The following is a 112,141-nucleotide window of genomic DNA, read 5'->3' on the forward strand; positions in this document are numbered from 1 at the left end:
GGCGTCCGCGCAAACGCTCGACGAATTGCGCGACCGCCTCGCCGCCTTCAACGGCTGCGCGCTGAAAGTGTCGGCGACGCAACTGGTGTTCGCCGACGGCGCGCCGGATGCGCGGGTGATGCTGGTCGGCGAGGGGCCGGGCGCCGATGAGGATCGCCAGGGAAAGCCTTTCGTTGGTCGCGCCGGGCAATTGCTCGACAAGATGCTCGCCGCCATCGGCCTCGACCGCACCAAAGTCTATATCGCCAATGTCGTGCCCTGGCGCCCGCCCGGCAACCGCACGCCCACGCCGCAGGAATTGGCTCTATGTCTGCCGTTCGTGCGGCGCCAGATCGAACTGGTCGCCCCGGATTTTCTCGTCCTGCTCGGCGCGTCGGCGGCGCAGACCCTGCTCGGCGAGAAAGAGGGAATCATGCGGCTGCGCGGCCATTGGCGCGACTATGCCTGCGCCGACAAGACGATTCGCGCCCTGCCCATGCTGCATCCGGCCTATCTGCTGCGCGCGCCGCTCGCCAAGGCGCAAGCCTGGCGCGACCTGCGCGCCCTGAAGAAAGCGCTCGACCATGCCGGCGACGTTTGAGCTGGAGCGCGACCTGATCGCGCAAGGGCTGTGGCCCGTGGCCGGCGTTGACGAGGTCGGGCGCGGCCCGCTGGCGGGGCCGGTCTGCGTCGCGGCGGTGATTCTCGACCGCGACAACTTGCCGCAGGGGCTGGACGATTCGAAAAAACTCACCGCGAAGCGCCGGGCGGCGCTGGCCGAGGAGATTTACGCGTCGGCGCTGGCGATTTCCGTGGTGATGGCCCCGGCGGCTGAGGTGGACGCGCTCAACATTCGGGGCGCGACGCTCAAGGCCATGGCGCGCGCGGCGGCCGCCCTCGCGCTTCCCCCTGCTTTCGCGCTGATCGACGGCCGCGACGCGCCAAAACTGGTCTGTCCGGCCCGCGCGGTCATCCATGGCGACGCGATTTCCATGTCGATCGCCGCCGCCTCCATCGTGGCCAAGGTCGCGCGCGACCGGCTGATGGCGCGCCTGGATCGGATCTACCCTGGTTATGGTTTCGCCGGCCACGCCGGCTATGGGACGCCAGCGCATCTGGCGGCGCTGCGACAACACGGCCCCTGTCCCGAACACCGCCGCTCTTTCGCGCCGGTGCGCGCCCTGTCGGCAAGCTGACGCTGCTGCTGTCTCAGGACATCTTGTCACAATTCGTCACAATTCGCCGCCACGCGCCGGTTTGTTCACTTCGTCTTAACGCGCGGGGCATAAAGGCGCGCGCTCCAGAGTAAGCCGTAGAATCCGCTAAGTCTTCCGTCCGGAAAAGGGACACGAAAATGCGCTGTTTCTAAACTCCGTCTTTACCCTGGTGGCGCTAGTTTCAAATTGTCAGTCAGTCGCGTCAGGTTTGAGTACATGCGTATCCAACGCGCCGGGGCGGCCGGCTCAAGAGTCCAGAAACTGGTTTCGCGTACTGGACTCCAGCCGGTTCCCCGCCCGGGCGCGTTTGGTCCCTCGGCGGCTTCCAGAGACGAGGCGTCCCAGGAAAAGCTGGCGGCGGCTCTGGACCAGATCCTGGTCGGCGATTGCATCGATAGCCTGCGAGGCTTGCCCGAAGCCAGCGTCGATCTGGTGTTCGCCGATCCGCCCTATAATCTCCAGCTCGAAGGCGGCCTGACCCGGCCCGACCAGAGCGAAGTCGATGCGGTGGACGACGACTGGGACAAGTTCGCCTCCTTCGCCGATTACGATCGCTTCACCCGCGACTGGCTCACCGCCGCGCGCCGGGCGATGAAGCCGGACGCCACTCTGTTCGTGATCGGCTCCTACCATAATATTTTCCGCGTCGGCGCGATTCTGCAGGATCTCGGCTTCTGGATCCTCAACGACATCGTCTGGCGCAAGGCCAATCCCATGCCCAATTTTCGCGGGCGGCGCTTTACCAACGCCCACGAAACCCTGATCTGGGCGAGCCGCAGCGCCAACGCCAAGGGCTACACCTTCAACTATGACGCCCTGAAGGCCGGCAACGAGGATTGCCAGCCGCGCTCCGACTGGTTCTTCCCGATCTGCACCGGCGCCGAGCGGCTGAAGGACGACAACGGCCGCAAGACCCACCCGACTCAGAAGCCCGAGGCCCTGCTCGCCCGCGCGATCATGGCGGCGTCAAAACCCGGCGATGTCGTGCTCGATCCGTTCTTCGGCACAGGCACCACCGGCGCGGTGGCGAAAAGGCTGGGGCGCCATTTCATCGGCTGCGAGCGCGACCCCGATTACATCAGGGCGGCGCGCGCGCGAATCGCCGCCGTCGAGCCCTTGCCGGGCGCCGCCGTTCATACGCCCGTCGCCAAACGCCAGGAAAAGCGCGTCGCCTTCGCCAGTCTGGTCGAGGCCGGCATGATCGCCGCCGGCTCGGAACTTCATGATGAAAAGAAGCGCTGGCGCGTGGTCGTGCGCGCCGACGGCGCCGTCGCGCTCGGCGACATTGTCGGCTCGATCCACAAGATCGGCGCGCTGGCGCAGGGCTTGCCGGCCTGCAACGGCTGGACGTTCTGGCGTTGCGTGGAAGGGGGCAAGTCCATTTGCATCGACGATCTGCGCGCGCGTTATCGCGCGACGGCGCCGGGCGAGGATTGAGCGAGAATCTTCGCGCCTTAAGTAAGCCTTAACCCTGTCCTTGACACTCTGCGGCGAAACCATCGACCCAGAGACCGCATGACCTATCTTCATCCGCCGCCAGGCGACGTCCCGGTGATCGTCACCAAGGATGTTGGCGGCTATGTCAATGAATATGCCGACATGACCCGTCTCTATGCCGAGACCGGGCGGGAGGTGCGGCTGCACGAATGCCGCTCCGCCTGCACGCTGGCGCTGAGCCTGCCCAATGTCTGCGTCTATCCCGGCAGCCTGCTAAAATTCCACAAGGCCTATAATCCGGAGACAAAGGTCGCCAACGACGAGGTCTCCGACCAGTTGATGGCGTCCTATCCGGCGGCCGTGCGCGAGCGTCTGGGCGATCTGACGCGAACTTACAAGGTGCTCACCGGCTCCGAACTGATTCGGCTGGGCGTGCGCGATTGCAACCGGCCGTCCGGCCCGGCCTATGCCGTGGCCCGCGCCAAACCGAAGCCCGCCGCGCCCGAGCCGGGCTATTTCAGCCAGCTCGCCGAGGTGTTCTCGTCGGCGACGCCGACCGCCACCCAGGTCAAGCCGCAACGCGTGCAGGTCGCCGCCGTGCGCCTCAATCCGCCAAAGCCGGAAGCGGCGCCGCCGACTGAAGCGCCGGCGGCCGAACCGCCGCCGCCCGTGACGCCCGACACGCCGCCGCTGCCCCCGTCACGCCCCGCCGACCTGTCGCGGCCCGCCGCCTCGCCTCAAGTCGCCTCGCCTCAAGTCGTCTTGCCTCAAGTCGTCTTGCCGCCTCCGCCGGCTCCGCCCCAAGCCGAGGCGCCGCCGGTTGCGCCGCCGCCGCGTCCGCCGGAACTCAGGATCACCTCGGCCTGGGGCCAGAGAATCGTGGGTTCGGCGCCGATTCTGGCGACGAGGCAATTCACGCCCTTTCCCTACCGCGTGGTTCGAAAGGGCTGATGGAGCCAAGGGCGTCGGGCGAGTCGCGACTCACCGCCGCCGAAAAACCCCGGTCAATTGCGGCGCGCCCTCGGTCTCCACCAACGCCCTCTCGTGCAAATCCTCGAGATGGGCGAGGGTGGAGAGGGCGGCGGCCCCTTTCAGGCGGGGATCGAGCTTTTCATAGACTTTCTCGACAATGTCCGAAATCGCGCGCGGCCCCGCGTCCAGCGCGGCCAGAATCGAGATTTCGCGCGCGCGCCGGTGCTGCAGCACCGCGCGGACAAAACGCTGCGGCTGCGTCACCGGCCCGCCATGACCCGGCCAGTACAGCGCGTGATCGGCGTCGCGCAGTCTCGACAGCGAATCGAGATAGGGCCGCATGGCGCCGTCCGGCGGCGCCACGATCGAGGTGGACCAGGCCATGATGTGGTCGCCGGTGAACAGACCTTTTTCCTCGACCAGTTCGAAACAGACATGGTTCATGGTGTGGCCGGGCGTGGCCAAAGCCCTGATGGTGAAACCGGCGCCGGCGATGAGTTCGCCCTCTGACAGCGCCCTGTCAGGGGCATAATCCATATCGTTGGAGGCGTCGAGCTTGTTGGCTTCGCCCAGGGCGAGGTCGCGGGCTGCGAAATGCGGCGCGCAACCCAGAATTTCCGCGCCGGTCGCCTGTTGCAGCAGGCGCGCGGCGGGCGAATGGTCGCGATGGGTGTGGGTCACGAGGATTTTTGCGACGCGCTCGCCCGACAGCCCCTTCAGCAGCGCGTCGATATGCGCGGGAAGGTCGGGGCCGGGGTCGATCACAACAACCTCGCCGGCGCCGACGACATAGGTGCAGGTGCCGGTAAAAGTGAAGGGTCCGGGATTGGGCGCGACCAGCCGCCGCACCAGCGGCGAGACGCGCTGCATCTCGCCGGCGGGCGCGGTGAAAGTCAGGTCGAAGCGCGGCTCCTCACCGTCGGGCTGGGCAATGTCGGTCATGCCGACACTGTGCGATGCCGCGGCGCGCGCGCCAAGCCTTAATTGGCCCGTGTCGCGGTCCAGCGGCCGCCGCAATAATCGGTGTTGGCCGACCAGGCGCCGGAGGCGCTGTCGCCCTTCACCGCGCCATTGGCGCGCATCGCCCGCTCACCCTGCGAAAACCGCCCGACGACGGTGTTGGCTGCGTCGATATAGCCCCAGGAATCGATGCCTCCGGCGCTGACGGCGACGATTTTGGCGTCCTTGACGGTGACGACCACATCGGTCGCAGGCGCGCAATCTCCCACCGTGGTCTGCACGGCGACGCGCCACTTGCCGTCATAGGCTTTTGAGGCGAGGCCGCCATCCTGGGCCAAGGCGGCGAACGGGAGAAGAACAAGAAGCGGAACGAGCCGGCGGACAGCGCGCACGGGAAACCTCCGAGATGGACATTTGCCGCATCGCTGCCATGTTTTGGCCCGATTGCAAAGAGAGATCTGGCTCCGAGGCGCCGTTTTTCCGGCGCCTCGGCAAATCGGTCACGCCGAAGTTACGCTGCGGCAAGCGCGGCCGTCAGTTGCGTCAACAGGTCGCTGCCGACATAGACGAAATCGGCGACCCCGGCCTCGCGCAAACCCGCTTCCAACTCTCCGGGACGGCCGGCGAAATAGACCGTCGCGCCGGCCTCCTTCAAAGCCTTCGCCGCCGCGACCCCGCTTTCGCCATAGAGCGCGTCGGACGAGCAGAGCACGGCGAGTTTCGCGCCGGACGCCTTGAAGCCCGCCGCGAGCGCGGTCGCGTCGCCAAATCCGTCGTTGGACAAAGCCTCGATGCCGCCGGCCTCGAAGAAATTCTTGGCGAAAGTCGCGCGCGCGGTGAAGGCGGCGATCGGGCCGAGATTGGCCAGGAAAATCTTCGGATGCGCGCCGGCGGCCTCCGCTCTGTCGCGCAAAGCCTCGAAAGGTTCGGCGACGCGCCGCGGCGCGAGGCCGTTGGCGTTGGCGGCGAGCGCCGGCGCCGGGATCAGCACCGTGACCGGCTTTTCATGAATGTTGGGGAATTCGCTGGCGCCGGTCAGCGGCTCCTTGCGCCGCGCGACGGCCTTGGCGCGCTCGGCCGCCACCTTGGCGATTTCGCTGGCGATCAGCCCGCTGGCCAGGGCCTTGGCGAGGCCGCCGGCCTTTTCAATGTCCTGGAACAGGGCGTAGGCGCGCTCAACCAGCGCGTCGGTGAGGGCTTCCACGCCGCCGGAGCCGGCCGCCGGGTCGGCCACCTTGCCGAGGTTGGATTCCTCCAGCAGCACCAGTTGCGTGTTGCGGGCGATGCGGCGGGCGAGCGCGTCGGGCAGGCCGAGCGCCTGGGTGAACGGCAGGACGGAAATGCTGTCGGCGCCGCCGAGCCCGGCGGAAAACACCGCGACGGTCGCGCGCAACAGGTTCACCCAGGGGTCGCGGCGGGTCATCATGCGCCAGGCGGTCTCGCCATGGACGCGAATCGGACGCGGCGTCAGGCCGCAGGCCTGTTCGATGCTCGCCCACAACCGCCGCAAAGCGCGGAATTTCGCCAGGGTCAAGAATTCGTCGGCGTCGGCGGCGAGCCGGAAGTCGATTTTTTCGCGCGCCGTCTCAAGCGGCAAACCGCCGGCTTCCAGCGCGCGCAAATAATCGACGCCCGCCGCCAGCGTAAAGGCGAGTTCCTGCGCCGGCGAGCCCCCGGCGGCGTGGACGATGCGGCCATCGGCGGCGACGATTCCGGCAAAACCCTTGTCGGCCAAGATTTTGGCCTTGGCGGCGAGCGCCGCGCCCGCCGTGGTCCAATCCAGCGTCGCGCCGGACAAAGCGGCGGCGCCCAGCGGATCGAGTCCGAGCGAGAGGTCGAGCTTCGCCACATCGTAGCCACGCGCGGCGACGAGGGCTTCGATCGCCGTGACAATCGCGTCGGCCTCGCCGGGCAGGTCGAAGATCACCCGCAAGCCGGCGTCGAGATGCGCGTTCTCCAGCGCCGGGGCGAGGGCGGCGGCGTCCTTCAGGCCGAAACCGCAGGCGCCGGCCGAACCGGCGAACACCACATGCAGGCCGTTGGCGCCGTTTTCCAGATCGGCCAGCGCCAGTTTGTTGGCTTGCGCGCCATCGGGGTGATCGACCCGCGCCGTCACCGCCCAGTCGCCGGCGCCGCGAAAGGCGCGCGGCTTGCCGGAGGCGCGGGCATAGAGCGGCTGAATGTCGAACCCGTCATAGGTCTTGGAGATCAGACGGGAAAATGGCGCGCCCTTGAGGGCGAGTTCGGCCTTCTGGCGCCATTGCTCTTCGGTGGCGGGGGCGAAAACATCGGCGAAAGGCGTGGCGGTTTCGGTCGCTGCCATGAGAAGTCTCCTCGAATCTATCGCTCTTTTGCCACGTGACGCGGCGACGCGCACCTTGTCTTTTGGCGAAGGGGCGCGAGCCAGATGTCGCGACCAATGTGTTAACGAGTCTTAAGTCTTTTGCGCTCAAAACCTAGGGCGGGTTCGTGGCGGGCTGGCGACAAGGTCCCATTGTCGCCGTCTTTATCGCGCAAGAACGGCGAAGATTCTGCTTTTAGGAAAAAGATTCCTTGATGATTGTGAGAAAGATAACGGCGAATTTCGCCCTGCTCGGCTTGCTCGGCTCCGGCCTCGCGCCGCTGTCGGGCTGCTCGACCGTGGGCGTGGCCGAGGCCAGCTCGAATCTTGGCTCGAACATGCATAACAGTTTTTCGGGCGGCGTCGCCAATGTCGGCGGCATGTTTTCCGGCGGCCCGGACAGGCCGGCCTATTCGACGCGCATCTTCATCGCCTCCACCCGCAAGGGCGGCACGCATTCGACCGAACTGACCCCGGGCGCCGAGGCGCGCTATTCGCTGGACACGATCACGGTGCCGCCGGGCCACGAGGCCGGCGACGTCGAGCGTCCCAACTGGGGTTCGCCCGATCCGAGCCGCCATATCGCGGTCGCCAGCCATTCGGCGCTGGAGGACAATGAATTCAAAAGCCAGCTTGCGGCGCAGATTTCCGGCCGCGTCGGCGTCTCCCGCGACGTGCTGGTCTACGTCCATGGCTTCAACACCTCGCTCGACGACGCAAGGTTCCGGCTGGCGCAACTGGTGGTGGACGGCAATTTCACCGGCGTCCCCGTGCTGTTCACCTGGCCGTCGAAATCGGCGCTGCTGGCCTATGGCGCCGACAAGGAAAGCGCCACCGCCTCGCGCGACGCCTATCTGAAGCTGCTCAACGATATAGCGGCGACCCCCGGCGTCGGCCGCGTCCACATTCTCGCCCATAGCATGGGCACCTGGCTCACCATGGAAACCCTGCGCGAAGCGGCGCTGTCCGGCTCGCCAGACCTCAACGGCCGCCTCGGCCAGGTGCTGCTGGCGGCGCCGGACATCGACCTGTCCGTGTTCAAGCAGCAGATCGCCCGGCTCGACGCCTCGCGGTTTTCGGTGTTCGTCTCCAAGGGCGACCGCGCGCTGCAATTGTCGGCGGGTCTTCAGGGCGACCGCCGTCTCGGCTCGCTCGATCCCGGCTCCGACAGGGACCGCGAGCTGATCGAAAAGCTGGGCGTGGGCGTCTATGACATTTCGTCGTTTTCCAGCGGCCTGATCGGCCACGACAACTACGCCAACGCGCCGCAGGTGGTCAGCCAGATCGGCGCGCGGCTCAGCACGCCTTCGGGCGAAGCGAGTCAGGCGGTGATCGACGCCGGAGCCGACCGCAGCGTGCGGCCCGATCCCAAGATGATTACGGCAAGCGACCTGCCGCCGGTGGGAGCGGATGGGGCGGCGCAGGCAAAAACGGATGCTGCGCCGCAGGCAAAATAAGCCGCGAGTATTTCCGCGGAATTGATTTCACGGCGCCGGCGGCGCGTGAGTTGATTGAGTCTCGCGGCCGGAATCGCTTGCGGCTTCGGGTAATGAAGTGTCGGCGATTTCAGTATTTTCTCGCGGAGATTCCGCGCCCACAACAGGTTGTGTGTCGCGCGGCGGCAAGTCGGCTTCTTCTTGCTTTGTGGTTGAGCCTTCGTCTCCCAGCAGCGCCTTCAGCTTCTCGCTCTCTTCCGCCGACAGCGGCGCGGCGGGAGCGGCTTCCGCTTTCCTCCTCCGACTGTTGCGCCAGAGCAACAAGCCGGCGACGCCAAACAGCGCGAAGGGGGAAAGCCACAGCGCCGCCGTGTCCCATTCGAACGGCGGTTTCAGCAGCACGAAATTGCCGTAGCGGGCGACCAGGAACGCCTTGATGTCCTGATCGCTCTTGCCCGCCGTCAATTGCTCGCGCACCAGCATGCGCAAATCCTTGGCGAGGGAAGCGTCGGAATCGTCGATCGACTGGTTCTGGCAGACGAGGCAGCGCAAGTCCGCCGAAATGCTGCGCGCGCGCGATTCCAGCTTGGGGTCGGGCAGGATTTCGTCCGGTTGCACGGCATGGGCCGGCAAAGCGAGGGCGGCGAGGGCGAACAGGGTCAGAAGAGTCTTGCGCATGAATCACTCCGCCGCTTGAACGCCGGCCGGCAGTTTCGCCCGCCGCGCCACGCCGACGCGCAGGCGCCGGTCGGCCAGCGACAGCGATCCGCCCAGCGCCATCACCAGCGCGCCCAGCCAGATCAGCGAAACCAAAGGTTTCCAGTACATGCGGGCGTCGAAGGAGCCGTCCGCGTTCTGCTCGGCGACGGCGACATAGACCTGGCCCAGGTTGAGCGTGACGATGCCGGCCTGCGAGGTGGCCATCTGCCGCGTCTTGAAGAAGCGTTTCGAGGGGTCAATTTTCGCCAGAATTTTCCCGTCGCGCGAGATCGCCATGTGGACGATGGCCTCGCGGTAGTTCGGGCCTTCGCCAGAGTCGACCGAGGTCGCCTGCAACGCATAGGGGCCGACGGCAAAACTCTCGTTTGGATGGATGGTGGCGATCTTTTCCACGCCCCAGCCGGTCGCAGCGAGGCCGAGCAGGGTGACGCCGAGCCCGGCATGGGCCAGCGCCCCGCCCCAGGCCGACAGCGGCAGGCCGGTCAAGCGGCCGAACGCATTGGCGCGGCGCCGGAACCCTTGCGGGAACACGCGGCTCCAAATCTCCGCGAAGGCGGCGACCATCAGATAAACCGCGACGCCCGCGCCGATCACCGCCACCGCCGGCCCGCCCTGAAAGGCATAAAAACCGAGCATGGCGACGAGGCCGAGCACGGCGACGGCAAACAGCCGTTGCGCCGCCGCGAAAAGATCGCCGCGCTTCCACGCCAGCAATTGCCCGAGCGGGGCCAGGATCAGGATTGGCGCGAACAAAGGCCCGAAAGTGAGATTGAAAAAGGGCGCGCCCACGGTGATTTTCGAGCCGTTCCAGGCCTCCAGCGCCAGCGGATAGAGCGTGCCGATGAAGACGGCGGCGCAGGAGGCGGTGAGCAGCAGGTTGTTGACGACCAGAAAACCCTCGCGGGAGATCGGCGCGAACAGGCCGCCGCTGGTGAGCGTCGGCGCGCGCAGCATGAACAGGAACAGCGCGCCGCCGATGAACAGCACGAGAATGCCGAGGATGAACAGGCCGCGCTGGGGATCGCTAGCGAAGGCGTGCACCGAGGTCAGCACGCCCGAACGCACCAGGAAAGTGCCGAGCAGCGACAGCGAGAAGGTGAGGATGGCGAGGAAAATCGTCCAGATTTTCAGCGAATCGCGCTTTTCCATCACGGCCGCGGAATGGAGCAGGGCGGTTCCCGCCAGCCACGGCAAAAGCGAAGCGTTTTCAACCGGATCCCAAAACCAGAACCCGCCCCAGCCCAGCGTGTAATAGGCCCAGTACGAGCCCATGGCGATGCCGAGCGTCAGAAAGATCCAGGCGGCGAGGGTCCACGGCCGGATGAAGCGGGCGAAGGCGGCGTCGGTGCGCCCGCCGATCAGCGCGCCGGCCGCCAGCGAGAACACGATGGAGAAGCCGACATAGCCGATGTAGAGCAGGGGCGGGTGGATGGCGAGGCCGGGGTCTTGCAGGATCGGATTGAGATCGTTGCCCTCGATCGGCAGCGTATCGAGCCGGACGAACGGGTCGGAGGTCAGCAGGATGAACAATAGGAAGGCGACGCTCAGCAAGCCCTGCACCGAGGTGGCGTCGGCGAGCAGGCGCGGCGGGATCGCGCGCGAAAACAGCGCCATGGCCGCGCCGCTCAACGTCAGGATCAAGGCCCACAGCATCATGGAGCCTTCGTGATTGCCCCAGACGCCCGAAATTTTATACAGCATCGGCTTGGTCGAATGCGAATTCTCGACCACATTGACCAGCGAGAAATCCGAAACGACATGGGCGTAGGTCAGCGCGGCATAGGCCAGCGCGACCAAGGCGAATTGTGTCAGCGCCAGCGGCCGGGCGGTCGCCATCAGGCGCCCGTCATGCGCCCGCGCGCCCCAGAACGGCAGGATGACCTGCATCAGCGCCAGGGCCAGCGCCAAAGCCAGCGCGAAATGTCCGGTTTCGACGATCATTTGGGCGCTCCGGCGGGGGCGGTCTCGCCCTCTTTCCAAACGCCCTGCTTTTTCAGGGCGTCGGCGACTTCGCGCGGCATGTAGCGCTCGTCATGCTTGGCGAGGATGGAATCGGCCTTGAACACGCCGGCGCTGTCAAGCGCGCCCTCGGCCACCACGCCTTGCCCCTCCTTGAACAGGTCGGGCAGCAGGCCGGTATAGGAAACGGGCACGTCGGCCTTGCCGTCGGTCACTTGGAATTTCACGCTCTTGCCTTCGAGATGGGTCAGCGTGCCGGTCTTCACCAGACCGCCGATGCGCAGCCGCGTCCCCTGACCGACATGCTTTTCCACCATTTCGGTCGGCCCGTAGAAGAACACCACATTGTCGCGCAAGGCGAACAGAATCAGCCCCACAGCCAGCGCCAGCACGCCGAGGGCGGAGCCAATCAGAGCCAGTCTCTTCTGCTTGCGCGTCATTTGCCGTCCACTCCCAACTCTTTTGCCTGCGCGTCGATCGTTTCCAGTCCTGCCGCGTCTTGCGCCAGCGCCTTTCGGGCGCCGTCGAGCGCGGTCTTCGCTTTTTCGTCTTCGTTCAACACTTTATAGGCGCGAATGAGGCGCGCCCATTCGTCCGGCGTCCCGCCTTTTTCCGCGAGGCGGGCGGCCAGCCCCTCGACCATGGCGCGAATGGTTTGCTGCTGCTGCGCCGGCGCCTGTTGCGCCACGGCCTGCGCGGCTTCGCCTTGCGGCGCGTCGAGTTCGGCGATGCGTTCCTCGACCGCCTTGCGGGCGGGGACGCTCTCGGGCAGGTCGGCGACGAGCGCCTTCCACACCGCGCGCGCCTTGTCGACATCGCCCATTTGCGCGGCGGCGAGGCCGCGGAAATAGCGCCCCTCCGGCGATTTCGGGTCGAGTTCCAGGGCGCGGTCGATCTGTTCGACCGCCTGCGGCGAAAACGCGCCCTCATTGGCGGCGGCCAGCGCATCGGCGAGCCTGAGGCGGCGCTCCGGCGTCTCGCCCAGCAGGCGGATGATGTCTTCGCGCGCTTGAACGGCTTTCGCAAAATTGTTCATGCGCTGCCAGATCGGGGCCATCAGCTCCAGCGCCTTGGCGTCGTCGGGATGGGCGGCGAGATGCGCCTCCATCTTGGCGACGGCGACCATTAAATCGCCCCGCGCCGGCGCGGCCTTCAGGCGGGCCTCCAGCGGCGCGTCCGGCTGGTCGGGATGGCCGACCTTGCTGTAAAGGCCGAGCGCAACCAGGGGGATGAACACCAGCGCCAGCGCCGCCGCGATCTTGCGGTTTCCTGTCGCGCCAGTTCCCGACGTGCTTGGCTTCACGGCCTCCTGGGGCGCGGTCGCGAGCAGGCGGCGCGCGGCCTGCGCTTTCGCGGCCTCCGCCTGATCGGCGTCTATGGCGCCGCGTTCGCGTTCCGCGTCGATCTCGGCGATCTGGGCGCGATAGAAGGCGAGGTCGGCGGCGTCCTCCGCAAGTTTTGGCGCGGGACGGGACAGGGGCCAGAGAGCGCTGAACACGGCGGCTCCGGTCAGAAGGGCGAAAACGATCCAGATCATGGCTGCGTTCTTAACGGTTTCCGCGCGTTAAAGGAAGGGCGCGCGGCGGCCAGCGCCCGTTTGTCGGTCGATCTTGCCTTCGCGCCTGCGGCGGCTCATCTTCGCGCGAAACCGAAAGAGGCGCCGATGGCCGATCCCCAAAATGTTCCCGGAAAAGTTCTGGTCGGCAAGGCCGAGGACTTCATTTATCTGCTGCTGCATTACGGCAATCGCCACGGCCTGATCGCCGGCGCCACCGGCGGCGGCAAGACCGTGACCTTGCAGACCCTGGCCGAGGGGTTCGCCAATGCCGGAACCTGCGTGTTCGCGGCCGACGTCAAGGGCGACCTCTCCGGCATCGCCATGCAGGGCGAGGAAAAGCCGTTCATCGCCAAGCGCGCCGGGGAACTCGGCCTCGATTGGCAGCCAAACCTTTTCCGCGCGGTGTTCTGGGACGTTTTTGGCGAAAACGGCCATCCCGTGCGCGCCACCGTCGCGGAAATGGGGCCGCTGCTGCTGTCGCGCATCCTGCAACTCAACGATGTGCAGGAGGGCGTGCTCAACATCGCCTTCCGCGTCGCCGACGAACAGGGGCTGGCCCTGCTCGACATGAAGGATCTGCGCGCCATCCTGACTTACATTTCGGAAAACGCATCGGACCTGCAACAGCGCTACGGCAATGTCGCCGCCGCCAGCATTGGCGCGATCCAGCGGCAATTGCTGGTGCTGGAAAACCAGGGCGCCGAAAAATTCTTCGGCGAGCCGGCGCTCGACATCATGGATCTGCTGCAACCCGACATTGACGGGCGCGGCTTCATCCATGTGCTGAAAGCCGAAAAGCTGATCCTCAGCCCCAATCTCTACGCCACTTTCCTGTTCTGGCTGCTGTCGGAACTGTTCGCGCGCCTGCCGGAAGTCGGCGATCTCGACAAGCCCAAACTCGTCTTCTTCTTCGACGAGGCGCATTTCCTGTTCGACGAGGCGCCCAAACCGCTTTTGCGCGCGATTGAACAAGTCGTGAGGCTGATCCGCTCCAAGGGGGTGGGCGTCTATTTCGTCACGCAAAGCCCGCTCGATATTCCCGATATCGTGCTGGGACAACTCGGGAATCGCGTCCAGCACGCCCTGCGCGCCTTCACCCCACGCGACCAGAAGGCGGTCAAGGTGGCGGCCGAAACGTTTCGGCAGAATCCGGCGCTCGACACGGCTGATGTCATCACCAAGCTCAAGGTCGGCGAAGCGCTGGTCTCCATGCTCGACGACGGCGGCTCCCCGACCATGGTCGAGCGCGTGAAAATCGCGCCGCCGGCCACGCGCGTCGGGCCGATCACCGCCGCCGAACTCCAGGAGGTGCAGGCGTCCAGCCCGCTCAAGGGCAAATACGACACGGCGGTGGACCGCGAATCCGCCTTCGAAATTCTTCAGGCGCGGGCGCAGGGGCGCGCCAGCGGGGCGCCGGTTGGCGCGCAGCAGGACGGCGGCGACATTTTGTCGCGGATCGGCTCGGGATTGGGAGAATTGTTCAAGCCGCAGGGCCGGCGCATGTCGCTCGGCCAGGCGGCGATGCGCTCGGCCGCCACCTCCGCCGCGCGCACCGTGGGGTCCGCCATAGCCAGGGAAATCGTGCGCGGCATCACCGGCGTGATGAAATAGCCGGAGCAATAATTACCAAAAATTCATTCTCCCGCCACAGCGAGGCAAGACGGGGTCCTCCATATTGCAGGAACAAACGGCGTGGCCCATCGCCGCCAGCACCTCCCATGGAGCCCAGGACAATGTCATTGCCCATCCCGGTGAAATCCCAAGCTTCAGACCGCGCCCCGCGCGTGGCGTCGCGCGGGTTGCTGCTCGGCGCCGTCGCCGCGCTGGCGCTTTCCACGGCAATGACGCTGCCTCTGTCCGTCCGCGCCGAGGCCCCTGTGACGCAGGGCATGGCGGCGGTCGGTCCGGCCTCCTTCGCCGACATGGTCGATCGGGTCAAGGGCGCCGTGGTTTCGGTCAAGGTCACGACCGTTGACAAGGCGGAAGCCGACATGGGCGAAGGCCCCGGCCTGCCTCCGGGCATGCCGCCGCTGTCGCCCGACGATCCGCTCTATCGCTTCTTCAAGCGCTTCGGCGGTCCGAACGGCCCGCACGGCGAGCAGCGACCCCACAAGGGACAGGCGCAGGGCTCCGGCTTCATCATCTCCGCCGACGGCTATGTCGTCACCAACAATCACGTGGTCGAAAACGCCACCGACGTCTCCGTGACCATTGACGGCGGCAAGACCGTCTCCGCGAAAGTGATCGGCGCGGACAAGAAGACCGATCTGGCCCTGCTCAAGATCAGCGCCGCCGGAACCTACCCTTACGTGCAGTTCTCCAGCGACACCCCTCGCGTCGGCGACTGGGTGATCGCGGTCGGCAATCCCTTCGGACTCGGCGGCACGGTCACGGCCGGCATTGTTTCGGCGCGGGGCCGCGACATCGGCTCCGGTCCCTATGACGACTATCTCCAGATCGACGCGCCGGTGAACCGCGGCAATTCCGGCGGCCCGACCTTCAACACCAAGGGCGATGTCGTCGGCGTCAACACCGCGATCTTCTCGCCGTCGGGCGGCAGCGTCGGCATAGGTTTCGCTATTCCCTCCGAAGTCGCCAAGGACGTGGTCGCGGCGCTGAAGGACAAGGGTTCGGTGTCGCGCGGCTATATCGGCGTGCAGATACAGCCGGTGACCCAGGACATCGCCGACAGCCTCGGCCTGAAATCGACCAAGGGCGCGCTGGTTGCGCAAACCCAGCCCAACACCCCCGCCGGCAAGGCCGGCATCGCCTCGGGCGACGTCATCATCGCCGTCAACGGCGAAAAGGTCGATGGCCCCCGCGAATTGTCGAGAAAGATCGCCGGCCTCGGCCCCGACGCCTCTGCGCAACTGACCTTCATTCACAACGGTTCCGAAAAGACCGCCTCCGTCAAGCTCGGGCAATTGCCCGCCGAAAAGGAAGCCATTCTCGACGCGCCCAAGGCGCGAGCGGGCCGGACCGAACTGGCCAAATTCGGCATGAGCCTGATTCCCGCCTCCGACTTGCCCAATTCGGGCGCTGAAGGCGCGGCGGTGGCCGATCTCGATCCCGAGGGCGTCGCGGCGCAAAAAGGCCTTCGCACAGGCGACGTCATCCTCGATGCCGGCGGCAAGCCGGTCGCGACTCCCGAAGACATTGTCAACGCGCTCGACACCGCGCGCAAGGACGGCCGCAGCGCCGTTCTGCTGCGGGTCAAGACCGGCGACAACACCCATTTTCTCGCGCTCCCCACCAATCCCTCGTGAGCGCAACTTAGTCTCAAGGACGCCCTCAGCCAGCGTCCACCTCACGGCAGGCCGGGAACCACCCTCTCACCCGGCCTGCCGTTTTTTATTTGCTCTGCTATACTCCGGTCATGCGAATCCTGATTATTGAAGACGACCCCCAGGCCTCGGCCTATCTGGTCAAGGCGTTTAGGGAGGCCGGCCACATGGCGGAGGCGGCGGGCGACGGGGTCACCGGCTACGCCCGCGCCGAAGCCGGTGGTTTCGATGTGCTGGTCGTTGACCGCATGCTCCCGAAAATGGACGGACTGACCGTGATCGTGGGCTTGCGGGCGCAAAAAATCGACACGCCCGTGCTGATTCTCTCAGCGCTCGGGCAGGTCGATGACCGGGTCAAGGGTTTGCGCGCCGGCGGCGACGATTACCTGCCCAAACCCTATTCCTTCGCGGAACTGCTGGCCCGCGTCGAAATCCTGGCGCGCCGGCGCCCCAGCGGCGCAGCCGAAGACTCCATCTATCGCGTCGCCGATCTCGAAATGGACCGTCTCAAACACAAGGTCTTCCGCGCCGGCAAGGAAATCGTGCTGCAACCGCGCGAATTCCGCCTGCTGGAATATCTGATGCGCCACGCCGGACAGGTGGTGACGCGCACCATGCTGCTGGAAAACGTCTGGGACTACCATTTCGACCCCCAGACCAATGTGATCGACGTCCACATCAGCAGACTGCGCGGCAAGATCGACAAGGGTTTCGAGCCGCCGCTGCTGCAAACGGTGCGCGGCGCCGGCTATTCGCTGCGCGAGGGCAATTTTTAGCGCGCCGCTTCCACCACGCCGATGGCGAATCCATCCCAGCCCTTGGCGCCGACCGTCTGCAAGGCGGTGGCGGTCCAGCGCTTTTCCGCGCTCGCGGCGTCAAAAAACCGCCTCGTCCCCTCCACTGTGGGACTCCGGTCGGCGGGATCGACAATCGCGCCCTTGCGCACGACGTTATCGACAATGACGGTCGCGCCGACCCGCGCCAGTTTCAGCGCCCATTGCAGATAGGCGGCGTTGTTCTCCTTGTCGGCGTCGATGAAGACGAAATCGAACTGTTCGCCCTCCGCCTGCAACACAGGCAGCAGGTCGAGCGCGGCGCCGACGCGCAGATCGACTTTTTCCGCCACGCCGGCCGCCGCGAGATTTTTCCGCGCCACCTCCGCGTGATCGGCCAGAAATTCCAGAGTCACGACCCTGCCGCCCTCGGGCAGGGCGCGGGCGAGCCACAGGGTGGAATAGCCGCCGAGCGTTCCGATTTCCAATATGCGCCTCGCCCCGGCGATGCGCGCGAGGACATGAAGGAACTTTCCCTGAAGCGGCGACACGTCGATGGAGGGCAGGCCGGCGGCGCGGTTGGCCTCCAACGCGCCGTCAAGCGCGGCGTCGCGCGACAGCAGTTTTTCGCCGATATAGGCGTCGACAGCGCCCCAGTCCGTTTCCGCCATGCGTTCCCCCAAATTCTCATAAGAGTTGGGGCGTGTGCGCGCTGGCGTCAACCGCGCGGCCTTATTTACCGTCCTCGACCTCCGGGGGCCGTCGCCGGATCGCCGGCAACATCGGTTGCGCCGCCAGCATCCACGGCATCCACATCAAGCGCGAGGCCCGCGCCCACAGCGAAAACACGTCGCTCGCCGCAAGCGAACGCCCGAGCGCTTCGAAGGATGGCGACGCGCGCAAGGTGATCGACACCTCCTCCCACGCGCCGCTTGGCGATTTCTGATGGGTGACGTCGATGTCGAGGCCGTTCAGACGCGCGCGCGCCGTGGTGACATCGTTTCCGGGGTCGCTTTGTGTCCATTCAGGCATTGGCTTACGCCTCCCGCAAGACCTTCCCAAGCCGCCCGCCGCGACGGGCAGGGCGCATCATCTCATTTTGCGGCGGGAAGCGAAAGAGATCAGGCCGAGCGCTCGCGGAAGAACCGCATCATCTCGCGGCTGGCGTCGGGACCGCGCGGTTCGGTGAAAGAGCCGGAGGGGTCGCCGCCCGACCAGGCGTGCCCGGCGCCGTGCAGCACCCATTGCTCATGCGCCGGCCGGCCGGAGGCGTCCATATGCACGGTGCGGGTGTAGCGAATGCCGCCGCTGGAGACGCCGCGCTCCGACCGCGCCCGCAGATCCGCCGCGGCTTTGGCCTGCGCGATGACGTGATCGCCGTTGACGGGATGCACCGTCGTGTCGCCATCGCCATGGAAGACGATGGTCGGAACGGCGGTCCCGCGCCCTGGCGCCGGCGCGCCGGTCTTCATGGCGATGAAGCCCGAGGGCATGTCGCGCGCCGCGCCGCAGGCGAGGCCCGAATGCACGCCAATCCCCTTGAACAGGTCCGGGTAAGTCGCGCCGAGCACCGCCGCCGCCGCGCCGCCCGCCGACAGGCCCGCGACATAGACGCGCTTGGGATCGACGGAAAATTCGGCCATGACCTCGTGGGCGATGCCCGCGATCAGCGACGGCTCGCCCTGTCCGCGCTGCTGGTCGGCCGCGTTGAACCAGTTCCAGCATTTCGACATGTTGGCGGATCGGGGCTGCGCCGGATAGGCGACGAGAAAGGTCTGCTCCTCGGCCAGTTCGTTCATGCGCGTGCCCCTGGCGAAATCGTCGGGAGACTGGCTACAGCCATGCAGCATCACCAGCAGCGCGACGGGTTTGCCGCGATAGCCGGAGGGAATGTAGAGCTTGTAAGTCCGGCTGCCCGCCGCCCCGGCGTGGACGCGCGCCTCGAATCTCGCATCGCCGGGAACGAAAGGCGCGGGCTTGGGGCCGTGCTCGAACAGCCCTTCCAATCCGCCCAGCCGTTGCGTCAGGCCGTGCAGCAGGCCCTTCGCCGCCGCCCCCAAATCGGGCGCATGAGTCGCGGGCGCCGCATCGGGCGCGCCGCCGGGCAAGGCGCCTTTCAGTGCCGCCAGCGCCTCCTTGAGGCGTCCGGCGCGGGTCAGGCGGGTCGCCTCGCTTAGGTCGATATTTTTAAACATTTTCATGGACATGCGTCCTTTTCTGATTGGAGGCTGGCGTCAGGACATGCGGTCGCGCAGCGCCGCCTTGACCTCGGGGCTGGCCTGCAAGGCGCCGAGGACATGGAGCGAGCCGATGGCCTCGCGCGCCAGTTCGGGCGAGACCTCCGCCGCGATGACGGCAAGCCCGAGCACGTGTATGTGCAGCTTTTCGCCACCCGCGCGCGCGGCCTCAAGCTCGCGCCGACCGTAAGAGCGCAGGCCGAGGTCGAGCTTGTGCCGCGCCACCGATTGTTTGACGGCGTCGGTGTGGCGATCGATCTGGTTGCGGATGGCCGTGCGAATGAAATCGGTGCGGTTGGAGAAAAAGCCCTCCTGCACGAGCAGGTCGATCTGGCCGAGATCGACATAGCCGAGATTGATGGTGATCTTCTCGCTCTCCGCCCTGGGCCGCAACTCCTGGCCTTTGTCCGTCATGATTCCCATCCCAATACCATCCGTCTGGATGGTAAGATGGGCGCCGCCGGCGGCGCGCGCAAGACCTGACGGCTCGCTTTGGCCAAGATAATGCGGCGGCGCATGGTCGGGACCCGGGAGGGGGCCGGCGCGCCGGGAGATCGCAAGCAGGTTTGCAATGTCGAAAACGGGCCATAGGCCGAGCGCACGCGGCGTCCGTCACGGCCAACCGGCGATCATCCCCGTCGAGGTCTCGACCGAGAACCAAGCGCGCGGCGGTGCGCCCGCGCAGGCGCAAAGTCCTGTTCGCGCGCTCCAGTCCTTCGCTCTACCCGGCGCGGCCGCGCACGCCCAGCCAGCGCGGCGTCGCCGCCGCATAGGCGGTCCACTCGGCCCCGAACCGCGCCGCCAGATGGGCCTCCTCGCGCCGGATCGCCAGGCGCTCGACCAGAACGGCGGCGGCAACGGCCAGGGGGATGAACCACAGCGCGTCCAGACCCAGGCCGATTCCGAGCGTGACCAGCGTGTTGCCGAGATAGATCGGGTTGCGCGTCAGGGCGAAGGGACCGGAGGTCACCAGCCGCCGCGCGCCGTGGTTCGGCATGATGTTGGTGTGCGCCGCCGTCATGACGGCCATGGCCCACAGGTCGAGCGCGATGCCCGCGGCCGCGACGACGCGCCCGCAGAGCAGAACCCAGCGGGGGAGGGCATCGCCGATCGGCGCGACGTTCTGGAGCGCGAAGCCAAGGATCCAGGCCGCCGCGAAAATGAGCGGGGGCCACGGCAGGGTGTTGGGGCGGGTGAAAACATCTTCAGTCAAAGGACACCGCCTTTCACCTCCGCGCTTGTCGCCAGAGCATGATCCCAAAAAGTGGATACCGGTTTTTGGACAAGATCATGCGAAAACAAAGACTCTAGAGCGTGATGTGTTTCCGTGGAAACGCATCACGCTCCAAGGCGTCGGAGGCGACATCAGCATCGCGCCAAAGTCGCCTGAAAATCAAGCGACCAGCGCAAGCTTTGCGGGCGCTGGTGCAAAGTTCACAGCGCGAGTTTGATCAGGCCCAGAACGGTGACGCTGATGAAGGCCGAGGCGAACAGGCCCAGCGCCAGCGGGCGCAGCCCCGCCGAGAACACGTGGCGCAAATTGGTGTGCAACCCCATCGCCGCCATGGCCATCGACAACAGGAAGGCGGTGGCGGCGCCGACGGGCGCGCTGACCTCGACCGGGATGGCGACAAGGCTGTTGAGCGCGGCCAGCGCCAGAAAACCGACCAGGAACCAGGGGAACGGCGGCTTGCCGCGCTCGCCGCCGCCGACGAGGCCGAGGCGGTCATAGATTTCGCCCAGCGCGATGATCACCGGCGCCATCATGGCGACGCGGGTAAGCTTGGCGATGGTCCCGATCTGCAACGCCTCCGGTCCGCCCTGGCCCGAGGCGAACACGGCCTGCGCGACCTCGTGGACCGAGGCGCCGGCCCACAGCCCGAACTGGCTTTGCGACAGGTGCAGCGGGCCGGCGAGCGCGGGATAGAGGAACATGGCGATCGTGCCGAACAGGGTGACGCCGGCGACGGCGTAAGCCGCGTCGTCGTCCTCGCCGCCGGTGGCCGCCTTGGCCGCGACAATGGCCGAGGCGCCGCAGATCGACGTGCCCACGCCGATCAGCAGGGCGACGCCGCGCGGCACGCCCAAGGCCCGCCCGACCAGAAGCGTGGCGCTCAGCGTGGCGAGCAGCCCGAAAGCGATGATGGCGACGCCGCCGAACCCGACCTCGGCCGCCTGCTGCGCGGAGATTTGCAGGCCGATCAGCATGATCGCCAGCCTGAGGATGCGGCGCAGCGAGAAATTCACGCCCGCGCCGGTCCCGGCGATCTGTCCCAGCGTATTGTGGATCACCGCGCCGATCAGCACCGACAGGATCATCGGGCTGAGCGCGGCGACGCCGGGAAACAGCCGCAGACCATAGGCGCAGACGGCGATGCCGGTGGTCAGCGCCAGGCCGGGCGCCAAGTCGGCAGCCAAGCCGAGCAGGGGCGTTTTCCGGCTTGTGGCGCCGGTTGTGATCGATGTCATGTGCGGCCTTTCTTGAAGTTGGCGCACCATCGGCCACATGATCTATTCGATCCAACGCATATTTCGTGTCGGAACATTCGATTTTATTGATAGGTCTTAACGGCGGGCGCCGGCGCGCACCCGGGCCACCACTTTGGCGAAGCCGTCGCGGTCGAGCGCCTGCGCGATCTTGTAAGGTCCGATCAGGAAGACGGGCGTCCCCTCCAGGCCAAGCGCCTCCGCCTGCGCGCGATTGCGCTGCAACAGCGCGCTGATCTCGGCGTCATGGGCGTCGAGATCGGCTTGCAGGCGCGCCATGTCGATCCCGGCGGCGGCGACGGCGGCGGTCATGTCGTCCTCGGTCCGCCCTTTGCCGGTCAGGCCCATCAGCGCCGCATGGGCGGCGCCATATTTGCCTTGGTAGCGCGCGGCCAAAGCGAGTTTCGCGCCATGGACCGAAGCCTGCGACAGGATCGGCCAGTCCTTGTAGATCAACCGGATGTGGCCGTCGCCGCGCGCGAGCTTTTCCAGTTCCGGCGAGGCTTTCTTGCAGAACGGGCAGTTGTAATCGAGGAAGGCGACGATGGTGACGTCGCCCTTGGGGTCGCCCGCCATGGGCGCGTCGGGATCGTCGAGGATCGCCTTGACATCGACCTGCGCATGAAGCGCGGAGGCGCCGGCAAGCAGGGCGAGGCCAAGGCCGCCGAGACGGATGAACAAGCGACGGCGCATCATTTTCCCCTTTTACCGAAACGGCTCAATCACAATATTCGAATTCATGCGAATGTCGAGAGCAGGGCGGGCGTTTGCCGTCGGGCTGGCTCCTCGTCTATGCTGCGCGTTTCCGCCGCCGGATCGACGCATGACCCTGGAGCAATTGCGCATTTTCATCGCCGTCGCGGAACGCGAGCACGTCACCCAGGCGGCGCAAGCGCTGCATCTCACCCAATCGGCGGTGTCCTCGGCCATTGGCGCGCTGGAAGCGCGTCACGACGTGCTCCTGTTCAAACGCATCGGCCGCCGCGTCGCCCTGACCGAATTGGGAAAACTGTTCCTCCCGGAGGCGCAGGCCCTGCTGCGCGCCAGCCTGCGCACAGAACGCTTCCTGGCCGATCTCGGCGAGATGAACGCCGGCGCGGTCGCCGTCGCCGCCAGCCAGACCATCGGCAATTATTGGCTGCCGGAGCGGCTGGCGCGCTTCAAGACCGCGCATCCCGGCGTCGCGGTGCGGCTGACCATCGGCAATACGGAGGAGGTGGCGGCGCTGACCGCCTCGGGCGATGTGGATTTCGGCCTGGTCGAAGGCGAGGTTCGCCATGACCTGCTCGACAGCGAAACGATCGACCACGACGATCTGGTTGTGGTGGCCGCGCCGGACATGGCCGCCCGGATCGAGACCGGCGCGCTCGCGCTGGCTTGCGCCCCCTGGGTCGCCCGCGAAAAAGGTTCGGGCACGCGCGCGGCCTTCGAGCAGGCCTTGCGCCAGTTGGCGCCGGAGCTTTGCGAGCAGCCGCCCGCGCTGGAATTGCCCTCGAACGAGGCCGTGCTGTCGGCGGTGGCGGCGGGGGCGGGCGTGACCGTGGTGTCGCGGCTGGTCGCCGGCCCCTATTTGCGCGCCGGCGCGTTGCGGCAAGTCCCGGCGGCGCTGCCGCGCCGTCCGTTCTATTTGCTGCGGCACAGGGAGATCCGTCAGTCGCGCGCCGCGCTGGCCTTGTTTGGCGCGTGCCGCCCCGGCGAAAATCCCTGACGGGTGATGGCGACGCCGTGTCGCCGCGCCGGATTGTTTTTCATGTTTCCACGATACGTGGAACGGTTGGAAAGCAGCGGATTTCGAAGAGTTATTCAGGAATCGTCGGCCGCGCGCCATTCAAGCCCGGTTGCGCGGCGCGGCCTTGTTGCCGCCGGATTGTTTGGCGAATACACTCGCGCCGACGTTAACGAGGCTTTGATGAGATTCGCCGCACTGCTCGTTCTGTTGCTGTCCACGTCCGTTCAGGCGGAGGAAGTGCTGCCGTTTTTCGCCAATGACGCGGCGCTCTCCGCCAAGACGCCCTGGGACAGCCGCGACGACAACGCCCGTCGTTGGGAAGGCCTGACCATGGGCACGGAGGTTTTCGCCGGCTCGGGCGGGGGCAGGCATGGGCGCGGCGGCTTCGGCGGCGACCTGCATATCGGCTATCTCAAGGAACTCGACAACAATGTCGTGGTCGGCGTCGGCGCCGCCATGGGCTACACGCCGTCCTTCAGCAGTTTTGGTCCGAAAGGCTATAATTTCGGCATGGCCGATCTGAAGGTCGGCTATGACATGGGCCGCTTCATGCCCTATGTCACCGTCGGCGTCGGAACGCTCAGCGCCACCACCAACGGGCGCGGTTGGCAGGGCCTCGACAGCGCCAACAACACGTTCGGGCTGGGCGGGAACTCCACAACCCTCACCAAGGTCGGGGCGGGTTTCAATTACGAAGTCAACGAGCACCTGCACATCGGCGCCGAAATCAACGCCGTGCAGGTTCACGGCAATGGCTTCGGCGCGCCGCTGGTTCCCCAGCCCGGCGCGCTGCCCTGAGTCGAAAGGTTTCGCAAAAAAAGGAGCCGCCGCCCTCGGGCGCCAGCTCCTTCTCATTGTGACAGGGAACGCTTATTCCGCGTTGGCGCGCGCGACTTCCTGCGCGATCGAGAACGCACTGGTCAGCGTGAAGCCGATCTTGGCGTCCGGCTTGTTCAGCGGGCGAACCTGAACCATGTGGGCGCCCGCGATCTCGTCGCCATACTGGTAGATCAGGGCGACCTTGGCGCCCGCCGGCAGTTGCGCGCAATGGACGCGCGAGGCTTCCGCCTTGACGGGGTCGTTCAGTCGGTTGAGCTGATAGTTCAGGATCAGCGTCCGGGACGGGCACAGCAGAGCGGGTTCCGAGCCGACGATGGCGTTCTTGAACTTCGGGCCAGCATAGGCGGGAAGGGCTGCGAGAGCGAGCATGGTCGTAAGGATAAGGCGGCGCATGAGCTTCTCCATTGGGCTAGACTTTTGTCTAGCGCAAAGCAAAGAAGCTGACCTGCGTAATTGACGCACATCTGACCTGCGTGGCAAACAGCGGCATTTCGCCACACTGCGCCAAATCTCGCGGCCGGAATTTGAAATGAACTTCGAGTCCGCGTCAATAGAGACTTTCGTCTTGCGACACCGCCCCCGTCCCGCCGCCGCAAGTCGCGCTTTCCTCCTTTTTCCAGCCCGCCTATAGAAGCGCCATGATCGCTCATCCCCGCTCCATCGACATTGCCGTCCTCGCCGAAAAACTGCGCGGCGGTGACCGCGCCGCGCTGGCGCGCGCCATCACGCTGGTCGAAAGCGTCAAGCCCGATCACCAGACACAGGCGAGAGAACTGGTGCAAGAGCTGCTGCCCTACACCGGCGGGGCCATGCGCGTCGGCATCACCGGCGTGCCCGGCGTGGGCAAATCCACCACCATCGACACGCTCGGCCACAATCTGGTGCAATCGGGCCAAAAGGTCGCGGTGCTCGCGGTCGATCCGTCCTCGACCCGCACCGGCGGTTCGATCCTCGGCGACAAGACCCGCATGGCCAAGCTTTCGCCGGAGCGCAACGCCTTCATCCGGCCCTCGCCGTCCTCCGGCACGCTCGGCGGCGTCGCGGCCAAAACCCGCGAGACCATGCTGCTGTGCGAAGCCGCCGGTTTCGATGTGGTGATCGTCGAGACCGTCGGCATCGGGCAATCCGAAACGACGGTCGCCGATATGACCGATTTCTTTCTCGTCCTGATGCTGCCGGGCGCCGGCGACGAATTGCAGGGCATCAAGAAGGGCGTGCTGGAAATCGCCGACATGATCGCCGTCAACAAATCCGAAGGCGAGGGCCGCAAGCGCGCGGTGGCCGCGGCCGGCGAATATCGCGCCGCCCTGCACATCATGCAGGCGGCCTCGCCGAACTGGTCGCCGCCGGTCGTGCTGATTTCCGGCCTCGACAATATCGGCCTCGACGAGATGTGGGCGCAGGTCGTGGAGCATCGCCGCCTGTTCGAGGCGTCCGGCGAATTCGCGCAAAAGCGTCGGGCGCAACAGGTCAAATGGATGTGGACCATGCTGGAGGAGCGCCTGCATTCCCGGTTGCGCAAGGATCCGAAGGTCAAGGCGCGCCTGCCCGAACTCGAACGGCGTGTGGCCGAGGGCGCGCTCTCGCCCACGCTCGCGGTCGAGGATATCGCCGCGCTGCTGGGATTATGACGCGCTCCCTGCTCGTCGTCGGCTTCGGCGCCTTTCCCGGCCAGCGGGTCAATCCCGCGCAACAGGCGGCGTCCGCCCTGGCGCGGCGGCGCGCGGCCTTTGCTCTGTCGGGAATCGACCTGCGCGTTGAAATCCTGCCGGTCGAGCATCTCGAATTGTCGCGCCGCCTGTGCAAGGCCTTCGCCGAGACCGCGCCCGACGCCGTGCTGCTGCTCGGCGTCGCGGCGCGGCGCACAAAACTTTCCATCGAGACGCGGGCGCGCAATCGCATCACGCAATTGCGCCCGGACGCGGCCAAGCAAATCCCATGGAGCCGGGACATCGTCCACGGCGCGCCGGAATTTTTCGTCACCCCGGCCCCGGCGGCGCTGCTGGCCGCCAAGGCGCGCGCGTGCGGCGTCGTCGCGCAAACTTCCGGCGACGCCGGCGCCTATCTCTGCAACGAAGCCTATTATCTCGCGCTGCTGATGGATCGCCGCGCCGTCTTCGTCCATCTCCCGGCTTGGCGGGGTTTTACCCTGGCGCGGGCGATTCCCGCGCTCGAAAGCGTGGCCAAGACGCTCGTCTTGGCGTAAAGCTGAGACGAAACGGGGGCTGGCGATGGACGGCAATCTGGCGCTCACGACAGCGGCGATCGAAGTCGTCTGGCTCAATCTGCTGCTGGCGGGCGACGGCGCCATGGTGCTCGCCGTGGCGACCCGCTCCCTGCCGCACGCGCAGCGCCGCCTCGGCCTCAATCTCGGCGGCCTCCTGCTGATGGTTTCACGCGCGGCGGTCCTGTTCGCGGCGTTCGCCTGCGCCGACCTGCCGGGCTTTGGCTTCTTTGGCGCGGCGGCGCTGATTTTCGCCGCCTGGCTCTCCGCCCGGCGCGGCGAGGACGGGCAGGTCGTCCTCAAATCGCCCACCCGCGCCCTTTCGACGCTGCTGCTGGCGGTTGTGGCGCAGGACGCGCCGGCCGCGCTCACCAACATGCTGGCGGTGCAGGCGGCGGCGCAAGGCCATCACGTTTTGGCCGGGCTGGGGCTGGGGATGTCGCTGCCCATGCTCGCGCTGGGCGCCGCGCCCTTCGTCGGCCTGTTGCGCAAGCCGCCGCTGATCTGGGTCGGCGCGCTGCTGCTCGGCTGGCTGGCCGGGCAGTCCGCCGCCGCCGACGCCTTTGTCGCGTTAACCCCCATGCCGCCGGACCTGATGCGCGATTTCGCGCCGCCGATCGGCGCGGCGCTTGCGCTTCTCGTCGTTTACGTCACGCTCCGGCGCCGGCATTTCCGGCCATTGCCGGACGAAAACCATGAGCAATGAGGAGGCCCCCATGTCCCGTATGCAAATAATTGTTATTGGCTCCGCTTTGCTGGCTTTCGCCGCCGCTCCGGCGCTGGCCGAGGGAATCGAGGTCACGGGAGCCTGGTCTCGCGCCACGGTGCGCGGCGCCAGCGTCGGCGTCGGCTACATGACCATCGACAACGAGACCGGCGCGACCGACACATTTACAGGCGCCGCCAGCGACCGCGCCGACCGCGCCGAGATCCACGAATCCCGCGAGCAGGACGGGGTCATGACCATGCGCGCCGTCCCCAAGGGCGTCGAGATCAAGGCCGGCAAGCGCCTGGAGCTCAAGCCGGGCGGCTATCACGTCATGCTCATCGGCCTGAAATCGGCCCTCCTGCCCGGCGAAACCGTGCATGTGACGCTGCATTTCGCCAAGGCGGGCGATGTCGGCGCCGATTTGCAAGTGGAAGGCTTTGGCGCGCAAGGCCCCGCCAACCCGCCGGCCGCGACGAAACCGGCGGCGAAGGAAAAACGCTGACGCGCGCCGCGCGCTAAACTCTTTGTTTTCGCATGATCCCAAAAACCGGTGTCCACTTTTTGGGATCATGCGCTATGCGGCGCGCAAGTGCTGAAGCACGGAATGCATTTCCTGCCTCAGGTGATCGGCTTGCTCCGCCAGGGCTCCGGCGGCGGAGCGCAAGCGCCCGCAGGCGTCCCGTGACGTGGTCGTCGCTTCCTGGACGCTGGTGATGTTGACGGCGATGGCGCGGACATCGAGTGAAGTCTGCGACGCATTGGCGGCGATTTCCTGCGTGGCGGCGCTTTGTTGTTCGACGACCGCGGCGATGCTTGCGGACAGGCGGTTGGCGACCTCCGTCGTCTCGGCGATGGCGCAAATCGAGCGGGTTGCGGTCTGGGTCGCCTGCTGCACGGCGAGCATTTGATGGCCAATCGATTCCGTCGCGTCTCCGGTCTGGGTCGCGAGCGCCTTGACCTCCTGGGCCACGACAGCGAAGCCTCGGCCGGCGTCGCCCGCGCGCGCCGCTTCGATGGTGGCGTTCAGCGCCAGCATGTTGGTCTGTTGCGCGATTGAGTTGATGAGGCGGGTGGCGCCGCCAATCTGGTCGGCGGCGAGGCTCATCGCGTCGAATTGTGTCTTGCTTTGCTCCGCTTCCTGGGCGGCTGCGGCGGAGGCGACCTGCGTCTGGGCGAATTGTTGCGCGATTTCCGCGATGGACGCGCTCAATTGTTCGGAAGCCGCCGCCATGGCGTTGACCTTGGCGGCCGCGGCCTGGGTGGCGGAGGTGACGGAGGTGGCCTGCGCCGCGCTGTCTTCCATGGCGTGCGAGAGCGCTTCGACGGAAGCGCTGAGCTGTTCCGCCGCCGTGCCGATGCTGGCGATGACGCCGCCGACGGCCTGTTCGAAGTGATCGCTGAGCGCGATGGTCTGAGCGCGCTGCGCCTGCCGCGACTGGGCTTCCTTGTCGAGGGCGTCCTGACGGAGCTTGGCGTTCTCTTCGAGATTTTGTTCGAACACAGCGACGGCGCGCGCCATCTTGCCGACCTCGTCGGTGCGCTCGGCGTAGGGAATGGCCGCGATGCTCTTGCCGTTGGCGAGCAGCTCCATGACGGCGGTCATCGCATTGATTGGCTTGGAAATCGTGCGTCCAACGCCATAGGCGATCGCCAGGCCGCCGCCGATGCCCAGGCCCAGGGCAAGCAGGATGTTGCGCAAGGCGGCGTCTATCAGCTCGCCGGTGCTCCGCGTGATCTCGACCTCGTCGGCGCGCAGACCCGCGACCAGGGCCGAAGCGTCGGCGCCCAGTTCATCGCTTTGACGGGCGATATCGGCCGCGAGATTTTCAATTGGATTGCCCATCGCCGCGCCGCCGACAGTCTCGCTTTGATGACCGTCGGCCGCGGCCCCGCGCAATTCAAAAATATCCGACACTTTCTGCGCCAGTTCCTGGTTCTTCTGGTCGGCCCGGTCGAGGAGAGGAATCCTGTCGGCCTTGTGGATCGCCTTACGCAAGGTCGCTACGTCTTCGTTGACGACGCCGCCGATCTCGGACGACTTGTCCATCAACGCCTCGTCGCCGGTGCGCGCATAGGTCTGGGCGACGAAGCCGTAAGACGTCATGTCCTGGAGCAGCTTGTCGGCCAGCGTCATCACGTCCGCCTTGTCGCGGTATTCGGCGAACAAGGCGTCGATACGGGACATCGACACGTAATTCCAGGTCGAGGCCGCGGCGAGCAAGCCGAGGACTCCGGCGATGCCAAGCGATATTTTCGTGAAAATACGGAGGTTGGCTATGGCGGCGAACATGGTGGCGTCCCGGTTCCTAGCTTCTTGTTCTTGAAGACCGGACGCCGCCATCATAGCGGCATGGAGGGTCGGAGCATATTGGGCGGCTACATCGTCGCGCCGTGAAAACCCGAATGCGTCCGGTTATGCCACCGCAACCCTAAATATCTTTTAAATAAACCTAATGCGTTGGACTTCTTGACGTTTCGAAAAGAGTTGCCGGCAGGCGTCGGGAAGATGACGCCGATCATGGGTTGCGTCCTTTGTTCAAGCAGGATTTTTAGCCGAGAACCGGCGACCGCTCCTCGGCAATCCCGCTCAGGCGGCGCGCGGGGCGTCAAGCCGCGCCAGCCGCGCCCCCGCCAAGTCCGTGACTTCCGCAAAACGCGGCGACAGCAGGAAAGCCAGTTCTTTCTCGCGCGAGGCGGTGACGGGGTCGAGCCGCGCCAGCTCTGCGTCAATATGTCCGGGATGGCACATGACGAGCTGTCTTGCGCCGGGCGCCAACAGATAGCTGGCGAAATCCGCTCCATAATCGGCGCCGGCGTCGAAATCGGAAAAGCCGGAAAACCCATCGTTCAGCGCAAAGCCAGCCGCCCTGGCCTTGGCGCGGAACCCGCGCGCCAGCCCGGCCACGGTGAGCGCCTTGCCCCAATGCTTTCCGCGTGAAAAAATCCGTTTGGGCCGGTCGGCCGAATCGCGCAGCCAGCATTTGCCGGCGAGCCCTCGCGCGGAAAGCTCGGCCAGCAGGGTTTCGGCGATTCCGGGCAGACCCTGCACATGCTGATGGCCATCGACAAAATCGGGGCCTGAGCCGTGGGCCTGCTCAAAAGCGTCGAGTTGCCGGCGCAATTCGTCGCGGATTTCCTCGAGCGGCAGCGCGCCCCGCCAGGCGGCGGGCACGATGGCGTTCATGGCCGGAAACGCGCCGGAGGGGGCGAAGCGCGGCATGGCGCCCAAAGGGCCGCCCAGGGTCAGGTTGAAGTGCAGGCCGAGGTCGGCGTTATCCGCCTGGTCGCGAAAAGCCCGCGCCGCCTCCGGCCAGCCGGGCCGCGTGGTCATGGCGCAGGTCGCGCTGAGTCGCCCGGCGGCCAAGGCTTCGAGAATGCCGGCGGTCACGGCGGGCGAGAGCGCGAAATCGTCGGCGCAGAGGGTGAAGGCGAAGGTCATGCGGCGGCCTTTCCGGCAGGTCGAAAATCCGCCCCTTTCTTGCGCATTTTTGTCGGGCAAACTAGACCTGCGGATCATCGGCCGCGCTTGGGACGGGACATATGTCGAATCAAACGGACGAAACGCCCGAGCTTTCGGTGATCATTCCCGTCTTCAACGAGGGCGACAATCTGCGCCCGTTGGTGGAGCGCCTGATTCCCGCGCTCGCCTGCGTAAAAAGTTTCGAGATCGTCCTGGTCGACGACGGCTCCAGCGACAGCACCATGGAGGTGGCGCGCGCCCTCAACGCCGCCGATCCCCGCGTCACCGCCGTCTCGTTTTCGCGCAATTTCGGCAAGGAGATCGCGATAGCGGCCGGCGTCGATGCGGCGCGCGGCAAGGGCGCGGTGATCATGGACGCCGATCTCCAGCATCCGCCCGAAGCCATCGCCCTGTTCGTGGAAAAATGGCGCGAGGGCTACCAGAATATTTTTGGCGTGCGCCGCTCGCGCGAGACCGATTCGGCGGCGCGCAAATGGCTCACCGGCCACTTTTATCGGTTGTTCGCCGCCTTTGGCGAGATCGGCCTGCCCGAGGGCGCCGGCGATTTCCGCCTGCTCGACCGCGTCGCGCTCGACGCGCTGAAAACCCTGCGCGAACAGGCGCGCTTCTCCAAGGGCCTGTACGCCTGGATCGGTTTCAAGAGCATTGGCGTGCCGTTCGACGTCGCCGAGCGCAACGCCGGCCAATCGAAATTTTCTTACAGAAAACTCACCCGTTTCGCCCTGGACGGCCTGGTCTCCTTCAGCACGGCGCCGCTGAAGGTCTGGACCTATATCGGCATGGCCATCGCCGCCTTCGCGCTCGCCAACGCCCTGTATTACGTGCTGGAAACGCTGATTTTTGGCGTGTCCGCGCCCGGCTTCGCCACCCTGGTCGTCTCCATCACCTTCTTCGCGGGGGTGCAGTTGATTTCGCTCGGCGTGCTCGGCGAATATATCGGCCGCGTCTTCGCCGAAGTGAAGGGCCGTCCGCTCTATCTGGTGCAAGAGCGGGTCGGGACACAGCGAGTCGGGGCGGCGCCCGCCGCGCCGACCGCCGGTCTGTCCGCCCGGACCGAACAGGCGAAATTTTAATCAAGCTTGATCTATTGCTTTTGACGAGCCCACCCGCACCGCCCGGAGCCCGATGTACAAGAACTTCCTTTCGGTCAGCGGTCTCACTCTGCTTTCGCGGCTGACCGGATTCCTGCGCGACGTCGTCCTGAGCGGGGTGCTCGGCGCCGGCATGATGATGGACGCCTTCGCCGTCGCCCAAAGACTGCCCAATCATTTCCGCGCCATTTTTGGCGAGGGCGCCTTCAACGCCGCCTATGTGCCGACCTATCTGCGCGTCCTTGAACAGGAGGGCGAGTCGCGCGCGAGGAATTTCGCCAACCAGATTTTCACGCTGCTGCTGCTGTCGCAGGTGGTGATCCTGGCGCTGGGCTGGCTGTTCATGCCGGCTTTCGTCGATCTGCTGGCGCCCGGTTTTTCCGCCGATCCGGAAAAATTCGCGCTTGCCGTGACGCTGACCCGCATCACCTTTCCCTATTTGTTGTGCGTCACCCTGGTCACCATGCACACGGCGACGCTCAACGCCCACGGCGCCTTCGCCGTCGGCGCCTTCGCGCCGGTGCTGCTCAATGTCGTGACCATCGCCTTTTTGGCCCTGAGCTTCCTTTTCCCCAGCGCGGCCTATGCGGCGGCGACCGGCGTCACCGCGTCCGGCGTGGCGCAACTCGCCTTGCTCGTCGTCGCCGCCCGCAAACATGGCGTGCTGGAAAAAATCGCGCGGCCCGGCTGGGGCGCGGACGTCAGCGCCTTCTTCCGCATGTTCGGGCCGGCGGTGATCGGCTCGTCGGGCTTGCAGATCGCCATGTTCGCCGACACGATCATCGGTTCGCTGCTGCAAACCGGCGGCCTGTCGTCGCTCTATTACGCCGAGCGGCTCTACCAATTGCCGATCGGCCTGGTCGGCGTGGCGGCGGGCACGGTGCTGCTGCCGGAAATGAGCCGCTGTTTCGCCCGCGAGGACTGGGAAGGGGCGTTCACCGCGCAAAACCGCACGCTGGCGATGAGCCTCGCCCTGACCGCGCCTTTCGTGATCGCCTTCATGGTGATCCCGGACTTCGTCGTGCGCGCCCTGTTCGAGCACGGGCGCTTCCACGTCGAGGATTCGCTGGCGACCGCCGCCGTGCTGCGCGCCTATGGCGCGGGGCTGCTGGCCATGGTGGCGATCAACGCTCTGCGCTCGGGCTTCCAGGCCATGGGCGACACCAAGACGCCGATGTATGTCGCCCTCGGCGCGCTGGCCGTCAATCTGCTGCTGAAAATCGTACTCTACAAGTCGCTCGGCGCCGTCGGCATCGCCGTGGCGACGTCCGTCAACGCCTGGATCAATGTGGCGCTGCTGGCCGTTCTGGCGATGCGCCGCTTCCTGTTCCAGCCGGACCAGACGTTCCGCTCCATCCTGCTGGCCACGGCGACCGCCGGCGTCATCCTCGCCAATGTCGCGCTGTGGCTACAGGGTCCGTTCCTGTCCTTGGCGCGCGTCCTTGGCGGCGTTCCCGGCCTGCTCGCCGCCCTGGCCGGACTTGGCCTGCTCGGGGCGCTGGCCTATGGCGCGGCCCTGCTCGCGGGGGCGCGCGCGCTCGGCGTCACCGCGGCGGCGATGGGCCTGTCTCGTTCGATGCGCCGGAAATGATCTTGTCGATGCCGGCGCGCATGGTCGCGCGCACCAGATCGGACAGGCAATCGGCCCCGAGCTTGGCCATGACGCTGGCGCGCAAGGCCTCCACCGTCCGCAGGCTGACGCTCATTTCAAAGGCGGCGGTCTTGTTGAGCTTGCCTTCGAGCAGGCCGACCAGCACGCGCCGCTCGGCGGATGTCAGCGTCTGGAAACGGCGGCCCATTTCCAGCCTGTCGGCGGCGCGCGCTTCGGCGTCGGCGGCCTCGTCGAGCGCGCCGCGCACCGCTGCGATGAAATCCCCCTCCGAATAGGGCTTTTCCAGGAAATCGCGCGCGCCGAGCTTCATCGCCTCCACCGCCAGGGCGACGTCGCCGTAAGCGGTGATCATCACCACCGGAAGCTGCGGCGCCGCTTGCTTGACCCGCGTCAGCAACTCCATGCCGGACATCTCGCCCATGCGGATATCCGTCACCAGGCAGCCACGCCATGTTTCCGGCCCGGCGGCGAGAAACTCTTGCGCCGAGGCGAAGGCCCGCGCCAGCAATCCTTCCGTTTCCATCAGAAGGGTCAGGGACTCTCGGACCGCCTGATCGTCATCGACGATGTAAACCGCGGGCGCGACCCCGTTCATTCCTGTTTCCCGCTGATGTCGTCCTTGTCAACAAGGGGCAAGCTGAAGTTGAGCACCGTTTCCTCCGCGGGACCGTTTTCCGGCCATATTTTTCCATAATGAGCCTCGACGATCGCCTTGGACATGGCGAGACCCACGCCCATGCCGGAACCCTTGGTCGTCCAGAACAGTTCAAACAAATGGCGCCATGCATCTTCCGACAGTCCCGATCCACAATCAATGACAGATGTAATAATGTTCTTGTCGTCATTTCGGCTGGCGACCACGACGACGCGCGACCCCGCCGGCAAGGAGGCCTGCCAGGCGTTGCGGAGCAGGTTGACCAGAACCTCCGCGATCTGGGTGCGGTCGATCAGCACGGCGTCGCGGGCGGCTTCGAGTCTTGTCTTGATCTCAAGTCCCGCGAAGCTCGCATCGGCCTCGACGCTCGCGATCGCCTCGCGGATGGTGTCGTGCAGCCCGCGGAACGTCTTGTCGGGCTCGCCATGGCGCGAGAATTCGCGCACCCGCGAAACGATCTGGCCGGCGCGCAACATCTGGCTGGCGGCTTTGTCCAGAGCCTGCGCCGTCCCCTCCAGATCGACGCCGTTCTGGCGCGCGGGCGCCAGCCGGCGGCGGGCGACGGCCAGCAGGGTCGCCCCGGCGGCGAGCGGCTGGTTGACTTCATGGGCGAGGCGCGCGGCGATTCTTTCCAGCGCGGCCAATCGCTCGTCTCTTAGCGCGCGAACACGCGCCTCGCTGTCGGCCAGGGCGTGGGCGGCGGTCTCGCGCGCGGTCACGTCATTGAGATAGCCATGCCAGACCATCGCGCCGTCGTCGCGGCGAGCGGGCCGCGCATGGGCTTCAAGCCAGATCTCGCCTCTTTTCGGGTGATCGTAGCGACACTTGGCCTGCCAGAGCGTCTTGCTCCGGGCGGATTCGGCGATCGACGCCCTTATGTCGGACATATCGTCGCGATGAACGCGCGCCGCCGCCGCGCCGACATCGCGGCTGAGCATGTCCGGGCCGAAGCCGAGCAGGGTCTCGATCTGGGGCGCGGCATAGGGGAGATAACCGGCGCCGTCGGGTCGAATGGCGAACGTATAGATCGCGCCGGGCAGGGCGCTGGCCAGCAGGGTCAATTGCTCCGCCAGCCGCGCCTTTTCTTCCAGCGCGGTCAGGCGCTCGTCCTTGAGCGCGCGCACATGCGCCTCGCTTTCGGCCAGGGCGCGGGTGGCGGTCTTGCGCGCGGTGACATCCTGCAAATAACCGTGCCAGACCGTGACGCCGTCGTCGCGCCACACGGGCTTGCCGTCGCCCTCGATCCAGACCGCGCCGCGTTGCGGGTGATTGTAACGAAACACCACACGCCAAGGGACGGGTTCGCGCGCCGAGGACTCATCCGCCGCGATCATGCGCGCGACGTCCTCGGGATGGATGCGCTCGACGACGACGGTCAGATCGCGTTGGCAGACGGCGGGACTGAAACCCAGCAGCCTCTCGACATTGGGCGAGGCGTAGGAGAAGGAGCGGTGTCCGTCCGCCGTCCGCACATAGGTATAGATCGCCCCCGGCAGGGCCTCGGCCAGCAGGGTCAGCCGCTCGGCGAGCCCCGCCTTTTCCTTGAGCGCGGCGGCGGCTTCGACCTCGTCGGTGACGTCGCGGTGGACGCCGCGCACATGGACCGGCGCGCCATCCTTGAAATACATCCGCCCCCGGGCGTCGATCCAGCGCAGCGCCCCGTCGCCGGCGCGATGAATGCGGTATCGGCAGGCGAAATATCCCGATGAGGCCGGTTCGGCCGCCCGGAGGTGCGCCGCCCGGCGGTTCGGCCGGTCTTCCTCAAGCACCAGTGCGTCGACGTTTCGGGCCGTGACGCGCGCGCCTGGGGCGAAGCCCATGATTTCAAACCACTTCTCGTTGACGACAGGCGCTCCATCGGGCAGATCGACCTCGAACAGGCCGATGGCGCCGGCTTCCAGCGCCAATTTCAGGCGCTGCTGCTCCAGCGCGAGTTGCTCGGCTCGGGCGCGGTCCTGTTCCGCCAGCCGCGCCTTCTCTTCGAGCGCGGCGGCAGCCTCCATGTCGTCGGTGACGTCGCGCGCGACCCCGAACACGCGAACCGGCCTGTCGCCATCGAAACAGACCCGCGCGCGCGTGTCGACATGGCGCAACGCCCCATCATTGGCGCGGCGAATGCGAAACCGCGAGCGGAACAGCCCATCTCCACTTAATGCGCGCGCCCGCGCCTCATGAAGCGCCGCGAGATCCTCCTCGACAATCAGAGCATCCAGCATGGCGAGCTTTTCGGGCAGTTCGCCGGTCCAGCCCCAGATTTCATGGTTTTTTTCGCTGAGGCGCATGTCGTCATCGACAAGGTCGATCTCGAACGTGCCGATGGCGCCGGCTTCCAGCGCCAGGGCGAGGCGCTGCTGCTCCAGCGCGAGTTCCTCGGCCCGGAGGCGGGCCTGTTCCGCCAGCCGCGCCTTCTCCTCGAGCGCGGCCGCCGCTTCGACCTCGTCGGTGACGTCGCGGGTGACTCCGAGCACGCGAACCGGCGCGCCGCCATCGAATTGCACCTGTCCGCGCGTGTCGATCCAGCGCAAGGCGCCGTCGTTGGCGCGACGGATGCGGAACCGCGCGCGGTAGCGCCCATTGCCCGCGCGCGCCAACGCCTCGTTCCGCGCCGCCTGGTCCTCCTCGACAACCAGGGTGTCGAGGACGCCGGCCTTCACCGGCGTTTCGCTTGTCCAACCCCAGATGTCCCGCAATTTGTCGCTGAGGTGGATTTGGTTGGCGACAAGATCGGCCTCGAACGCGCCGATGGCGCCGGCCTCAAGCGCCAGGGCGAGGCGCTGCTGCTCCAGCCCGCGTTCGTCGGCGCGCAGGCGGGCCTGTTCCGCCAGCGTCGCTTTTTCCTCGAGCGCGGCGGCGACCTCCATTTCATCGGTGATGTCGCGGGTGACGCCGAGCATGCGGACGGGAACGCCCTGCTTGAAATAGACCGCGCCGCGCGACTTGACCCAGCGCAACGCGCCGTCATTGTGGCGGCGAATGCGGAACCGCGCCTCGTAGAGGCCGGAGCCATGCGGGTCGAGCGCGCGCGCCTGCGCTTGCGCGCGCGCAGCCCTGTCGTCCTCGAACACCATGGCGTCGACGCTGTCGGTCGTCACGGCGTCGGCGGAGCCCAGGCCCCAGATCTCCCGCCATTGTTCGCTGGCCGTGACCGCGCCCGACTCGAAATCGAACGCGCCGATCCCGATCGCGCCCGCCTCAAGGGCGAACCGCAGCCAGTCGGCCTCTGTACGGTCGCCCTCTGCTCGGTCGCTCTTGGACCGGTCGCTCTTGGACCGGTCGCGCGCGGCTCCGGCGTCGGGCTGGTTTTTTGCGGGAAACAGGCGCCGCAGCAAACGGTTCAAAAGCCCTGGCGCCAAGCGCATGGTTGGAGTCCTCGACGGTCAGCGCAGTTCGACGATCGCGCCGTCTCCACCGCCGCGCTCGGCCGCGTCGGTCGTCGCCACGGCTCGCGGCCTCAGCTCCAGGCTCGCCCGGCGCGCATGGGCCGATTTCATCAGCACCTCGATGCCGCCGAGCGTTTCGGCGGCCTTGTGGGTCAACTGGTCCGGCCGCTTGACGGGGGCGTTGACATCGCCGCCGACGACCGCCAGCGGACCGCGTTCGGCGACCAGGGTTCCGCCCGGCAGCGGTTTCAGATCGACGCCGCTATGGGCGAATTGCATGATGTCATGCCAGGTCGCCGCCGGCAGCGTGCCGCCGGTCAGCCGCTCCATCGACTGGTCGTCGTCATTGCCATACCAGACGGCGCCGACGAAATTGCCGGAAAAGCCGCAGAACCACGCATCCTTGTAATCGTTGGTGGTGCCGGTCTTGCCGGCCACCTTGACGCCGTCGAGCATGGCGCGGCGCGCCGTGCCCTGCTCCACCACTTGCGTCATCATGAAGTCGAGCATTTCGATGAAGCGCTGTTCGACCACCTGCTGCGGCTGTTCGCCGTCGCGATCGTGGCTGTAGATCAATTCGCCCCGGCTGTTGGAAATCTCCAGCGCGGCGAAAGGTTTTATCCTCTTGCCGCCATTGGCGAAGGCGGCATAGGCGGTGGCCTGGTCCATCACGCTGACGTCGTCGGCGCCCAGCGGCAGCGATTGCGTGTCGGGCAGCGGCGCGGTGACGCCGAGGCGCCGCGCCGTGGCGATGATTTTTTGCCGGCCGCGCTTGGCGTCGCCGTCGCCGATCGCGACAGACAGCCGCACCGCCACCGTGTTGAGCGAATGCGCCAGCGCGTTCCACATCGGCATCGAGCCGGAATAGGAGCCGCCATAATTCTTCGGGCACCAGTTGCCGAGGCAGATCGGCGCATCGACCACGGTGGTCTGCGGCGTGAATTTGCCCGACATCAGCGCGGTCAGATAGACGTAGGGCTTGAACGACGAACCGGGCTGGCGCCGCGCGTCCACGGCGCGGTTGAACTGGCTGGCGCCATAGTCGCGCCCGCCGACCAGCGCCCGCACCGCCCCGGTCGGTTCGAGGATGATGGTCGCGCCCTGGTGGACGTTATAGGTCTTGCCGCTCTCGCGCAGCATGGCGTCGATGGTGGTCTCCGCCTTCTTCTGCAAGGCCGAATCCAGCGCGAGACGCACGGTGAAGACGCGGTCGGAGCCGAGCTTGCCGGCATCAACCAGCGCCTTGATCTCGTTGAAGGCCCAGTCGAGATACCAGTCGGGCGGCGTCTTCAGATCGCTGCGCTCGACCGAAGCGGCCGGAGTGCGCCGGGCGTCGGCGACCTGGTTCTCGCTCATGTAGCCGGCGGTGACGAGATTGCTCAGCACGTCGTTGGCGCGGGCGCGGGCCGCCGGCAGGTTGACATGCGGGGCGAATTTGGTCGGCGCCTTGAACAGGCCGGCGAGCATGGCGGCCTGCGCCAGGGAGACATCCTTGATCGAGCGGCCGAAATAGAACTGCGCGGCGGCCTGGATGCCGAAGGCGCCGCCGCCCATATAGGCGCGGTCGAGATAAAGCTGCAAAATCTGGCGCTTGGTCATGTGGCTTTCCAGCCAGAACGACAGAAACGCCTCGTTGATCTTGCGGGTGACGGTGCGCTCGTTGGACAGGAACAGGTTTTTCGCCAATTGCTGGGTCAGGGTCGATCCGCCCTGCACCACGCCCGACGAGCGCGCGTTGACGGTGAGCGCGCGGGCAAGCCCGATGGGATCGACGCCCCAATGGTCGAAAAAGCGCCGGTCCTCGGTCGCCAGCACCGCCTGGATCACATAATCCGGGTACTGGTCGAGCGCCACGGCGTCGTCGTGGAGAATGCCGCGCCGCCCCACCTCGGCGCCGAACCGGTCCTGAAACGTGATGGCGACATCGGTCTTTTTCATCCAGTCGTCGCCGGCGGTCAGTTTGAAGGCGGGCTGCGCCAGCACCACCAGCACCATGCCGCCGAACACGCCAAGCGTCATCGCCTCGCCCGCCGCCTCGCTCGCAAGGCGCGACACGCCGCGCACGTGAAAATTCTCCATGAAGCCGGAAAAATCGCGCCACAATTCGCCGGCTTCGGTCTGGGCCGAATAGATAAACGAATCGATCCAGGAATCCGTGGCCAGCAGAGCGTGGCGCACCCGGCGCAACAGGGCGGACGTATCCCGATTGAAACGCAATGCAAACCTCATCGGCGCCATGGGGGCGCGGGGTGCTTCTTAACACTTTTTTAAGGCGCTTGACGAGCGCGAGACTCATTTAAGGCGCTTGATGCGCGCGACCTTTTCCCAAGTCGCTTGACGCGCGCCCCACGGCGGCGCATTTCGGCGTCGCCACGGCGCGCGGCGCAAGGCCCGCGCCAGTCGCGGCGTGTCAATCTGAGACAATAGGGGAAATTTTGGCGCGCAAGGGCGAGAAATTCTGGCTCGACCGGACTCTGGCGGAGCTGTCCCGATCCGAGTGGGAGAGCCTGTGCGACGGCTGCGGCCGCTGCTGTCTGGTCAAGCTGGAGGAGGAGGACACCGGGGAAATCTTCTTCACCGACGTCGGCTGCCGGCTGCTCGACGCCAAGACGGCGCGCTGCTCCGATTACGGCCACCGCTCGCGCCGGGTCAAGGACTGCATCCGCCTCGACCCCGACAGCGCCGGCGCGCTGGACTGGCTGCCGCCAACCTGCGCCTACCGCCTGATCGCAAAAGGCAAGGACCTGCCGCGCTGGCACCCGCTGGTGAGCGGCCGCCCGGACAGCGTGATCGAGGCCGGCGTCTCGGTGATCGGCCGCGTTTCCGCGCTGGAGGACGACCTCTCCATCGACGAACAGATCGACCGCGTGGTCAGTTGGCCTGGAAAAGTTCCAAAGGCCGCGAAGCAGAAGTGAACGCAGCCGGCGCTGTCATGCCGCGCCGATCCGGTCAAGCGCCGGACGTCTTGGTGGAGGCCGGTTCCGGGGGGTGATGCGGCGCAACGGCGGCCTCTCCCGTTGCTGACGTGTCATTCGCACTGCTGCGCGCTTGAGAGAATCGCGTTCACAGCATCGGTGGCCATCCCGGCGGCTGTCGCGCGGTCCTTGCCGAGATAGGCGACGTAATAGGCCGTCAGTTCAGTCCGGGCGGCTTGCATGTCCGTCGCGGCGACGCCACGACGACGCGGAGCGGCGGCCTTCAGGTCATGTTTGACGACGCCCAACCGGGCCGCATTCAGAGCGGATTCAAACATGCGATAGGCGGCGAAACGAATCGTCCCGTCGCAGTTGGGCCAAGCCTTGTTCAATTTTGCGCTCAGCGCGTCAACGGCGGGGGTCGGAGGCAAGGTCTCGGCGCAATCCGTGTCCAGGACGAAATTGTCCATCGTTGAACCGAACACCGCGTCCGTCGCCGCCAACAGCGCGGGATGGCGGACGATCGCGGCGCAGGGCAATGAACGGCGTGCGGAAGGATTGCGCCCAGGCCAGGCCTCGTCGGTCAGATACGGACCCAATATGTTGAGAAAAGTCGCAAAATGACGTTCCGAGATGAAGACGTCCTCGATGCGTTTGACCGCGATGGCGTCGCCCGAGGCGGTCGTGAGGATGTCTCGTCCATACGACTGATCGTCCTTCGTCAACAGGTCCGTCATGAAGGGGCGGAGCCGTTCGAGAATACGCGCCCGTTTTTGGGCGCGGTCGGGACTTGCCCAGTCCGCATCCCTCGGTTCCGACGCCCAGACCTGAACCGCCTCCGCGACGGGCGCGTAGGCCGGGTCGGTCTTGCGGATCACCGACAAGGCCCGATCGGGTGAATCCATCAGGGTCGCAAGAGCAAGAGCGCTGTTGCGCCGCGCATATTGGTCGGCGAGACAAGCGGCGATGGTTTCCTTGCCGCCCGGTTTGGCGCAGCCGCGCATGTCATTGAGCGCTTCGCGTTGAAACGCCAACTCATTTGAAGGGCCGGCGCCGAAGGCGCTGACGCCAGCCGCCGCGTATAATTCCGCCAATTGCCTGTCGGCGGCGGACAGGGTCGGACTCGCGCAAATCGCCGCTTCAATCGGGCCTTGCGGCTTGGCGCAGGAAAAGCTGGGCTCCGCCGGCGTCGGAGCCTGGGCTTGCGCCGCACGGAGCGAGGAAAAAGCGAGAGCCGCAAGCGCCGCGACGAAAAGGAAAAAGTATCGTTTCACTTAGGCTCCAAGCTCCAGCCTTCACTGGCGCGCTAACGCGGGGGCCTTGAGCGGTAAAGCAGATCGCAGGCGCCGTCCAATCTGTTCGTGCGGCCGGCGCGCGGACTGACCGGACAGGCGCGCTTCACGCCACCGCAACCCATTCAAACTCCGGCAATTGTGTCCGCGCAAACGTGACTTGCCGCTTGGCATATTGCCGGCTGTCGCGTTTTCCACGCGCGACAGCCTCGTCCAGCGAACACACCCCGTCGAGAAAATCCAGCAAGCCGGGCACGCCCACCGCGCGCAAGGCGGGCAAAGCGCGATCAAGGCCGCGCGCGCGCAAGCGGATAACCTCCTCAACCGCGCCGGCCGCGATCATCCGGTCGAATCGGGCGTCGATGCGCGCATTCAAAACCGGACGCTCCGGCGCCAGAAACACGCATTGGCAGCGCGCCGCGTCCAGCAGCGGCGGCTGTCGCGCCCCTTGCAAGCGCGCCAGCGGCGTCTGGAACGCCTCGAAAATTTCCAGCGCCCGGATCAGCCGCTGCGGATCGGTCGGGCGCAGCCGCGCCGCCGTCTCCGGGTCCACCCGCGACAAACGCGCGTGCAAATCGGCGGGCGCCACGCCCTCGCAGTCCGCCCGCACCCGCGCGCGAACCTCCGGCGGTACGGCGGGGATGTCGGACAGGCCCTGAAGCAAAGCCTTGAAATAGAGGCCGGTTCCCCCGACAAACACGGGCAGGCGGTTTTCCGCGACACAGGCGGCGAACGCGGCGCGCGCGTCAAAAAGCCATTGGCCGACGGAATAATTGCGTTCCGCTCCGATATGTCCGAAAAGCATATGCGGCGCGGCGGCTTGTTCCGCCGCGGTCGGCTGCGCTGAAAGGACGGGCAGATCGGCGTAAACTTGCATCGAATCGGCGTTGATCGCGGCGGCGCCTAATTTTTCCGCGAGTTCGGCGGCCAGCGCCGTCTTGCCGCTGGCGGTCGGACCCGCGATGAGCGCCGCCTGCAAGTTGGGACTCTTGAGTTTGAAAGCGTTCAACACCTTATGACCCATGTCGCGACTCTGGTCGGCGCCGCCGACGCCCAGACGATCAGCCCCGATCTGCTCGCGGCGGCCGCGCGCCGCCTGCCGGGCGCGGGCGAGGCGGAAAGTCTCGCGCCGGGTCGCGCGGCGGATATTCCTTTCGCACCGGGCGCCGCCCATGGCAATCCCGCCGACGGCTCCTTCGCCGACACCGGCTATTGCCGCGCGGCCGCCGACGTGCTGCGCATGGCGCTGAGCGGCGCGCCGGTCGATATTTTCGTGCAGCCGCTGGCGGGCCGCCGCAAGAAACTGTTTCTCGCCGACATGGATTCGACCATGATCGGCCAGGAATGCATCGACGAACTCGCCGATTTCGTCGGCCTCAAGGCGCAAGTCTCCGAGATCACCGAACGCGCCATGCGCGGCGAAATCGCCTTCGCGCCGGCTTTGCGCGCGCGCGTGGCGCTGCTGCGGGGCCTCGACGCCGCCGTGGTGGACGAGGCCATAGCCAACCGCATTACGCTCACCCCCGGCGGGCGCGAACTGGTGATGACCATGCGCGCCAACGGCGCCTATGCCGCGCTGGTGTCCGGCGGCTTCACCGTCTTCACCTCGGTCATAGCGGAAAAGCTCGGCTTTCAGGAAAACCGCGCCAATATCCTGAAGGTCGAGGACGGCAAATTTTTGGGCGAGGTCGAGGAGCCGGTGCTCGGCAAGGCCGCCAAGCTCGCGGCGCTGAAGGAACTGACCGCGCTGCATGAGCTGGCGCCGAGCGAAACCCTGGCGGTGGGCGACGGCGCCAACGATCTCGACATGCTGGAAGCGGCGGGATTTGGCGTCGCCTATCGCGCCAAGCCGGCGGTGGCGAGCGCGGCCCACGCCCGCATCGAACATTCCGACCTCACCGCGCTCCTGTTCGCGCAAGGCTATCGGCTCGACGAATTCGTGAGCTGACAGCGCCATGGCGGGCAACGAAGGGCAGACGTTCGAGTACCGCCTGCAACGCCTGCCGCTGGGCGCGGTCATGCTCGACCGACAGCGCCGTGTGCTCGCCGCCAGCGGCGCGGTGCAAAAGCTGCTGGGCGCCGAGGGCGGAAAAATCTTCGGCGTCGATATTTTGGACCTTCACCCGCCGGAGGCGCGGCTCAAGGTCGGCGGGCTGATCGCCAGCGCCAGCGATTCTCCGCTGGGCGCCTCGATGCTGGTCGCCACCCGCATGGGCAACCTGTTGGCCCGCGCCATCGCGCTGGCGACGGGTCCGGGGCCGGGGCCGGACGACGCCGCCACGCTGTTGATGTTCTTCATGCTCGGCGATCTCGCCGCCTCCCCGGAGCCGGAGGCCGAACCCGAGTCCTATCTGGTGAAACTGCCGATCCAGAAGGGCATGGGCGACGTCACCGCGCTGATCGACATCGACCAGGTCGCGGTCCTTTCCGCGCAGGGCCATTATTCGGAGGCCCTCACGCTGGATTTCACCGCCTTCTGCCCGCGCGCGCTGGCGGCGCTGGAAGCGCGGCTCGACCCGGCGCTGTTCGTGCGGGTGCATCGCCGCCACATCGTCAACCTCAGCCACGTGCGCGCCGCCGAGCGCCTCGACGGCGCCTGGTTCCTGCGTATGGCGGACAAGGGGGCGACGCGGATTCCGGTCGGACGCCGGCAAGTCGAGCGCCTGAGGAAACTGCTGGCTTTTTAGGCTTGCCGTTTATTCGGGCAAACGACCGTTCGTGCAAGGGCGCCGCCGGTCGCGTGTTGGCCGTTGCGCCGTCTGACAAGCTCGCGTTCACTGGCGCGAAGTCCAATTCCCCGGAGCCGCCCATGAACGCCGCCGCCCAGCCCGACCGCTATGTCAGCTTTCTCGACATCGATTTCGAAGGCAATATGGCGTGCGTTCTCACCCACCTGCGCCGCTACATCGACAATCCCGAGACCGGCAACGCCTTCTGGGACCGCTTCAAGACCCGCCTTGCCGCGATCGAGGCGGGCAAGAACTCCATCACCGACAAGCTGCTGCTGCTTCATTCGCACGTCTATTACATGGTCGAGCTTTTCGAGGACCATGACGACGAACAGGCGCTGAAGGATTTGAAGAAGCTTGAGGAAGAGTGCTTTTAGCAAAAAAAGGCGGCGACGGCGCGGACGCCTTCGCCGCCCGGCGGTTTACGCCGCGCCGATCTCGCAGGTCGTTTCCGCGCCTTCGTCCCAGCCGTCCCAAAGAAAATCATTGTGACGCCCGTCGGCGATGAGGCGCAGCGCGTAGCGCGTCTGTTCCTTGTAGAAGTCGCAGAACGCGCCCTTCTGCTTCATGCCGCCGTTCATCTCATGGGCTTCCGCCGGACAGGGCGAGCCGCAGAAATGGCGGATGGCGCAGGTGTCGCATTCCGCGATGTCCTCGACCTTGCGGCCGATCACCAGCCGGAACGGGTCGCTTTCGAGCACGTCCGCGATCTCGTCCCGGAACAGATTGCCGCCGGCGAAGGCGGGCAGGCCGATGAACTCGCTGCACGGAAACAGATCGCCGCCGGGCGCGAGGGCGAAAAAGCTGCGGCCGCCGCCGCAAGGCGAAATGTCGCACATCAGCCGCCGCGCCGTCGGCGCCTGAATGGCGATCAGGATGTTGGCGAAATTGGCCACCACCAGTTTTCTGCCGGTCTCCCGGTAAAGCTCATGCGTGCGCTCCAAGGCCGCGATGAATGCCTTGGCCACATCCGCTTCGCCGCCATTGACGGCGCGCGCGCCCGGCATGGTGCAGCGGGTGACGTTGAGCATGCAGGCGGGCACGCGGTTCTCGTGGAAAAACTCCACCAGTTCCGTCAGGTAGGGCAGGTTCTCCGAAGTCATCGTGCAGATGACGTTGTAGCCGGGATAACCGTCGAGCATTTTCATGGCGCGCACGACATGATCGAACACGCCCTCGCCGCTCCAGCGCTTGCGCGTCCGGTTGGCGATATCGGCGACCGGCCCGTCCAGCGACAGGCCGATGCCGACGCCCCGCTCGGTCAGGAATTTCACCGCCGCCTCGTCGAGCAGGGTGGCGTTGGTCTGGACGCCGAAGCGGAATTTGTCGCGGAAGGCGTCGATGCCGGCGAAAATGGCCTCGCGCGCCAGCATGGGTTCGGCGCCGTGGAAGATCACCTGCGGCAAGCGATCCTCCGGCATGTGGCCGCGAAAATAGCTGTGCAGCCGCTCCAGCGCGTCGAGCAGTTCGCGCGTGTCCATCTGCTTGCCGCGCTTGCGCATTTCGCCGGGAATGTAGCAATAGGAGCAGTTGAGGTTGCAGCGCTCGGTGGCGTTGAAATAGACCGCCGACGGTTTGAGATGGAACCGCAGCATCTCCATTTCGCGCGCGAAATCGGCGCCCTTTTCGCGCAATGTGTCGCGCAAAATCCCGCCCGAAAGGGCCTGGTCCAGATTGTCCTTGCGCACCAGCCCCCAGAACGCGGTGTCCGGCTCGACCAGGGCGATATGGGTGGGATGGTCGATCTCGAACGGTTGCAGGGGCGAAAGAGGGCTCCTTTCGGAGCCCTCCACGACAGAGCGCGGGGAAATCGCGCTCAACGCTTCACCTGCTTGTCCATGAGGACGTAATGCGACAGGCCCGTGCCTTCCGCATTGCAGGTCTTGCGGATGGCGATCACCGCCGGGCGAGTCTTGTCCGAGGTTTCGTTGGGCTTGTTGCTGGGCGATGTCATCACGATCTACTCCGATGCACAATGAAGGACGTCGGCGCAGCGCGAAGCCTCGCCGAAATCCTTTCCATCGGATTTCGCCCCTCGTGAATCAGATCCAGCAGGTCTTCTGGCTCTCGGATCGTCCGCCGCAGACGGCCTTCCCAGCGGGGTGGACCCCGCCAGTGGCTGGCTTTCGCCAAAATGGCGATCGCCTTGTCTCCGACGTCCCCGATTACAGCGGCGGGACCGCCGCGGAATTTCACCGCGTTCCGGGATACTGGATGGAGCGCGGATTAAAACCGATCCGCGCCGCTGTCAAGATATCGCGCCCTCGATCACACCACCTCATCCGGCGCGAGAACGCAGGCAGACGAGGGATCGACCTCGATCTGTACGGTCGCATGCTCGATGCCGAAATCATGCGCCAAATCTTCGGCGAGTTCGTGCAGAAAGGCGTCGCCGGGATGGCCCGAGGGCATCACCAGATGGCAGGTCAGCGCCACATGGGTCGTGCTCATCGGCCAGATATGCAGGTCGTGCAGCGCCGCCACGCCGGGACGGCCGCACAGCAAGGCGCGCACCTTGTCGGGATCGATCCGCGGCGGCACGGCGGCCAGCGACATGCCCAGCGATTCGATCAGCAGCCGCCATGTGCCCCAGATGATGAGTCCGCTGATGACGAGACTCACCACCGGGTCGAGCCAGAGCGCGCCGGTGAACGCGATGACCAGACCGGCGACGACCACGCCGGCGGAAACCAGGGCGTCGGAGGCCATATGCAAAAAGGCGCCGCGCACATTGATGTCGGTCTTGCCGCCCGAGGCGAACAGCCAGGCCGTAAACCCGTTGACGACGATGCCGGCGGCGGCGACCGCCATCACCACGCCGCCCTGCACCGGCTGGGGCGCGCCGAGCCGCCACACCGCCTCCCAGGCGATGGCGCCCACGGCCACCAGCAGGAACACGGCGTTGAACAAAGCGGCGAGAATGGAGGAGCCGCGCAGGCCATAGGTGAAGCGCGGACTCGGCGCCCTTTTGACCAGTTCGCTGGCGATCCAGGCGACGACGAGGCCGAGCACGTCGCCGAGATTGTGCCCGGCGTCGGCCAGCAGCGACATGGAATTGGCGAAAAAGCCGCTGGCGGCCTCGATAATCACGAAGGCGCTGTTCAGCCCTATGCCCAGGGCGAAGGCCCGGCCGAAATTTTTCGGAGCGTGCGCGTGGCCATGATCATGGTCGTGGTCGTGGTCGTGATCATGGTCTTGGGCGTCGTGATCGTGGTCGTGATCATGTTCGTGGGTGTGTTCGTGCGCGTGGGCCATGACGTCTCCGGCTATTGCCGGCAATCTAAACGTCTCTTGATCGGAAGCAAGTTTATGCGCTCTTGACGCCATGCGACGAAACCCGCATGTTGCCGGCCATGACGCCGCCAAAAAATCTTTGCCGGATTTCGATTATCAGCTAGCTGCAAAGCTGGCTGGCGCCGTCATGTCTCCTTGAAAATTCGCGAGATCGACGCCCCGGCCAGAGCAGGGAGACTCATGTCCGCCGTCCTGAAGCTTTACAACACCCTGACCCGCGAGCGCGAAATCTTCGCGCCGATCGACCCTGCGCGTATCAGGCTCTACGTCTGCGGCCCGACGGTCTACGATTTCGCCCATATCGGCAATGCGCGCCCGCTGATCGTGTTCGACACGCTCTATCGCGTTTTGCGCGAACTCTACGGCGCAGATCACGTCAAATATGTCCGCAACATCACCGACGTTGACGACAAGATCAATGCGCGCGCCGCCGAGCGGAAAATCTCCATCCGCGAACTGACCGAGGCCACCAATGCTGTGTTCCAGCAGGACGTGGCGGATCTGAACTGCCTGCCCCCGGACGTGCAGCCGCGCGCCACCGAGCACATCGCGGAAATGATCGCCCTTGTCGAAAAACTGATCGCCAATGGCCACGCCTATGCCGCCGACGGCCACGTCCTGTTCGACGTGCCCTCGATGAAGGATTACGGCGGCCTGTCGCGCCGTCCGCTCGACGACATGATCGCCGGCGCCCGCGTCGATGTCGCGCCCTACAAGCGCGGCGAGATGGATTTTGTGCTGTGGAAACCCTCGAAAGAGGGCGAACCCGGTTGGGACAGCCCGTGGGGGTTCGGTCGCCCCGGCTGGCATCTCGAATGCTCGGCCATGTCGCACAAGCATTTGGGCGAAGTGTTCGACATCCACGGCGGCGGCATCGATCTGGTGTTCCCGCACCACGAAAACGAGATCGCCCAGACCCGCTGCGCCTTCGGTCACGACGTGATGGCGAATGTCTGGATGCACAACGGGTTCTTGCAGGTGGAAGGCGAGAAAATGTCCAAAAGCCTGGGCAATTTCATCACCATCCACGAATTGCTGCATGAGGACAAATTCGGCGGTCGCGCCTGGAAGGGCGAGGTGTTGCGCCTCGCCATGCTGCGCGGCGCCTACCGCCAGCCGATCGACTGGACGGTGAAGGCGCTGGAAGAGGCCGAGAAAACTCTGCAACGCTGGTACGCGCTGCTGCGCGAGCAAAAACCGGAGGCGGGCGAGTTGTCGGAGCCTTTCCTCGACGCCCTGTGCGACGACCTCAACACGCCGAAAGCCATCGCTGAACTGCATCAACTGGCCGGGGCGGGGGAGGCGGACAAGCTTTTACGCGCCGCGAATCTGTTGGGCCTGCTGCACGACGATCCCGCGAGCTGGACCAAAACCGCCGCCGACATCGACGCCGCCCTGGTGGAAAAGCTGATCGCGGAACGGCTCGACGCGCGTCGCGCCAAAAACTTCGCCGAATCCGACCGCTTGCGCGATCTGATCGTGGCCATGGGCGTGAAGATCATGGATGCGAAGGACAAGCAGACCGGCGAACTCTCCACCCGATGGGAGGTGGGCTGACGATCGCCTACAACCTCACGGGCGCCTTCCTTCTCCCCTTGCGGGAGAAGGTGGCGCGAAGCGCCGGATGAGGGGGGCGTCCCTCGCAACCGGCGCCCCCTCATCCGTCTCGCGCTTCGCGCGAGCCACCTTCTCCCGCAAGGGGAGAAGGAGTCCGCTGAACCGCTTCGGCTTCGATAAGAATCTGTCATGACCCAACCCGACGACCGCGAAAAGAACTGGCGCGACTCTCTTCCCTTCCCGCCGCATTGGCTGTGGTATCTCGCGGCCAAGATCCTCGTGCTCGCGCTGGCGGTCTTGATCGGCCTGCGCTGGAACGGGCTGATCTGATGGCCGACACCATCGCCTTGCGGCCCGCGCTGCCAGCCGACGCGCCCGCGCTCGCCGCCCTTTTTCGCGCCAGCGTCGAAACGCTCGGCGTCGAGGATTATTCGCAAGCCCAGGTCGAGGCCTGGAGCGCGCTCGCCGATGACGAGGCGGCGTTCGCGCAAAAACTCGCCGAAAAACTCACCATCGTCGCGCTCGCCAACGGCGCGCTCGCGGGCTTTGCCGCGCTGAAGGGGACGGACGCCCTGGACATGCTCTATGTCCACCCCAATTTCGCCCGGCGCGGCGTCGCCACCGCGCTGTGCGACGCGCTGGAAAAACTCTCGAGCGCCCGCCACGCCAAAAAACTGACCGTGGACGCCAGCGACAGCGCCGAGCCGTTTTTCGCCCGTCGCGGCTATGTGGCGCAGCAACGCAACATGGTCTTCCTCGGCGACGAAGTTTTGGGCAACACCACCATGACCAAGGATTTGCCGGCTATGACGGGACCGACGCAATGAACCGCGACCGCGTTTATCTGTTCGACACCACCCTGCGCGACGGCGCCCAGACCACCGGCGTCGATTTCTCGCTCGACGACAAGAAACAGATCGCCGGCCTGCTCGACGCGCTCGGCATTGATTATGTCGAGGGCGGCTACCCCGGCGCCAATCCGCTCGACACCGAGTTTTTCGCCGCCAAGCGCACGCGCAAAGCCCAATTCACCGCCTTCGGCATGACCAAGCGCGCCGGCCGCTCGGCCGCCAACGATCCCGGCGTCGCCGCTCTCATCGGCAGCGCCGCCGGCGCCATCGCCTTCGTCGCCAAGGCCTGGGATTATCAGGTCCATGTCGCGCTCGGCTGCACGCTGGAGGAAAATCTCGAGGGCATAGACGACAGCGTCAAGGCGGCGGTGGCGGCTGGCCGCGAGGTGATCGTCGATTGCGAGCATTTCTTCGACGGCTTTAAAGACAACCGCGACTATGCCCTGCAATGCGCTGAAACGGCCTATAAAGCCGGCGCGCGCTGGATCGCCCTGTGCGACACCAATGGCGGCACGCTCCCCCACGAGGTCGAGGACATCGTGCGCAAGGTGGCCGAACGGGTGCCGGGCGCAAACCTCGGCATCCACGCCCACAACGACACCGAACAGGCGGTGGCGAACTCCTTCGCGGCGCTGCGCGGCGGGGCACGGCAGATTCACGGCGCGCTCAACGGTCTGGGTGAGCGTTGCGGCAACGCCAATCTCTGCTCGATCATCCCGACCCTGCTGCTGAAGAAGGAGATGACCGACCGCTACGAAATCGGCGTTTCGCTCGACTCGCTCAGAGGGCTGACAAAGCTCTCTCATACCCTTGACGAGCTGTTGAACCGCGCGCCGGATCGCCACGCCCCCTATGTCGGCGCCTCGGCCTTCGCCACCAAGGCGGGCATCCACGCCTCGGCCGTGCTGAAGGATCCGCGCACCTACGAGCATGTCACGCCCGAAAGCGTCGGCAACCAGCGTCGCGTGCTGGTGTCCGACCAGGCCGGCAAATCCAACATCCTCGCCGAACTGGAGCGTTTGGGCGTCACGGTGTCGCGCGATGATCCGAGGGTCAACCGACTGCTGCACAAGGTGAAGGAGAAGGAGGCGCAGGGCTACGCCTATGAGGGCGCCGACGCCTCCTTCGAACTTCTCGCACGGCGCATTCTGGGGCACGTTCCCGGTTACTTCGATGTCGAGCGCTTCCGCGTCGATGTCGAGCGCCGCCACAACGCCCACGGCGAACTGGAGACGTTTTCGGAAGCCACCGTCAGGGTCAATGTCGATGGCGTCAGCCTGATTTCGGCAGCGGAGGGCAATGGCCCGGTTCACGCGCTGTACATGGCGCTGTGCAAGGATCTCGGCAAATACCAGCAACTCATCGAAGACATCGAATTGCTGGACTTCCGCGTCCGCGTGTTCCAGGGCGGCGCCGACGCCGTCACGCGGGTTCTCATCGAATTTGGCGACCGCGACGGCGAGCGCTGGTCCACGGTCGGGGTGTCGGCCAATCTGATCGACGCCTCGTTCCAGGCCCTGCTCGACGCCATCGACTACAAATTGCTCAAGGCCGGCGCCTCCTGAATGCGAAGCTTTAAAGCAATGTTAAGACGGGGGGTGCAACTTAAGATTGTGTAGTTCGATTGAGTGACCCGATGCGCTTGCGCGACCTTTCCTTGTCGAAGAAGCTGTTTGCCGTGCTTGGAATACTGATGATTCCAAGCGTGATGCTGCTCTATTTCGTGGTCACCGAAAACGATGCGCTGATTCGTTTCGCGCGCGCGGAAATGGCCGGGGTGACCTATCTGCGCGCCCTGCAGCAGGGATACCAGTCCGCCCTGTCGGAGGAGAGTTCCGGCTCCGCCGGGGCGCTGGAGCGCGCCGAAGCCGCCGATGGCGGCGTTCTCGGCCTCACGGACAAGACGAAAGCCGCCGTCGCCGCGCTCAAGTCCAGGAATTACGACGAAGCCGCGTCCCAATTGAGCGACGCCATCAGTCTGGCCTCGGACAATTCCAACATCACGCTCGATCCGGAAACCGAGACCTATTTTGTCGGCGACATTCTGGTCAACCAGGCCGAGGCCATTTTGAAGCGGTCGAGCGATCTGGTCGCGGCGGCGCGCGACCTGCGTCAGAACGCCAGCGAAGAAAAGGTCGTCGCCTTCGCGGTGGCGCGCGATGGCTTGAACGGCGTGGTCGGCAATTTCACCACGGATTGGTCCAAGGCGGTCAAGGCGGATCGGGGTTTCATCCAGGGGACCGCCTTGAGCGGCATGGGCGATAAATTGCTCCAGTTGACGGCAGCCTTGACCGAGGCGGCCAAGGACAGTCGCTACGATCGGGTTCTCACGCTTGCGCCGGAAATCGACTCCGCTTTCATCGCTTTCCTGCCAAAAATCGACGACGCCATGGCGGACATGCTGGCCGCCCGGATCGCCGGCTATCAGATCACGATCGCGCAGCGCGTTGGCGGAACGGCGATCGCCATCCTGCTGGGCCTCATCGGCGCGATCCTGCTGATTCGCTCGATCGCGCGGCCCCTGAATGAAATCGTCCGGGTGCTCGACGCCATCCAGCGCGATCCCGACGCCGTTGAAATTCCCCAGGCCGACCGAAGCGACGAAATCGGGCGATTGATCCATGCGGCGCGGCGTTATCGCGACGCCGCGTCCAACGCGCTCACGATCGAGCGGCAAGACCGGGCGCGGCGCGAAGAGGAGGCGAGCGATCACGCTCTGGCGCGCGAGATCAGCGCCACGTTCACCGCCGAGGTCCATGGCGCCATCGGCAATTTGAGCGGCCACCTCAAACAGGCCGATGAGAGCGTCGCGCAAATCGCCAGCGAAACCGACGCCTCCCTGGTGCAGTCCGATCTGATCGGCGAGGCCGCGCGGCAGTCGTCCGCGCATGCGCAATCGGTCGCGCAGGCGGTGGAGGAATTGTCGACATCGATCGGCGAGATCGCCGCCACCTCCAGCCTGGCTTCGAGCATCGCGGCCGAGGCCACCCGGGAATCGCAGCAGGCGCGGACCCTGGTGCGCGGCCTGTCCGAAGCCGCCGCCAAGATCGACGCCGTGGTGCAATTGATCAACGCCATCGCCGCCCAGACCAATCTGCTGGCGCTGAACGCCACCATCGAGGCGGCCCGCGCCGGGGATGCCGGCAAGGGATTCGCGGTCGTCGCGGCCGAGGTGAAAACCCTCGCCGACCAGACCGCGAGCGCCACCAAGGACATTGTCGAGCATGTCGGCGCGGTTCAGGCGTCGGTCGGCCAGGTCTCGCAGGTGATCGGCGGCATTGGCGGCGCGATCGAACGCGTCAACGCGGTGTCCGCGACCATAGCCGGATCGGTCGAGCGGCAAAGCGCCGCGACGGATGAAATCGCCAGGAATGTGCAGATGACCGCGCGCGGCGCCGAACAGATGACGGCTTCCATCGGCCACGTGCTGGCCGCCGCCGAAAAATCGCGTTCGGTCTCCGCGCAGGTGCGCGCCCGCATCGCCGACCTGGAGCGCGAGGCGGCGAAATTGCATCAAAACATCGAGGCTTATGTCAAGCAGAGCGCGGTTTAGACCAGCGTCGTCAAGCCGGGCGGGCGCCGGTTGGCGCAATCTTTTTACGGTAAGCAAGCTTTTTACGGTAATATGACAACGTCGCCAGAAATCCGGGCGCTGACCCGGTTGAGAGGATTTGCGCGTGAACGAAGCCGCCCCGCCGCCGGAAGCCGCCAAAAAAATCGCCACCGAGGCTTCCTCAAACAAGTCGTCCGCCGCTAATAAAGGCGCGCCGGAGGCGAAGGCGCCTGATCATGCCGCGGTCGCGCCGGACGAAGCGCACCGTCGCCTCGCGCAAATGCGCCACGATCCCGCCGCGATCCGCCGGGTGTTCGAAACCGGCGAATATCCTTACGCGCAGCACATGCGCCCGGGGCCTTATGAAGAGCACATGCTGAAATTGCAGCAGGAACTGCTCAAGGCGCAGCGTTGGGTGGAGTCTGTTGGCGAAAAGATCGTCATGGTGTTCGAGGGGCGCGACGCCGCCGGCAAGGGCGGCACGATCAAGCGCTTCATGGAGCACATGAATCCGCGCACGGCGCGCGTCGTCGCGCTGCAAAAGCCGACCGAGCGCGAGCGCACGCAATGGTTCTTCCAGCGCTACATCTCGCAATTGCCCTCAGGCGGCGAGATCTGCCTGTTCGACCGCTCCTGGTACAATCGCGCCGGCGTCGAGCGTGTGATGGGGTTCTGCACGCCCACCGAATATCTCGAATTCATGCGGCAATGCCCGGAGGTCGAGCGCATGCTGGCGCGCTCGGGCGTTCGCCTGTTCAAATACTGGTTCTCGGTGTCGCGCGAGGAGCAGCGCCGCCGCTTCGAGGCCCGCAAGGACGACCCGTTGAAACAGTGGAAGCTGTCGCCGATCGATCTGGCGTCGCTGGGCAAGTGGGACGATTACACCGAGGCCAAGGAGGCGATGTTCTTCTATACCGACACCGCCGATGCGCCCTGGATCATCATCAAATCCGACGACAAGAAGCGGGCGCGCCTCAATTGCATGACCCATTTCCTGTGGTCGCTGCCCTATCCCAACAAGGATTTGTCGATCATCCACGCCCCGGACCCGCTGATCGTCGGTTCGACCGAACACGTCATCGGCCGCGACTCGCACATTATCGAGAAGACCGTGCATCCCGACCTGAAACGGGGGTAGAGCATTTTCGCGCGAAACGGAGAGAGGTTCGCGCGAAAAAATGCGTCAAAACAAAAGATTGGACCCCAGTCGGCGAACGGGCGTTCCCCGAACGGGGGGCGTGCGTCGATTCGCGCCTCCGTCCGGAGATGGCTTAGAAAAATCAGGCGGTTGCATTGCACAAAAGGGCCGGATGCCACGGATAGGACAGGAAATTTTAATATAAGTTTAAAATAAGATGCGCTAACTAGGCCCGACATCCGCCTTTCGACCTCCGCCGTGGAGGCCTTTGGGAACAATGGAGACTGGCCATGGTTGAGGTTCTCGTCAAATACAACAATCGGCATGTGCCGGAAACCGAAATCGACTGGCTGCTCAACAAGTTGCCGGCGATGGTGGCGCCCATGTTCGACACGCCCCAGGATCCCGAAGCCCGCGTGTTCGAAACCGACGTTCAGCCGAAGATCGAGGAGGGCGTTCCGAGCGAGTCGCACGCCCACATCGAAATTCGCCTCAAGGCGAAGCACAACGAGACCCACGACCTGCGCGCCGGGCACATCGTCTACGCGCTGCGCCATGGCATCCGCCTGCTCGCCCACAGCGAAGGCCACGCGCCCAGCATTCATGTGCTGGACGAACGTCGCCTGCTGATGGGAATCGAATTCATCGACTCGGCCGAAGCCGCCTGACTTTTACGCGTCATCACAGCGCAGCCAGAAATGGCTGCGCTGAAATTTTAGAGACGAATACTGATCCGGGCCACGAGCCTGCGGGACTCGCTGATCGTCGGTTTGACCGAACGAGCCATCGGCCGCGTCATACTCACATCTCCAGCGGCCCGCGCGTGATCGCGGCTATGCCGGTGCGCGAGACTTCCACCAGCCCGATCGGCCGCATCAGCTCGACGAAATCGTCGATTTTCTTCGGCGCGCCGGTCAGTTCGAAAATAAAGCTCTCGGTGGTGGCGTCGATGACGCGGGCGCGAAACGCTTCGGCGAGGCGCAGGGCCTCGGTGCGGCTTTCGCCCTTGCCGCGCACCTTGATCATCGCCAGTTCGCGCTGGACGAACGCGTCCGCGAGGCTCAAATCGGTGACGGTGTGGATCGGCACGATGCGTTCGAGCTGGTGGGAGATCTGCTCGATGGTCTCAGGCGCGCCGGAAGTGACGACGGTGATGCGCGACAGGCCCTGAAGATGGGCGACCTCGGCCACCGTCAGGCTTTCGATATTGTAGCCGCGGCCGGAAAACAGGCCGACGACGCGGGCGAGCACGCCGGGCTCATTGTCGACCAGCACCGAAAGCACATGGGTTTCGCGGCGCTCGGTCTTGCCGGCGGAGGAGGAATAGGGCGAAAGGGCGGCCTGAGCGTTCATGATGGGCGTTCCGTTCCTGAAATCTGTTCTCAATCCTGGGCGTTGGCGTCCCCTCTCCCCGTGAACGGGGAGAGGGACAAGGGTGAGGGGGAGTCGGGGATTTGGCCTTGGCGCTTGTTGCCGCGGCTAGTCGAAAGCCGAGGCCAACGCCGGTGTCCCCCTCACCCCAACCCTCTCCCCGCAAGCGGGGAGAGGGGGCTAAACTCACACCAGCATCTTGCCCTTGTCGTCGATCACCGACCCGATGTCTTCGCCGGTATCGGGCAGGATCATGTCATTGTGGGCCTTGCCCGACGGGATCATCGGCAGGCAGTTTTCCGCCTTGTCCACCAGGCAGTCGAAGATCACCGCGCCGGGATGGTCGATCATCTCCTGAATGGCGGCGTCGAGTTGCGCCGGGTCCGAGCAGCGAATCCCCTTCATGCCATAGGCTTCCGCCAGCTTGACGAAATCGGGCAGGGCCTCCGAGTAGGAGGAGGAATAGCGCCCGCCATGCAGCAGTTCCTGCCACTGGCGCACCATGCCCATATATTCGTTGTTGAGGATGAAGATCTTCACCGGCGCCAAAAACTGCTTGGCGGTCGAAAGCTCCTGGATGTTCATCAGGATCGAGGCCTCGCCGGCGATGTCGATCACCAGCGAGTCGGGATGGGCGAGCTGCGTGCCGATGGCGGCGGGCAGGCCATAGCCCATGGTGCCCAGGCCGCCGGAGGTCATCCAGCGGTTCGGCTCCTCGAACTTGTAGTGCTGCGCCGCCCACATCTGGTGTTGGCCGACTTCGGTGGTGATATAGGTGTCGCGGTCCTTGGTCAGCGCATAGAGCCGCTCGACCGCCAGTTGCGGTTTTATGGTCGTGTCGGACTTCTTGTAGCCGAAACTGTTGCGCGCGCGCCATTTGTTGATCTGCGCCCACCACGCCGCCATCGCCTTCTTGTCGGGCTGGTGCGCCTCCGTGCGCCACAGCCGCACGATGTCTTCGAGCACATGGCCGCAGTCGCCGATGATGGCCAAATCCACCGCCACGGTCTTGTTGATCGAGGACGGGTCGATGTCGATGTGGATTTTCTTGGAGCCGGGCGAGAAGGCGTCGAGGCGGCCGGTGATGCGGTCGTCGAAACGCGCGCCGACGCAGATCATCAGATCGCAGTCGTGCATGGCGTTATTGGCCTCGTAGGAGCCGTGCATGCCGAGCATGCCCAGCCAGTTCGGGCCGGAGCCGGGATAGGCGCCCAATCCCATCAGCGTCGAGGTGATGGGGAAGTTGGTCTGCTGCACCAGTTCGCGCAACAAGGCCGAGGCGGCCGGTCCGGCGTTGATCACGCCGCCGCCGGTGTAGAGGATCGGCTTTTTCGCCTTGGCCATCATGGCCACGGCCTGCTTGATCTTGGCCAGATCGCCCTTGACCTGGGGCTGATAGGTCTTGTGCTGGATGTTCTTGGGCGGCGCATAGGTTCCGCTGGCGAACTGCACGTCCTTGGGCACGTCGATCACCACCGGGCCGGGACGGCCGGAGCGGGCGATGTAGAAGGCCTCGTGCAGGATGCGCGGCAGATCCTCGATGCTGCGCACGAGGTAATTGTGCTTGGTGCAATGCCGGGTCAGGCCAACCGTGTCGCATTCCTGGAAGGCGTCGGAGCCGATCAGATGGGTCGGCACCTGTCCGGTGATGCACACCAGCGGGATGGAATCCATCAAGGCGTCGGTGAGGCCGGTGATGGCGTTGGTGGCGCCGGGGCCGGAGGTCACCAGCACGGCGCCGACCTTGCCGGTCGAGCGGGCGTAGCCTTCGGCGGCATGGGCCGCGCCCTGCTCGTGGCGAACGAGGACGTGCTTGACCTTGGTCTGATGGAACAGGGCGTCATAGATCGGAAGCACCGCGCCGCCGGGATAACCGAACAAATGCGTCACGCCCTGATCGGTCAGGGCTTGCACCACCATTTCGGCACCGGTCATGATCTTCGACATTTTCCGTTCCACCTCTTCTCGCAATTGGCCTGTTGTCTTGCTTGGTCTGTTGCTTGGGCCTGTCGTCACGAAACCGGAAATAAAAAAGGCCCCTTTCGGGACCCGGATCAAGCGCCAGCTTCAGGAGTCCGGGTCAGCCCCGGCCTGTTTCTGGCGCTTTCGCTACTACGACGAGGATTTTGGCCACGTGTTCCATTCTCCTGGGAATACGGAGATTTTTCTATGACAGCCGCGCGTTCCGGTCAAGGGCTTGCCGTCAAAATCGCCGGCGACCGCCGCCAAACTACAGCTTGACGGCGCCGGGGAGCTAAATTAACTATTTTTCAAATTGTTCAAATCTATCTTATGCTTTCCTTGAATAAATTGGCAAGCGAATGACGAAAGTTGCTGGCGGGTGACGAAGTTGCGGAATTGTGACGGTTGCGAAATCACGAACGCTTGGACGCGACGACTTTCAGCCTTCCGCGTTGCATTGGCGGTGACGCCGAGAAAGGCGCGCCCGCGATGAGCGACGACAAGCCCAGCGCCGATGTTTTCCAGCTTCTCACGGCGTCCACGACGCGCCGGTTGTTGCAAACCATGCGGGACGCCTGCGCGGAGGCCGAGGACGATCCGTTTGTCACAAGGGCGGCGCCCGAAGTCGTATTGTCCGCCGGCGCGGCAAAGACGGCGGGCCGCAGCGTGATTTTCGCCTCAGACGGGGCGGTCGCCGCGCCCGACTGGCTGGTGCTGTGCGAAACGCGCGCGGCGCGCGAAGGCGCGGGCGCGGTGTTCGGCTTCGCCAGGCGCCTGCCGGGCGCGGCCGAACCGCGAGAATTCGCGCGTCTCGCCCATGCGGTTCTGTTCGCGCGCGCCGCCACCCCCGCCGAACTCGATCATTATGCCGGCGAAGTGTCGCGTCGCGCGATGAGCCGGCAGGGCTTCCTGACCGAATTGTTGTCCTCGCCGGAAGCGATGGCGCGCCGCTGGCGCTTCGCCCTGCTTCCGCTCGACGGAGAGCTGAGCGCCGTGTTTGGCGTGGAAGGGTTCGACGATCTGGCGCCGCCGCGCTTCGTGATCGAGGATTGAAGATGGCGAGCACGGATTTGGCGCGCAAGGATTTGGCGCGCAAGCCTCGGGCCTTGGTTCTCTGCTTCTTCCCGGCGTTTTCGCCGCCGTCGAGCGGCGGCGAAATGCGTCTGGGCGGGCTCTATCGCGAATTCGCGCGGCATTATGACGTCACGCTGCTGACATCGACCGATTTCGGCGCGCGTTTCGAGGAAATCCACCACGGCGCGGGATTCCGCGAATTGCGCTTTCCCAAGGACGAGTTCTGGCGCAAGGCTTATGCGACGCTCGACGCCTCCGGCCTGTCGGGCGACCTGTCGCCGCTCGCCTTCGCGCTTGCCGTGAGCGATCCCGCCTGCGAATTGCGGCGGGTCGCGTGCGAACTGGCCGTGGGCGCCGATGTCATCATCCATGATTTCCCCTATTCGGAGCCGATCTTTTCCGACGGCGCGCCGGCGCCGGAAATCTACAATTCGCACAATGTCGAGGCGAGCCTGCTGTCCTCGATCGCGCGCGGGTCCGGTTTCGAGGCCGCCTGGCTGAAACTGCTGCGCATCGAGGGCAATCTCATCCGTCGCGCCCAAAAAGTGTTCGCGACCAGCGCGGCAGATGCGGAAATCTTTCGGCTTCTGTACGGCGCCGCGCCGGAAAAGCTGTTCCTGTGCCCGAACGGCTATTGCGAGGATGAAATCGACGCAACGGCGGCGTCTCGGGTCGAGGCGGCGCGCGAACCCGGCGAGCGGCCAGTGCTGCTGTTCACCGGTTCGGGCCATCATCCCAATGTCGAGGCGGCGGAAAGCCTGCTGTCGCTCGCGCGCTACATGCCGGATTGCCGGTTCGTGGTGGCCGGCGGCGTGTGTGGCGCGCTCGCGCATCGGCCGAGGGGCGAAAACGTCGAGCTGTTCGGACCGTTCACGCCGAAACAAAAGAAGGATCTGCTGGTCGAGGCCGATATCTATATCAATCCGGTGGTGCTCGGCTCCGGCACCAGCCTCAAGGCGGTCGAGGCGCTCGCCGCTCATCTGCCGATGGTTTCGACGCCCGAGGGCGTGCGGGGACTGGATCTCACGCCGGACGATCATGCGGTGATCGTGCAGCGCGAGGAATTCGTCCTGGCGATCCGGCGGGTTCTCGCCGACGCGCCGCTGCGGGCGCGCATCGCGGCCGATGGCCGCAAGCTCGCGGAGGCGCGGCTGTGCTGGCGCGCCATCGCGGACCGGCTGGCGGCGGATTTGGCCTCGGATGTGGCGGCGGAAGCGTCGCGACCGGCGCCGCGCCCGCTGGCGCTGGCGTTCAACGATTATTCCCTGACCGGACTGCAATCCGGCGGCGCCGCGCGTGTCGGCAATCTGCTGGCCAATCTCGATTGCGACGTCGTTCTCACGACCTTTGCCGCGACGGCGCAAATCGCCCTGCTCGACAAGGGGGTGTTGCAGATCGGCGCGCCCAAGAGCGCGGATCACGCCGCTTTCGAGGCGGCGGTGAACCGGGGGCAGGCGGTTTCGGTCAACGACGGCGTGGCCGCCCTGTTCGTCGCGGGCAACCGCGCCCTGCGCGAGATCGTCGCTTCCCTGGCGTGGCGCGCCGAAGCGCTCATCTTCGAGCATCCCTATATGGCGCCGGCGCTGGACGAGCTGCGGCGGCTGCGGCCCGAACTTTCCGTGATTTACAGCGCCCACAATGTCGAAGCGCAGTTGAAGCGCAAGCTTTTACGCGGACATCCCCTCGCGCGCAGTCTGGTTGGCTTCATCGCGGAACTGGAGCGCCGACTGGTCGCCAAAGCCGACCTGATCGTGTGCTGCACCGAAGCGGATCGCCAAAGCTTCGCCGCCATGACGGACGCGCCGATCGTGCTCAGCCCCAACGGCTGCCGGATCGCGCCGCTCGAACGCAAGGCCGCGCCCGCCGGAGCGCCGAAACGGATCGGGTTCCTGGGCTCCAGCCATGGCCCGAACGTCGCCGCCGCCGAATTTATCGTCGCCCGACTGGCGCCGTTGTTTCCCAAGGCGCGCTTCGAACTGATCGGCTCGGTCTGCGGCGCGCTGAAAGCGCCGCCTCCCGACAATGTCGTGCTGCACGGCGTCGCGCCGGAGCGCATGAAAACCTTCCTGATGCAGCAATGGGATCTGGCGCTGAACCCGCTGACCGCAGGCGGCGGCTCCAGCCTGAAGCTGCCCGACTATATGGCGCATGGCCTGCCGACGCTGAACACGGCGGAAGGCGCGCGCGGCTTCGCGGTGGCCGCGCGCGGCGCGGGGCGCGTCGTCGATCTGGCCGACTTTCCCGCCGCCCTGAGGCAGATGCTGGCGGAGTCCGCCGCGCTCGCCGACCAGGGCGCCCGCGCCCGCGCCTATGCGGAGGAGGAGTTGTCCTGGGCCGCCGCGGCAAACGACTATCGGGCGGCGTTGCGGTCGCTGTTGCGCGTCCCCGCGCCGCGCGCGCCGCGCCGCCTCCTCGTGGTGACCTATCGCTATACCGAACCGTCGCGCGGCGGCGCCGAAGAATATCTGATCGAAACGCTCAAGCGGCTGCGCGGCCGGTTTTCTCGCATCGATCTTGCGGCTGTCGATGTCGAGCGGATCGAGAACCGCCATCATTTCGGCTGCGAATTGACCGAAGGTCCGGGCGCGGCCGGACGCCTCGGCGAATTGTTCGACACCGCCCGGTATTTTCCCAGCGAGGAACTGGGCGAGGCGGAAATGCGCGAACGCGCCAGCGATCTCGAACGCATCTGGGCGAGCGAGGAATTTCATCTGCTCGCGCCCTTCGCCAAGGTCCTGGCCGACCCGGAGGCGCCCAGCCTGTTTTCCGGCTTTTTCGGGCCGGAGGCCGAGGGCGGCGTCATCCGGCGCTGGACGGCGCCCGATTTCTCCTTCCTGCTTCCACAGGAGGCGCGGCTGTTCCAGTTGCGCGGTTTCGCCTCGGTCGAGAAGACCCTCTCCCTGATCCTGCTGCAGGCGCCGCGCGATGGTTCGCCGATTGTCAGCATCACCTGCGAGACGCCGATCCCGCCGCATTTCGATGTGCATTTCGCCCTGCCGAAAGCGCCCGAGAATTGCGTGCGCATCCTGCTGTGCCGGACGCAAGAACACCAGGCGCCCGGCGATTACCGCCCGTTCGGCGTTCTGATCGAGGCGGCCGGCGTTCAGTGTGGCGATCTCGACGCGTTCTCGCCCCTGAAGACGCATCGGGTCGATCTCAGCCTGGCGCCGACCGAAATGCTGCGCTCCCAGCACTTCGACGCCTGGGTCGATGCGCTGCGCCAGATCGCGCTGCGGCGCGAACCGGAGATTGACGCGACCTTTGCGTCGGTGCGAGGCCCGCACGCCCCGGCTCTGCAGGACTGGCTCAAATCTCATGGCGGCGATTACGATGCCGTGCTGGTGCAGGGCATCCCCTTCGACGTCATTCCCAGCTCCGTGGCGACGCTGACCAAATCTTCGGAGGTCAAATCTTCGGCTCCCGCGCCGGACCGGCCGCGCGTCGTCACCCTGCCGCATTTCCATGGCGACGACCGCTTTTACCATTGGCGCACCTATTACGATGCGTTCGCGGCGGCCGACAGGACCTTGCTGTTCTCGGCGTCGCTGGCGCTCAGGCTCGGCGAGGCCGAAAAGTTCGCCGTGGTTCCCGGCGGCGGCGTCAGCGTCGAGGATCTCGGCGGTCCCGGCGTCGAAGGCGCGTTCCGCGCGGTCTGTCCCGCGGCGAACCCGTTCTTCCTCGTGCTCGGCCGCAAGACCGGATCGAAGGGCTACCAGGATGTGATCGAAGCCCATTGCCGGCTGCGGCGCGCGCGCGCCGATCTCGATCTGGTGCTGATCGGGCCGGATGACGATGGCGCGCCGGTGGAGGCGCCCGGCCTCCACGCGCTTGGACGGCAAAGCCGCGAGGTGGCGCGCGGGGCGCTCGCCTCCTGCCTCGGGCTGATCAGCATGAGTCGCAGCGAGAGTTTTGGCATCGTGCTGTGCGAAGCCTGGCTGTTCGGCAAGCCCGTGATCGCCAACGCCAATTGCTATTCGTTCCGCGATCTCGTGAAAAACGAGGCGACGGGGCTGCTGGTGTCCGGCGTGGACGAACTCGCCGGCGCGATGGCGCGGCTCGCCGACGAGTCCGAGACGCGGCGCCGCATGGGTCGCGCCGGATTTATCGACGTTGTGGCGACTTATTCCTGGGAACGCTGCGTCGACGCCATCGACGCGGAGCTGTAAGCGCGTCGCGGCGATCGACGCGGTAACCATTTCAAGCAGGCTACCGTTGGGTTGCGCCGATCGCGCAAACGCAACGCAATAATTTTTTAAATTAATATGAACGCAATGGTCACGTCTTTGTCAAAACACGAGAATTCCTGAAAGACTTACGCGCCTTGCATGTGAAGTTTCGATCCATTATAAATAGAGTGTATCCAAGGGAATTTGGGAAGCTCATGGCCAGCACCGAGATTTTGCCTGCGACCGCCTCCGAGCGTACAAAAGGGTCGCATGAACAAGGCTTCCACGGCGCGGACGAAAAGCACAAGTCCGCGCTCGAATGTCTGGTCATGGTGGCCACCCATCACGCCATAACGCTGACGGTTGCGGAGATCGTGCGCGACAACGGCTTGCCCGACCCGGTCGTCGATTATGACGCGCTCGTCCATTGCGCGAGACATGCCGGACTGAAGGCCAAGCTGGTGCATCTCGACTGGGCCGGGCTGACACAGATCAAGAAAGCCGTTCCCGCCATCATCCGCCTCAAGACCGGCGCGAGCCTGGTGCTGGCGCGCGTGATCGTCGATGGCGGGCCGCTTGGCGTGGTGCTGCACGACCCCAACGCGGCCGAAGGCGCCGAGCTCTTTGTCGATTGGCTCCGATTCCAGGAGATCTGGACCGGCGAAGTTCTGCTGGTCCGCCGCAATTACGATTTGAAGGACGAAGAACAGCCGTTCAGCATCAGTCTCATCGCCTCGCTGATCTTCCGCGAGCGCAAGCTCGCCCGCGACATCGCCATTTGCGCCTTGCTTTTGAGTCTGCTCGCGCTGGCGCCGATCATTTACTGGACGCTGATCGGCCAGAAGGTGATCGCCTATCACGCCATGAACACGTTCACCGTGCTGACGGTGGGCATGCTCGTGCTGATCGTGTTCGAAACCATCTTCAGCTTTCTGCGCTCCTACCTGCTGCAATTCCTTACGTCCCGCGTCGATGTTCGCCTGTCGGAATATATGTTCGACCGGCTGCTGGCGTTGCCGATCGATTTCTACGAGCGCACCGAGATCGGCGTTGTCATGCACGACGTGCAGGAATTGTGGAAAATCCGAAATTTCCTGAGCGGTCAATTGTTCGGCACCGTGCTCGACTCGATGACGTTGCTGTTCTTCCTGCCGGTGATGTTCGCGTTCAGCCCACTGCTCACCTTCATCGTGCTGGCCTTTTGTGGCCTGATCGTGCTGTGGCTTCTCGCCATGCTGCCGGCCTTGCGCGCGGCGACCGGCAAGGTCATCATAGCGGAGACGGCGCGCGGGTCGTTCCTGTATCAGACGCTCGCCGGCATGCGCACGGTGAAGTCGCTGGCGCTGGAGAGCCGCCAGCGCCGCGAATGGGATGTGCTGGTGGCCCGCGCGGCCAAGGCTGTCGACAATCAGGCCAGGGTCGCCTCCATTGTCCAGACCGGCGTGCGCCCGCTGGAGCGTCTCGCGGTCACGGGCAGCTACGCCGTCGGCGTCTATATGGCGCTGAGCACCAATGACCCGCTCTACATCAGCGCGCTGTTCGCCTTTCTGATGTTATCGCAGCGCGTCGCGGGACCGCTGATGCAGATCGCGCAGTTGATCAACCAGGGCGACGAGGCGCGCGCCGCCGTCGATGTGGTGAAACAGCTCCTCAACCAACCGCGCGAGGAAGGCATTGGCGACGGCGGCGTGCGCAAGCCGCTCGCTGGCCATGTCGAATTCTCCAAGGTGCTGTTCACCTACAAGGGCGCGCTGATGCCGGCGATCGACGGGGTGTCCTTCGAGATCCCGGTTGGCATGACCTTGGGCGTGGTCGGACGTTCCGGTTCGGGCAAGACCACGTTGACGCGCCTGCTGCAGCGGCTGCATTCCGAATATGAAGGCCTGATCAAAATCGACGGCGTTGATGTGCGCGAATACAATATCGCGCATTTGCGCCGCAATCTTGGGGTGGTTCTACAGGAGAACTTCCTGTTCCGCGGCACGATCCGCGAAAACATCATGGCGGCCAAGCCCAACGCCACCTTCGACGAAGTGGTGCGCGCGGCGCGGCTTTCCGGCGCGGAGGAGTTCATCGACCGCCTGCCGCGCGGTTACGACACCTACATCTACGAAGGCTCGCCCAACCTTTCGGGCGGCCAGCGCCAGCGCCTCGCCATCGCGCGTTGCATGATCCTCGATCCGAAGATCCTGATCTTCGACGAAGCGACCAGCGCGCTCGATCCAGATTCGGAAAATATTGTCAACGAAAACATCCGCAAGATCGCCAAGGGCCGGACGGTGATCGTGATCTCGCACCGCCTGTCCTCCCTGGTGAACTCCGACGCCATCCTGGTGCTCGAGCGCGGCAAGTTCCTCGACATGGCGCCGCACCAGACGCTGATTGAGCGATGCGAAATCTACCGCAGCCTGTGGTTGCAGCAGAACGGTCATATCGAAGCCGCCGCGACCAGTCGCGCGTCCGGACGGGGGACAACCCTTGTCTAAGAACGCGCTCGCGACCGTCCGGTCTTACCAGTCCGAAATCGCCGCCATCCGTGAGGCGCCGGAGCCGCTGGCCGCCCGGATCACGCTTTACGTGCTGGTGGCCATGGTGCTGTCCATGGCCACTGTCCTCGTCTTGATGAAAATGGATCGCGTCGTCGCCAGCACCGGCGGCAAGATCACGCTGAGCAGTTCGTCCCGCAACGTATTCCAGGCGCTGGACCCGTCGATCATCAAGTCGATCGACGTTCATCCCGGAGATCTGGTGAAAAAGGGACAGGTGCTGGCGACGCTCGATCCCACCTTCGCCAATGCCGATGTTTCGCAATTGAGCCAGCAGATCGCCAGCCTCAATCCCCAGATCCTGCGCGACGAGGCCGAATTGTCCGGCAAGGCCCCGGTTTTTCCTGCGACCTCCGAAGCGACGGAAGCAAAATACAATGAACTGCAGAAGTCGTTGTACACGCAGCGCGTCGCGCAATATACGGCGCAGATCAACAGCTTCAAGGAGAAGGAAAACCAGATCCACGCGACCATCTTCAAGACCCAGGGCGATATCGCCCGGATGAAGGAGCGCGTGGAGATCGCCGGCAAGGTCGAGGAAATGCGCAACAAGCTGCTGGCCAGCGGCGCTGGCTCCCTGCTCAACCAGTTGTCGTCGAAGGATCAACGCGTCGAACAGGCGCGGATGCTGGAAAATCTCATCAACAGTCTGAAGGAGGCGCAGGCGCAGGAGTCGTCGCTGCGCGCCGACCGCGAGGCCTTCGTTCAGCAATGGTCGTCCGCGCTCAGCCAGGATCTGGTGACCGCCCGCAACAATCGCGACAACGCGCGCGCGCAGTTGGAAAAGGCGCAGAAGCACCATGACCTCGTCCAGATCCTGGCGCGGGAAGATTCCATCATCCTGACCGCAGCCAAGCTCTCGGTCGGCTCCGTCCTCAAGGAGGGAGAAGAACTCATGACCGCCATGCCCGTCGGCGTTCCGGTCGAGGCCGAGGTTCGCATCTCAACACGCGACATCGGTTTCATACGGATTGGCGATCCAACAACGCTGAAGGTCGATGCGTTTGACTTCACGGCTCACGGTTATGCCGACGGGCACGTCAAGTGGATCACCGAAGGCGCCTTCTCGACCGACGAAGACACAGGTCAAGTGGTGGAGACTTATTATCGCGTCGGCATTGCGTTCGACGACTACCATTTCATCAACGTTCCATCAAACTTTCGCCTCATGCCCGGCATGACGCTGACGGCGGACATCAAGGTCGGAACCCGTTCGGTCGGCGCCTATATGGTTGAAGGACTTATCAAGAGCGTAAGCGGAGCGATGCGCGAGCCATGAGGAAGAGCTTGCGATCTGCGGCAACCCAACTGCGGCGGCTCGCCGATGGACAAATGCTTCCTTGGCTGCGCCGCCGCGCCGAGAGCGCAGGCGATGCGGGCGAGCATCAGAAGGCGTTCCGTCTGTGGCTGCGCGCCTACGAGGCCGGCGACGTGGAAAGCGCCTTCCACATCGCGGAATGTTATGAGCATGGGCGCGGCGTGGCGTGGAATCTGGCCGACGCGATCAACTGGCACCGGCGCGCGGCCGAACGCGGTCATGTCGAAGCCCAGTTCCGGCTCGGACGCGCGCTGCTGGACGGGGCCAGGGCGCCTCTGCCGGAATTCTGGCGACGCACGACGCGCGACGCGGACACGGCGGCGCGCGTGTCGGAGGCGCTCTACGCCGGCGGAGGTCGGCATGCGGCCGATCCCGAACAGGCGATCTATTGGCTGCAAGAAGCGGCGGACGCCGGGCTGGCGCAGGCGGACGCTCTGCTCGGCGTGATCCATGTGCTCGGCAAGCATGCGCCGCAGGATTACAACAAGGGGATGTTCCATTTCGAGCGCGGCGCGCAACGGGGCGATGCGTCCGCGCAATTCGGACTCGCCGACATCGTTTATCGCGGACTTGACGGCGTCCCGGATCAGGCGCGGGGCGCCGACTGGTACGAGAAGGCCGCCGACCAGGGCCATTCGAGCGCGCAGGTCGCCATGGCGACGATTTATCGCAAGGGCGCCGGCCGCGCCGCCGATCCCGAACGCGCCGCCCACTACATGGAAATGGCTGCGGAAAGCGGCGACGCCTACGCGCAATTCGAATTCGCCATGATGCTTCAACGCGGCGAAGGGATCGAAAGCGATCCGAGCCGTGTCGAGACCTACCTGCGCAAGTCGGCCAAGCGCGACCATTTCCCGGCCGTGGTCGCGCTGGCGGATTTTTGCAGCCAGGGCGGCCCGGTCGAGCCGGACTGGCGCGAGGCCGCGCGCTGGCGGTTGCGGGCGGCCGAACTCGGCGACGTCAACGCAATGTTCATCTATGGCCGCCATGCGGCCAATGGCCTGGGGATGCCGGTCAACCTCAATGAGGCGGCGCGCTGGTTCCTCAAGGCTGCGGAGCAGGGTCACGCCACGGCGGCCTTCAACGTGGCCGTGTTTTACCAGCACGGCCAGGGGGTCGAACAGAACCTCAGCGAGGCCTTGCGCTGGTGCCAATACGCGGCCGACCAGGGTCTGCGCGAAGCCAAGGTGAAACTTGCGGAATTGCATCTCGCCGGCGCTGGCGGCGCGCGCAACGCGCCCCGCGCCGTCGAGCTTCTGAAGGAGGCGTCCGAGGCCGGCGACGGCTACGCCAAGACCCAGTTGGCGATGATCTACCTTGAGGGCCGCGACGTCTTCAAGGACACGCGCAAGGCTGAACAATTGCTGCGGGATGCGCTGGATTCAGGCTATGTCGCGGCCTCCTTGCAACTCGGGCATCTCTATGCCGGTCATTACGATCCCGCGCGCTCCAGGCCGGAAGACGCGCTCAGCGCTTATCTCGTCGCGGCGCAGGCGGGCAACCCGATCGCGCAGCATCTCGTCGGCAATCAGCTGCTGGCCCGCAAGGATGAGGCGGCGACGCGGGAAGGCGTCCACTGGCTGCACAATGCCGCGGAAGCCGGTTTCGTCCCGGCGCAATTCCAGCTCGGCGTCTTGTTCTGCCAGGGCGAGGTTGTGGAGAAGAATCTGACCGAGGCCGTTCGCTGGTATGAAATGGCGGCGCGGCAAGGCCACGCCCTCGCGCTTTACAATCTCGGTGTGATGGTGATGAAGGGGCTCGGCGTCGAGGCCGATGCCGAGAAGGGCATGGAGATGATCAAGCGCGCTGAGGCGCAGGGCGCGCTCGGCGCGGTCAAAGCCGCGCCCGATCCGGCCAAGCCCTCGCCCGACCTCGCCCGTCCGGCGCCCGGTTCGGCCAAACCCGGGCCGGTCACGCTCAACACCGCGCTCGCAGCGAGCAGGCCAGCGCTCAGCGCGATCAAGCCGGCTGGTTAGCGCGATCGCTCAGGTGAAGGCAAGGATGAGGGACGCAGCGCGCGACACGGGGTCTTGGCGGATTGGCCTGCATTTGGCCCGATGCGCGCGCCAGTTTCTGCGCGAGGGCGAGAACCCGCGCGACATTTTCTTCAAACCCGTCGACGCGCTGTCGACGGACCGCAGTCCGCTGCTCGCCGTCAGCGTCGGCATCTGGCTGATGCGCTCCGACCTGCAAGCCGAGTTCGATCTCGAAACCGTCGAGGGCCGGACGCGCTATCTTGGCTGGCAAGTGGATCATGGCGTTCACGAATATGTGGCGCTGCGCGAAGCCTTCGCCCGGCCGGACGTGCGCAGCCTCTATCTCGGCACGCCGCCCGAACCGCCGCCGCCAGAGCCTCCGGCCGCCGCGACGGGCGGCGTCAATGTGGTCGGTCACCTGCATGCGCGCCTCGGCATTGGCGAGGACGCGCGCTGCGCCGCCGCCGCCCTGACCGCCGCCGCCATTCCCCATGTGCTGATCGACGCGCCGGTGGGCGCGGACATCGGGACCGAGCCGCACGCTTTCGCCGCGGCGACGGTGTCCGCGCCGATCCATCCGACCAATCTGCTGTTCATGTCGGCCTGGGAAACGTTCCGCTATTTCTGCGTCAACGGTTCGTCGCTGTGGCGCGGACGGAAAACCATTTGCGTCTGGCCCTGGGAGTTGCCGCAATGGCCGGAGCCGCTGGACTTCTGCTATTTGCTCGCCGACGAAATCTGGGCGATCAGCTCCTTCGTGCGCGGCGCCCACGAACTGCGCGCGCCCGTCCCGGTTGTCCATATGCCCTCGGCCGTGGTGGCGGCGGCGCGGCCGGATCGCGACGCCTACGGCCTGCCTGGCGACGCCTTTGTCTTCGCCTGTTTTTTCGACGGCAATTCGTCGTTCGAGCGCAAGAATCCCGCCGCCGCCATCGCCGCTTTCCGCCGGGCCTTTCCGGTTTCCGACCTTTCGGTCCGGCTCGTCGTCAAGGCGATGCGCGCGGGGGCGTCGTCGCAGGGCTGGCGCGACCTCCAGGCCAGCGCGGAGGACGACCCGAGGATCGCCTTCGTCGATGAGGAATGGAGTCGCGAGGAGGCGCTTGGCCTGATCGCCAGTTGCGATGGCCTGATTTCCCTGCACCGCGCTGAGGGTTTCGGGCGGCCGATCGCCGAGGCCGTCTTGCTGCGCCGCCCGGTGGTGGCGACGAAATGGTCGGGCAATCTCGATTTCCGTGACAGCGGCCGTCAATTGCTGGTCGAAGCGGCCTTGCGGCCCGTCCCCGCCGGCGCTTATGCCTGGGGCGAGGGGCAGGTCTGGGCTGAACCAGACTTGGCCGCCGCCGCCGAAGCCCTGCGCGCAACCGTGCGGCTTGGGCCTCAGCCCGCGCCGCCCGCCGGCGCCATTTTCACCCCGGAAATTGTCGGCGCCCGTTATCGGGCGCGGCTCGAGGCGCTCGGTGTGCTCGGATCCTGACGTTAGCGCAAAAACCAACGCCGATCGTCAAAGCCACACGCCGACGATCGGAATCGGCTCGAAAGAGCCCGACCCGAGATCACCAGCGGTCGATTCATGTCGAGCTGGAAATTCAAACCTGTCTCATCGGTCGGGCGGAGCGCGGCATATAGCGAATCTCCGCCACGAAGCCGCTTCGCTCGGTCATGGACGGTCGTCTCGGTCATGGACTTGACACGTTCGAACACGGTCGATATCACTTGCGAACACGGTCGGTATCACTTGGACACCGACCGGAAGTGTTCGGCTTCATACGCTTGACCAATGCCTGATAACGTGGGTCAAGCCATTTGAAGAAGCGTAGCTTGACTGTGAAACTGTGCTATTCGACCGACTCTGTTAGCGGCGGTGGACACATCGCATGCAGTGTGGTTTCGTTTGCCGCTGGCGCGACCAAATCAGGCCGGCCTCCCCTTATGACAGAGCAGCTTCACAAGCTGAGCTAACGCCAGATCTCGCCAACCTCTCAGTTGGCGGATATGTTGCTCGGTAGCGAAGCGACCGGGGCCTGGGCGTTTTCGACCGCGGCGGCCTTCTTGTTCCCGCCCTGAAAATATGCGGGGTACCAAGTGGTGTGCGTCAGGACGGCGACGTGAACCAGCAGAGCGGTGATGGCGACGGAGCCCAGAAACAGCGGAAGGCCAACGCTCGGCGGAACGACAGTCCAGATTTTAGCTTGATTTGCCATAGGCTTGATCCTTCTTAGTGCAGCCAGGGGGAGAGCGCGAAAGCGAGAACGTGCGCGACGAGCGCGATCACGAAGAAGACGCGCGCGCCATCGATCACATGTTTATGAAGCTCTTCAGCTTCCGCTACGGTCAAGCCGGTCAGGCTCTTGACGTCATCAGCCATTGTACACCTCTTAGAATAAGCCACGGATCTTCTCGTGCTCAACCTGCACGCAGGTCCTGCGCCCCAGTGGCTGGGCGACGGAAATGCGCGTCAAATCAGTGAGATATCGCCGTCGCACCCCGCAATCATGACTATATATTGACGCTTGATGCTGTCAACATCGCCTGACACGGCCGGCGTTGGTCGCGGCTGCATGTCGAGGTCGTCGGTGAAACGGCTTATTTCCTATATATCACACCGATTTAGTAGACAATTAGACAGATCAACGGAGCGTGCTGGATCGCCCCTTGCGGATATTACGTAGGTATAATTACGGATAAGACGAGCCGAGGTCCATCACGGTTGAAAGGAGGCGGAAAGCCCCCGTACGCTCGGCCTGAATCGCACAAGAGAATGAGAAAAAGACCTTCTCTGGCAATAGGATAATGTAACGCCCCGCGCCCGACGCCAATTCCGAAGCTGAAGGAATAAGCCGTGCTCCCCGTGTCATGCGACCGTTTGTCGCATTGGAGCGAGCGCTCGCCGTCCGAGCCGCAATGAAGCATGCTTCGTCTGTTTTTCCGACGGCAAGTCGTCGTTCGAGCGCAAGAATCCCGCCGTCGCCATCGCCGCCCTTCTCTCGACCAAGTCCTTTTATCGGCAGAATTCTTATAATCTTAAGCGATTGGCTACAAGAATCTGCATTGAATAAAAAATGTCTATATCGAAGGAACTGCAATGCGACTGGATGGACTGACAATTGGCGCGCGCTTGACGCTGGTCATATCGCTGAGCGCGCTCAGTGTGGCGGCTGCGACCGTTCTTGTTCTTCTTACGATGCGGCAACAGATGATGGATGATCGAAAGAGCATTCTGGGCGACACTTTGGAACAGACCTTGGCGATTGGCCGCGCCGCAATGACGAAGGCGGGAGGCCCGGGCAGCGAGACGGGCCGCAAGGCTTTCCTGGAAACCATGGCTTCCGCCCGCTTCGGCAAGGAGCAGGATCTCGTCTATGTGTTCGTCCACACGATGGACGGCGTCACGCTGGTTCACGCCAACCCCAAGAAAGTCGGGCTCAACCGCCTCAAGGACGATACGCCTGTCGATGCGGCGAACATAAGGGAGCAAATCGACATCGTTTCCCGGCCCGGGGGGCGCGGCGTCCAGTTTTATTCCCAGGTGAGGCTAGGCCAGGACAAATTCCTGCCAAAGATGGCGGTGCTCCAGAAAGTAGACGAGCTGGGGTTGCTTGCGGGGCTGGGTGTTTATATCGATGATGTGGACACGGTGTTCTGGAGCAAGGCGAAGTGGGCTTCCGCTTTCCTGTTGGTTCTGCTTGCCCTGTCAAGCGCGCTGGGCTTGGCTATTGTCCGCTCGATCACTTCACCGCTCATGTCGCTGCAAAAATCCATGAACGCCTTGGCGAAAGGCGACACGTCGATCGAAATCTCCGGCCAAGGCCACAAGACGGAATTGGGCGCCTTCGCGCGCGCTCTGGAGGTGTTTCGCGACGACGAAGTCGAGCGTGAAAAGGCGCTGAGGCGCGAAAAGGAGGAAGATCAAAAACGAATGGCGCGCGCGCAACTGGTCGAGCAACTGGCCAGCCGCTTCGATGCGGATGTCACCGCTTTGCTGAGCGTCGTTGACAACAAGGTGCGTGACTTCCTCGCCGCTTCCAAGACGCTGGAGACCGCGGCGGAAGAGAGCACCCACAGGATCGTCACTGTCGCCTCGGCGTCGGAGCAGTCGTCGGTCAATGTGCGGACAGCCGCCTCGGCCACGGAAGAACTTTCCGCCAGCATCACTGAAATCGGCCAACAAGCGAAAACCTCTTCGGCAATGACCAGCGACGCATTGCGACAGGCGCATGTGACAGACCAGCAGATCGCCGGGCTCGCCAGCGCGACCGGCCGCATTGGCGAAGTCGTCGAGTTGATTTCCAGCATCGCTGCGCAAACAAATCTCCTGGCGCTGAACGCAACCATCGAAGCCGCGCGCGCGGGAGAGGCTGGCCGGGGTTTCGCGGTCGTCGCCTCCGAAGTCAAGAATCTTGCGAGCCAGACCGCCCGGGCGACCCAGGAGATTTCCAGCCAGATCGCCGATATTCAGGCGGGGACGGGAGGCGCCGTCTCCGCGGTCGCAGCCATCACCAAGGTCATCGAGGATATCGACCGGGTCAGCGCCGGGATCGCGGCGGCGACCGAACAACAGACGGCGGCGACGCAGGAAATCGCGCAAAACTCCAGCGAGGCGGCTCTTGGCGCCGGCGAGGTTGCGCGGAACGTCTCCATGGTCGCCGACGCCGTCCAGCGAACCCGTCAAACCTCGTTCGATCTTGGCGCCGGAGCAGAAACGCTCCAGCAGGAAGCGATGAAACTCAGAAAGTCCGTCCAGGACTTCCTGTCCAGTGTCCGCGCCGCCTGAAGCCCGACGTCTTCATGGCGTCCGCCAGTCCAAGGCCGGGCCATCATCCTCCGGTCAGGCTCATGGGCCGGTGGTGCGGCGCCATGGCCCCGTGAGCCTGCGCCACGAAATCGTGGCCGCGCTTTTTCGCCGCCAGCGCCTTGTCGATGGCGGCGTCAAGCAGGTCGTCGCCGGCCGAGGCGCGCAGCGGCGCGCGCAAATCGGCGCGATCCTCCTGACCCAGACAGGTGTAAAGCTCGCCGGTGCAGGTGACGCGCACGCGGTTACAGGTCTCGCAGAAGTTATGGCTGAGCGGCGTGATGAAGCCGACGCGCCCGCCCGTTTCCGCCAGATCGAAATAACGCGCGGGGCCGCCGCTGCAATGGTGTGACGGCGCCAGCGAAAAAGTCTCGGCCAGCCGCGCGGCGACTTCGCTCAAGGATAGAAAATGCGCGATATTGCTGACGGCGTCCTCGCCGAGCGGCATGGCTTCGATGAAGGTGAGGTCCATCCCGCGCCCATGCGCCCATCCGACCAATCCGACGAAATCGTCCTCGTTGATCTCCTTCAGCGCCACGCAGTTGATTTTCACGCGCAAGCCGGCGGCTTGGGCCGCGTCTATCCCCTTGAGCACGCGGGGCAAGTCGCCCCAGCGGGTGATGGAGCGGAATTTTTCCGGGTCGAGCGTATCAAGCGACACATTGATGCGCTTGACGCCGCAAGCCGCCAATTCGGCGGCGTAGCGCTCCAGTTGCGATCCGTTGGTGGTCAGCGTCAGTTCACGCAAGGCCCCCGTTTCAAGCTGGCGCGACAGCCCGCGAAACAGGCTCATGACGCCGCGCCGCACCAGCGGCTCGCCGCCGGTCAGCCGGATTTTTTTCACCCCCCGCGCGATGAACGCGCCAGCGAGCCGCTCCAGTTCCTCCAGCGACAGCAAGTCCGCCTTGGGCAGGAAATGCACATGCTCCGACATGCAATACTGGCAGCGGAAATCGCAGCGATCGGTCACGGACACGCGAATATAATCAATTCGGCGCGCGAATCCGTCCACCAGCGGCGGCGGACGGGTTGTGGTCAAGCTTGCGTGGTCGATGCTCATCTTTGTTATATAGACGAGGACGGCGCGGGTGACAGCATCTCGCGCGAACAACGACGAGACTCTTTCATGCGCCAGCCTGTTTCAGACGAAATCCCGATTGAAGTCCGCTTGGCCGACGCCGGCGCGACGCTCCACCTGGTCTATGCGCAAGGCGAGGCTTTCGCCCTGCCAGCCGAATTCTTGCGCGTGCTCACGCCCAGCGCCGAGGCGCGCGGCCATAACGGGCAGGGCGGCCACACCGTTTCGGGCAAGGCCAAGGTCCGCGTCACCGGCGTCGATCCCGTCGGCAATTACGCGCTGAGGCTGACCTTCGACGACGGTCACCACACCGGCCTGTACACATGGGAATACCTGCGCGAACTGAGCCTCGACCAGACGGCGAAATGGCTCGCCTATCTCGAAGAGCTGGCGGCGCAGGGGCTGTCGCGGTGATGACCCTGGTGGACGAAACGGCGGAAGCGCTGCGGTTTTTCTCGCGCCTGCCCATCCCGCGTCGCGCCGGCGCGACCACGGCCAGCGGCGCGGCCTTTGGCCTCGCGCTGCGCCGGGCGCCTTTCGCCGGCGCCGTATTGGGGTTGGCGTCGGGGCTGGTCCTGCTCGCCGCGACGCAGGCCGGCGCGCCGAACGCGGTCGCGGCCTGGCTGGTGGTCGGCCTCGCCGCCTTCGTGACCGGCGCCATGCACGAGGATGGTTTCGCCGATGTCGCCGACGGTTTTGGCGGCGGATACACCAAGGAAAGACGGCTGGAGATCATGCGCGACAGCCGCATCGGCGCGTTTGGCGCGGCGGCGCTGATCCTGTCGTTCGGCCTGCGCGTCGCGGCGCTGACCGCGCTCGCCGCCGCGCCGGGAAAGGCCCTTTTCGTTCTCGTCGCGGCGGGCGCGGTCTCGCGCGCCGCTTGCCTCGCGCCCGTGATCCTGCTGCCGCCGGCGCGGGCGGATGGATTGGGCCGCGCGGCGGTGTTGAGTCGCGCGCGGGGGCGCGAGGTGTTGTGGACGACCCTGGTCTTCGCCGCGACGCCGCTGCTCGCCGGATTTTCACTGGGGGTTTGCGTGCTGGCCTTGCTGCTCGCGGGCGTGGCGGTGCGCGGGCTTTGCGTCTGGGCGCAAAAAATGATCGGCGGCCAGACCGGAGATGTCGCCGGCGCCGCGCAACAGGCGGCGGAAATCGCCATGCTCGCCGTGTTCTCCGGCGCGCTGGCATGATCTGAAAAAGGAGCCAGAGCAAGTTCAGCGAACTCCCGTTCACCGAACTTGCTCTGGCTCATTGGTTTTGCGCATATTCCTTTCCGAAAACCGCGCACACTTTTCGAGAATATGCGCTAATTCAGCCCGTTATCCACGGGAATGAACATGGCGTTGACCTTGCTGCCAATCGCGTTGAAGGACAGGATAAGGCCAATTGAGATGAAGCCGCCGATCAGGGCGTATTCCGTTATGGTCGAGCCCGTGTCATCGCGCCAGAACCGCAGCAAAAGCCGCATCGCCATCCCCCGTCTGACTTGCGACGGGTCATCCGTCGGCCGAGTGCACCATACGCGAGACCTCTGTCCGCAATCGTAAATGTATTTGTTCCTTTTGGTAATGTGCGCGTAATAAGCAAACAGTACCTTAACGCTCATGGAGAGTCATTGTCGGTCTCGGCGCGAACGTTTGGGAAATCCCGCCAGGTCCGGTCGAGTTCGCGCAGCGCGTCGCGCACGACTTCAGGTCCGGCGCCGCGTCGCACGGCTTCGGTGGCGAGATGCCTGCGGAAGGCGCGCGCGCCCGGCCGGCCGGCGAACAGGCCGAGCATGTGGCGGGTGATGTCGGCGAGGCGGACGCCTTCGCCAAGCTTGCGTTCTACATAGGGCAGGAAGGCTTCGACCGCCGCGCGCGCGTTTTCGTGGGGCGGCGCTTCGCCGAAAAGTATCGGATCGACGTCGATCAATTGCGAGAAATCGTGATAGGCGGCGCGTCCGACCATGACGCCGTCCAGTCCTTCGAGCTGCGCGCGATAGGCGGGAAAATTCTCAAGGCCGCCGTTGATGGCGATCGGAACGGCGGGGAGGGCGCGCTTCAATTCATGCACGAGCGGATAATCGAGGGGGGGAACATCACGGTTCTCCCGGGGCGAAAGCCCCTTGAGCCAAGCTTTCCGCGCATGGACGATCAGGGCGTCCACGCCGGCTTCGCCGCATTTTTCGGCGATTTCGAACAAAGCGGCGCGCGGCTCCTGGTCATCGACGCCGATGCGGCATTTCACCGTGACGGGCAGTGCGACCGCCGCCTTCATCGCCTGGACGCAAGCGGCGACCAGATCGGGTTCGCGCATCAGGCAGGCGCCGAAAGCCCCGTTTTGCACCCGGTCGGAGGGGCAGCCGACATTGAGATTGATCTCGTCATAGCCATAAGCGGCGCAAATTTCCGCAGCCTTGGCCAATGCGTCGGGATCGCTGCCGCCCAGTTGCACCGCGAGGGGATGTTCGGTTTCGTCAAAGCCGAGCAGGCGGTCGCGGTCGCCATGGATGACGGCGGCGGAGGTCACCATTTCCGTATAGAGCCGGACATGACGCGAATGCAGCCGCGCCAGCACGCGATAATGCCGGTCAGTCCATTCCATCATCGGGGCGACGCAGAAACGCCATGGGCTGAAATGTCCTTTCGTTTCGCTCATGAAACCTTGTTCCGTGCTCCGGCGGGAGTCGCCGGACATGCGCATCGCGCCCGACAGCGGGAAAGTCAACAGCGCGGCCAACATGCGGCCGGCGGCCGCTTGCGCTGGATCCCAACTTGAAAGTTATTCATGATAACCTTTGACCTCCGTCAAAAAATTGGGAATGGAAAGGGGGGCGCTGGAGGCGAAAGTGGTTGAGCGGAAGCAGAGAGCAAGGCGCGTCGGCGCGACGGGCCCGCAAGGCGGCGCGCGCGCGCTGGCGGCGGAGGAGGCCGACCTGTTCGACCTCGGCGGCCTGGAAACCACGACGGGTTATGTCATGCGTCGCGCGCAAATGGCCATATTCGGCGATTTCCTCGCGCGCTTCGCTGAACTGGACCTAAAACCCGCCCAGTTCGCGACCCTGCAACTCATTGCCGCCAATCCCGGCCAGAACCAATCGGCGATTGGCGCGGCTTTGGGCATCCTGCGCCCCAATTTCGTCGCCCTTCTCGATGAACTGGAGCGGCGCGGCCTGGCGCGCCGCGAAAAATCCGACGCCGACCGCCGCTCGCACGCTGTCACGCTCACCGACGCCGGGCAAAGCCTGCTCCAGCGCGCCCGCGCCGCCCAGGCCGCGCAGGAACAGCGCATCCGCGAAATTCTCGGCGAGGAGGCGCGCGAAAGCCTGATCGCGCTCTCCACCCGGTTGTGGCGCGGGCTGAGCTGAACGGGACCGCCTTCGTCGAGACCGACGCGCGGGGGCCGAGTCAAAAGGCTTGGCCTTAACGAAGTCTTGAGCTTAACGCTTGATTAAGCAGCAGAAACGGTACGGCTCGACCGGATCGGGAACAAAGCGCGCGCGAATCGCATTCTCGACGCTCTGACTTGCGGGGACACGAACGACTTGCGCCCGTTCATTCGGGCAAAGCGAACCCTGTCGGCGCGCGCTCGACCATGTCCCCGAATCCCCATCAGTTCGCCAAGGCGTCGAGAATGCGCGCCCAGCTGCGCGCGCCCTTCTGGAACGACGACAGTTCGTATTTCTCGTTGGGCGAGTGAATCCGGTCGTCGTCGAGTCCGAATCCGACCATCAGCGAATCCATCTTCAGCTCGCGCTTGAAAATGCCGACAATGGGGACCGAGCCGCCGGAAGCCGCCAGCACCGGCGCCTTGCCCCATTCGGCCTGCAAGGCGCGGCTGGCGCGCTGGATCGCCTCGGACTGGAAGGGGAGGGTGATGGCGGCGCTGGCGCCATGATTAAGGAATTCCGCCTCGCAATCGTCGGGAAGGTTCGCCTTCACATAGGCGCGGAAATTTTCCAGGATTTCCTTTGGGTTTTGCTTGCCCACCAGACGGAACGAAAATTTGGCGTGGGCCTGCGCCGGCAGCACGGTTTTCGAGCCCGGCGCGGTATAGCCGCCCCAGATTCCGTTGACGTCGCAGGTCGGGCGCGCCCAGATCTGTTCGAGCACGGAATAATTGGCTTCGCCAGCGGGAACGCTGAGTCCGACGTCGCCCAGAAAGGCGGCTTCGTCGAATTTCAGCGCGGCCCATTGCGCCTTGATATCCGCCGGCAGTTCCGCGACGCCGTCGTAAAAATTCGGCAGGGTGATGGCGCCGTCCTTGTCGCGCAGGCCGGCGATCACCTGCGCCAGCACATGGATCGGATTGACCGCCGCGCCGCCGAACATGCCGGAATGCAGGTCGCGGCTGGCGGCCTTGATCGTCACTTCTTCCTGCGCCAACCCGCGCAGCATGCAGGTGATCAGCGGCGTGTCGCGGCTCCACATGTTGGTGTCGCACACCAGCATGAGATCGGCCTTCAGCGCCTTGGCGTTCTCGGCCAGGAAGGCGGGCAGGGAGGTCGAGCCGGATTCCTCCTCGCCTTCAAGCAGAATCGTGACATGGCAGGGCAGCCCGCCATTGGCCTTGAAGGCGCGACACGCCTCGACGAAGGTCATCACCTGGCCCTTGTCGTCGCCGGCGCCGCGCGCCAGAATCTGGCTCCAGCCCGGCTCGATTTCCTTCAGGCTCGGCGCGAACGGATCGGTCTCCCACAGCTCCAGCGGATCGACCGGCTGCACGTCGTAATGGCCATAAAACAGCACGTGGGGCGCATCGGCCCGCGCCGCCTTGGCCTTGGCGACGACGATGGGGTGGCCGGGAGTTTTTCGCGCGGAGGCCTCGAAGCCGAGCGCGTTGAGATGCGAGGCCAGCCAGTCCGCCGTCGCGGCGACATCGCCCTTGAAAGCGGGATCGGTCGAAATGCTTTTGAAGCGCAGCAGTTCGAACAGACGGTCAAGCGCGCCCTGACGGTCGGCGTCGAGCAGGCTAAGGGCTTTTTCCAGCGAGGGCATGGGGTATCCAGTTCTTGAGTCTCTGGCGTGAAACTATCAGGGGCGGGCGCGCGCTCCAAGGAGGGGATGCAGAACTGAATGGCGCGCGGACTTTGTTCAACTCACGAGGGCATGTCCAGCGAGCCATGGCATGGATTGCCGCAAATTTTGCCAAAGTGGCTTTCCGGTGTATGTTTGCAAGAAATCCTGAGTGTTCGATTCGGCAAATGCTCGGTTCGAGATGACAGTTGTCAGCTTATCGATGTACGCTGCCCTCAGAGTAGATCGCAAATCCAGAGAATAGTGACTGAGAGTGTATTTATAATTGATCAATTTGAGGTGAAGCTTAAGATGGAAATATTACATAAATTCTTGCGTAGTATAAACGATAATATCGATTGGAATGCCGGGGTTATCTGTAGTCGGCCAACAAAGTTCGGAGGTGACTGTGTTTCTTGTACTAGTCGCCAGTATTTTGGAGGGCGGTCGATTGATTACTCTTGCGATCAGCGCAGAATGGTTTATGTGCTCAAATACCTAACCGTACACCTCCGAGAGGTGTACGGTGCCTTTGTTGCCCTTCGTGAGCACGACGATCAGTTACCGGAATGGGTGGGCACAGTTAGAGTTTTGTCGATCGGGGGGGGGGCTGGTTCAGATATCGCTGGATTTAAAAATTTCGTTGTGGACGAAGATGAGGGTTTTTATTCCGCATCGGCTAAACAGTTCGATATCACTCGCCTTGAGCGAGTAACCGAATGGGACACGTTGGCCGCCAAGGTAGTCCATATATTTTCATCAGAGGGTATAAATTTTAGGCAGTTCTGCATCCATAATGACATTAATGAGTTCGATCCATCGAAATATCCTCCATATGACATAATCATGATGTCATATGTAATTTCGGAATTGGATGATGATGCCCTTGATGTGCTGGTGAACGTCATCAGCAGTGCGTTAGCTGCGCGGGGCGTGTTGGTCATTAATGACCGCAACGAGCTTGCAGTGGTCGCGAAAATCGAGAGGTTACTAAGCAACTTTAATGTGGTGGCGCGGTCCCAGGATAAGGATGAGTGTTGGTGCGGCATTAAGTACCCGGACGAGCTCCGCGAGCTTTTTAAGCCGAAGTTGAACATGAAATCGGTTCGCCTCGGAGCGATAGTGGAGCGCTTATGATTATCAGCGCCAGTCGAAGAACGGATATCCCTGCTTTTTATGCCGAATGGTTCATGAATAGAGTCCGTGAGGAGTATTTACTCGTCCGGAACCCGTTCAACGCAAAGCAGATTCGCAGAGTCTCATTGGCTCCTAAGGACGTCGAAGCTATTGTGTTCTGGACGCGAAATCCAGAAAAATTGATAAAATACCTTGATGAATTAAATTGTCGTGGCCATCGTTATTACTTTCAATACACGATCACGGGCTATCCACGCTCGTTCGAGCGATCCGTGCCGCGCCCGCAGTCTGCAATTGAAACGTTCATCCGGTTGAGCAAGATTGTCGGCCCGGATAGGGTCATATGGCGCTTTGATCCAATTCTAATTTCATCGCTGGTGGACATCGCCGAACACGAGAGATTGTTCGCAAAAATCGCGTCCTCGTTGCGAGGAAATGCAAAGCGGGTCGTTATCAGTTTTGCAGACATATATGCGAAGGTAACGAGAAATCTAGCCAAGATTCCGAACCTTTCTATACACGATCTGATGGCAAAACGCGAGGAGGCGCTTCAACTTGCGCGTAATCTCGTTGCAATTGCCGGTGTGAATGGCCTTGAGGTCCAAAGCTGCTCAGAGGAAATTGACCTGTCCCCCGCCGGAGTTGCTCACGGAAAATGTATCGACGATCAACTCATATCCAGGTTATTTGCAGTCTCTCTCAAAACTCGCAAGGACAAGGGGCAACGAGAAGCGTGCGGCTGCATCGAGAGTGTCGACATTGGTCAATATAACTCTTGCCTACATGGATGTGCGTACTGTTATGCTACTGCAAATAAGGAATTGGCGTTGCGCAACTATGATCGGCATGATCCATTGAGTCCCTTTCTCATCGGAAACGCAGCGCAGGGCGAAATCAATGCAGATAGTCAATCAAAAGAGCAGGATCCTGCGCAAGGCTCGCTGTTCTGAGGCGATCTCGAGGCGGATCGAATCAACCTTGTATTTTCAAGGCTCCACTCAGCCTTAAAAAAGGCCACGGCAAAAACCGTGGCCTTCAATGCTCTGCTTGTGGCGCGCGAAAAACTTACGCGAGCTTGCCGCGCACGCGCGCGACCAGCAGTTCCACATTCTCAATCGGGGTTTCCGGCAGAATGCCGTGGCCGAGGTTGAAGATGTGGCGGAAATCCTGATAGCTTTCGCGAACAAAATCGATCTCGCGGCGCAGCGCGTCGCCGCCGGCGATCAGCACCAGCGGATCGAGATTGCCCTGCACGACCTGATTCTTCGACAGGGCTTTGCTGGCCCAGCTATTGTTCAGGCTGGTGTCGAGGCCGATGGCGTCCGCGCCGACGCGGTCGCCAAAACCCGGCAAGGAGGTATGGGCCGCGCGCGGAAAAGCGATGACCTTGGCCTGCGGATTGACCGCCTTGACGCCGGCGACAATGCGCGCGACCGGCTTTTCGCACCACAGCTCGAATTCCTTGGCCGGCAGCACGCCCGCCCAGGAGTCGAAGATTTGCACGACTTCGGCGCCGTTCTTGATCTGCTCATTGAGATAGACGATGGAGGCGTCCACGATCCGGTCGATCAGTTTCTGGAACGCGGCGGGATGGCGGTAAGCAAAACCGCGCGCCGGGGCCTGATCCGGCGTGCCCTTGCCAGCGATCATGTAGCTGGCGATGGTCCAGGGCGCGCCGCAGAAGCCGATCAGCGCGGTTTCGGCGGGCAGGGCGCTTTTTACGCGGCGCAGGGCTTCAAAAACCGGCTCCAGATGCGACAGCTTGAATTCGCCGAGGCGGTCAACGCCGTCGGGCGTGGTGATCGCCTCCATGCGCGGGCCTTCGCCGGTGTCGAAGCGGACCTTGTGGCCCATGGCGTCGGGCACGACCAGAATGTCGGAAAAAATGATGGCGGCGTCGAAGCCGAAACGGCGGATCGGCTGAAGAGTCGCTTCCACCGTGAGGTCGGGATTCCAGCAGAAGTCCATGAAGGACGGCGCGGTGGCGCGGATCTGCCGGTATTCCGGCAGGTAACGGCCGGCCTGACGCATCAGCCACATCGGGGGGCTGTCGGGGATCGGAGCCTCGAAGACTTTCAGGAATTTCTTGGTCGTATCGGTCATGAGGCCTCACAGGCGTGAAAAATTTCGGACGCAGGGGCGCGCGCGCGATTTCTATTGCAGTCGATTGCCGTAACGGTCAAGACAGCGGCGCTGTTTCACGGTGTCGCGCTTAAGACCATCGCCGCATAGCTGAAATGTGGCGCCTCGGGGCGCGCCGCAGTATAACAGGGGCAACCAAAGCCCAAGAACCTATGACGGACGCCCGGATGACCCGTATTCCCGATTTCTCCACCCTCGCCCTCGATCTGGCCGCGAGCGCGCCCGCTCCGGCCTTTGCCGCCGCGCCGTGGCTGACCCCGGAAGGCATTGCGGTGCGAAGCGTCTACGGGCCGGAGGATGTCGAGGGCCTGCCGGCGGTGGACTCGTTCCCCGGCTCCGCGCCCTTCCTGCGCGGTCCCTATCCGACCATGTATGTGAACCAGCCCTGGACCGTGCGCCAGTACGCCGGCTTCTCCACGGCCGAAGATTCCAACGCTTTTTACCTGCGCAATCTCGCGGCCGGGCAAAAAGGCCTGTCGGTGGCCTTCGACCTCGCCACCCATCGCGGCTATGATTCCGACCACCCGCGCGTCTCCGGCGACGTCGGCATGGCCGGCGTGGCCATCGATTCCATCTATGACATGCGCACGCTGTTTTCGGGCATTCCGCTCGACCAGATGTCGGTGTCCATGACCATGAACGGCGCGGTGCTGCCGGTTCTCGCGCTCTATATTGTCGCGGCGGAAGAGCAGGGCGTGCCGGCCTCAAAACTTTCCGGCACGATCCAGAACGACATTCTCAAAGAATTCATGGTGCGCAACACCTATATCTACCCGCCCAAGGCGTCGATGCGCATCATTTCGGACATTTTTGCCTATACGTCGCAGAATATGCCGAAATACAACTCCATTTCCATTTCCGGCTATCACATGCAGGAAGCCGGCGCGACGCAGGATCTGGAACTGGCCTATACGCTGGCCGACGGCGTCGAATATATCCGCGCCGGCATCGCCGCCGGTTTGACCGTCGATCAGTTCGCGCCGCGCCTGTCATTCTTCTGGGCGATCGGCATGAATTTCTTCATGGAAGTGGCGAAACTGCGCGCCGCGCGCCTGCTCTGGGCCAATCTGGTGAAGCAGTTCGAGCCGAAGTCGGAAAAGTGCCTGCCCCTGCGCACCCACAGCCAGACCTCCGGCTGGTCGCTGACCGCGCAGGACGTGTTCAACAACGTCATCCGCACCCAGATCGAGGCCATGGCGGCGACGCAGGGTCACACCCAGTCGCTGCACACCAATGCGCTCGACGAGGCCTTGGCGCTGCCGACCGACTTTTCCGCCCGCATTGCCCGCAACACCCAGCTTTTCCTGCAGCAGGAATCCGGCACCACCAGAATCATCGATCCCTGGGGCGGTTCCTACTATGTCGAAAAACTGACGGCCGAACTGACTCAAAAAGCCTGGGCGCATATCCAGGAAGTCGAAGAACTCGGCGGCATGTCCAAGGCCATCGAAGCCGGCATTCCAAAACTGCGCATCGAGGAAGCGGCGGCGAAAACCCAGGCGCGCATCGACAGCCGCAAGCAGGCGGTGATCGGCGTCAACAAATACCGTCCCGAGCACGAGCAACCGATCGATGTGCGCAAGGTCGAAAACGCTTCGGTGCGCGCCGAGCAGATCGAAAAACTCAAGCGCCTGCGCGCCGAGCGCAACGAGGCCGAAACGCAGGCGAAGCTGGAAGCGCTGACGGAAGGCGCGAAAAGCGGCGCCAATCTCCTCGCGCTCGCCATCGAGGCGGCCCGCGCCAAGGCGACCGTCGGCGAAATATCCTATGCGCTCGAAAAAGTCTTTGGCCGCCATCGCGCCGAAATCAAAAGCATATCAGGCGTCTACAAGCGGGAGGCGGGCGTGGATTCCAGCGCGGTGACAAAAGTTCAGGCTCAGGTCGAGGCTTTCGTCGAGAACGACGGTCGGCGCCCGCGCATCCTCGTCGCCAAGGTCGGTCAGGACGGCCACGACCGCGGCCAGAAAGTGATCGCCTCGGCCTTCGCCGACCTGGGTTTTGACGTGGACATCGGGCCGCTGTTCGCCACGCCCGACGAGGCGGCGAGGCAGGCGGTGGAGAACGACGTGCATATTGTCGGGATTTCCTCTCTTGCTGCGGGCCATCTGACCTTGGTGCCGGAATTGAAAGCGGGGCTTGAGAAGGAAGGGCGCGGCGACATCATGATCGTGGTCGGCGGCGTGATCCCGCCGCTGGATTTCGACGCTCTGTACAAGGCCGGCGCCAGCGCCATCTTCCCGCCGGGCACGGTGATCGCCGAAGCGGCGGGCAAGCTGATCGACCAACTCAACGCGCGACTCGGCTATTCCAAAGCCGCCGCCGAATGAATTCGTCCCTGCCGGCGCAGGACGATGACATCGCCGTCGCTTCGGAAAGTCCCTCCGACGCGGCGGCGCAGATCATTCTGATCAGCGGCCTCACCGCCTATAACGAAGCCCAGGTCGGCCCCGATCCGGTGCGCGATCCTGAAAGTCAGGTCTGCGTCGTCGCCCGCGACCGCGAGGGCCGCGTGCGCGGCGGCGCGCAGGGCGTGGCCGTGGGCGCCTGGATGGCGCTCGACACGGTCTGGGTCGAGGACGCTTTTCGCCAGCGCGGTCTTGGAACGCGAATCCTGGAGGCGGCGGAGGCGGAGGGACGCCGGCGCGGCTGCAAATGGGCGATCCTCGCGACATTCGATTATCAGGCTCCGGATTTCTATTCCCGGCGCGGCTATGTCGAATATGCCCGCATGGAGGATTTTCCCTGGGGCCATACGCGGTTTCAGCTCAGGAAAGCGCTGGCGTGATCCCCTGGGAATTGCTCGATACCGCCGCCATACCAGGAGGGGGCGCGCTAAAACTCAAGCGTCGTGGCGCTGAATTCTCGATCATGCTCGGCGATAACGAATTGATGAATTCGCGCCTGAGCGGATCGGAACAGGCGCTCGCCACGCTGTCCTGCGAGCGGATCTGCGCCCGACCGGCGCCAACACTGCTCATTGGCGGCCTTGGCATGGGATTTACCCTGCGCGCCGCGCTGGAGTCCGTCGGCGCGCAGGCGCAAATCACCGTGGCCGAACTCGTGCCCGCCGTGGTCGCCTGGGCGCGCGGCCCCATGGCCGAACTGCACGGCGCAAGCCTGACGGATGCGCGCGTCAAAATCGTGGAAACGGACGTCGCCCGTCTGATCCGGGCCGCGCGCGCCTGCTGGGACGCGATCCTTCTCGACGTCGATAATGGCCCCGACGGGCTGACGCGCGACTCCAACGACGGGCTTTACAGCCGGGAGGGTTTGCTTTCCGCACGCGCGGCCTTGCGTCCGGGCGGGGTGCTGGCGATCTGGTCCGCCCACGCCGCCCCGGAATTCGCTCAGGCCTTGCGCAAGGCGCGTTTCAGCGTCGAGGAAGTCAAGGTCCGCGCCAACGGCAAGAGGGGAGGCGCGCGCCATGTCATCTGGATCGCGATGCGCGCCGAAAATTAGGGACCGCCCCCGTAAGGGCGGTCCGTTTCGCAAAACTCAGCCCACGGCCTTTTCATACTGGGCTTCGACATATTCCCAGTTCACCAGATTGCCGAGCACGGTCTTGATGAAATCGGGACGGCGGTTGCGGTAGTCGATGTAATAGGCGTGTTCCCACACATCGACGGTCAGGATCGGCGCGGCGCCGTGGATCAGAGGGTTTTCAGCGTTGGGGGTCTTGGACACCGCGACCTTGCCGTCCTTGACCTCAAGCCACGCCCAGCCCGAGCCGAATTGCGTCACGCCGGCCTGGGTCAGATCTTCCAGAGCCTTTTCCACCGAGCCGAACGCTTCGACCAAAGCCTTCTCGACCTTGCCCGGAACCTTGCCGCCGCCGGCCGGCTTCAAATATTTCCAGAATTCAGCGTGATTGTAGATTTGCGCGACATTGTTGAACACGCCCGGATTCTTGCCGTGTGATGTCTTGATCACCTCCTCGATGGGCTTGCCTTCCCATTGCGTGCCCTTGATGAGGTTGTTGGCGTTGGCCACATAGGCCGCGTGATGCTTGTCGTGGTGAAACTCCAACGTTTCCGAGGATATGTACGGCGCCAGCGCGTCATAGGCGTAAGGAAGCGGATCGAGGACAAAGGACATGGAGTGCTCCTGAACGAGAAAGAGGACGCCTAAAGGTAGGGAGCGGGCGCCATTGAGGCAAGAACGTGGGCGCCGAAAGAAGCGCCTCGCGTAGAGCCGGGCTTAACAAATTTGCGTCTATATGCTCAAAACGCGGTAATTTCTTCGTTACGAGAGGCGCGGCGCCGGTGAAAGTGGAACGCACGTTGATTGCCCTGGGGCTGATTCTTGCCCTTGCGGGTCTGGTCGTCGCCATGAACGGCTATATTTACGTCAACGTCGATCGCGGGCCGCCGCTCGTGGTTTCGGGCGTGCTCGTCTTCGGCTTCGGCTTGGTTCTCGCCGCGTTGGGCTTCATTTTGCGCGAATTGCAGGCGATCGCCGCCGACGCCTCCAAGGCGGCCCTGCTGCTCGCCAAGGGCCGCATCGCGCCGGCGCCCGCCGACCAAGCCGCCAGTTCCGCGCCGCCGCAGCCGCAGCCAAGGCCGCTTCCGCCATTCGAGCCGCTGGGTTCCGCGTCCACCGCTAGGGAAGACTCCGCGTCCGCAGACAAGGCGACGGATGAAACTCAGTCCGACCTGTTTGCCTCGCAGCGGTCGGAGCCAAAGCCTCGCCCCGTTCTTCCGCCGGACGAACCCGCCAGGGCCGCCGCGTCCGCTAGCGCGCCCCCGTCGTGGATGGCCCGGCCCGGCCCGGATGCGACGCCGGCTCCCAAGCCGCCCGAGGGCGATTGGCTCGGTCAGGCTATCGTCCAGGAGGCCGACAAGGCGCGCAAGGCGTCGGCCGAAAAGCTGGCGCGTGACGGGGAAACAGAGCTTGAGCGCGAGTTTGGCGTCAACGACCAGGAAAAGGGCGAGAAGCCGCCTCAGCCAAAGCCTGAACCCATCGGCCATTACGAGGCGCATGGCGCACACTACACCATGTTCTCCGACGGTTCGATCGAAGCCGAGACGCAGCATGGCGTCTATCGGTTTGGCAGCATTGACGAACTCAAGCGCTTCATCGAAGGCGAGGAGTCCGGCAATTTGGGTAAATCCTGACGTTGACCGCCAATTCCTGGCAGGGGGACGAGGCGGTCAGTTGACCGCCAATTCTTGGAGGCGGGACGAGGCGGTCAGTTGACCGCCTCTATGGCGAAAGCGAAGCGCCAGGCGACATCCTCCAGTTCGTCGAAGCGGCCGGCGGCGCCGCCGTGGCCCGCCTCCATATTGGTCTTGAGCAGGATCGGGCCGCCGCCGGTCATTTTTTCGCGCAGCTTTTGCGCCCATTTGGCGGGCTCCCAATAGGTGACGCGCGGGTCCGTGAGGCCCGCCTCGATCAGCATGGCCGGATAGGCCTGGGCGCGCACATTGTCATAGGGCGAGTAGGCGCGGATCAGGTCGAACACGGCGTGATCGCGCAGAGGATCGCCCCATTCCAGCCATTCCGGCGGCGTCAGCGGCAAGGATTCGTCGCAGATCGTGTTGAGCACATCGACGAAGGGCACTTCCGCTATGATGCCGCCAAACAATTCCGGGGCGAGATTGGCGACGGCGCCCATCAACATGCCGCCGGCGGAGCCGCCCTCGGCGACGATTTTTCCCGGTTCGGTCAGGCCGAGCGCGCAAAGATGGCGCGCGCAGGCGATGAAATCGGAGAAGGTGTTGGGCTTGGCCGCCATTTTGCCCGCCTGCTTCCAGCGCTCGCCCAATTCGCCGCCACCACGCACATGGGCGATGGCGTAAACAAATCCCCGGTCGATCAGGCTGAAAAGGTTTTCGTCGAAACGCGTTGGCAGCGCCACGCCATAGGCGCCGTAGCCGTAGAGCAGCAGCGGGCCAGGCTTTTCCGCGCGGTCCTTGCGCCAGATGAGCGTGAGGGGAACGCGCGCTCCGTCGCCGGCCTCGACCCAGTCGAGCCGCGTCGCATAGAGCGACGGGTCATGGCCGGAGGGAATGCGCTTCGTTTTCACAAGCGTGCGTTCGCGGTTGCGCAGATCGATGTCAAAGGTCTGGTCGGGGTCGATCGGCGTCGAAAAGGTGACGCGCACGATGGGGTCGAAAAAATCGAAATTGCGTTCGAGTCGCAGGTGCAGCACCGGCGCCTCGAACGCCAGCGTGAACGGTTCGTCTTGGCCGCCAGTGTTGACGCAGCGTTTGGCGACGAGACGCGGGCGGCAATTCTCCCGCTCCAGCCAGACGAGATGATCGGCGAATATGGCGGCGTTGAAGATCACCTTGCCCGGACGGTGCGGCGCCTCCTCGCGCCAGTGTCCGCTGTCCGGAGTTCCGCCCTCAAGTTGATCGAGGCCGATGCTGACAATCTTGAAGTCGAAGGCGCCGTCGGCGTTGGTGCGCATGTAGAGCCGCGTCAGGCTTGGCTCCACGTCGTAAATGAGGCCGGGACGTCGCGGACTCACCAGACGCGGCGGCGCGGTCGGGTGGGCGAGGTCGATCAGCCAGCTTTCCGAACAATCGTGGTCGGAGACGTTGACAATGGCGTGTCGGCGCGAGCGCGCCCCGCGCAGATGTATGAACAGGGCTGGATTCTTCTCCTCGAACAGCAATGTGTCCCGCGCCGGATCTTCCCCGATCCGGTGCAGATAGACCGCGCAGGTGCGAAAATCGTCGTCGATTCGCGTGTAGAGGAAGCCGCGCGAATTGCACGTCCAGACGATCGCGCCATCGGTATTCTCGACCACGTCTTCGCCGTCCACACCGGTCGTTAGGTCGCGACAGGAGATTTTCTGCAATTCGGAACCGCGTTCGTCGCGGCTCCAGGCGAGCCAGCGATGGTCGGGCGAATGGAGCGCTTCGCCGAGGCTGAAGTAATCCAGGCCTTCCGCACAGAGGTCGCCGTCGAGCAGGACGATCTCTTCGGCTCCGTCTTGGCCGGTTTCTTGGCCATTGGCGGATCTGCGGCAGACCAACGGATGCTGGCCATTCTCGCGAAAGCGGGTGAAGTAGAACCAGTCGCCGTCGCGCGCCGGAGGATCGGACTCGGTTTCATCCACGCGCCCGACAAGCTCCTGTTCCAGGCTCTCCGCCAGGGGGGCCAGGGGTTTGAGCGTTGCTTGCGCGTAAGCGTTTTCCGCTTCGAGCGCGGCGCGGATTTCGGCGGGCAGAACATCTGGGTCTTGCAACGCCTCCCGCCAATTGTCCGCCCGCAACCAGGCGTAGTCGTCCTTCAGCGTTACCCCGTGAAATACCTGCGCGGCGGGACGTTTTTCGAGGTGGGGCGGCGTTATGTCGCGGCTTTTGGCAAAGGACGGCATGTTGAGACCCTGACAGGCGTGAAGAGTTGCGCGCGACAATGTGCCGATTCGGCTGATTCGCCAAAACCGGACGGGACGATCAGCATCATCGCGTTGCAACTTCGCAAGCGAATATTGCGGTATGGGCCGTTGACAGGAAAAAGCCGGTTTGCCGGAGCTTGGCGGGACAGAAAAACAGGCGGGAGTCGCGCCGCAACCCTTACGATTTCGCCCGTTTATTTGCGGGAGGGACCGGAATTCTGTGCGAGGGCGCGCTGCGCAAACAAAAGCCAAAACAAATTACGGGATTACCGAGAGAGAGATATTGCGCGCAGCGTTTGCTTGCTCTATTTAGAAAATGTTGGACGTATTCGAAGGCAGATCACATCGTATTGGGGCCGGACGCGTTTTCATGGAGCCGTCCAAGCGCATCTCAGCGAAAAATATCGCAGATCTCCTCGAAAAATATCTCGATCCATCACAAGGAAAGTTCACGACCAATGAGCGACGCACCCTCAAATAATTACATCGAGCTGGCGGCGGATATCGTTTCCGCCTATGTCAGCAACAATTCCGTTCCGGTCTCCGACCTTGCTACTTTGATCAATGATGTTCATTCGGCTTTGCTGCGCGTCACCAGCGGTTCCGCCCCGGTCGTCGCCGAGGCGCCCAAGCCGGCCGTTCCCGTGAAGAAGTCGATCACCAACGACTACATCATCTGCCTGGAAGATGGAAAGCAGTTCAAGTCGCTGAAGCGTCACCTGCGCACCCAGTACAATATGTCTCCCGAAGACTATCGCGAGAAATGGGGTCTTGGCGCGGATTATCCGATGGTGGCGCCCAATTACGCCAAGGCGCGCTCGCATCTCGCCAAGCAGATGGGCCTCGGTCAGCAGCGCCGCCGCGTCCGCGTCAAGTAAACCGATCGGGTCGATTTCGAATGCGAACAGACCGGAGCGCCGCCGCGCTCCGGTTTTTTCATGCGCCGGCGTTGGCGCGGCGCGACCGCCAGGCGGGCGCCCGGTCGGCGTCGCGCAACGTGTCGCGACCGCCCGCCTGAACGACGGGTTCGGCGGCGGGGCGGGACGGCGCCGGCGCGGGGTCTGGCGCATGGATTTGCGCCGCCCGCGCCGCGAGCGCCAGACAGGCGGACGCATTGTCGCGGCAGGACGCGACCGCCGATTCGACCGCCCGTTGCTTCATCTGTTCGGCTCCGGCCGCCAGTTGCTGGCCTGCGGGCTGAGCCAGGGTCATGAGGCTGGCGCCTTCGCGATCGGCGATCTGGCTGAAGACCAGGCCAAGCCAGAACAGGCTGCGCAACAGAAACGACATCTTGATCTCCCTGCGAGCGCCTGTGTTCGCGCTCCGATTTCGGGCTGAGCAAGGTCTAGCAGCGATCCATCGCCATTGAATCAAGTGTTTCACTCAAATTGCGGCGGCGGCGTTCACCTGCGATTCAGCATGGGCGCCTTAAAGCTTTCAGTAACCATGTCGCGTGAATGTTTAACGCGAGCGGCGCCGCCTCGGGCGGTGTTTAGAGTTCCCTTAGAGCCGCGGCGCAGATTGACGGAACGCGCGGTTCGGCCGCGCCAGACATCAGAGCCGTCCATGCCGGAATCCAGCAAGATTTTCGCCGCCGCGCCCACCGGGACTTTCGGCCGCCATGGCGTCCACGCGTCGGAGAAGTCGAAGGGCGGATCAGCCGGGAGGCGTCGCGAGCCATGAGCGAACATCGTTTGACGCACAAGCCGCAGGCGGGCGGTTGCGGCGCTCGCGCCAGCGCCAGCGCGCTCGCGTCGGAGGCGGCCGACTGGCGCCAGCGCCTGCTCGCCAATGTCAGCCATGAATTGCGCACGCCCCTCAACGCCATCATCGGCTTTTCCGAAATGCTGGCCAATGTGGACCTGTCGCCCAAGGATCCGGAAAAGCAGCGCGAATATGCGCGCATCATCAACGCCTCCGGCCAGCATCTGCTCAGCGTGGTCAACACCATTCTCGACATGTCCAAGATCGAATCCGGCGTGTTCGCCATCGAGCCGGAACATTTCGACCTTGGCGCGCTGATCGATTTCTCCTGCGATCTGGTCAAGCTGAAGGCGCAGGAGAAGACCATCGAACTGCTCGCGGCCTGCGCGTCGAACATCGGCGAAATCGTCGCCGACAAGCGCGCCTGCAAGCAAATCCTGCTCAACCTGCTGTCGAACGCCGTGAAATTCACGCCGGAAGGCGGTCAGGTCGCCATTTCCGCGCGCAAGGACGGCGGCTTCGTCGTCATAGACGTCTCCGACACCGGCATAGGCGTCACGCCCGGAGAACTGCTGCGGCTCGGCGATCCCTTCTACCAGGCGCGGGCGACCTACGACCGCCCCTATGAGGGCGCGGGCCTCGGCCTCTCGATCGTGCGGGGCCTGGTGGCGCTGCACGGCGGGGCGATCAGCTTCGCCAGCGCGCCCAACGAGGGCGCGAGCGTCACCGTGCGCCTGCCGATCGACTGCCGCGAGGCCGAGCGCGCCGACGCCTTGTCGGCGCGCATCGAAACCGTTTCGCGTCCCGAGGGCGCGCACAAGACGCATCCGTTTCATTCCCATCACCAGGTGAAAAAAATTGCGTGAGATCGCCGCCGCCTCCGATTTCGACTTCGTCGCCTCGGAACCCGCCCCCGCCCCGAGGAAATCTCGCGCCCCCGGCGCCAGGGCGCGCGACAAGTCGGCCCGCACGCCGCAATTCCTGACCCGGCTGTGGAGCTGGCGCACGCCGCTGTTCGGCGGCCTCGCCTTTGTCCTGCTGTTGGCGGCCATCGCCGTCAACGCCATGTTTCTCCAGCACGGCCGCCATCCCGCGCCGCTGATGGGCTCGGTGCTGCGCATCGAGACGCCCAAGGTGGAGCCCGCCCCCGCGCCTGTCGCCAAGGCGGAGGCGAAAGCGGCGCCGTCCGCGCTCGACGAGGCGCTCGCGCCCATGCCGCTGGCCAAGGTCGCGGCGCCCGCCAAGATTGTGGCGCCCGGCAAGATCCCGACCCCGGCCAAGATTGCGGCTCCCGCCAAGACCCCGGCTCCGGTGAAAGCCGTCAAAGCCCTTCCCGCGCCGCCCTCGGCTGCGCCCGTAAAGGCCGCCGCCAAGCCGTCCGACGCGATTGGCGCGCTGATGGTCAATGCGGCGCCGGCGGTTCCGGCAAAAAATATCGCCGACGCGCAGAAGGCGCTGAACAAGCTGGGCGCGCATGTTCCCGCCAACGGAAAAATCGACGCCGCGACCCGCAAGGCGGTGGAAAAATTCCAGCGCGACAACGGGCTGCCGGTCACCGGCGAACTGACGCCGAAACTGCGCCATTTCCTGGCGTTGCAAGCCGGCGAGCCGGAAGGCTGACACGGTGCGGCTGCGCTCGGACATCTGGGTTTCGGCCTATCTGCGCCGCTGCGCTGTCGAGGGCGCGGCGGCCTATCTGCGCCGGCGCGGCGCGGAGCAGGCGGGCGCCATTTTCATAAAGATCGACCGGCTCGACGGCGCCTGCGCGCTCTATGGCCCCGCGCCGCAGAGCGAGGCGCGCGAAGGTTACGACCGCCTTTTTGCGCGCGCGCACAAGGCGGACTGGATCGAATCGCCCGACGCCGAAGCGCGGCTGGAGCGGGAGCAAAAATTCGATTCGGATCTCTGGATCGTCGAGGTGGAGGACCGGCAGGGCCGGCATTTCCTCGACCTTGCCTGAAGCGGCGGCGCTGGACCGTCCCCATCAACAATAAAGTAGCCCTCACCTTGGTAGCCTGCGCCGGCAGGCGTCTCGAAGGGCAGGGCGGTCACGCGCCCGGCCCCAGATCGGGCAAAAAGTGAAAGTGGAAAAGGAGGTGAAAACCGGATTTTTCGGCAAATGTTCTCGATTTGTTTCATGTGAAACGGGGGCGATATTTCTTAAATTATTGAATCAAGTAAACAATTCACCAAAGGCGCTGCCGCGCGCGCCAATGCAACCTGTTGCGCGAATCCATCGAAATCACGCGAAAACGATCAGAAACTTGCCGGTTTTCGCGCGAAATCATCAAAAACCTGCACGGTTTTATCGGCAAGACACAACTCTTGATTGAATTTCAAGCGTGTGACGCCGCCAGCAAAGCATTCGCGCGGGCAAACGCCGCGCTGACTGGCCGCGACCTGAAATGGAAAGACAAACCGGTATCAACCGGATCCGCGCTGCGGCCGGAGGCGGGCCTCCGCCATGAAGCGGCGTGACCGCAGCCATGCCATTTCCACGATTCGCGAAACATCGCGCGCGGACGTCGCTGCATTTAAATCGAAATGCCGCGCAAACGGCCTATGAAATCATCAAAAATGGATCATTCGGACTTGGCGTGACGCCTCCGACCACGGCCGGTATCGTCTTGATACCGACCGTGCTCGGCTTCAGTTGCTTGAGCGACTTATTGACTGACACCCGGCGGCGGAGGTGGAAACACCACGTTCGGGGTCGATCGCCTTGTCGCGCCAAGTCACCGCAAGCGTCATGCTGACGCCTGCTGGCGAAAGCGCGGCTCAGATGCCTGACTAACGCCAGCAAGCATCAACTATTTCAGTGAATCAGCTTGGTTCCGCCCTGCATGAACGCGGCGACCCAAGTGGTGTGCGTCAGGATGGCGGCATGCACCAGCAGAGCGGTCACGGCCACGGAGCCGAGCAACAGCGGGATGCCAACGCTCGGGTTGACGATCGTCCAAATCTTGCCTTGGTTCATATCAGAAACTCCTCAATGCAGCCAGGGAGACAAAGCGTACGCGAGAACGTGCGCGAGGATAGCGATCACGAAGAACACGCGGGTGCCGTCGATGACATGCTTGTGAAGTTCTTCGGACTCAGCTGCGGTCAAGCCCGTCAGCCCCTTAACATTATCAGCCATTGTATACCTCTCATTTGCCGCTGCTATTCTCGCACAATACTTGCGCGAGGTTGCTCGCCCCGGCGGCTGGGCGGCGTAATCTCCAGCTAAATCAATAAGATATCGCTGTTGAACACAGGCTGGACTATGAGCTTGACGCTTGTGGCTGTCAACTTCGCTTGACACGGCCGCATGTGGAGTCCCCTCCACCGCGAGATCGTCGGCGCTATGGGAGATATCAGCTTAATAACAATGAGATAGATCTGAAGCTGCCGATCCGGCGGCGCGTGTTGGCTCGGGAATTGCGGGGACTACGTAGGTGTTCTCCCGAAGAGCCGGGGGATCTCTCCAATAGTCCATGTGAAATTACGCAGGGGGCGATAGGATCATCATGGTTTAAAAGAGGGGGAGAGCGCCGTTTCGCCTGACCTCAATCGCGCAAAAACCCGCGCAATGGTCCCTCATCGTCAACAGCATGCCTTCTCGCCGCGCCCGCCATCGTCACGCGCTTTTTGGATCCGGGCGGTCGTCCGCCGACATGAGGGCGACGCCGACACGCGCTGGAAGCTCGATTACGCGCCGATTCTCGTCCTGTCCCGTCGGCGTCAAACGTCGGACGATCTGCCCTTCGCGCCGCGCGCCGCGAGATAGTCGCGCAATTCCAGCGATTCGCTCTCCGCATGGACCGGTCGCGCGGTGGTCGCGCCGCCGCGACGGCCCTGCTGGCGCGCCAGAGCGGCGCTGAGACGGCCGTCCCCCGCGACGGCGCCGATCACGCGGGCGGCGTCGCGGCGCGGCAGCGTGTCGTAAAGCGCGATATTGCGTTCGAACGCCTTGCGATCCATGGCGACTTTGGGAAAGGCGATCAGGAAAATCCGCGCCGCGATCTCCTTGGGCATGCCCATGGCGATCAAGGCCAGGGTGAGGGCGTCGCCGCTGTCCTCCTCGACGATGCGGCGCGCGCACAGCGGATCGCAGCCGATGATCTCCGCCAGGACCAGGGCGAAGGCGGCGTGCTTCTGGCGCAGCGCGGCGTTTTCAAGCTTCGCGCATGCGGCCGGATCGAGTTCTCCCGTCGCGTCCGGGCGACCCAGCGCCGCAACGCCCGCAGCCCGCGCGATGTGCAGCAACTTGCCGCGCTGTTCCGCGTCGCCGGAGAGATAGAGCGGCAGGTGGTCGACGCTCAACCCCCCGCGCTCCAGCAACGTCCTGGCGAGGTCCTTGTCTTCCCGTCCGCGCGAAATCAGCAGCCGCATGTCCTCCATCGCGAGCGGCGCCGCCGCGTTGGCGGCGAGCGCCCGCGCCACCTCGCGTTCGGGGCGGCCGGCGAGGATGGACGCGATCTCGCGGTCGAGATCGGCGCGCGCCGCCAGCGCGCAGGCGTGGTCGCGCGGGCCGGTGGCGGCGATCTCGCGCAGGTCGGCCCAAGCGATCTGGCGGTTGCTCAGCAGCAGTTCGCGGGCGACGGCGCCGCCGCGCGCCCGCAACCGGCGCAACACCGCAGCCGGCGCGTCGGCGCAGGCCGCCAGCCTCTGCGCGATAAGGGTGAGCGTGACGTCGTCGGCGTCGTCGATCAGGCGGCAGGCCATTTCTTCGTAAAGCCGGATCTCCTGCGAGGTGTGCGTCGCATGCAGGACGAACAGATCGGTGGTGACGCGCAGCAGGATGGGACGCATGTCCGCCGGCCGGGAGTCGGCGGAGGCGGCGAGATCGCGAAGGCGCGCGTAAATGTCGGCGGTCATGGATCGATCCACGGAAATATGTTGAGGCTGGCCATGCTAATCACGGTGTATTGACACATCATTAACCATAAGGATCTTAAATGACCTGGCGATCTCGATTGAGGCAAGGGCGGGTTAACCGCTTTCGCTTTCGATCGACGCGGGCGCGGATTCGCATGGCGCCCGACTTGCTTGAAGGGAATGTGCGGCGTGTGAAATTTGGACCTGCGCGCGGCATCCACCAGGAGAAGGACGATGGGCCAGGTCATTGATTTTAAATGCGAGACGCGCCACCGTGCGCTGCTCGCCCGCCACACCGGCGAAGCGCAGATCCTGTTCTTCCTCGGCGTGCGCTATTGCCGGCAAGAGAGCCTGCGCGTTGCCGACGGCGCCCGAACCGACGGCGGCAAGGACAACGACCCTCGCGGCCCCGCGGCGCGGCCGGGTGGCAAGAAGCGCGCTTGATCCGTCAGGAAAATTGTCGATTTCGCGCCGTCACGCTGGCGGCTTTTCGCTTTTGCATTCAAATCCGGCGCGCTGGGCCGCGACCTCGTCGGCTTCGCCCTCGCGCAGCGCCAACAGCCTGAACAGCGCGAACCCCTTTGACCGCGGGGCGACCACGCGCAACTCACCCGTGTCGGCGGCCGCCGCTTCGTCCTGCTCGTCGCGCGCCGCGTCGATGGCCTCGGCCTGGCTGCGGGTGACGATGAGAATGTTGAAGCGTCCGCCCGGCGTCTGGCTGTCGGACCCCGAATAGACGATCGCGCCATCGGCGAGTCGCACCGACACCGAAAGCGGATGATCGCCGTCGGCCGTCGCGCGCAGGCGCAGCGGCCCCCCGGTGAGATCGAACCGGCACACCGCGAGGAAGGCGAAGGGATCGGAAAAGCTCGGACCTGGATTGTCAGGCGTCGCGCGCGGCAGCAGCCGGATTTCGCCAACGGGAAGGTTGGCGGCCAGCCGGCGATAGGCGGAATGGGGCGCCAGCGCGGGCAGCGCCAGCAGGCTGAGGAGATGCACGGCGACCGCCCCGAACACGACCGCCAGCGCCCAGGGGATCAGCCCGATCGCGCGGTCAAGCCTGGAAATCCGGGCGCTCATGGGCACGCTCCACGCGTGATTTTCGGCAGGCTCAGCCCGTCATAGGCGCTCGACAGCGCGCTTGTGCTGGCCTGGTAGAGCCGCAGGGCGAGGACGAAGCTCCGCGTGCTCCCGAGCGGCAGCCAATTGCCCGGCCGCGCCTGCCGCGCCGCCGCGATGACGAAATCGCCCGAGTCGGTCCGCAGCAGGCCGGCGGAGGTCAAGCCATGGCGATTGGCCGGATTGGCCTGGGGCCGGCCGCCTTCGCTGTAAGCCGCGAGGGTCCACAGCCGCGCCGGCAGGTCCGTCCCGGAAATCGTGTAGTCGCAGCGCGCATCGAGCGGCGCGCCGAGATCGTCGGCGCGGGCGATGAAGGACAGGCCCTCGTTCAGCCCGATCGGCGCGAAACCGTCCATGGCGACATTGGCGCGCTCGTAGGGATCGATCTCCGGCGCGCCGAGTTGCGGCCACGACGTCCAGGGACCGAGCCGCACCGGGTCGAAACCCGGCTCGCCGCTCACGGCGAGCGCGGTGGCGGCGAGGCCCAGCCCGAATGCGGCGAGGGTGGCGGCGAGCAGCGGACGCAATGACAAAATCCCCGACGACGGCGGCTAGAATCTCCACTGGATCGGACATAGCCATCCGCCGGGAAAAGTCGAGCGTTTAGTTGGCGCGCGCCGGCGAATCCGCCTTAAGGTTTCGCGTCCGGTTGGGGATCGGACCCCGGCCACAGCCGTCCGACCCGCGCGCCGAGCGCGAGCGCCTTGCCGGGAAGGCTGGCCGCAGCGTCGCGCCAGCCCTCGGCCTGGCGGCGCAGGGTTTCTCCGTCCGGCAAGCCGGGCTTGGGCAGGGCGACGCCGAACAGTTTCCAGCCTTCCGGTTTTTCCGCCGTCGCGGCCGCGGCCGCCGGCGCCGCGACGGAGGCGAGAGGCGCGCCGAGCCGGACCGGCTCCGCGCGGCGCGGCGCGTCAGGGACGCGGGCGATCTTGCGCGGCGCCGCCGGCTCTTTTATGGGCGCGGTGGCGGAGACGGGGAGTCCGGGATCCGCGACGGGCGCGAAACTGTTCAGGCTGGACAGCGCGGCCAGTTGCTCGGGATAATAGGAATAGGAGCGGGGGCCGTCGCCGCGCGCCGGCGCGACCGCCGCGATCTCGGGGATGGGCGCGACCTCGGGCGCGACGGGCTGGAAAAACAGCGCCGGCGCCGCCAGGAATGCGGCGCTCGTCAAGACGGCGGCGCCCGCCAGCGCAAGCGGAACCTTGAAGGCGGAAGGCATAAAGGCGAAACGGAAGGTCATCGGCCGGCTCCGGGGTCGATCGTGGCGCGATCAAGCACAAGCATTGCGGCGAAAGCGCGACCGAAATAGGCTGTTGTCAAGATCGGGCGCTGGATCGCGACGGGGTTCACGCGGCGTTCAGACTGGCCGAGACAATGTGGCGCATGGGCGGAAGAAGGGCAATCCTGTGCGGCATCCTGCTCGGCGGCTTGCTGGCGCTCGCCGGCGGGCCTGCTTGCGCGCAGCATTTTGGCGGCGGCGGCTTTGGCGGCGGCGGTTTCCCCGGCTTTCATTTTGGCGGCCCCAGATTCGACGCGCCGCGCTTCGATGGGCCGGCCCCGCACGAAGCCGGCCCGCCGCTCCCGCACGAACCCGATCCGCCCCCGCGCGAGCCGGTGGCGCCGCCGCCGCCCGAACTCGCCGGCGCGCGCAAATGCTTCAACCCGGCGGAGTCGCGCGCGCGGGTGGCGCAATTGCAACTGCGCCCGCCGTTCGAAATGATGCGCCGCGCGTCGAACCTCGCCGGCGCCCAGGCGCTCGGCGGCAAGCTGTGCCGCTGGGCCGATCTCGAAGTCTATGATATCAGCCTGTTGCGCGCGGACGGACGGGTGGTCCATGTGTTTCTTGACGCGTCGACCGGTCATGAAGTCAACGCGCCATCGCATCTGCATTGAAGGGGACGATACGTGCGCCTGCTCGTGGTCGAGGACGACAAGGATCTCAACCGACAGATCGTCGCGGCGCTGGAAGGCGCCGGCTATGCCGTCGATTCCGCCAGGGACGGCGAGGACGGGCATTTCCTCGGCGACACCGAGCCCTATGACGCGGTGGTGCTGGACATCGGCCTGCCCAAGCTCGACGGCATTTCCGTGCTTTCGGCCTGGCGCAAGGCCGGCCGCGCGACGCCGGTGCTGATTCTCACCGCGCGCGACGGCTGGACCGAGAAGGTGCAGGGCTTTGACGCCGGCGCCGACGATTACGTGGCGAAACCCTTCCATATGGAGGAACTGTTGGCGCGGCTGCGCGCCCTGTTGCGGCGCGCGACCGGCCACGCCACCAACGAACTGGTGTGCGGCCCGGTGCGGCTCGACACAAGAACCAGCCGTGTTCTGGTCAATGGCTCGACCATCAAGCTGACCTCGCACGAATTCCGCCTGCTGTCCTATCTGATGCATCATATGGGCCGCGTGGTGTCGCGCACCGAAATCGTCGAGCATCTCTACGATCAGGATTTCGACCGCGATTCCAACACGATTGAAGTGTTTGTCGGCCGGCTGCGCAAGAAACTCGGCGCCGATGTGCTGCATACCGTGCGCGGCCTCGGCTATGTGATGGACGCCAGCGTGGCCGGCGCCGCGGACTCGGCGGGGCGCTAGAGCGCGTTCCGTGAACTTTCGTTCACCGAACTTGCTCTAGTTCTTTGGTTTTGCGCATATTCTTTTCCGAAAACCGCGCACACTTTTCGGGAATATGCGCGAGAGCGCGTTCGCTGAACGTGCTCTCGTTTTTGTTTTTACGCGTTTTCTTCACGCGAACCGGACTCCGCTTCGCTTGAAAACGCTTTGGAGCGGAGAGGGGCAAGCTTGCGCGGCATTTTCACCCGCTCGATCGCGGCGCGGCTGTTCTGGTCGGCGGCGCTCGCCTGCCTGGTGGTGCTGACGCTCGCCGGTCTCGCGTTGACGGCGCTGTACCGGCAGACGGCGCAGGTGGCGCTCGACGAGCAGTTGAACATCTACCTCAGCGCGCTGGTCGCCGATCTCGTCAATCAACGCGACGATTCCAACAGCGAGCCCGGCCAGTTGGGGGCGCCGCAATTCGAACTGGCCATGTCAGGCTGGTACTGGCAGATCACCAAAATCGGGACCGCGCCGCCGGAAATCCGCACGTCGCGCTCGCTGTTCGCCTCCTATCTCCCGCATCTTCCCGAACAGGTCGCGTTGGACGCGCAGGGGCGCAAGCGCGGCGAGATCGAGGGACCGGAGAACAAGTCGCTGCGCATGTTGGAGCGCGACATCGACGCCGGCGAGCAGGGCCGCTATCTGGTCCAGGTCGCCGCGACCACGGCCAGCGTCGAGGCGCAGGTCAAGCAATTCGATCTGGCCTTGGGCATCACCTTCCTCACGCTCGCTCTGCTGCTGGTCGCGGCCATGGCGGTCCAGGCGCGCTACGGCCTGCGCCCGCTGCGGGCGCTGCGCGGCGATGTGATGGCGGTGCGGCGTGGCCAGGCCGACCGCATCGCTGGGCGATTCCCCGACGAAATCGCGCCGCTGGCGGCGGAATTGAACCTCCTGATCGCGACCAATCGCGAAATCGTCGAGCGCGCCCGCACGCAGGTCGGCAATCTCGCCCATGCGCTGAAGACGCCGCTGTCGGTGCTCGTCAACGAGGCCGAGGCCGAATCGACCCCGCTGGCGGAAAAGGTGGTGGAGCAGACGCAGGTGATGCGCCATCAGGTCACCTTCTATCTCGACCGCGCCCGCGCGGCCGCCCGCGCCGGCGCCATCGGCGTCGCCACCCCCGCCGCGCCGGCGCTTGGCGCCATGGCGCGCGCCATGGGCAAGATTTACCCGCGCATCGACCTGTCGGTGGATTGTCCGGACTCTCTGCGCTTTCTCGGCGAAAAGCAGGATTTCGACGACATGCTCGGCAATCTCATCGACAATGGCTGCAAATGGGCGCGCGGCGAGGTGCAGGTCCGCATCGAGCCGGCCGGATCGATCGGCGAACGCCTGTTTCTGCGCGCGCTGATCGACGACGACGGCCCCGGCCTCGCGCCCGAGCGCCGCGCGGAAGCCTTGCGGCGCGGGCGCCGGCTGGACGAGAGCAAGCCGGGCTCCGGCCTCGGCCTATCCATCGTCAAGGAATTGGCCGAAGCCTATGGCGGCCGGCTGGAATTGCGCGACTCAGCCCTTGGCGGTCTGCGCGCGGTTCTGCTGCTGCCGGCGGCGGCGTGACTTTTTGTCTTTCGCGGCGCCGCGCCCACGGCTATATTGCGGCTTCGGCGAAGTCTTGGGGCGCGCCGGCTTTCAGGAGGTTTTGTCGTGCATTTTGTCGCGCGCGCGGGTTTCGCGCTGACCGTTCTCATTTCGCTTTCGGCCTGCAATGCGACTCCGGCGGAGCCGCCCGTGGTCGCAGCTCCGACCGCGCCGCCGGCGCCGCCGCCCTATGCCGGCCTCCCCAGCGGATCGCTCGGCCAAGCCCTTGACGCCGCCAGCAAGACTGCGGCGAACAAGGCGGAAGCCGCCGCCCTGGCCTCCGGCGAGCGCAAGACCTGGCGCGGCGAGAGCGGCGCCTATGGCTATATCGCGCCGGGCGCCGCCAATGGCGATTGCCGCGACCTCACGCACACCATCTATGTCAATGGCCGTCCCAATGTCGGCAAAGGCACGGCCTGCAAGAGCGGCGAGAGCTGGAAGCTCAACGGCTGAAGCGCGGCCGGATGGAGCCAGGATAGGCGCGCTTGGACAGGCGCGCTTGCGCGATCAGGGCGCCGAACTCGGGTTAACATCGCTGATTGCGGCGTCGATGACTTGGGTCGATGACTTGGCTTGTCCCGGTCATCGACGCCGTCGAAGCCACGTTCCGGCGCGCATGTCTTGACGCGATCCCCCGGATCACGTCCGGGGAGGGCATGACGGCGCCTGTCAGCCCGGATTCGCAGACCGGCCTGTGCGTCGCTTTCTATTTCAATTCCGCGCGAATCTTCTGCAACTCGGCTGTGCGCTCGGCGCTGACCTTGGGATAGGACAGCTTCAGCTGCTCCATCCGGTCGAGAACGATGTGCGAGACGATCAAGCGCGCATTTTGCTTGTCGTCGGCGGGCACGATGAACCAGGGCGCGGTCTTGGTGCTGGTTTCGCTCAGCGTCTGTTGGTAGGCGTGTTGGTATTCGCTCCAGAAGCCGCGCTCGACCATGTCGGCCTGGGAAAATTTCCAGTTCTTCTCCGGCTCGTCGATGCGGGCGAGGAAGCGCTTGCGCTGCTCGTCCTTGGACAGATGCAGGAAGAATTTCAGCACATGAATGGTGTTGGCGCCGAGATGGCGCTCGAAGGCGCGGATCGAACGCATGCGCTCCTTCCAGAAATCGCCGTCGGCCTTGGCGGGATTGAAGCCCTCGGACGCCAGCAGTTCCGGATGCACGCGCACGATCAGCACGTCCTCGTAATGCGAGCGGTTGAAAATGCCGATGCGGCCGCGCTCGGGCAGGGCGCGATAGGCGCGCCACAGGAAATCGTGCCCCAGTTCGGCCCCGCCGGGATGTTTGAAGCTGGTGACCTCGCAGCCCTGGGGATTGACCCCGGACATGACATGGCGAATCATCCCGTCCTTGCCCGCGGCGTCCATGGCCTGGAAGATCAGCAGCAAAGCGTGGCGGTCGGTGGCGTAGAGCTTTTGCTGCTGCTCGCTCAGCCGCGTGATGTGATTGGCGAGATGCGCCTGATAGTCTTCCTTCGACGCATGGAAGGGCTCGATCCGCGTCGGCCAAGCCTTCAGATCCACGGTCGTGTCCGGCTTGACGCGAAAATCGTCGGTGTCGATGGGTTTCATGTCGGTTGCCCCGCCTCGACGGTTCGCTTAGAGCTTTTTCACGTTTCGTGGAAACATGAAAAAGCTTCAGATCTTTGTTTTAACGCATTTTCTTAACGCGAACCTTTGTCCGCTTCGCTTGAAAATGCTCGAGAACGCCGCCGATACAAAAGCGACGCCGGGATTTCACGCCCGCCCTCGCGCGCTTCAGGCGAGAATCCAGCCGAACACGCCGCTCGAAGCGAGGCCGATGGCGACCAGGCCCCATTCGAGCAGGCCCCATTCGCGCACCAGTTCGCGCGAATCGGCTTCGGGCTGGTTCTGCGACAGCAGGCGATTGTTGACCGGCACGACGACGAAATAGAAATAGGGCCAGCTCGTCGCGACGATCAGCGCGCCAAGCAGCCAGCGGATGTCGCCGACGCGGCCATAGGCGGCCAGGCCCGCGAGCGCCCCGGCGACAGCCAGCGCGCCGAGCAGGGCGAAGCCGCGCCGGTCGCTCGGCGCCCATTCGCGCATCATGGAGGTGTCGTCCAGCGCCAGCCGCGCCGGCTGTTCGACCAGGGCAATGTAGAGAGCGGCGCCGGTGAAGGCGGCGGCGAAGGCGAAAGCGATCAGTCCGGCGAGCATTTCTGGCTCCAATGGCGCCGGTCGAGCGGCGCGGTCCTGGTCGCGGCGCCTAGGGACGCCGCTCAAGCGCTCATAGCGCTTTTGCGCACAAGACGAAAGCCTCGCGCGGCGCCCGGCCGATATTAAGGATTGGTTAGCTTTGATGCTGGCATGATCGATGCTTGGAAGAAAGTCTAACATCCGCTGGTCCTGCCGGGCTGCGGAACAGCAGTCCGGCCGGCGCGTTCAACGAGAATCAAGGAGTTGACGATGCCGCTTCCCCGTTGCGTCTATTGCGGTCTCCCGACGCGCGTTCACTTCGCGTGGTGTCAGGAGAGCGGCGCCAAGGGCGCCATGCCGCCCGAAGCCCTGCGCCCCGGCGCGATCGTGGTGGAAGCGCGCGAATTGCGGTTCTGCAAGCCGGTCGCGGCAGGCAAGAGCCGGCGCTAAGGTCCAACGGGCCGCACGTCGCTTCGCCGGTCTCCGCGCCGGCGCGGCCGTTGCATTGCGCGCGTTTTTCAGCCAGACAGGGATTTCATCCCCAAAACTGGTTCGAAAGATGAAACGCGCCCTTTCCGTCACCCGCGAAGAAAACTTCCCCGAATGGTATCAGGCGGTGGTCGATCAGGCCGATCTCGCCGAGACCTCGCCGGTGCGCGGCTGCATGATCATCAAGCCGTGGGGCTGGGGCGTCTGGGAGCTGGTGCAACAGGCGCTCGACAAGCGCATCAAGGAAACCGGACACGAGAACTGCTACTTCCCGCTGTTCATCCCGATGAGCTTCATCGCCCAGGAAGCCAGCCACGTCGAGGGCTTCGCCAAGGAAATGGCTGTTGTCACCCACCATCGCCTGAAAACGGTGGACGGCAAGCTGGTGGTCGATCCGACCTCGGAGCTGGAAGAGCCGCTGGTGGTGCGCCCGACCTCGGAAACCATCATCGGCGACGCTTTTCGGCGCTGGATCGCCAGCTATCGCGATCTTCCCGTCCTGGTGAATCAATGGGCCAATGTGGTGCGCTGGGAAATGCGCACCCGCCTGTTCCTGCGCACCACGGAATTCCTGTGGCAGGAGGGCCATACCGCCCACGCCACCAAGGAAGACGCGCTCGAAGAGACCTTGAAAATGCTCGAAGTCTATCGGGTGCTGGCCGAAGATATCCTGGCCATGCCGGTCATGGTCGGCGAGAAGCCGGAGAACGAGCGTTTCCCCGGCGCCGATTCGACCTTCTCCATCGAAGCCATGATGCAGGACGGCAAGGCGCTGCAAGCCGGCACCTCGCATTATCTCGGCCAGAATTTCGCCAAGGCGCAGAACATCCGGTTCCAGTCGGCGACGGGCGAGCTTGAATATTGCCACACCACGAGCTGGGGCGTGTCCACCCGCCTGATCGGCGGCGTCATCATGACGCATGGCGACGACGACGGCCTGCGCCTGCCGCCGCGCATCGCCCCCAAACAAATCGTCATCGTGCCGATGCTGCGCGAAAAGCCCGAAGACGCCGAGCTTCTGGCCTATTGCGAGAAGCTCAAAAGCGAGCTCGACCAACTCACAGCTTTCGGTCTCCCCGTGCGCGCGCATCTCGACAAAAAGCCGGTGCGCTCGGCCAACAAGCGCTGGGACTGGCTGCGCCGCGGCGCGCCGATCCTGCTCGAAATCGGCCCGCGCGACATGGCCGGCGACAATGTGACGCTGATTCGCCGCGACAAGCTGCGCGACGGCGACAAGGTGATTTCCACGGGTTTCGCGCGCGAAAAATTTCTCAGCCACGCTCCCGGCCTGCTGGCGGAAATCCAGCAAAACCTGTTCGACGAGGCCAAGGCCCGGCTCGACGGCAATATCCGCTCCGACCTCAAAGACTTCGACGCCATAGCCGCCTTTTTCGGCGCGGCGACCGACGACGACGCCCAGCAAGGTTTTAGAGGCTGGGTGCGCGCGCCCTGGGCGCGGCCATCGGGCGCGGATCTTGAGGCGATCGAAGTCCGGCTCAAGGCGCTCAAGCTGACGCTGCGCAATGTTCCCGTCGGCCAGGGACCAGCGTCCGGCGTCTGCGTGTTCACGGGCCGGCCGGCGGTCGAGGACATCATCATTGCGCGCGCCTATTGACGGCGCGCGAACAGCTCCGGCGCCATTGGGATTAGGTGCGGCGCCGGCGCTGTTTACAAATTTGTCATGACGGCCTAGGGAGTTGTCATAAAACGGTCGTAAAATTGTCACTTTGCGCGGGGGCGCCATGCTGGGCTGGTTGAGGGCGCTGATGCCCAAGGAAGATCGGTTTTTCGATCTGTTCGAGGCCCATGCGAAGATCGCGGTGGAGGCGGCGCTGTGCTTCCGTAAGTTGCTCGATGGCGGCGCCGATGTTCCCGCCCTGTGCGACCGGATCACCGCCTACGAACACCAGGCCGACGATGTCGCCCGCGACGTGCTGCTGGCCTTGCGCCGCAGTTTCATCACGCCGTTCGACCGCGGCGACATTCACGGACTCATCAACGATCTCGACGACGCCGTGGACCAGATGCGCCAGACCGTCAAGGCGATCTCGCTTTACGACGTGACCGCGTTCACGCCGCATATGGCGCGCATCGGCGATGTGATCATCGAGGTCGCGAAAATCGTCCAGGACACGCTGCCGCTGCTGCGCGCCATCAACGCCAATTCCGCGAAAATCAACGCCGCCAACGAGCGGGTCGTCAAGCTTGAGGACCAGGCGGACATCCTCTATCTCGCGGGCCTGAAGGAGCTGTTCCAGGCCAATCGGGACAAGGACGTCATGGCCTATATTGTCGGCGCGGAGATTTATTCGCATCTGGAAAAGGTCGTGGACAGCTTTGAAGACGTGGCCAACCGAATGAGCGGAATCCTGCTCGAACATTTGTGAGGCCATGATGGCCGGCGTCACTTATGCCCTGGTCGCGCTGATCGTCGTCGCCCTGCTGTTCGACTTCCTGAACGGCCTGCACGACGCGGCGAACTCCATCTCCACCATTGTCTCGACGCGGGTGCTGAGCCCGCGCTATGCGGTGGCCTGGGCCGCCTTCTTCAACTTCATCGCCTTCTTCTTCTTCGGCCTCCATGTCGCGCACACGGTCGGCAGCGGCATCGTCGACCAGCGGTTCGTGGACGATCATTTGATCTTCGCCGCGCTCTCGGGCGCGATCGTCTGGAACGTGCTGACCTGGCTGGTCGGCATTCCCTCCTCGTCGTCGCATGCGCTGATCGGCGGCCTTGTCGGCGCCGGCGTGGCCAAGGCCGGGACCGGCGCCGTGGTCTGGGCGGGCTTGAGCAAGACGGTCGCGGCCATCGTGCTTTCGCCGCTCACCGGCTTCTTCCTGGCGTCCTTTCTGATTCTCCTGGTGTCCTGGATCTGCGCGCGCCGCACGCCCGTGGCCGTCGATTCGACATTTCGCGTGCTGCAATTCTTCTCGGCCTCGCTCAACTCGCTCGGTCACGGCGGCAATGACGCGCAGAAGACCATGGGCGTCATCGCCGTGCTGCTCTATGCGCACGGCCTGAGCGGCCAGGAATTCGCCGTGCCCTTCTGGGTCGTGCTGTGCTGCCAGAGCGCGATGGCGCTCGGCACGCTGTTGGGCGGATGGCGCATCGTCCACACCATGGGATCGAAGATCACCCGAATCACGCCCATGCCGGGATTTTGCGCGGAAACGGGCGCCGCCCTCACCTTGTTCACCGCGACGGCGCTCGGCGTGCCGGTTTCCACCACGCATACGATCACCGGCGCCATTGTCGGCATCGGCGCTGTCAAGCGCACCTCGGCCGTGCGCTGGAGCGTGGCGCAAAGCATTGTCGTCGCCTGGGTGCTCACCCTGCCGGCGTCGGGCCTGACGGCGGCGCTCGTCTATTGGCTGGCGGGGGTGTTCACATGAAGCCGGTCAAGTCGATCAAGCCGGTCAAGTCGATCAAGCCGATCAAGCCGAACAAGAAGTCCGGCGAAGGGATCGCGCGCCAAGTCGCGGCTCTGCCCTGGCGCTTGACCGATCGTCTCGAAATCATGCTGGTGTCATCGCGGCAAACCCGGCGCTGGATCATTCCCAAGGGCTGGCCGATGGCGGGCCGCGCCGCCTTTGGCGCGGCGGCCATCGAGGCGCTGGAGGAAGCGGGCCTGCTCGGCGTCATCGACGAGACCCCGTTCGGCCGTTTCACCTATGCCAAGACGTTTTCGCGCGGGAGATCCGCCGCCTGCGAGGTCGATGTGTTCCCCCTGCGCGTGATCCGCCAGCGTCGGGACTGGCCGGAGAAGGGCGAGCGCGAGACCCGCTGGTTTGGCGCGGAGGAAGCGGCCGCGAACGTGTCCGATCCCGAACTCGGCGCCTTGATCGCGCGGTTCGCCGATTCGCGGCGCGCTTAGGCGACGAAGCGAAATAAACGCTCCAATGTTGGCGCCGCCATCCGCCGCAATCCTATGCTGAACCCGATCGCCTTGAGTCGCCATCGATTCAGGTGTTGCGCTGCGTCGCCCTGAAGCATGATCCCAAAAAGTGGACACCGGTTTTTGGAAAAGATCATGCGGTTCCGAAGGAACTCAAGAGTATTCCCGATTCAAGTGAAGCGGGGATGCTCCATGCCCCCGGCGCGATCGCCGCCCGGCGCGGTAACGCGCGCTTAACCACGACGGTCGAATGCCAACCATTCTGGTAAGGATGGCGAAACCTTTCCCGCATTAACTGTGACTTGGCGGGAGGGACGGTGTGACCCAGCGTCACGCCCGGACAATGCAATTGCTGGATTGAGTTCGATCAAAAAATCGAGTCCAGCGTCGAATCGAAATGGAGCCGCGCGCCTATCGCGCGACGTCTCCGAGAAGGACCAAGTAAAAACCACGATCTTGTGGCTGAATTGTCATAGATGCCTTGTTGGCGCCGCAATCCAGCCGCATTTCACCCGGGCGAAGCCCAAAATTGTTGCCCAATGGCCACAAGGGTCCAGTGAATACCTCTTCCCGCGACTTTTAGAGTTGCGACAAAGGCTCTCACGGGACATGTTGCCGGGGCGTTTCGCAAACCAAGACAAGAGGCAATCATGCGTAACATTCTGCTGTCCACCGTCGCCCTCGTGGCGCTGACCGGTTCGGCCCTCGCCGCCGACCTGCCGTCCCGCAAGGCCGCCCCGGCCTATATCGCCCCGGTTTCCGCCTTCTCCTGGACCGGCTTCTACGTCGGTATCGAAGGCGGCGCGGACTTCATCAACAACAGCGTCCGCGACACCACCGGCGCCAAGGCCGACAACAACCCGACCGCCGGCCTGATCGGCGGCGTGGTCGGCTATAACTACGAATTCCCGAACAAGTTCGTGCTCGGCCTCGAAGGCAACGCCGGCGGCGTGCTCGGCGCCAAGCAGACCAAGAACAACTCTGGCGTTCCTTTCTATAACGACCGCTCCTACTACGCCGACGTTCGCGGCCGCGTGGGTTACGCCTTCATCGATCGCGCCCTGCTGTACGTCGCGGGCGGCGTGGCCTTCGGCGACGTCAAGACCGGCTGGACCGGCGGCCCGTCCTACACCGACGACCGCGTGGGCTACACCGTCGGCGCCGGCGTCGATTACGCCTTCACCAGCAACCTGATCGGCCGCGTCGAATATCGCTACACCGATCTCGGCCGCGCCTGGACCGGCAATGTCGGCCTGCGCACCCAAACGGACTCCAACGCCGTTCTCGTCGGCCTGCTCTACAAGTTCGGCTCGCCGGACTACGCTCCGGTCGTCGCCAAGTACTGAGATCGCTTGACGTCCTGAGATCGTTTGCGCCGGGCTCGCCCGGCGCATCTTCTCCGCGAACGCATCCGGAACGCGAGTTCCGGATGCGTTTTTTTTGCGCCTGCAATTGCGTTGCGAAATAGCAACAGCCTCTCGGAAAGGCGCCGTGGCGTAAACTCGACTATTGCCTTTGCGCCGCGATTTTGTCACTCAGGCTCACCATTGTGAAAAAAAACGAGGCAATATCAATGCGCAAAATTCTGCTCGCCACCGTCGCCGCCGTCGCCATGACCGGTTCCGCTTTCGCGTCCGACCTGCCGTCCCGCAAGTCCGCTCCGGCCTTCGTGCCGGTCTCGACCTTCTCCTGGACCGGCTTCTACGCTGGTATCGAAGGCGGCGCCGACTTCCTGAACACCAAGGCCCGCAACAGCGTCTCCTATGACCGCACCGGCGGCTTGGTCGGCGGCGTGGTCGGCTACAACTACGATCTGGGCAACAAGTTCGTGCTCGGCCTCGAAGGCGACGCCGGCGGCGTGCTCGGTTCCGACAAGACCGTCAATGGCGTCAAGGTTGATTCCAACTATTACGCCAACGTCCGCGGCCGCGTCGGCTACACGGTCGTTGATCGCGCCCTGCTGTACGTCGCTGGCGGCGTCGCCTTCGGCGATGTGAAGTATGCCGGCACGACCGACGACCGCATCGGCTACACCATCGGCGCCGGCCTGGACTACGCCTGCACCAACAACCTGATCGGCCGCATCGAATATCGCTACACCGATTTCGACAAGGCCAACATCGCCGGCGTCCGCGTGAAGCAGGACTCCAACGCGGTGCTGGTTGGCCTGCTCTACAAGTTCGGCGCGCCGGAAGCCCCGGTCGTCGCCAAGTACTGAGAACCATCAATGGCATGGCGCCGGGTCGTCCCGGCGCCATGAGAATCGTGAGCGCGGTCGGAACCCTGTTCCGGCCGCGTTTTGCATTTGGCGTCCCGCGCCGGCGTTCTCCGGGCGGCGGAGTCTCCACCTGTCGTATTTGCGCAACAGGCCGGCTCAATGCGGCGTGGCGGCGATTCTTAAGTTGTTAAATTCTATCGTATAAGTATTATATTAACCCGAGCCAATCCTCCGAGCCAATCCTCAACGTCGGGTCTTTCTCATGAGTCGTTTTCCGCTTTTCCCCCTTGTTTTCGCCGCTCTGACCGGCTCGGCGCTCGCTGGCGATCTGCCTTCCGCCAAGTCGGCGCCGGCGGCGCCGGAGCCGGCCTTCACCTGGACCGGCTTCTACCTGGGCTTCGAAGGCGGCGTGGACTGGCTGGACACGAAGGCATATGCGCCCAGGGCGACTTACACCTTCGACCGCGACCCCGGCCTCGCCGGCGCGCTTGGCGGCTACAATTACGTCCTGCCCAACAATCTTCTCCTCGGCGTCGAGGCCAATGGCGGGGCCATCCTCGGCGCTCGCCAGGCCAAATCCTACGGCACGGCCGATTCCAGCTATTACGCCGACATTCGCGGTCGCCTCGGTTATATCGCGGCGCCCAATGTGCTCGTCTTCGCCGCCGGCGGCGTCGCTTTCGGCGATGTGAGCAACAGAACGGTCGGCTCCGACCGGGTCGGCTACACCGTCGGCGCCGGCGTGGACTGGGCCTTCGTCAAGGAATTCGTCGCCCGCGCTGAATATCGTTACACCGATCTCGGAAAATCCTCCGGCGTCCTTGGCGTTCCCTTCGCCCAGACGTCAAACGCCCTGCTGGTCGGCCTGATTTACAAGTTCGGTTCGGACAGCTTGCCGTTCCTGGGAAAATAGCCCGCGCCTCGGCGCGAGATCGGCGTGGTTGGAGCAGCGCTCCGGCCGCGCTTTGCTTTTTGCCGTTGGCGCTTTAAACCCCCGGCATGACCGAGCCAAACACACCGCGCATATCCTTCGTCTCGCTGGGCTGCCCCAAGGCCCTGGTCGATTCGGAGCGCATCCTCACCCGCCTGCGCGCCGAGGGCTATGCGATCTCGCGCGCGCACGCCGGCGCCGACGCCGTGATCGTCAACACCTGCGGTTTCCTCGACAGCGCCAAGGCCGAATCGCTCGCCG

106 protein-coding genes, 1 pseudogene and 1 riboswitch (1 of these 108 cut by a window edge) are annotated in these 112,141 nt (G+C 64.7%); of the genes and pseudogenes, 62 read left to right on the forward strand and 45 right to left on the reverse strand.

Annotation, left to right across the window (positions count from 1 at the left end; translation table 11 throughout):
* The 4 genes from CCR94_RS12780 to CCR94_RS12795 form a co-directional block, all read left to right on the forward strand.
* Positions 1–580: uracil-DNA glycosylase (locus CCR94_RS12780; RefSeq protein WP_146089990.1), on the forward strand; the 580-nt coding region annotated here is incomplete at its 5' end.
* The gene (locus CCR94_RS12785; RefSeq protein WP_104508238.1) at positions 564–1,175 is read left to right on the forward strand and encodes a ribonuclease HII; all 612 of its coding nucleotides are present in this window, start codon (positions 564–566) and stop codon (positions 1,173–1,175) included. The genes CCR94_RS12780 and CCR94_RS12785, both read left to right, overlap by 17 nt.
* Before the next feature lie 237 nt (positions 1,176–1,412).
* Positions 1,413–2,633: a site-specific DNA-methyltransferase gene (locus CCR94_RS12790; RefSeq protein WP_104508239.1), complete on the forward strand. Its 1,221-nt coding sequence runs from the start codon at positions 1,413–1,415 to the stop codon at positions 2,631–2,633.
* A 78-nt stretch (positions 2,634–2,711) separates the two neighbouring features.
* A complete protein-coding gene (locus CCR94_RS12795; protein ID WP_104508240.1) occupies positions 2,712–3,584 on the forward strand; it encodes a hypothetical protein in 873 nt (290 codons plus the stop codon).
* Between the two features lie 30 nt (positions 3,585–3,614).
* On the opposite strand, the gene CCR94_RS12800 is transcribed toward CCR94_RS12795, so the two are convergent.
* The 3 genes from CCR94_RS12800 to CCR94_RS12810 all read right to left on the reverse strand — a co-directional run bounded on the left by CCR94_RS12800 (position 3,615) and on the right by CCR94_RS12810 (position 6,888).
* Entirely contained in the window at positions 3,615–4,547 is a 933-nt protein-coding gene (locus tag CCR94_RS12800) for an MBL fold metallo-hydrolase (RefSeq protein ID WP_104508241.1), read from the reverse strand.
* Positions 4,548–4,585: 38 nt separating this feature from the next.
* Positions 4,586–4,957 (reverse strand): hypothetical protein, encoded by a 372-nt coding sequence (locus CCR94_RS12805; RefSeq protein ID WP_104508242.1) that lies wholly within the window; start codon positions 4,955–4,957, stop codon positions 4,586–4,588.
* Positions 4,958–5,076: 119 nt separating this feature from the next.
* On the reverse strand, positions 5,077–6,888 hold the full coding sequence (locus tag CCR94_RS12810; RefSeq protein ID WP_104508243.1) for a methylmalonyl-CoA mutase subunit beta: 1,812 nt from the start codon (positions 6,886–6,888) through the stop codon (positions 5,077–5,079).
* Positions 6,889–7,121: 233 nt separating this feature from the next.
* Here CCR94_RS12810 and CCR94_RS12815 point away from each other — a divergent pair, with 233 nt between their 5' ends.
* Positions 7,122–8,363: an alpha/beta hydrolase gene (locus CCR94_RS12815; protein WP_104508244.1), complete on the forward strand. Its 1,242-nt coding sequence runs from the start codon at positions 7,122–7,124 to the stop codon at positions 8,361–8,363.
* Positions 8,364–8,549: 186 nt separating this feature from the next.
* Here the strand turns inward: CCR94_RS12815 and CCR94_RS12820 are convergent.
* The 4 genes and pseudogenes from CCR94_RS12820 to ccmI form a co-directional block, all read right to left on the reverse strand.
* Positions 8,550–9,020, reverse strand: a pseudogene (locus CCR94_RS12820) (cytochrome c-type biogenesis protein); the annotation flags it as partial.
* A gap of 3 nt (positions 9,021–9,023) precedes the next feature.
* A complete protein-coding gene (locus tag CCR94_RS12825) occupies positions 9,024–11,003 on the reverse strand; it encodes a heme lyase CcmF/NrfE family subunit (RefSeq protein ID WP_104508246.1) in 1,980 nt (659 codons plus the stop codon).
* Positions 11,000–11,461, reverse strand: coding sequence for a cytochrome c maturation protein CcmE (gene ccmE, locus CCR94_RS12830; protein ID WP_104508247.1), 462 nt, complete (start codon positions 11,459–11,461; stop codon positions 11,000–11,002). Before ccmE ends, CCR94_RS12825 begins: the two co-directional genes overlap by 4 nt.
* Positions 11,458–12,558: a c-type cytochrome biogenesis protein CcmI gene (ccmI, locus tag CCR94_RS12835; RefSeq protein ID WP_104508248.1), complete on the reverse strand. Its 1,101-nt coding sequence runs from the start codon at positions 12,556–12,558 to the stop codon at positions 11,458–11,460. The genes ccmE and ccmI overlap by 4 nt, the downstream gene beginning before the upstream one ends.
* Positions 12,559–12,684: 126 nt before the next feature.
* On the opposite strand from ccmI, the gene CCR94_RS12840 reads away from it, so the two are divergent.
* The 3 genes from CCR94_RS12840 to CCR94_RS12850 all read left to right on the forward strand — a co-directional run bounded on the left by CCR94_RS12840 (position 12,685) and on the right by CCR94_RS12850 (position 16,639).
* Positions 12,685–14,190 carry a helicase HerA-like domain-containing protein gene (locus tag CCR94_RS12840; protein WP_104508352.1) on the forward strand — a complete coding sequence of 502 codons (1,506 nt, stop codon included), beginning with the start codon at positions 12,685–12,687 and terminating at the stop codon, positions 14,188–14,190.
* A 122-nt stretch (positions 14,191–14,312) separates the two neighbouring features.
* Positions 14,313–15,845: a Do family serine endopeptidase gene (locus tag CCR94_RS12845; protein WP_104508249.1), complete on the forward strand. Its 1,533-nt coding sequence runs from the start codon at positions 14,313–14,315 to the stop codon at positions 15,843–15,845.
* A gap of 110 nt (positions 15,846–15,955) precedes the next feature.
* On the forward strand, positions 15,956–16,639 hold the full coding sequence (locus CCR94_RS12850) for a response regulator transcription factor (RefSeq protein ID WP_104508353.1): 684 nt from the start codon (positions 15,956–15,958) through the stop codon (positions 16,637–16,639).
* Here the strand turns inward: CCR94_RS12850 and CCR94_RS12855 are convergent.
* From CCR94_RS12855 to CCR94_RS12885, 7 genes are all read right to left on the reverse strand, one after another.
* Positions 16,636–17,307, reverse strand: a complete 672-nt coding sequence (locus CCR94_RS12855) for an O-methyltransferase (RefSeq protein WP_104508250.1) — start codon at positions 17,305–17,307, stop codon at positions 16,636–16,638. The two genes, CCR94_RS12850 and CCR94_RS12855, sit on opposite strands and share 4 nt — an antisense overlap.
* A 61-nt stretch (positions 17,308–17,368) precedes the next feature.
* Positions 17,369–17,668 carry a hypothetical protein gene (locus CCR94_RS12860; protein ID WP_104508251.1) on the reverse strand — a complete coding sequence of 100 codons (300 nt, stop codon included), beginning with the start codon at positions 17,666–17,668 and terminating at the stop codon, positions 17,369–17,371.
* An 89-nt stretch (positions 17,669–17,757) separates the two neighbouring features.
* A complete protein-coding gene (locus tag CCR94_RS12865) occupies positions 17,758–18,837 on the reverse strand; it encodes an extracellular catalytic domain type 1 short-chain-length polyhydroxyalkanoate depolymerase (protein ID WP_104508354.1) in 1,080 nt (359 codons plus the stop codon).
* Between the two features lie 33 nt (positions 18,838–18,870).
* Entirely contained in the window at positions 18,871–19,287 is a 417-nt protein-coding gene (locus CCR94_RS12870) for a CopG family transcriptional regulator (protein WP_104508355.1), read from the reverse strand.
* 307 nt (positions 19,288–19,594) lie between these two features.
* Positions 19,595–20,086: a methyltransferase family protein gene (locus tag CCR94_RS12875; RefSeq protein ID WP_104508252.1), complete on the reverse strand. Its 492-nt coding sequence runs from the start codon at positions 20,084–20,086 to the stop codon at positions 19,595–19,597.
* A gap of 221 nt (positions 20,087–20,307) precedes the next feature.
* Positions 20,308–21,342 carry a YeiH family protein gene (locus tag CCR94_RS12880; protein ID WP_104508356.1) on the reverse strand — a complete coding sequence of 345 codons (1,035 nt, stop codon included), beginning with the start codon at positions 21,340–21,342 and terminating at the stop codon, positions 20,308–20,310.
* 96 nt (positions 21,343–21,438) lie between these two features.
* Entirely contained in the window at positions 21,439–22,056 is a 618-nt protein-coding gene (locus tag CCR94_RS12885; RefSeq protein ID WP_104508253.1) for a DsbA family protein, read from the reverse strand.
* 127 nt (positions 22,057–22,183) lie between these two features.
* On the opposite strand from CCR94_RS12885, the gene CCR94_RS12890 reads away from it, so the two are divergent.
* Complete coding sequence (locus tag CCR94_RS12890) at positions 22,184–23,068, forward strand: LysR family transcriptional regulator (RefSeq protein WP_104508254.1); 885 nt, start codon at positions 22,184–22,186, stop codon at positions 23,066–23,068.
* Positions 23,069–23,269: 201 nt separating this feature from the next.
* Entirely contained in the window at positions 23,270–23,887 is a 618-nt protein-coding gene (locus CCR94_RS12895) for an outer membrane protein (RefSeq protein WP_158254746.1), read from the forward strand.
* Between the two features lie 72 nt (positions 23,888–23,959).
* Here the strand turns inward: CCR94_RS12895 and CCR94_RS12900 are convergent, their stop codons facing one another.
* Positions 23,960–24,322 (reverse strand): hypothetical protein, encoded by a 363-nt coding sequence (locus CCR94_RS12900; protein ID WP_146089991.1) that lies wholly within the window; start codon positions 24,320–24,322, stop codon positions 23,960–23,962.
* Between the two features lie 245 nt (positions 24,323–24,567).
* Here CCR94_RS12900 and meaB point away from each other — a divergent pair, with 245 nt between their 5' ends.
* The 4 genes from meaB to CCR94_RS12920 are packed head-to-tail and all read left to right on the forward strand — an operon-like array spanning position 24,568 to position 27,364.
* Positions 24,568–25,560, forward strand: a complete 993-nt coding sequence (gene meaB, locus CCR94_RS12905) for a methylmalonyl Co-A mutase-associated GTPase MeaB (protein WP_104508257.1) — start codon at positions 24,568–24,570, stop codon at positions 25,558–25,560.
* Entirely contained in the window at positions 25,557–26,135 is a 579-nt protein-coding gene (locus CCR94_RS12910; RefSeq protein WP_104508258.1) for a pyroglutamyl-peptidase I family protein, read from the forward strand. The genes meaB and CCR94_RS12910 overlap by 4 nt, the downstream gene beginning before the upstream one ends.
* A 25-nt stretch (positions 26,136–26,160) precedes the next feature.
* Entirely contained in the window at positions 26,161–26,859 is a 699-nt protein-coding gene (locus tag CCR94_RS12915; protein WP_104508259.1) for a TerC family protein, read from the forward strand.
* A 10-nt stretch (positions 26,860–26,869) separates the two neighbouring features.
* Entirely contained in the window at positions 26,870–27,364 is a 495-nt protein-coding gene (locus CCR94_RS12920) for a copper chaperone PCu(A)C (protein ID WP_158254747.1), read from the forward strand.
* A gap of 72 nt (positions 27,365–27,436) precedes the next feature.
* Here CCR94_RS12920 and CCR94_RS12925 read toward each other — a convergent pair whose 3' ends face one another.
* Together CCR94_RS12925 and CCR94_RS12930 are read right to left on the reverse strand one after the other, a co-directional pair.
* Positions 27,437–29,152 (reverse strand): methyl-accepting chemotaxis protein, encoded by a 1,716-nt coding sequence (locus CCR94_RS12925; RefSeq protein ID WP_158254748.1) that lies wholly within the window; start codon positions 29,150–29,152, stop codon positions 27,437–27,439.
* 297 nt (positions 29,153–29,449) lie between these two features.
* The gene (locus CCR94_RS12930; RefSeq protein WP_104508262.1) at positions 29,450–30,301 is read right to left on the reverse strand and encodes a ChbG/HpnK family deacetylase; all 852 of its coding nucleotides are present in this window, start codon (positions 30,299–30,301) and stop codon (positions 29,450–29,452) included.
* 101 nt (positions 30,302–30,402) lie between these two features.
* On the opposite strand from CCR94_RS12930, the gene CCR94_RS12935 reads away from it, so the two are divergent.
* Positions 30,403–31,416: a glycosyltransferase family 2 protein gene (locus CCR94_RS12935; protein ID WP_104508263.1), complete on the forward strand. Its 1,014-nt coding sequence runs from the start codon at positions 30,403–30,405 to the stop codon at positions 31,414–31,416.
* 52 nt (positions 31,417–31,468) lie between these two features.
* Entirely contained in the window at positions 31,469–33,025 is a 1,557-nt protein-coding gene (murJ, locus tag CCR94_RS12940) for a murein biosynthesis integral membrane protein MurJ (RefSeq protein ID WP_104508264.1), read from the forward strand.
* Here murJ and CCR94_RS12945 read toward each other — a convergent pair.
* The 3 genes from CCR94_RS12945 to CCR94_RS12955 are packed head-to-tail and all read right to left on the reverse strand — an operon-like array spanning position 32,979 to position 39,298.
* A complete protein-coding gene (locus CCR94_RS12945; protein ID WP_104508265.1) occupies positions 32,979–33,641 on the reverse strand; it encodes a response regulator transcription factor in 663 nt (220 codons plus the stop codon). The two genes, murJ and CCR94_RS12945, sit on opposite strands and share 47 nt — an antisense overlap.
* A complete protein-coding gene (locus CCR94_RS12950; RefSeq protein WP_104508266.1) occupies positions 33,638–37,060 on the reverse strand; it encodes a PAS domain-containing sensor histidine kinase in 3,423 nt (1,140 codons plus the stop codon). Before CCR94_RS12950 ends, CCR94_RS12945 begins: the two co-directional genes overlap by 4 nt.
* Before the next feature lie 18 nt (positions 37,061–37,078).
* Positions 37,079–39,298 carry a transglycosylase domain-containing protein gene (locus tag CCR94_RS12955; RefSeq protein ID WP_244594056.1) on the reverse strand — a complete coding sequence of 740 codons (2,220 nt, stop codon included), beginning with the start codon at positions 39,296–39,298 and terminating at the stop codon, positions 37,079–37,081.
* A 215-nt stretch (positions 39,299–39,513) separates the two neighbouring features.
* Here CCR94_RS12955 and CCR94_RS12960 point away from each other — a divergent pair, with 215 nt between their 5' ends.
* The gene (locus CCR94_RS12960; RefSeq protein ID WP_170068949.1) at positions 39,514–39,996 is read left to right on the forward strand and encodes a YcgN family cysteine cluster protein; all 483 of its coding nucleotides are present in this window, start codon (positions 39,514–39,516) and stop codon (positions 39,994–39,996) included.
* 113 nt (positions 39,997–40,109) lie between these two features.
* On the opposite strand, the gene CCR94_RS12965 is transcribed toward CCR94_RS12960, so the two are convergent.
* Both CCR94_RS12965 and miaA read right to left on the reverse strand, forming a co-directional pair.
* The gene (locus CCR94_RS12965) at positions 40,110–41,270 is read right to left on the reverse strand and encodes a lysozyme inhibitor LprI family protein (protein ID WP_104508268.1); all 1,161 of its coding nucleotides are present in this window, start codon (positions 41,268–41,270) and stop codon (positions 40,110–40,112) included.
* A 124-nt stretch (positions 41,271–41,394) separates the two neighbouring features.
* Positions 41,395–42,312, reverse strand: coding sequence for a tRNA (adenosine(37)-N6)-dimethylallyltransferase MiaA (miaA, locus tag CCR94_RS12970; protein WP_104508269.1), 918 nt, complete (start codon positions 42,310–42,312; stop codon positions 41,395–41,397).
* Here miaA and serB point away from each other — a divergent pair.
* The 3 genes from serB to cowN all read left to right on the forward strand — a co-directional run bounded on the left by serB (position 42,304) and on the right by cowN (position 44,394).
* A complete protein-coding gene (gene serB / locus CCR94_RS12975; protein WP_104508270.1) occupies positions 42,304–43,236 on the forward strand; it encodes a phosphoserine phosphatase SerB in 933 nt (310 codons plus the stop codon). The genes miaA and serB overlap by 9 nt on opposite strands.
* A gap of 7 nt (positions 43,237–43,243) precedes the next feature.
* Complete coding sequence (locus CCR94_RS12980) at positions 43,244–43,975, forward strand: PAS domain-containing transcriptional regulator (protein WP_104508271.1); 732 nt, start codon at positions 43,244–43,246, stop codon at positions 43,973–43,975.
* 122 nt (positions 43,976–44,097) lie between these two features.
* A complete protein-coding gene (cowN, locus tag CCR94_RS12985; protein WP_104508358.1) occupies positions 44,098–44,394 on the forward strand; it encodes a N(2)-fixation sustaining protein CowN in 297 nt (98 codons plus the stop codon).
* Positions 44,395–44,439: 45 nt separating this feature from the next.
* Here cowN and cbpB read toward each other — a convergent pair whose 3' ends face one another.
* From cbpB to CCR94_RS13000, 3 genes are all read right to left on the reverse strand, one after another.
* Complete coding sequence (gene cbpB, locus CCR94_RS12990; protein ID WP_206605833.1) at positions 44,440–45,837, reverse strand: peptide-modifying radical SAM enzyme CbpB; 1,398 nt, start codon at positions 45,835–45,837, stop codon at positions 44,440–44,442.
* Positions 45,834–45,971, reverse strand: coding sequence for a modified peptide precursor CbpA (gene cbpA, locus CCR94_RS12995; RefSeq protein WP_104508272.1), 138 nt, complete (start codon positions 45,969–45,971; stop codon positions 45,834–45,836). Before cbpA ends, cbpB begins: the two co-directional genes overlap by 4 nt.
* Before the next feature lie 79 nt (positions 45,972–46,050).
* Positions 46,051–46,247, reverse strand: a riboswitch (cobalamin riboswitch).
* Positions 46,248–46,285: 38 nt separating this feature from the next.
* Positions 46,286–47,272: a cation diffusion facilitator family transporter gene (locus CCR94_RS13000; RefSeq protein WP_104508273.1), complete on the reverse strand. Its 987-nt coding sequence runs from the start codon at positions 47,270–47,272 to the stop codon at positions 46,286–46,288.
* A 219-nt stretch (positions 47,273–47,491) separates the two neighbouring features.
* On the opposite strand from CCR94_RS13000, the gene cysS reads away from it, so the two are divergent.
* The 7 genes from cysS (at position 47,492) to CCR94_RS13030 (ending at position 55,078) form a co-directional block, all read left to right on the forward strand.
* Positions 47,492–48,868 carry a cysteine--tRNA ligase gene (cysS, locus tag CCR94_RS13005; RefSeq protein ID WP_104508274.1) on the forward strand — a complete coding sequence of 459 codons (1,377 nt, stop codon included), beginning with the start codon at positions 47,492–47,494 and terminating at the stop codon, positions 48,866–48,868.
* A gap of 189 nt (positions 48,869–49,057) precedes the next feature.
* The gene (locus CCR94_RS25430) at positions 49,058–49,198 is read left to right on the forward strand and encodes a hypothetical protein (RefSeq protein ID WP_170068948.1); all 141 of its coding nucleotides are present in this window, start codon (positions 49,058–49,060) and stop codon (positions 49,196–49,198) included.
* On the forward strand, positions 49,198–49,695 hold the full coding sequence (locus tag CCR94_RS13010; RefSeq protein ID WP_104508275.1) for a GNAT family N-acetyltransferase: 498 nt from the start codon (positions 49,198–49,200) through the stop codon (positions 49,693–49,695). Before CCR94_RS25430 ends, CCR94_RS13010 begins: the two co-directional genes overlap by 1 nt.
* Positions 49,692–51,284, forward strand: a complete 1,593-nt coding sequence (gene cimA, locus CCR94_RS13015; protein WP_104508276.1) for a citramalate synthase — start codon at positions 49,692–49,694, stop codon at positions 51,282–51,284. Before CCR94_RS13010 ends, cimA begins: the two co-directional genes overlap by 4 nt.
* A gap of 128 nt (positions 51,285–51,412) precedes the next feature.
* Positions 51,413–53,272 (forward strand): methyl-accepting chemotaxis protein, encoded by a 1,860-nt coding sequence (locus CCR94_RS13020; protein WP_158254749.1) that lies wholly within the window; start codon positions 51,413–51,415, stop codon positions 53,270–53,272.
* 124 nt (positions 53,273–53,396) lie between these two features.
* Positions 53,397–54,410 (forward strand): polyphosphate kinase 2, encoded by a 1,014-nt coding sequence (ppk2, locus tag CCR94_RS13025; protein ID WP_244594057.1) that lies wholly within the window; start codon positions 53,397–53,399, stop codon positions 54,408–54,410.
* A gap of 290 nt (positions 54,411–54,700) precedes the next feature.
* Entirely contained in the window at positions 54,701–55,078 is a 378-nt protein-coding gene (locus CCR94_RS13030; protein ID WP_104508278.1) for a hypothetical protein, read from the forward strand.
* Between the two features lie 133 nt (positions 55,079–55,211).
* Here the strand turns inward: CCR94_RS13030 and ilvN are convergent, their stop codons facing one another.
* Positions 55,212–55,763 (reverse strand): acetolactate synthase small subunit, encoded by a 552-nt coding sequence (gene ilvN, locus CCR94_RS13035; protein WP_104508279.1) that lies wholly within the window; start codon positions 55,761–55,763, stop codon positions 55,212–55,214.
* A 204-nt stretch (positions 55,764–55,967) separates the two neighbouring features.
* A complete protein-coding gene (locus CCR94_RS13040) occupies positions 55,968–57,728 on the reverse strand; it encodes an acetolactate synthase 3 large subunit (protein ID WP_104508280.1) in 1,761 nt (586 codons plus the stop codon).
* A 504-nt stretch (positions 57,729–58,232) separates the two neighbouring features.
* Between CCR94_RS13040 and CCR94_RS13045 the strand changes: the two genes are divergently transcribed.
* From CCR94_RS13045 to CCR94_RS13070, 6 genes are all read left to right on the forward strand, one after another.
* Positions 58,233–58,796, forward strand: a complete 564-nt coding sequence (locus CCR94_RS13045; protein ID WP_146089992.1) for a hypothetical protein — start codon at positions 58,233–58,235, stop codon at positions 58,794–58,796.
* A 2-nt stretch (positions 58,797–58,798) separates the two neighbouring features.
* On the forward strand, positions 58,799–62,983 hold the full coding sequence (locus CCR94_RS13050) for a glycosyltransferase (protein ID WP_104508282.1): 4,185 nt from the start codon (positions 58,799–58,801) through the stop codon (positions 62,981–62,983).
* A 215-nt stretch (positions 62,984–63,198) separates the two neighbouring features.
* Positions 63,199–65,469 carry a peptidase domain-containing ABC transporter gene (locus tag CCR94_RS13055; RefSeq protein ID WP_104508283.1) on the forward strand — a complete coding sequence of 757 codons (2,271 nt, stop codon included), beginning with the start codon at positions 63,199–63,201 and terminating at the stop codon, positions 65,467–65,469.
* Positions 65,462–66,808: an HlyD family type I secretion periplasmic adaptor subunit gene (locus tag CCR94_RS13060; RefSeq protein ID WP_244594058.1), complete on the forward strand. Its 1,347-nt coding sequence runs from the start codon at positions 65,462–65,464 to the stop codon at positions 66,806–66,808. Before CCR94_RS13055 ends, CCR94_RS13060 begins: the two co-directional genes overlap by 8 nt.
* A gap of 53 nt (positions 66,809–66,861) precedes the next feature.
* Positions 66,862–68,823: a tetratricopeptide repeat protein gene (locus CCR94_RS13065; RefSeq protein ID WP_158254750.1), complete on the forward strand. Its 1,962-nt coding sequence runs from the start codon at positions 66,862–66,864 to the stop codon at positions 68,821–68,823.
* A gap of 25 nt (positions 68,824–68,848) precedes the next feature.
* Entirely contained in the window at positions 68,849–70,297 is a 1,449-nt protein-coding gene (locus tag CCR94_RS13070; RefSeq protein ID WP_104508285.1) for a glycosyltransferase, read from the forward strand.
* 505 nt (positions 70,298–70,802) lie between these two features.
* Here the strand turns inward: CCR94_RS13070 and CCR94_RS13075 are convergent.
* A complete protein-coding gene (locus CCR94_RS13075; RefSeq protein ID WP_104508286.1) occupies positions 70,803–71,024 on the reverse strand; it encodes a light-harvesting protein in 222 nt (73 codons plus the stop codon).
* 14 nt (positions 71,025–71,038) lie between these two features.
* Positions 71,039–71,188: a light-harvesting antenna LH1, beta subunit gene (gene pufB, locus CCR94_RS13080; RefSeq protein ID WP_104508287.1), complete on the reverse strand. Its 150-nt coding sequence runs from the start codon at positions 71,186–71,188 to the stop codon at positions 71,039–71,041.
* Positions 71,189–71,905: 717 nt separating this feature from the next.
* Between pufB (CCR94_RS13080) and CCR94_RS13085 the strand changes: the two genes are divergently transcribed.
* Positions 71,906–73,594 carry a methyl-accepting chemotaxis protein gene (locus tag CCR94_RS13085; protein ID WP_104508288.1) on the forward strand — a complete coding sequence of 563 codons (1,689 nt, stop codon included), beginning with the start codon at positions 71,906–71,908 and terminating at the stop codon, positions 73,592–73,594.
* A 43-nt stretch (positions 73,595–73,637) separates the two neighbouring features.
* On the opposite strand, the gene moaA is transcribed toward CCR94_RS13085, so the two are convergent.
* Positions 73,638–74,672 (reverse strand): GTP 3',8-cyclase MoaA, encoded by a 1,035-nt coding sequence (gene moaA / locus CCR94_RS13090; RefSeq protein ID WP_104508362.1) that lies wholly within the window; start codon positions 74,670–74,672, stop codon positions 73,638–73,640.
* A gap of 66 nt (positions 74,673–74,738) precedes the next feature.
* Between moaA and CCR94_RS13095 the strand changes: the two genes are divergently transcribed.
* A complete protein-coding gene (locus tag CCR94_RS13095) occupies positions 74,739–75,104 on the forward strand; it encodes a gamma-butyrobetaine hydroxylase family protein (RefSeq protein WP_104508289.1) in 366 nt (121 codons plus the stop codon).
* Positions 75,104–75,877: an adenosylcobinamide-GDP ribazoletransferase gene (cobS, locus tag CCR94_RS13100; protein WP_104508290.1), complete on the forward strand. Its 774-nt coding sequence runs from the start codon at positions 75,104–75,106 to the stop codon at positions 75,875–75,877. Before CCR94_RS13095 ends, cobS begins: the two co-directional genes overlap by 1 nt.
* 116 nt (positions 75,878–75,993) lie before the next feature.
* Here the strand turns inward: cobS and CCR94_RS25095 are convergent, their stop codons facing one another.
* Both CCR94_RS25095 and dusA read right to left on the reverse strand, forming a co-directional pair.
* Complete coding sequence (locus CCR94_RS25095; RefSeq protein WP_206605834.1) at positions 75,994–76,161, reverse strand: Flp family type IVb pilin; 168 nt, start codon at positions 76,159–76,161, stop codon at positions 75,994–75,996.
* 128 nt (positions 76,162–76,289) lie between these two features.
* On the reverse strand, positions 76,290–77,327 hold the full coding sequence (gene dusA / locus CCR94_RS13110; protein ID WP_104508363.1) for a tRNA dihydrouridine(20/20a) synthase DusA: 1,038 nt from the start codon (positions 77,325–77,327) through the stop codon (positions 76,290–76,292).
* A 190-nt stretch (positions 77,328–77,517) separates the two neighbouring features.
* Here dusA and CCR94_RS13115 point away from each other — a divergent pair, with 190 nt between their 5' ends.
* A complete protein-coding gene (locus tag CCR94_RS13115) occupies positions 77,518–78,036 on the forward strand; it encodes a MarR family winged helix-turn-helix transcriptional regulator (RefSeq protein WP_158254753.1) in 519 nt (172 codons plus the stop codon).
* A gap of 244 nt (positions 78,037–78,280) precedes the next feature.
* On the opposite strand, the gene CCR94_RS13120 is transcribed toward CCR94_RS13115, so the two are convergent.
* On the reverse strand, positions 78,281–79,666 hold the full coding sequence (locus CCR94_RS13120) for a M20/M25/M40 family metallo-hydrolase (protein ID WP_104508293.1): 1,386 nt from the start codon (positions 79,664–79,666) through the stop codon (positions 78,281–78,283).
* 495 nt (positions 79,667–80,161) lie between these two features.
* Here CCR94_RS13120 and CCR94_RS13125 point away from each other — a divergent pair, with 495 nt between their 5' ends.
* Together CCR94_RS13125 and CCR94_RS13130 are read left to right on the forward strand one after the other, a co-directional pair.
* Positions 80,162–80,821, forward strand: coding sequence for a small ribosomal subunit Rsm22 family protein (locus CCR94_RS13125; protein WP_104508294.1), 660 nt, complete (start codon positions 80,162–80,164; stop codon positions 80,819–80,821).
* Complete coding sequence (locus CCR94_RS13130) at positions 80,818–81,771, forward strand: DUF1848 domain-containing protein (RefSeq protein ID WP_104508295.1); 954 nt, start codon at positions 80,818–80,820, stop codon at positions 81,769–81,771. Before CCR94_RS13125 ends, CCR94_RS13130 begins: the two co-directional genes overlap by 4 nt.
* A gap of 115 nt (positions 81,772–81,886) precedes the next feature.
* Here CCR94_RS13130 and hemE read toward each other — a convergent pair whose 3' ends face one another.
* The gene (gene hemE, locus CCR94_RS13135) at positions 81,887–82,924 is read right to left on the reverse strand and encodes a uroporphyrinogen decarboxylase (protein WP_104508296.1); all 1,038 of its coding nucleotides are present in this window, start codon (positions 82,922–82,924) and stop codon (positions 81,887–81,889) included.
* Between the two features lie 206 nt (positions 82,925–83,130).
* On the opposite strand from hemE, the gene scpA reads away from it, so the two are divergent.
* Genes scpA through CCR94_RS13150 form a run of 3 tightly spaced genes read left to right on the forward strand, consistent with a single transcriptional unit; the run spans position 83,131 to position 86,422 of the window.
* The gene (gene scpA / locus CCR94_RS13140) at positions 83,131–85,290 is read left to right on the forward strand and encodes a methylmalonyl-CoA mutase (RefSeq protein ID WP_104508364.1); all 2,160 of its coding nucleotides are present in this window, start codon (positions 83,131–83,133) and stop codon (positions 85,288–85,290) included.
* A complete protein-coding gene (locus CCR94_RS13145) occupies positions 85,287–85,748 on the forward strand; it encodes a GNAT family N-acetyltransferase (RefSeq protein WP_104508297.1) in 462 nt (153 codons plus the stop codon). Before scpA ends, CCR94_RS13145 begins: the two co-directional genes overlap by 4 nt.
* Positions 85,745–86,422: a spermine/spermidine synthase domain-containing protein gene (locus CCR94_RS13150; RefSeq protein WP_104508298.1), complete on the forward strand. Its 678-nt coding sequence runs from the start codon at positions 85,745–85,747 to the stop codon at positions 86,420–86,422. The genes CCR94_RS13145 and CCR94_RS13150 overlap by 4 nt, the downstream gene beginning before the upstream one ends.
* A gap of 36 nt (positions 86,423–86,458) precedes the next feature.
* On the opposite strand, the gene CCR94_RS13155 is transcribed toward CCR94_RS13150, so the two are convergent.
* The gene (locus CCR94_RS13155) at positions 86,459–87,058 is read right to left on the reverse strand and encodes a superoxide dismutase (RefSeq protein WP_104508299.1); all 600 of its coding nucleotides are present in this window, start codon (positions 87,056–87,058) and stop codon (positions 86,459–86,461) included.
* A 167-nt stretch (positions 87,059–87,225) separates the two neighbouring features.
* On the opposite strand from CCR94_RS13155, the gene CCR94_RS13160 reads away from it, so the two are divergent.
* Positions 87,226–88,077, forward strand: coding sequence for a hypothetical protein (locus CCR94_RS13160; protein ID WP_104508300.1), 852 nt, complete (start codon positions 87,226–87,228; stop codon positions 88,075–88,077).
* A 74-nt stretch (positions 88,078–88,151) separates the two neighbouring features.
* Here the strand turns inward: CCR94_RS13160 and CCR94_RS13165 are convergent, their stop codons facing one another.
* Positions 88,152–90,290, reverse strand: coding sequence for a S9 family peptidase (locus tag CCR94_RS13165; RefSeq protein ID WP_104508301.1), 2,139 nt, complete (start codon positions 90,288–90,290; stop codon positions 88,152–88,154).
* A gap of 479 nt (positions 90,291–90,769) precedes the next feature.
* On the opposite strand from CCR94_RS13165, the gene CCR94_RS13170 reads away from it, so the two are divergent.
* Positions 90,770–91,189: a Ros/MucR family transcriptional regulator gene (locus CCR94_RS13170; RefSeq protein ID WP_104508302.1), complete on the forward strand. Its 420-nt coding sequence runs from the start codon at positions 90,770–90,772 to the stop codon at positions 91,187–91,189.
* Positions 91,190–91,247: 58 nt separating this feature from the next.
* Here CCR94_RS13170 and CCR94_RS13175 read toward each other — a convergent pair whose 3' ends face one another.
* Entirely contained in the window at positions 91,248–91,601 is a 354-nt protein-coding gene (locus CCR94_RS13175) for a hypothetical protein (protein ID WP_104508303.1), read from the reverse strand.
* A gap of 389 nt (positions 91,602–91,990) precedes the next feature.
* Here CCR94_RS13175 and CCR94_RS13180 point away from each other — a divergent pair, with 389 nt between their 5' ends.
* From CCR94_RS13180 to CCR94_RS13195, 4 genes are all read left to right on the forward strand, one after another.
* Positions 91,991–92,881, forward strand: a complete 891-nt coding sequence (locus CCR94_RS13180) for a sensor histidine kinase (RefSeq protein ID WP_104508304.1) — start codon at positions 91,991–91,993, stop codon at positions 92,879–92,881.
* Positions 92,874–93,635, forward strand: a complete 762-nt coding sequence (locus tag CCR94_RS13185) for a peptidoglycan-binding domain-containing protein (protein ID WP_104508305.1) — start codon at positions 92,874–92,876, stop codon at positions 93,633–93,635. Before CCR94_RS13180 ends, CCR94_RS13185 begins: the two co-directional genes overlap by 8 nt.
* Before the next feature lie 4 nt (positions 93,636–93,639).
* Positions 93,640–93,975, forward strand: coding sequence for a DUF1491 family protein (locus CCR94_RS13190; protein ID WP_104508306.1), 336 nt, complete (start codon positions 93,640–93,642; stop codon positions 93,973–93,975).
* Between the two features lie 263 nt (positions 93,976–94,238).
* Positions 94,239–94,493: a hypothetical protein gene (locus CCR94_RS13195; protein ID WP_104508307.1), complete on the forward strand. Its 255-nt coding sequence runs from the start codon at positions 94,239–94,241 to the stop codon at positions 94,491–94,493.
* A gap of 337 nt (positions 94,494–94,830) precedes the next feature.
* Here CCR94_RS13195 and CCR94_RS13200 read toward each other — a convergent pair whose 3' ends face one another.
* The 3 genes from CCR94_RS13200 to CCR94_RS13210 form a co-directional block, all read right to left on the reverse strand.
* Positions 94,831–94,992: a light-harvesting protein gene (locus tag CCR94_RS13200; RefSeq protein ID WP_104508308.1), complete on the reverse strand. Its 162-nt coding sequence runs from the start codon at positions 94,990–94,992 to the stop codon at positions 94,831–94,833.
* 12 nt (positions 94,993–95,004) lie between these two features.
* Positions 95,005–95,154, reverse strand: coding sequence for a light-harvesting antenna LH1, beta subunit (gene pufB, locus CCR94_RS13205; protein WP_104508309.1), 150 nt, complete (start codon positions 95,152–95,154; stop codon positions 95,005–95,007).
* A 584-nt stretch (positions 95,155–95,738) separates the two neighbouring features.
* The gene (locus tag CCR94_RS13210) at positions 95,739–96,875 is read right to left on the reverse strand and encodes a DUF2336 domain-containing protein (RefSeq protein WP_104508310.1); all 1,137 of its coding nucleotides are present in this window, start codon (positions 96,873–96,875) and stop codon (positions 95,739–95,741) included.
* Positions 96,876–97,109: 234 nt separating this feature from the next.
* On the opposite strand from CCR94_RS13210, the gene CCR94_RS13215 reads away from it, so the two are divergent.
* Positions 97,110–97,319: a hypothetical protein gene (locus tag CCR94_RS13215; protein ID WP_104508311.1), complete on the forward strand. Its 210-nt coding sequence runs from the start codon at positions 97,110–97,112 to the stop codon at positions 97,317–97,319.
* A gap of 30 nt (positions 97,320–97,349) precedes the next feature.
* On the opposite strand, the gene CCR94_RS13220 is transcribed toward CCR94_RS13215, so the two are convergent.
* The 3 genes from CCR94_RS13220 to CCR94_RS13230 all read right to left on the reverse strand — a co-directional run bounded on the left by CCR94_RS13220 (position 97,350) and on the right by CCR94_RS13230 (position 99,231).
* Entirely contained in the window at positions 97,350–97,955 is a 606-nt protein-coding gene (locus CCR94_RS13220; RefSeq protein WP_104508312.1) for a hypothetical protein, read from the reverse strand.
* The gene (locus CCR94_RS13225; protein WP_104508313.1) at positions 97,952–98,521 is read right to left on the reverse strand and encodes a DUF1214 domain-containing protein; all 570 of its coding nucleotides are present in this window, start codon (positions 98,519–98,521) and stop codon (positions 97,952–97,954) included. The genes CCR94_RS13220 and CCR94_RS13225 overlap by 4 nt, the downstream gene beginning before the upstream one ends.
* A gap of 104 nt (positions 98,522–98,625) precedes the next feature.
* A complete protein-coding gene (locus CCR94_RS13230) occupies positions 98,626–99,231 on the reverse strand; it encodes a hypothetical protein (RefSeq protein WP_104508314.1) in 606 nt (201 codons plus the stop codon).
* A 143-nt stretch (positions 99,232–99,374) separates the two neighbouring features.
* Here CCR94_RS13230 and CCR94_RS13235 point away from each other — a divergent pair, with 143 nt between their 5' ends.
* The 4 genes from CCR94_RS13235 (at position 99,375) to CCR94_RS13255 (ending at position 102,638) form a co-directional block, all read left to right on the forward strand.
* On the forward strand, positions 99,375–99,884 hold the full coding sequence (locus tag CCR94_RS13235) for a PepSY domain-containing protein (protein ID WP_170068947.1): 510 nt from the start codon (positions 99,375–99,377) through the stop codon (positions 99,882–99,884).
* Positions 99,885–99,896: 12 nt separating this feature from the next.
* Positions 99,897–100,586 carry a response regulator transcription factor gene (locus CCR94_RS13240; RefSeq protein ID WP_104508316.1) on the forward strand — a complete coding sequence of 230 codons (690 nt, stop codon included), beginning with the start codon at positions 99,897–99,899 and terminating at the stop codon, positions 100,584–100,586.
* Positions 100,587–100,793: 207 nt separating this feature from the next.
* A complete protein-coding gene (locus tag CCR94_RS13250) occupies positions 100,794–102,164 on the forward strand; it encodes an ATP-binding protein (RefSeq protein WP_210302328.1) in 1,371 nt (456 codons plus the stop codon).
* Between the two features lie 87 nt (positions 102,165–102,251).
* Positions 102,252–102,638 (forward strand): hypothetical protein, encoded by a 387-nt coding sequence (locus CCR94_RS13255; protein WP_104508318.1) that lies wholly within the window; start codon positions 102,252–102,254, stop codon positions 102,636–102,638.
* A gap of 253 nt (positions 102,639–102,891) precedes the next feature.
* Here the strand turns inward: CCR94_RS13255 and CCR94_RS13260 are convergent, their stop codons facing one another.
* The gene (locus tag CCR94_RS13260; RefSeq protein ID WP_104508319.1) at positions 102,892–103,758 is read right to left on the reverse strand and encodes an ADP-polyphosphate phosphotransferase; all 867 of its coding nucleotides are present in this window, start codon (positions 103,756–103,758) and stop codon (positions 102,892–102,894) included.
* A 186-nt stretch (positions 103,759–103,944) separates the two neighbouring features.
* On the reverse strand, positions 103,945–104,367 hold the full coding sequence (locus tag CCR94_RS13265) for an anthrone oxygenase family protein (RefSeq protein ID WP_158254754.1): 423 nt from the start codon (positions 104,365–104,367) through the stop codon (positions 103,945–103,947).
* A 249-nt stretch (positions 104,368–104,616) separates the two neighbouring features.
* On the opposite strand from CCR94_RS13265, the gene CCR94_RS13270 reads away from it, so the two are divergent.
* The 9 genes from CCR94_RS13270 to rimO all read left to right on the forward strand — a co-directional run.
* Entirely contained in the window at positions 104,617–104,796 is a 180-nt protein-coding gene (locus tag CCR94_RS13270; protein ID WP_104508321.1) for a hypothetical protein, read from the forward strand.
* A gap of 109 nt (positions 104,797–104,905) precedes the next feature.
* Complete coding sequence (gene proS, locus CCR94_RS13275; RefSeq protein WP_104508322.1) at positions 104,906–106,450, forward strand: proline--tRNA ligase; 1,545 nt, start codon at positions 104,906–104,908, stop codon at positions 106,448–106,450.
* A gap of 127 nt (positions 106,451–106,577) precedes the next feature.
* Positions 106,578–107,222, forward strand: a complete 645-nt coding sequence (locus CCR94_RS13280) for a DUF47 domain-containing protein (RefSeq protein ID WP_104508323.1) — start codon at positions 106,578–106,580, stop codon at positions 107,220–107,222.
* A 4-nt stretch (positions 107,223–107,226) separates the two neighbouring features.
* Positions 107,227–108,228 (forward strand): inorganic phosphate transporter, encoded by a 1,002-nt coding sequence (locus tag CCR94_RS13285; protein WP_104508324.1) that lies wholly within the window; start codon positions 107,227–107,229, stop codon positions 108,226–108,228.
* Positions 108,225–108,710: an NUDIX hydrolase gene (locus tag CCR94_RS13290; protein WP_244594060.1), complete on the forward strand. Its 486-nt coding sequence runs from the start codon at positions 108,225–108,227 to the stop codon at positions 108,708–108,710. Before CCR94_RS13285 ends, CCR94_RS13290 begins: the two co-directional genes overlap by 4 nt.
* A gap of 671 nt (positions 108,711–109,381) precedes the next feature.
* Positions 109,382–110,077, forward strand: coding sequence for an outer membrane protein (locus CCR94_RS13295; RefSeq protein ID WP_104508325.1), 696 nt, complete (start codon positions 109,382–109,384; stop codon positions 110,075–110,077).
* 227 nt (positions 110,078–110,304) lie between these two features.
* Entirely contained in the window at positions 110,305–110,949 is a 645-nt protein-coding gene (locus CCR94_RS13300) for an outer membrane protein (protein ID WP_210302325.1), read from the forward strand.
* 262 nt (positions 110,950–111,211) lie between these two features.
* Positions 111,212–111,862 (forward strand): outer membrane protein, encoded by a 651-nt coding sequence (locus CCR94_RS13305; RefSeq protein WP_104508326.1) that lies wholly within the window; start codon positions 111,212–111,214, stop codon positions 111,860–111,862.
* An 86-nt stretch (positions 111,863–111,948) separates the two neighbouring features.
* Positions 111,949–112,141, forward strand: the beginning of a protein-coding gene (rimO, locus tag CCR94_RS13310; protein ID WP_104508327.1) for a 30S ribosomal protein S12 methylthiotransferase RimO. The gene runs 1,130 nt beyond the window's last position; 193 of the gene's 1,323 nt are visible here — the first part of the coding sequence; it begins with the start codon at positions 111,949–111,951; its stop codon lies beyond the right edge, outside the window.

It is taken from the genome of Rhodoblastus sphagnicola (assembly GCF_002937075.1).
Lineage (GTDB): Bacteria > Pseudomonadota > Alphaproteobacteria > Rhizobiales > Beijerinckiaceae > Rhodoblastus > Rhodoblastus sphagnicola.

Excerpts from the sequence above, each read along its gene's own strand:
- CCR94_RS12785 (WP_104508238.1), top strand. The coding sequence starts at position 564 with ATGCCGGCGACGTTTGAGCTGGAGCGCGACCTGATCGCGCAAGGGCTG.
- CCR94_RS12790 (WP_104508239.1), top strand. The coding sequence starts at position 1,413 with ATGCGTATCCAACGCGCCGGGGCGGCCGGCTCAAGAGTCCAGAAACTG.
- CCR94_RS12795 (WP_104508240.1), top strand. The coding sequence starts at position 2,712 with ATGACCTATCTTCATCCGCCGCCAGGCGACGTCCCGGTGATCGTCACC.
- CCR94_RS12800 (WP_104508241.1), bottom strand. The coding sequence starts at position 4,547 with ATGACCGACATTGCCCAGCCCGACGGTGAGGAGCCGCGCTTCGACCTG.
- CCR94_RS12810 (WP_104508243.1), bottom strand. The coding sequence starts at position 6,888 with ATGGCAGCGACCGAAACCGCCACGCCTTTCGCCGATGTTTTCGCCCCC.
- CCR94_RS12815 (WP_104508244.1), top strand. The coding sequence starts at position 7,122 with ATGATTGTGAGAAAGATAACGGCGAATTTCGCCCTGCTCGGCTTGCTC.
- CCR94_RS12825 (WP_104508246.1), bottom strand. The coding sequence starts at position 11,003 with ATGATCGTCGAAACCGGACATTTCGCGCTGGCTTTGGCGCTGGCCCTG.
- ccmE (WP_104508247.1), bottom strand. The coding sequence starts at position 11,461 with ATGACGCGCAAGCAGAAGAGACTGGCTCTGATTGGCTCCGCCCTCGGC.
- ccmI (WP_104508248.1), bottom strand. The coding sequence starts at position 12,558 with ATGATCTGGATCGTTTTCGCCCTTCTGACCGGAGCCGCCGTGTTCAGC.
- CCR94_RS12840 (WP_104508352.1), top strand. The coding sequence starts at position 12,685 with ATGGCCGATCCCCAAAATGTTCCCGGAAAAGTTCTGGTCGGCAAGGCC.
- CCR94_RS12845 (WP_104508249.1), top strand. The coding sequence starts at position 14,313 with ATGTCATTGCCCATCCCGGTGAAATCCCAAGCTTCAGACCGCGCCCCG.
- CCR94_RS12850 (WP_104508353.1), top strand. The coding sequence starts at position 15,956 with ATGCGAATCCTGATTATTGAAGACGACCCCCAGGCCTCGGCCTATCTG.
- CCR94_RS12855 (WP_104508250.1), bottom strand. The coding sequence starts at position 17,307 with ATGGCGGAAACGGACTGGGGCGCTGTCGACGCCTATATCGGCGAAAAA.
- CCR94_RS12860 (WP_104508251.1), bottom strand. The coding sequence starts at position 17,668 with ATGCCTGAATGGACACAAAGCGACCCCGGAAACGATGTCACCACGGCG.
- CCR94_RS12865 (WP_104508354.1), bottom strand. The coding sequence starts at position 18,837 with ATGAAAATGTTTAAAAATATCGACCTAAGCGAGGCGACCCGCCTGACC.
- CCR94_RS12870 (WP_104508355.1), bottom strand. The coding sequence starts at position 19,287 with ATGACGGACAAAGGCCAGGAGTTGCGGCCCAGGGCGGAGAGCGAGAAG.
- CCR94_RS12880 (WP_104508356.1), bottom strand. The coding sequence starts at position 21,342 with ATGACATCGATCACAACCGGCGCCACAAGCCGGAAAACGCCCCTGCTC.
- CCR94_RS12885 (WP_104508253.1), bottom strand. The coding sequence starts at position 22,056 with ATGATGCGCCGTCGCTTGTTCATCCGTCTCGGCGGCCTTGGCCTCGCC.
- CCR94_RS12890 (WP_104508254.1), top strand. The coding sequence starts at position 22,184 with ATGACCCTGGAGCAATTGCGCATTTTCATCGCCGTCGCGGAACGCGAG.
- CCR94_RS12895 (WP_158254746.1), top strand. The coding sequence starts at position 23,270 with ATGAGATTCGCCGCACTGCTCGTTCTGTTGCTGTCCACGTCCGTTCAG.
- CCR94_RS12900 (WP_146089991.1), bottom strand. The coding sequence starts at position 24,322 with ATGCGCCGCCTTATCCTTACGACCATGCTCGCTCTCGCAGCCCTTCCC.
- meaB (WP_104508257.1), top strand. The coding sequence starts at position 24,568 with ATGATCGCTCATCCCCGCTCCATCGACATTGCCGTCCTCGCCGAAAAA.
- CCR94_RS12910 (WP_104508258.1), top strand. The coding sequence starts at position 25,557 with ATGACGCGCTCCCTGCTCGTCGTCGGCTTCGGCGCCTTTCCCGGCCAG.
- CCR94_RS12915 (WP_104508259.1), top strand. The coding sequence starts at position 26,161 with ATGGACGGCAATCTGGCGCTCACGACAGCGGCGATCGAAGTCGTCTGG.
- CCR94_RS12920 (WP_158254747.1), top strand. The coding sequence starts at position 26,870 with ATGTCCCGTATGCAAATAATTGTTATTGGCTCCGCTTTGCTGGCTTTC.
- CCR94_RS12925 (WP_158254748.1), bottom strand. The coding sequence starts at position 29,152 with ATGTTCGCCGCCATAGCCAACCTCCGTATTTTCACGAAAATATCGCTT.
- CCR94_RS12930 (WP_104508262.1), bottom strand. The coding sequence starts at position 30,301 with ATGACCTTCGCCTTCACCCTCTGCGCCGACGATTTCGCGCTCTCGCCC.
- CCR94_RS12935 (WP_104508263.1), top strand. The coding sequence starts at position 30,403 with ATGTCGAATCAAACGGACGAAACGCCCGAGCTTTCGGTGATCATTCCC.
- murJ (WP_104508264.1), top strand. The coding sequence starts at position 31,469 with ATGTACAAGAACTTCCTTTCGGTCAGCGGTCTCACTCTGCTTTCGCGG.
- CCR94_RS12945 (WP_104508265.1), bottom strand. The coding sequence starts at position 33,641 with ATGAACGGGGTCGCGCCCGCGGTTTACATCGTCGATGACGATCAGGCG.
- CCR94_RS12950 (WP_104508266.1), bottom strand. The coding sequence starts at position 37,060 with ATGCGCTTGGCGCCAGGGCTTTTGAACCGTTTGCTGCGGCGCCTGTTT.
- serB (WP_104508270.1), top strand. The coding sequence starts at position 42,304 with ATGACCCATGTCGCGACTCTGGTCGGCGCCGCCGACGCCCAGACGATC.
- miaA (WP_104508269.1), bottom strand. The coding sequence starts at position 42,312 with ATGGGTCATAAGGTGTTGAACGCTTTCAAACTCAAGAGTCCCAACTTG.
- CCR94_RS12980 (WP_104508271.1), top strand. The coding sequence starts at position 43,244 with ATGGCGGGCAACGAAGGGCAGACGTTCGAGTACCGCCTGCAACGCCTG.
- cowN (WP_104508358.1), top strand. The coding sequence starts at position 44,098 with ATGAACGCCGCCGCCCAGCCCGACCGCTATGTCAGCTTTCTCGACATC.
- cbpA (WP_104508272.1), bottom strand. The coding sequence starts at position 45,971 with ATGACATCGCCCAGCAACAAGCCCAACGAAACCTCGGACAAGACTCGC.
- CCR94_RS13000 (WP_104508273.1), bottom strand. The coding sequence starts at position 47,272 with ATGGCCCACGCGCACGAACACACCCACGAACATGATCACGACCACGAT.
- cysS (WP_104508274.1), top strand. The coding sequence starts at position 47,492 with ATGTCCGCCGTCCTGAAGCTTTACAACACCCTGACCCGCGAGCGCGAA.
- CCR94_RS25430 (WP_170068948.1), top strand. The coding sequence starts at position 49,058 with ATGACCCAACCCGACGACCGCGAAAAGAACTGGCGCGACTCTCTTCCC.
- CCR94_RS13010 (WP_104508275.1), top strand. The coding sequence starts at position 49,198 with ATGGCCGACACCATCGCCTTGCGGCCCGCGCTGCCAGCCGACGCGCCC.
- cimA (WP_104508276.1), top strand. The coding sequence starts at position 49,692 with ATGAACCGCGACCGCGTTTATCTGTTCGACACCACCCTGCGCGACGGC.
- CCR94_RS13020 (WP_158254749.1), top strand. The coding sequence starts at position 51,413 with ATGATTCCAAGCGTGATGCTGCTCTATTTCGTGGTCACCGAAAACGAT.
- CCR94_RS13030 (WP_104508278.1), top strand. The coding sequence starts at position 54,701 with ATGGTTGAGGTTCTCGTCAAATACAACAATCGGCATGTGCCGGAAACC.
- ilvN (WP_104508279.1), bottom strand. The coding sequence starts at position 55,763 with ATGAACGCTCAGGCCGCCCTTTCGCCCTATTCCTCCTCCGCCGGCAAG.
- CCR94_RS13040 (WP_104508280.1), bottom strand. The coding sequence starts at position 57,728 with ATGTCGAAGATCATGACCGGTGCCGAAATGGTGGTGCAAGCCCTGACC.
- CCR94_RS13045 (WP_146089992.1), top strand. The coding sequence starts at position 58,233 with ATGAGCGACGACAAGCCCAGCGCCGATGTTTTCCAGCTTCTCACGGCG.
- CCR94_RS13050 (WP_104508282.1), top strand. The coding sequence starts at position 58,799 with ATGGCGAGCACGGATTTGGCGCGCAAGGATTTGGCGCGCAAGCCTCGG.
- CCR94_RS13055 (WP_104508283.1), top strand. The coding sequence starts at position 63,199 with ATGGCCAGCACCGAGATTTTGCCTGCGACCGCCTCCGAGCGTACAAAA.
- CCR94_RS13065 (WP_158254750.1), top strand. The coding sequence starts at position 66,862 with ATGCTTCCTTGGCTGCGCCGCCGCGCCGAGAGCGCAGGCGATGCGGGC.
- CCR94_RS13070 (WP_104508285.1), top strand. The coding sequence starts at position 68,849 with ATGAGGGACGCAGCGCGCGACACGGGGTCTTGGCGGATTGGCCTGCAT.
- CCR94_RS13075 (WP_104508286.1), bottom strand. The coding sequence starts at position 71,024 with ATGGCAAATCAAGCTAAAATCTGGACTGTCGTTCCGCCGAGCGTTGGC.
- pufB (WP_104508287.1), bottom strand. The coding sequence starts at position 71,188 with ATGGCTGATGACGTCAAGAGCCTGACCGGCTTGACCGTAGCGGAAGCT.
- CCR94_RS13085 (WP_104508288.1), top strand. The coding sequence starts at position 71,906 with ATGCGACTGGATGGACTGACAATTGGCGCGCGCTTGACGCTGGTCATA.
- moaA (WP_104508362.1), bottom strand. The coding sequence starts at position 74,672 with ATGAGCATCGACCACGCAAGCTTGACCACAACCCGTCCGCCGCCGCTG.
- CCR94_RS13095 (WP_104508289.1), top strand. The coding sequence starts at position 74,739 with ATGCGCCAGCCTGTTTCAGACGAAATCCCGATTGAAGTCCGCTTGGCC.
- cobS (WP_104508290.1), top strand. The coding sequence starts at position 75,104 with ATGACCCTGGTGGACGAAACGGCGGAAGCGCTGCGGTTTTTCTCGCGC.
- CCR94_RS25095 (WP_206605834.1), bottom strand. The coding sequence starts at position 76,161 with ATGGCGATGCGGCTTTTGCTGCGGTTCTGGCGCGATGACACGGGCTCG.
- dusA (WP_104508363.1), bottom strand. The coding sequence starts at position 77,327 with ATGAGCGAAACGAAAGGACATTTCAGCCCATGGCGTTTCTGCGTCGCC.
- CCR94_RS13120 (WP_104508293.1), bottom strand. The coding sequence starts at position 79,666 with ATGCCCTCGCTGGAAAAAGCCCTTAGCCTGCTCGACGCCGACCGTCAG.
- CCR94_RS13125 (WP_104508294.1), top strand. The coding sequence starts at position 80,162 with ATGGTTTATGTGCTCAAATACCTAACCGTACACCTCCGAGAGGTGTAC.
- CCR94_RS13130 (WP_104508295.1), top strand. The coding sequence starts at position 80,818 with ATGATTATCAGCGCCAGTCGAAGAACGGATATCCCTGCTTTTTATGCC.
- hemE (WP_104508296.1), bottom strand. The coding sequence starts at position 82,924 with ATGACCGATACGACCAAGAAATTCCTGAAAGTCTTCGAGGCTCCGATC.
- scpA (WP_104508364.1), top strand. The coding sequence starts at position 83,131 with ATGACCCGTATTCCCGATTTCTCCACCCTCGCCCTCGATCTGGCCGCG.
- CCR94_RS13145 (WP_104508297.1), top strand. The coding sequence starts at position 85,287 with ATGAATTCGTCCCTGCCGGCGCAGGACGATGACATCGCCGTCGCTTCG.
- CCR94_RS13155 (WP_104508299.1), bottom strand. The coding sequence starts at position 87,058 with ATGTCCTTTGTCCTCGATCCGCTTCCTTACGCCTATGACGCGCTGGCG.
- CCR94_RS13165 (WP_104508301.1), bottom strand. The coding sequence starts at position 90,290 with ATGCCGTCCTTTGCCAAAAGCCGCGACATAACGCCGCCCCACCTCGAA.
- CCR94_RS13170 (WP_104508302.1), top strand. The coding sequence starts at position 90,770 with ATGAGCGACGCACCCTCAAATAATTACATCGAGCTGGCGGCGGATATC.
- CCR94_RS13175 (WP_104508303.1), bottom strand. The coding sequence starts at position 91,601 with ATGTCGTTTCTGTTGCGCAGCCTGTTCTGGCTTGGCCTGGTCTTCAGC.
- CCR94_RS13180 (WP_104508304.1), top strand. The coding sequence starts at position 91,991 with ATGAGCGAACATCGTTTGACGCACAAGCCGCAGGCGGGCGGTTGCGGC.
- CCR94_RS13200 (WP_104508308.1), bottom strand. The coding sequence starts at position 94,992 with ATGAACCAAGGCAAGATTTGGACGATCGTCAACCCGAGCGTTGGCATC.
- pufB (WP_104508309.1), bottom strand. The coding sequence starts at position 95,154 with ATGGCTGATAATGTTAAGGGGCTGACGGGCTTGACCGCAGCTGAGTCC.
- CCR94_RS13210 (WP_104508310.1), bottom strand. The coding sequence starts at position 96,875 with ATGACCGCCGACATTTACGCGCGCCTTCGCGATCTCGCCGCCTCCGCC.
- CCR94_RS13215 (WP_104508311.1), top strand. The coding sequence starts at position 97,110 with ATGGGCCAGGTCATTGATTTTAAATGCGAGACGCGCCACCGTGCGCTG.
- CCR94_RS13220 (WP_104508312.1), bottom strand. The coding sequence starts at position 97,955 with ATGAGCGCCCGGATTTCCAGGCTTGACCGCGCGATCGGGCTGATCCCC.
- CCR94_RS13230 (WP_104508314.1), bottom strand. The coding sequence starts at position 99,231 with ATGACCTTCCGTTTCGCCTTTATGCCTTCCGCCTTCAAGGTTCCGCTT.
- CCR94_RS13235 (WP_170068947.1), top strand. The coding sequence starts at position 99,375 with ATGGGCGGAAGAAGGGCAATCCTGTGCGGCATCCTGCTCGGCGGCTTG.
- CCR94_RS13260 (WP_104508319.1), bottom strand. The coding sequence starts at position 103,758 with ATGAAACCCATCGACACCGACGATTTTCGCGTCAAGCCGGACACGACC.
- CCR94_RS13265 (WP_158254754.1), bottom strand. The coding sequence starts at position 104,367 with ATGCTCGCCGGACTGATCGCTTTCGCCTTCGCCGCCGCCTTCACCGGC.
- CCR94_RS13270 (WP_104508321.1), top strand. The coding sequence starts at position 104,617 with ATGCCGCTTCCCCGTTGCGTCTATTGCGGTCTCCCGACGCGCGTTCAC.
- proS (WP_104508322.1), top strand. The coding sequence starts at position 104,906 with ATGAAACGCGCCCTTTCCGTCACCCGCGAAGAAAACTTCCCCGAATGG.
- CCR94_RS13280 (WP_104508323.1), top strand. The coding sequence starts at position 106,578 with ATGCTGGGCTGGTTGAGGGCGCTGATGCCCAAGGAAGATCGGTTTTTC.
- CCR94_RS13285 (WP_104508324.1), top strand. The coding sequence starts at position 107,227 with ATGATGGCCGGCGTCACTTATGCCCTGGTCGCGCTGATCGTCGTCGCC.
- CCR94_RS13290 (WP_244594060.1), top strand. The coding sequence starts at position 108,225 with ATGAAGCCGGTCAAGTCGATCAAGCCGGTCAAGTCGATCAAGCCGATC.
- CCR94_RS13295 (WP_104508325.1), top strand. The coding sequence starts at position 109,382 with ATGCGTAACATTCTGCTGTCCACCGTCGCCCTCGTGGCGCTGACCGGT.
- CCR94_RS13300 (WP_210302325.1), top strand. The coding sequence starts at position 110,305 with ATGCGCAAAATTCTGCTCGCCACCGTCGCCGCCGTCGCCATGACCGGT.
- CCR94_RS13305 (WP_104508326.1), top strand. The coding sequence starts at position 111,212 with ATGAGTCGTTTTCCGCTTTTCCCCCTTGTTTTCGCCGCTCTGACCGGC.